Source organism: Nocardia sp. NRRL S-836 (genome assembly GCF_001279525.1).
Classification (GTDB): Bacteria; Actinomycetota; Actinomycetes; order Mycobacteriales; family Pseudonocardiaceae; genus Lentzea.
Genome location: NZ_LGDY01000165.1, coordinates 57,672 through 170,319 on the forward strand (window position 1 = coordinate 57,672; position 112,648 = coordinate 170,319).

113 protein-coding genes and 1 riboswitch (2 of these 114 only partly in view) are annotated in these 112,648 nt (G+C 70.6%); of the genes, 56 read left to right on the forward strand and 57 right to left on the reverse strand.

Annotation, left to right across the window (positions count from 1 at the left end; all coding sequences use genetic code 11):
* On the forward strand, nt 1-875 hold the 3' portion of the coding sequence (locus ADL03_RS42890; protein WP_053739411.1) for a CocE/NonD family hydrolase. The gene continues 619 nt to the left of window position 1, outside the view; 875 of the gene's 1,494 nt are visible here — the last part of the coding sequence; the start codon falls outside the window, past its left edge; it ends in the stop codon at nt 873-875.
* Between the two features lie 10 nt (nt 876-885).
* On the forward strand, nt 886-1,935 hold the full coding sequence (locus ADL03_RS42895; protein WP_053739412.1) for a winged helix DNA-binding domain-containing protein: 1,050 nt from the start codon (nt 886-888) through the stop codon (nt 1,933-1,935).
* On the opposite strand, the gene ADL03_RS42900 is transcribed toward ADL03_RS42895, so the two are convergent.
* The 3 genes from ADL03_RS42900 to dapE are packed head-to-tail and all read right to left on the reverse strand — an operon-like array spanning nt 1,906 to nt 4,302.
* The gene (locus ADL03_RS42900; RefSeq protein WP_053739413.1) at nt 1,906-2,457 is read right to left on the reverse strand and encodes a TIGR00730 family Rossman fold protein; all 552 of its coding nucleotides are present in this window, start codon (nt 2,455-2,457) and stop codon (nt 1,906-1,908) included. The two genes, ADL03_RS42895 and ADL03_RS42900, sit on opposite strands and share 30 nt — an antisense overlap.
* Entirely contained in the window at nt 2,439-3,218 is a 780-nt protein-coding gene (locus ADL03_RS42905) for a TIGR00730 family Rossman fold protein (RefSeq protein WP_053739414.1), read from the reverse strand. The genes ADL03_RS42900 and ADL03_RS42905 overlap by 19 nt, the downstream gene beginning before the upstream one ends.
* Nucleotides 3,219-3,234: 16 nt before the next feature.
* Nucleotides 3,235-4,302 (reverse strand): succinyl-diaminopimelate desuccinylase, encoded by a 1,068-nt coding sequence (gene dapE / locus ADL03_RS42910; protein WP_053739526.1) that lies wholly within the window; start codon nt 4,300-4,302, stop codon nt 3,235-3,237.
* Between the two features lie 60 nt (nt 4,303-4,362).
* Here dapE and ADL03_RS42915 point away from each other — a divergent pair, with 60 nt between their 5' ends.
* The 3 genes from ADL03_RS42915 (at nt 4,363) to ADL03_RS42925 (ending at nt 6,764) form a co-directional block, all read left to right on the forward strand.
* Entirely contained in the window at nt 4,363-4,776 is a 414-nt protein-coding gene (locus ADL03_RS42915; protein WP_053739415.1) for a hypothetical protein, read from the forward strand.
* 43 nt (nt 4,777-4,819) lie between these two features.
* Nucleotides 4,820-5,776: a 2,3,4,5-tetrahydropyridine-2,6-dicarboxylate N-succinyltransferase gene (dapD, locus tag ADL03_RS42920; protein ID WP_197289148.1), complete on the forward strand. Its 957-nt coding sequence runs from the start codon at nt 4,820-4,822 to the stop codon at nt 5,774-5,776.
* Between the two features lie 82 nt (nt 5,777-5,858).
* Nucleotides 5,859-6,764 carry a hypothetical protein gene (locus ADL03_RS42925; protein ID WP_157529770.1) on the forward strand — a complete coding sequence of 302 codons (906 nt, stop codon included), beginning with the start codon at nt 5,859-5,861 and terminating at the stop codon, nt 6,762-6,764.
* 44 nt (nt 6,765-6,808) lie between these two features.
* On the opposite strand, the gene dapC is transcribed toward ADL03_RS42925, so the two are convergent.
* Together dapC and fdxA are read right to left on the reverse strand one after the other, a co-directional pair.
* Nucleotides 6,809-7,906, reverse strand: a complete 1,098-nt coding sequence (gene dapC / locus ADL03_RS42930; protein WP_369809091.1) for a succinyldiaminopimelate transaminase — start codon at nt 7,904-7,906, stop codon at nt 6,809-6,811.
* Nucleotides 7,903-8,229, reverse strand: coding sequence for a ferredoxin (fdxA, locus tag ADL03_RS42935; RefSeq protein ID WP_053739418.1), 327 nt, complete (start codon nt 8,227-8,229; stop codon nt 7,903-7,905). The genes dapC and fdxA overlap by 4 nt, the downstream gene beginning before the upstream one ends.
* Nucleotides 8,230-8,387: 158 nt before the next feature.
* On the opposite strand from fdxA, the gene ADL03_RS42940 reads away from it, so the two are divergent.
* Nucleotides 8,388-9,098: a GNAT family N-acetyltransferase gene (locus tag ADL03_RS42940; protein WP_197289149.1), complete on the forward strand. Its 711-nt coding sequence runs from the start codon at nt 8,388-8,390 to the stop codon at nt 9,096-9,098.
* Here the strand turns inward: ADL03_RS42940 and ADL03_RS42945 are convergent.
* The 9 genes from ADL03_RS42945 to typA all read right to left on the reverse strand — a co-directional run bounded on the left by ADL03_RS42945 (nt 9,074) and on the right by typA (nt 20,823).
* A complete protein-coding gene (locus ADL03_RS42945) occupies nt 9,074-9,505 on the reverse strand; it encodes a hypothetical protein (protein ID WP_053739420.1) in 432 nt (143 codons plus the stop codon). The genes ADL03_RS42940 and ADL03_RS42945 overlap by 25 nt on opposite strands.
* A complete protein-coding gene (gene mshB / locus ADL03_RS42950; protein WP_053739421.1) occupies nt 9,495-10,331 on the reverse strand; it encodes an N-acetyl-1-D-myo-inositol-2-amino-2-deoxy-alpha-D-glucopyranoside deacetylase in 837 nt (278 codons plus the stop codon). The genes ADL03_RS42945 and mshB overlap by 11 nt, the downstream gene beginning before the upstream one ends.
* Before the next feature lie 176 nt (nt 10,332-10,507).
* Entirely contained in the window at nt 10,508-11,500 is a 993-nt protein-coding gene (locus ADL03_RS42955; RefSeq protein WP_053739422.1) for an ABC transporter ATP-binding protein, read from the reverse strand.
* Nucleotides 11,497-12,663 (reverse strand): ABC transporter ATP-binding protein, encoded by a 1,167-nt coding sequence (locus ADL03_RS42960; RefSeq protein ID WP_053739423.1) that lies wholly within the window; start codon nt 12,661-12,663, stop codon nt 11,497-11,499. The genes ADL03_RS42955 and ADL03_RS42960 overlap by 4 nt, the downstream gene beginning before the upstream one ends.
* A gap of 2 nt (nt 12,664-12,665) precedes the next feature.
* Nucleotides 12,666-13,598, reverse strand: coding sequence for an ABC transporter permease (locus ADL03_RS42965; RefSeq protein WP_053739424.1), 933 nt, complete (start codon nt 13,596-13,598; stop codon nt 12,666-12,668).
* On the reverse strand, nt 13,591-14,640 hold the full coding sequence (locus ADL03_RS42970) for an ABC transporter permease (protein ID WP_053739425.1): 1,050 nt from the start codon (nt 14,638-14,640) through the stop codon (nt 13,591-13,593). Before ADL03_RS42970 ends, ADL03_RS42965 begins: the two co-directional genes overlap by 8 nt.
* A 120-nt stretch (nt 14,641-14,760) precedes the next feature.
* Nucleotides 14,761-16,545, reverse strand: a complete 1,785-nt coding sequence (locus ADL03_RS42975; RefSeq protein WP_053739426.1) for an ABC transporter family substrate-binding protein — start codon at nt 16,543-16,545, stop codon at nt 14,761-14,763.
* Nucleotides 16,546-16,973: 428 nt separating this feature from the next.
* Nucleotides 16,974-18,635, reverse strand: coding sequence for an ABC transporter family substrate-binding protein (locus ADL03_RS42980; protein ID WP_157529771.1), 1,662 nt, complete (start codon nt 18,633-18,635; stop codon nt 16,974-16,976).
* A 292-nt stretch (nt 18,636-18,927) separates the two neighbouring features.
* Nucleotides 18,928-20,823 carry a translational GTPase TypA gene (gene typA, locus ADL03_RS42985; protein WP_053739428.1) on the reverse strand — a complete coding sequence of 632 codons (1,896 nt, stop codon included), beginning with the start codon at nt 20,821-20,823 and terminating at the stop codon, nt 18,928-18,930.
* A 164-nt stretch (nt 20,824-20,987) separates the two neighbouring features.
* Between typA and ADL03_RS49165 the strand changes: the two genes are divergently transcribed.
* Nucleotides 20,988-21,140 (forward strand): hypothetical protein, encoded by a 153-nt coding sequence (locus ADL03_RS49165; RefSeq protein ID WP_197289168.1) that lies wholly within the window; start codon nt 20,988-20,990, stop codon nt 21,138-21,140.
* 199 nt (nt 21,141-21,339) lie between these two features.
* Here the strand turns inward: ADL03_RS49165 and ADL03_RS42995 are convergent, their stop codons facing one another.
* Nucleotides 21,340-21,645: a YciI family protein gene (locus ADL03_RS42995; RefSeq protein WP_053739430.1), complete on the reverse strand. Its 306-nt coding sequence runs from the start codon at nt 21,643-21,645 to the stop codon at nt 21,340-21,342.
* A gap of 165 nt (nt 21,646-21,810) precedes the next feature.
* Between ADL03_RS42995 and trpS the strand changes: the two genes are divergently transcribed.
* Nucleotides 21,811-22,734: a tryptophan--tRNA ligase gene (trpS, locus tag ADL03_RS43000; protein ID WP_053739431.1), complete on the forward strand. Its 924-nt coding sequence runs from the start codon at nt 21,811-21,813 to the stop codon at nt 22,732-22,734.
* On the opposite strand, the gene ADL03_RS50080 is transcribed toward trpS, so the two are convergent.
* Genes ADL03_RS50080 through ADL03_RS43015 form a run of 3 tightly spaced genes read right to left on the reverse strand, consistent with a single transcriptional unit; the run spans nt 22,727 to nt 25,467 of the window.
* Complete coding sequence (locus ADL03_RS50080; protein ID WP_231642846.1) at nt 22,727-23,500, reverse strand: (deoxy)nucleoside triphosphate pyrophosphohydrolase; 774 nt, start codon at nt 23,498-23,500, stop codon at nt 22,727-22,729. The genes trpS and ADL03_RS50080 overlap by 8 nt on opposite strands.
* A 9-nt stretch (nt 23,501-23,509) precedes the next feature.
* Nucleotides 23,510-24,769, reverse strand: a complete 1,260-nt coding sequence (locus ADL03_RS43010) for a cell wall metabolism sensor histidine kinase WalK (protein ID WP_053739432.1) — start codon at nt 24,767-24,769, stop codon at nt 23,510-23,512.
* A complete protein-coding gene (locus ADL03_RS43015) occupies nt 24,766-25,467 on the reverse strand; it encodes a response regulator transcription factor (protein WP_231642847.1) in 702 nt (233 codons plus the stop codon). The genes ADL03_RS43010 and ADL03_RS43015 overlap by 4 nt, the downstream gene beginning before the upstream one ends.
* A 271-nt stretch (nt 25,468-25,738) precedes the next feature.
* Between ADL03_RS43015 and ADL03_RS43020 the strand changes: the two genes are divergently transcribed.
* The 3 genes from ADL03_RS43020 to ADL03_RS43030 are packed head-to-tail and all read left to right on the forward strand — an operon-like array spanning nt 25,739 to nt 28,604.
* Nucleotides 25,739-26,806 (forward strand): sigma-E factor regulatory protein RseB domain-containing protein, encoded by a 1,068-nt coding sequence (locus ADL03_RS43020; RefSeq protein WP_053739434.1) that lies wholly within the window; start codon nt 25,739-25,741, stop codon nt 26,804-26,806.
* Complete coding sequence (locus ADL03_RS43025) at nt 26,803-27,807, forward strand: ABC transporter ATP-binding protein (protein WP_053739435.1); 1,005 nt, start codon at nt 26,803-26,805, stop codon at nt 27,805-27,807. Before ADL03_RS43020 ends, ADL03_RS43025 begins: the two co-directional genes overlap by 4 nt.
* Complete coding sequence (locus tag ADL03_RS43030; RefSeq protein ID WP_053739436.1) at nt 27,804-28,604, forward strand: ABC transporter permease; 801 nt, start codon at nt 27,804-27,806, stop codon at nt 28,602-28,604. Before ADL03_RS43025 ends, ADL03_RS43030 begins: the two co-directional genes overlap by 4 nt.
* Here the strand turns inward: ADL03_RS43030 and ADL03_RS43035 are convergent.
* From ADL03_RS43035 to ADL03_RS43050, 4 genes are all read right to left on the reverse strand, one after another.
* Entirely contained in the window at nt 28,601-29,356 is a 756-nt protein-coding gene (locus ADL03_RS43035) for an SDR family oxidoreductase (RefSeq protein WP_053739437.1), read from the reverse strand. The two genes, ADL03_RS43030 and ADL03_RS43035, sit on opposite strands and share 4 nt — an antisense overlap.
* A gap of 12 nt (nt 29,357-29,368) precedes the next feature.
* Complete coding sequence (locus tag ADL03_RS43040; protein ID WP_053739438.1) at nt 29,369-30,319, reverse strand: ABC transporter ATP-binding protein; 951 nt, start codon at nt 30,317-30,319, stop codon at nt 29,369-29,371.
* Complete coding sequence (locus ADL03_RS43045) at nt 30,319-31,905, reverse strand: iron ABC transporter permease (protein ID WP_231642848.1); 1,587 nt, start codon at nt 31,903-31,905, stop codon at nt 30,319-30,321. Before ADL03_RS43045 ends, ADL03_RS43040 begins: the two co-directional genes overlap by 1 nt.
* A 17-nt stretch (nt 31,906-31,922) precedes the next feature.
* Nucleotides 31,923-32,924: a thiamine ABC transporter substrate binding subunit gene (locus ADL03_RS43050; protein ID WP_053739439.1), complete on the reverse strand. Its 1,002-nt coding sequence runs from the start codon at nt 32,922-32,924 to the stop codon at nt 31,923-31,925.
* Nucleotides 32,917-33,027: riboswitch (TPP riboswitch) on the reverse strand. Its footprint overlaps the gene before it by 8 nt.
* A 34-nt stretch (nt 33,028-33,061) precedes the next feature.
* Between ADL03_RS43050 and ADL03_RS43055 the strand changes: the two genes are divergently transcribed.
* Nucleotides 33,062-33,355, forward strand: coding sequence for a 4a-hydroxytetrahydrobiopterin dehydratase (locus ADL03_RS43055; RefSeq protein WP_053739440.1), 294 nt, complete (start codon nt 33,062-33,064; stop codon nt 33,353-33,355).
* A gap of 59 nt (nt 33,356-33,414) precedes the next feature.
* Nucleotides 33,415-34,398 (forward strand): glycoside hydrolase family 88 protein, encoded by a 984-nt coding sequence (locus tag ADL03_RS43060; RefSeq protein ID WP_197289151.1) that lies wholly within the window; start codon nt 33,415-33,417, stop codon nt 34,396-34,398.
* Here the strand turns inward: ADL03_RS43060 and ADL03_RS43065 are convergent.
* The 5 genes from ADL03_RS43065 to ychF all read right to left on the reverse strand — a co-directional run bounded on the left by ADL03_RS43065 (nt 34,315) and on the right by ychF (nt 42,669).
* A complete protein-coding gene (locus ADL03_RS43065) occupies nt 34,315-35,529 on the reverse strand; it encodes a mannosyltransferase (protein WP_053739442.1) in 1,215 nt (404 codons plus the stop codon). The two genes, ADL03_RS43060 and ADL03_RS43065, sit on opposite strands and share 84 nt — an antisense overlap.
* 271 nt (nt 35,530-35,800) lie before the next feature.
* On the reverse strand, nt 35,801-35,956 hold the full coding sequence (locus ADL03_RS49170) for a DUF6131 family protein (protein WP_170067891.1): 156 nt from the start codon (nt 35,954-35,956) through the stop codon (nt 35,801-35,803).
* 66 nt (nt 35,957-36,022) lie between these two features.
* Nucleotides 36,023-38,728: an AfsR/SARP family transcriptional regulator gene (locus ADL03_RS43070; protein WP_053739443.1), complete on the reverse strand. Its 2,706-nt coding sequence runs from the start codon at nt 38,726-38,728 to the stop codon at nt 36,023-36,025.
* Nucleotides 38,725-41,460, reverse strand: a complete 2,736-nt coding sequence (locus ADL03_RS43075; protein ID WP_053739444.1) for a BTAD domain-containing putative transcriptional regulator — start codon at nt 41,458-41,460, stop codon at nt 38,725-38,727. Before ADL03_RS43075 ends, ADL03_RS43070 begins: the two co-directional genes overlap by 4 nt.
* Nucleotides 41,461-41,589: 129 nt before the next feature.
* Nucleotides 41,590-42,669 (reverse strand): redox-regulated ATPase YchF, encoded by a 1,080-nt coding sequence (gene ychF, locus ADL03_RS43080; RefSeq protein ID WP_053739445.1) that lies wholly within the window; start codon nt 42,667-42,669, stop codon nt 41,590-41,592.
* 80 nt (nt 42,670-42,749) lie between these two features.
* Here ychF and ADL03_RS43085 point away from each other — a divergent pair, with 80 nt between their 5' ends.
* Together ADL03_RS43085 and ADL03_RS43090 are read left to right on the forward strand one after the other, a co-directional pair.
* The gene (locus ADL03_RS43085) at nt 42,750-44,048 is read left to right on the forward strand and encodes a bifunctional transcriptional activator/DNA repair enzyme AdaA (protein WP_053739446.1); all 1,299 of its coding nucleotides are present in this window, start codon (nt 42,750-42,752) and stop codon (nt 44,046-44,048) included.
* On the forward strand, nt 44,045-44,560 hold the full coding sequence (locus ADL03_RS43090) for a methylated-DNA--[protein]-cysteine S-methyltransferase (RefSeq protein WP_053739447.1): 516 nt from the start codon (nt 44,045-44,047) through the stop codon (nt 44,558-44,560). The genes ADL03_RS43085 and ADL03_RS43090 overlap by 4 nt, the downstream gene beginning before the upstream one ends.
* A gap of 1,086 nt (nt 44,561-45,646) precedes the next feature.
* Here ADL03_RS43090 and ADL03_RS43095 read toward each other — a convergent pair.
* Nucleotides 45,647-48,523 carry an AAA family ATPase gene (locus tag ADL03_RS43095; protein WP_053739448.1) on the reverse strand — a complete coding sequence of 959 codons (2,877 nt, stop codon included), beginning with the start codon at nt 48,521-48,523 and terminating at the stop codon, nt 45,647-45,649.
* On the reverse strand, nt 48,520-49,659 hold the full coding sequence (locus tag ADL03_RS43100; RefSeq protein ID WP_053739449.1) for an exonuclease SbcCD subunit D: 1,140 nt from the start codon (nt 49,657-49,659) through the stop codon (nt 48,520-48,522). The genes ADL03_RS43095 and ADL03_RS43100 overlap by 4 nt, the downstream gene beginning before the upstream one ends.
* Before the next feature lie 99 nt (nt 49,660-49,758).
* Here ADL03_RS43100 and ADL03_RS43105 point away from each other — a divergent pair, with 99 nt between their 5' ends.
* Both ADL03_RS43105 and ADL03_RS43110 read left to right on the forward strand, forming a co-directional pair.
* Nucleotides 49,759-50,670 (forward strand): DNA recombination protein RmuC, encoded by a 912-nt coding sequence (locus tag ADL03_RS43105; RefSeq protein ID WP_053739450.1) that lies wholly within the window; start codon nt 49,759-49,761, stop codon nt 50,668-50,670.
* A gap of 90 nt (nt 50,671-50,760) precedes the next feature.
* Nucleotides 50,761-51,480, forward strand: coding sequence for a DUF6542 domain-containing protein (locus ADL03_RS43110; RefSeq protein WP_197289152.1), 720 nt, complete (start codon nt 50,761-50,763; stop codon nt 51,478-51,480).
* A 151-nt stretch (nt 51,481-51,631) separates the two neighbouring features.
* Here the strand turns inward: ADL03_RS43110 and ADL03_RS43115 are convergent, their stop codons facing one another.
* A complete protein-coding gene (locus ADL03_RS43115) occupies nt 51,632-52,609 on the reverse strand; it encodes a 4-hydroxy-3-methylbut-2-enyl diphosphate reductase (RefSeq protein ID WP_053739452.1) in 978 nt (325 codons plus the stop codon).
* 30 nt (nt 52,610-52,639) lie between these two features.
* On the opposite strand from ADL03_RS43115, the gene ADL03_RS43120 reads away from it, so the two are divergent.
* The 7 genes from ADL03_RS43120 to ADL03_RS43150 all read left to right on the forward strand — a co-directional run bounded on the left by ADL03_RS43120 (nt 52,640) and on the right by ADL03_RS43150 (nt 57,515).
* Nucleotides 52,640-53,131 (forward strand): lipid droplet-associated protein, encoded by a 492-nt coding sequence (locus ADL03_RS43120; RefSeq protein ID WP_053739453.1) that lies wholly within the window; start codon nt 52,640-52,642, stop codon nt 53,129-53,131.
* On the forward strand, nt 53,128-54,375 hold the full coding sequence (gene xseA, locus ADL03_RS43125; RefSeq protein WP_053739454.1) for an exodeoxyribonuclease VII large subunit: 1,248 nt from the start codon (nt 53,128-53,130) through the stop codon (nt 54,373-54,375). The genes ADL03_RS43120 and xseA overlap by 4 nt, the downstream gene beginning before the upstream one ends.
* Nucleotides 54,365-54,709 carry a hypothetical protein gene (locus ADL03_RS43130; protein WP_082374030.1) on the forward strand — a complete coding sequence of 115 codons (345 nt, stop codon included), beginning with the start codon at nt 54,365-54,367 and terminating at the stop codon, nt 54,707-54,709. The genes xseA and ADL03_RS43130 overlap by 11 nt, the downstream gene beginning before the upstream one ends.
* Complete coding sequence (locus ADL03_RS43135; protein WP_053739455.1) at nt 54,706-54,933, forward strand: exodeoxyribonuclease VII small subunit; 228 nt, start codon at nt 54,706-54,708, stop codon at nt 54,931-54,933. The genes ADL03_RS43130 and ADL03_RS43135 overlap by 4 nt, the downstream gene beginning before the upstream one ends.
* 67 nt (nt 54,934-55,000) lie before the next feature.
* Nucleotides 55,001-56,041 carry a class II fructose-bisphosphatase gene (gene glpX / locus ADL03_RS43140; RefSeq protein ID WP_053739456.1) on the forward strand — a complete coding sequence of 347 codons (1,041 nt, stop codon included), beginning with the start codon at nt 55,001-55,003 and terminating at the stop codon, nt 56,039-56,041.
* Nucleotides 56,042-56,160: 119 nt separating this feature from the next.
* The gene (locus tag ADL03_RS43145; protein ID WP_053739457.1) at nt 56,161-56,931 is read left to right on the forward strand and encodes a trypsin-like serine protease; all 771 of its coding nucleotides are present in this window, start codon (nt 56,161-56,163) and stop codon (nt 56,929-56,931) included.
* Between the two features lie 164 nt (nt 56,932-57,095).
* A complete protein-coding gene (locus tag ADL03_RS43150) occupies nt 57,096-57,515 on the forward strand; it encodes a L,D-transpeptidase (protein WP_082374032.1) in 420 nt (139 codons plus the stop codon).
* On the opposite strand, the gene ADL03_RS43155 is transcribed toward ADL03_RS43150, so the two are convergent.
* Nucleotides 57,512-58,219, reverse strand: a complete 708-nt coding sequence (locus ADL03_RS43155) for a hypothetical protein (RefSeq protein WP_053739458.1) — start codon at nt 58,217-58,219, stop codon at nt 57,512-57,514. The genes ADL03_RS43150 and ADL03_RS43155 overlap by 4 nt on opposite strands.
* Nucleotides 58,220-58,369: 150 nt before the next feature.
* Entirely contained in the window at nt 58,370-59,302 is a 933-nt protein-coding gene (locus ADL03_RS43160) for a Glu/Leu/Phe/Val dehydrogenase dimerization domain-containing protein (RefSeq protein ID WP_053739459.1), read from the reverse strand.
* A 110-nt stretch (nt 59,303-59,412) separates the two neighbouring features.
* On the opposite strand from ADL03_RS43160, the gene ADL03_RS43165 reads away from it, so the two are divergent.
* Complete coding sequence (locus ADL03_RS43165) at nt 59,413-59,868, forward strand: Lrp/AsnC family transcriptional regulator (RefSeq protein ID WP_053739460.1); 456 nt, start codon at nt 59,413-59,415, stop codon at nt 59,866-59,868.
* 21 nt (nt 59,869-59,889) lie between these two features.
* On the opposite strand, the gene ADL03_RS43170 is transcribed toward ADL03_RS43165, so the two are convergent.
* Nucleotides 59,890-60,858: an NAD(P)/FAD-dependent oxidoreductase gene (locus ADL03_RS43170; protein WP_053739461.1), complete on the reverse strand. Its 969-nt coding sequence runs from the start codon at nt 60,856-60,858 to the stop codon at nt 59,890-59,892.
* 63 nt (nt 60,859-60,921) lie between these two features.
* On the opposite strand from ADL03_RS43170, the gene ADL03_RS43175 reads away from it, so the two are divergent.
* Entirely contained in the window at nt 60,922-62,316 is a 1,395-nt protein-coding gene (locus tag ADL03_RS43175) for a class II fumarate hydratase (protein ID WP_053739462.1), read from the forward strand.
* A gap of 79 nt (nt 62,317-62,395) precedes the next feature.
* Here the strand turns inward: ADL03_RS43175 and ADL03_RS43180 are convergent, their stop codons facing one another.
* Nucleotides 62,396-62,683 carry a hypothetical protein gene (locus ADL03_RS43180; RefSeq protein ID WP_157529772.1) on the reverse strand — a complete coding sequence of 96 codons (288 nt, stop codon included), beginning with the start codon at nt 62,681-62,683 and terminating at the stop codon, nt 62,396-62,398.
* A 716-nt stretch (nt 62,684-63,399) separates the two neighbouring features.
* Between ADL03_RS43180 and ADL03_RS46360 the strand changes: the two genes are divergently transcribed.
* Nucleotides 63,400-64,683 carry an AAA family ATPase gene (locus ADL03_RS46360; protein ID WP_197289153.1) on the forward strand — a complete coding sequence of 428 codons (1,284 nt, stop codon included), beginning with the start codon at nt 63,400-63,402 and terminating at the stop codon, nt 64,681-64,683.
* 68 nt (nt 64,684-64,751) lie between these two features.
* Here ADL03_RS46360 and ADL03_RS46365 read toward each other — a convergent pair whose 3' ends face one another.
* Entirely contained in the window at nt 64,752-65,174 is a 423-nt protein-coding gene (locus ADL03_RS46365; RefSeq protein WP_082374049.1) for an NUDIX hydrolase, read from the reverse strand.
* Nucleotides 65,175-65,247: 73 nt separating this feature from the next.
* On the opposite strand from ADL03_RS46365, the gene ADL03_RS43185 reads away from it, so the two are divergent.
* From ADL03_RS43185 to ADL03_RS46370, 4 genes are all read left to right on the forward strand, one after another.
* Nucleotides 65,248-66,027: a GntR family transcriptional regulator gene (locus tag ADL03_RS43185; protein ID WP_053739532.1), complete on the forward strand. Its 780-nt coding sequence runs from the start codon at nt 65,248-65,250 to the stop codon at nt 66,025-66,027.
* A gap of 125 nt (nt 66,028-66,152) precedes the next feature.
* A complete protein-coding gene (locus ADL03_RS49175; RefSeq protein ID WP_197289154.1) occupies nt 66,153-66,338 on the forward strand; it encodes a hypothetical protein in 186 nt (61 codons plus the stop codon).
* A 266-nt stretch (nt 66,339-66,604) separates the two neighbouring features.
* A complete protein-coding gene (locus tag ADL03_RS50990; protein WP_369809098.1) occupies nt 66,605-66,766 on the forward strand; it encodes a hypothetical protein in 162 nt (53 codons plus the stop codon).
* A gap of 80 nt (nt 66,767-66,846) precedes the next feature.
* Nucleotides 66,847-67,032 (forward strand): hypothetical protein, encoded by a 186-nt coding sequence (locus tag ADL03_RS46370; RefSeq protein WP_082374050.1) that lies wholly within the window; start codon nt 66,847-66,849, stop codon nt 67,030-67,032.
* A gap of 28 nt (nt 67,033-67,060) precedes the next feature.
* Here the strand turns inward: ADL03_RS46370 and ADL03_RS43195 are convergent, their stop codons facing one another.
* On the reverse strand, nt 67,061-67,732 hold the full coding sequence (locus ADL03_RS43195; RefSeq protein WP_053739464.1) for a hemolysin III family protein: 672 nt from the start codon (nt 67,730-67,732) through the stop codon (nt 67,061-67,063).
* Between the two features lie 95 nt (nt 67,733-67,827).
* Between ADL03_RS43195 and ADL03_RS43200 the strand changes: the two genes are divergently transcribed.
* A complete protein-coding gene (locus ADL03_RS43200) occupies nt 67,828-68,589 on the forward strand; it encodes an isoprenyl transferase (RefSeq protein ID WP_231642849.1) in 762 nt (253 codons plus the stop codon).
* 56 nt (nt 68,590-68,645) lie between these two features.
* On the opposite strand, the gene ADL03_RS43205 is transcribed toward ADL03_RS43200, so the two are convergent.
* Both ADL03_RS43205 and ADL03_RS43210 read right to left on the reverse strand, forming a co-directional pair.
* A complete protein-coding gene (locus ADL03_RS43205) occupies nt 68,646-68,933 on the reverse strand; it encodes a hypothetical protein (RefSeq protein ID WP_053739466.1) in 288 nt (95 codons plus the stop codon).
* A 92-nt stretch (nt 68,934-69,025) separates the two neighbouring features.
* Nucleotides 69,026-69,337: a hypothetical protein gene (locus ADL03_RS43210; protein ID WP_053739467.1), complete on the reverse strand. Its 312-nt coding sequence runs from the start codon at nt 69,335-69,337 to the stop codon at nt 69,026-69,028.
* Nucleotides 69,338-69,547: 210 nt separating this feature from the next.
* Here ADL03_RS43210 and ADL03_RS43215 point away from each other — a divergent pair, with 210 nt between their 5' ends.
* A complete protein-coding gene (locus ADL03_RS43215) occupies nt 69,548-70,801 on the forward strand; it encodes a hypothetical protein (protein WP_053739468.1) in 1,254 nt (417 codons plus the stop codon).
* 388 nt (nt 70,802-71,189) lie between these two features.
* A complete protein-coding gene (locus ADL03_RS43220) occupies nt 71,190-72,494 on the forward strand; it encodes a PhoH family protein (protein WP_197289155.1) in 1,305 nt (434 codons plus the stop codon).
* 65 nt (nt 72,495-72,559) lie between these two features.
* On the opposite strand, the gene ADL03_RS43225 is transcribed toward ADL03_RS43220, so the two are convergent.
* The 5 genes from ADL03_RS43225 to ADL03_RS43245 form a co-directional block, all read right to left on the reverse strand.
* Nucleotides 72,560-73,330: an ABC transporter permease gene (locus tag ADL03_RS43225; protein WP_053739470.1), complete on the reverse strand. Its 771-nt coding sequence runs from the start codon at nt 73,328-73,330 to the stop codon at nt 72,560-72,562.
* Nucleotides 73,327-74,217 (reverse strand): ABC transporter ATP-binding protein, encoded by an 891-nt coding sequence (locus ADL03_RS43230; protein ID WP_231642850.1) that lies wholly within the window; start codon nt 74,215-74,217, stop codon nt 73,327-73,329. Before ADL03_RS43230 ends, ADL03_RS43225 begins: the two co-directional genes overlap by 4 nt.
* Before the next feature lie 66 nt (nt 74,218-74,283).
* Nucleotides 74,284-75,723 carry a GuaB1 family IMP dehydrogenase-related protein gene (locus ADL03_RS43235; protein WP_053739472.1) on the reverse strand — a complete coding sequence of 480 codons (1,440 nt, stop codon included), beginning with the start codon at nt 75,721-75,723 and terminating at the stop codon, nt 74,284-74,286.
* 42 nt (nt 75,724-75,765) lie between these two features.
* Nucleotides 75,766-76,542 carry a GNAT family N-acetyltransferase gene (locus ADL03_RS43240; protein ID WP_053739473.1) on the reverse strand — a complete coding sequence of 259 codons (777 nt, stop codon included), beginning with the start codon at nt 76,540-76,542 and terminating at the stop codon, nt 75,766-75,768.
* A complete protein-coding gene (locus tag ADL03_RS43245) occupies nt 76,539-77,408 on the reverse strand; it encodes a DMT family transporter (RefSeq protein ID WP_082374038.1) in 870 nt (289 codons plus the stop codon). Before ADL03_RS43245 ends, ADL03_RS43240 begins: the two co-directional genes overlap by 4 nt.
* 47 nt (nt 77,409-77,455) lie before the next feature.
* Between ADL03_RS43245 and ADL03_RS43250 the strand changes: the two genes are divergently transcribed.
* Nucleotides 77,456-78,802 (forward strand): PLP-dependent aminotransferase family protein, encoded by a 1,347-nt coding sequence (locus ADL03_RS43250; RefSeq protein WP_053739474.1) that lies wholly within the window; start codon nt 77,456-77,458, stop codon nt 78,800-78,802.
* Nucleotides 78,803-78,806: 4 nt separating this feature from the next.
* On the opposite strand, the gene ADL03_RS47880 is transcribed toward ADL03_RS43250, so the two are convergent.
* Entirely contained in the window at nt 78,807-78,947 is a 141-nt protein-coding gene (locus tag ADL03_RS47880) for a hypothetical protein (RefSeq protein ID WP_157529773.1), read from the reverse strand.
* 90 nt (nt 78,948-79,037) lie between these two features.
* Here ADL03_RS47880 and ADL03_RS43255 point away from each other — a divergent pair, with 90 nt between their 5' ends.
* Nucleotides 79,038-80,567 (forward strand): ATP-dependent DNA ligase, encoded by a 1,530-nt coding sequence (locus ADL03_RS43255; protein WP_053739533.1) that lies wholly within the window; start codon nt 79,038-79,040, stop codon nt 80,565-80,567.
* Between the two features lie 1,264 nt (nt 80,568-81,831).
* Here the strand turns inward: ADL03_RS43255 and ADL03_RS43260 are convergent.
* Both ADL03_RS43260 and ADL03_RS43265 read right to left on the reverse strand, forming a co-directional pair.
* Nucleotides 81,832-82,386 carry a hypothetical protein gene (locus ADL03_RS43260; RefSeq protein WP_053739475.1) on the reverse strand — a complete coding sequence of 185 codons (555 nt, stop codon included), beginning with the start codon at nt 82,384-82,386 and terminating at the stop codon, nt 81,832-81,834.
* A gap of 56 nt (nt 82,387-82,442) precedes the next feature.
* A complete protein-coding gene (locus ADL03_RS43265; RefSeq protein ID WP_053739534.1) occupies nt 82,443-84,419 on the reverse strand; it encodes a thioredoxin domain-containing protein in 1,977 nt (658 codons plus the stop codon).
* A gap of 55 nt (nt 84,420-84,474) precedes the next feature.
* On the opposite strand from ADL03_RS43265, the gene ADL03_RS43270 reads away from it, so the two are divergent.
* The gene (locus ADL03_RS43270) at nt 84,475-85,812 is read left to right on the forward strand and encodes a 3' terminal RNA ribose 2'-O-methyltransferase Hen1 (RefSeq protein WP_053739476.1); all 1,338 of its coding nucleotides are present in this window, start codon (nt 84,475-84,477) and stop codon (nt 85,810-85,812) included.
* Complete coding sequence (locus ADL03_RS43275) at nt 85,812-88,280, forward strand: polynucleotide kinase-phosphatase (RefSeq protein WP_053739477.1); 2,469 nt, start codon at nt 85,812-85,814, stop codon at nt 88,278-88,280. Before ADL03_RS43270 ends, ADL03_RS43275 begins: the two co-directional genes overlap by 1 nt.
* A gap of 257 nt (nt 88,281-88,537) precedes the next feature.
* On the opposite strand, the gene ADL03_RS43280 is transcribed toward ADL03_RS43275, so the two are convergent.
* Complete coding sequence (locus ADL03_RS43280) at nt 88,538-88,792, reverse strand: hypothetical protein (protein WP_053739478.1); 255 nt, start codon at nt 88,790-88,792, stop codon at nt 88,538-88,540.
* A 2-nt stretch (nt 88,793-88,794) separates the two neighbouring features.
* The gene (gene mca, locus ADL03_RS43285) at nt 88,795-89,664 is read right to left on the reverse strand and encodes a mycothiol conjugate amidase Mca (protein WP_053739479.1); all 870 of its coding nucleotides are present in this window, start codon (nt 89,662-89,664) and stop codon (nt 88,795-88,797) included.
* Nucleotides 89,665-89,759: 95 nt separating this feature from the next.
* Between mca and ADL03_RS43290 the strand changes: the two genes are divergently transcribed.
* Both ADL03_RS43290 and greA read left to right on the forward strand, forming a co-directional pair.
* On the forward strand, nt 89,760-90,182 hold the full coding sequence (locus tag ADL03_RS43290; protein WP_053739480.1) for a DUF4307 domain-containing protein: 423 nt from the start codon (nt 89,760-89,762) through the stop codon (nt 90,180-90,182).
* Between the two features lie 195 nt (nt 90,183-90,377).
* Entirely contained in the window at nt 90,378-90,866 is a 489-nt protein-coding gene (gene greA, locus ADL03_RS43295) for a transcription elongation factor GreA (RefSeq protein WP_197289157.1), read from the forward strand.
* A gap of 27 nt (nt 90,867-90,893) precedes the next feature.
* On the opposite strand, the gene ADL03_RS43300 is transcribed toward greA, so the two are convergent.
* Entirely contained in the window at nt 90,894-91,403 is a 510-nt protein-coding gene (locus ADL03_RS43300) for an Lrp/AsnC family transcriptional regulator (protein WP_053739482.1), read from the reverse strand.
* A gap of 74 nt (nt 91,404-91,477) precedes the next feature.
* Between ADL03_RS43300 and hppD the strand changes: the two genes are divergently transcribed.
* Both hppD and ADL03_RS43310 read left to right on the forward strand, forming a co-directional pair.
* A complete protein-coding gene (gene hppD, locus ADL03_RS43305) occupies nt 91,478-92,659 on the forward strand; it encodes a 4-hydroxyphenylpyruvate dioxygenase (protein ID WP_053739535.1) in 1,182 nt (393 codons plus the stop codon).
* A 54-nt stretch (nt 92,660-92,713) separates the two neighbouring features.
* Entirely contained in the window at nt 92,714-92,962 is a 249-nt protein-coding gene (locus ADL03_RS43310) for a hypothetical protein (protein ID WP_053739483.1), read from the forward strand.
* 71 nt (nt 92,963-93,033) lie between these two features.
* Here ADL03_RS43310 and ADL03_RS43315 read toward each other — a convergent pair whose 3' ends face one another.
* The 3 genes from ADL03_RS43315 to ADL03_RS43325 form a co-directional block, all read right to left on the reverse strand.
* Complete coding sequence (locus tag ADL03_RS43315; protein ID WP_053739484.1) at nt 93,034-94,179, reverse strand: cystathionine gamma-synthase; 1,146 nt, start codon at nt 94,177-94,179, stop codon at nt 93,034-93,036.
* Between the two features lie 117 nt (nt 94,180-94,296).
* Nucleotides 94,297-95,385 carry an RDD family protein gene (locus ADL03_RS50600; RefSeq protein WP_053739485.1) on the reverse strand — a complete coding sequence of 363 codons (1,089 nt, stop codon included), beginning with the start codon at nt 95,383-95,385 and terminating at the stop codon, nt 94,297-94,299.
* A gap of 88 nt (nt 95,386-95,473) precedes the next feature.
* Nucleotides 95,474-96,844, reverse strand: coding sequence for a cystathionine beta-synthase (locus ADL03_RS43325; RefSeq protein ID WP_053739486.1), 1,371 nt, complete (start codon nt 96,842-96,844; stop codon nt 95,474-95,476).
* Between the two features lie 118 nt (nt 96,845-96,962).
* Here ADL03_RS43325 and ADL03_RS43330 point away from each other — a divergent pair, with 118 nt between their 5' ends.
* The 3 genes from ADL03_RS43330 (at nt 96,963) to ADL03_RS43340 (ending at nt 99,525) form a co-directional block, all read left to right on the forward strand.
* Nucleotides 96,963-97,835 carry an SGNH/GDSL hydrolase family protein gene (locus tag ADL03_RS43330; protein ID WP_053739536.1) on the forward strand — a complete coding sequence of 291 codons (873 nt, stop codon included), beginning with the start codon at nt 96,963-96,965 and terminating at the stop codon, nt 97,833-97,835.
* Between the two features lie 90 nt (nt 97,836-97,925).
* A complete protein-coding gene (locus ADL03_RS43335; protein ID WP_053739537.1) occupies nt 97,926-99,146 on the forward strand; it encodes an acetyl-CoA C-acetyltransferase in 1,221 nt (406 codons plus the stop codon).
* A gap of 169 nt (nt 99,147-99,315) precedes the next feature.
* Nucleotides 99,316-99,525: a hypothetical protein gene (locus ADL03_RS43340; RefSeq protein WP_053739487.1), complete on the forward strand. Its 210-nt coding sequence runs from the start codon at nt 99,316-99,318 to the stop codon at nt 99,523-99,525.
* Between the two features lie 54 nt (nt 99,526-99,579).
* Here the strand turns inward: ADL03_RS43340 and ADL03_RS43345 are convergent, their stop codons facing one another.
* Together ADL03_RS43345 and ADL03_RS43350 are read right to left on the reverse strand one after the other, a co-directional pair.
* Nucleotides 99,580-99,924 carry a hypothetical protein gene (locus tag ADL03_RS43345; protein WP_053739488.1) on the reverse strand — a complete coding sequence of 115 codons (345 nt, stop codon included), beginning with the start codon at nt 99,922-99,924 and terminating at the stop codon, nt 99,580-99,582.
* Nucleotides 99,925-99,992: 68 nt separating this feature from the next.
* Nucleotides 99,993-100,796: a Bax inhibitor-1/YccA family protein gene (locus ADL03_RS43350; protein WP_053739489.1), complete on the reverse strand. Its 804-nt coding sequence runs from the start codon at nt 100,794-100,796 to the stop codon at nt 99,993-99,995.
* Nucleotides 100,797-101,125: 329 nt separating this feature from the next.
* Between ADL03_RS43350 and ADL03_RS43355 the strand changes: the two genes are divergently transcribed.
* The 3 genes from ADL03_RS43355 (at nt 101,126) to ADL03_RS43365 (ending at nt 104,428) form a co-directional block, all read left to right on the forward strand.
* Nucleotides 101,126-102,514: a collagen binding domain-containing protein gene (locus ADL03_RS43355; RefSeq protein ID WP_053739490.1), complete on the forward strand. Its 1,389-nt coding sequence runs from the start codon at nt 101,126-101,128 to the stop codon at nt 102,512-102,514.
* Nucleotides 102,511-103,206 (forward strand): class F sortase, encoded by a 696-nt coding sequence (locus ADL03_RS43360; RefSeq protein WP_053739491.1) that lies wholly within the window; start codon nt 102,511-102,513, stop codon nt 103,204-103,206. The genes ADL03_RS43355 and ADL03_RS43360 overlap by 4 nt, the downstream gene beginning before the upstream one ends.
* A gap of 82 nt (nt 103,207-103,288) precedes the next feature.
* Nucleotides 103,289-104,428, forward strand: a complete 1,140-nt coding sequence (locus ADL03_RS43365) for a polysaccharide deacetylase (protein ID WP_197289160.1) — start codon at nt 103,289-103,291, stop codon at nt 104,426-104,428.
* A 109-nt stretch (nt 104,429-104,537) separates the two neighbouring features.
* Here the strand turns inward: ADL03_RS43365 and ADL03_RS43370 are convergent, their stop codons facing one another.
* Entirely contained in the window at nt 104,538-105,575 is a 1,038-nt protein-coding gene (locus ADL03_RS43370; protein WP_053739493.1) for a sorbosone dehydrogenase family protein, read from the reverse strand.
* Between the two features lie 297 nt (nt 105,576-105,872).
* Between ADL03_RS43370 and pqqA the strand changes: the two genes are divergently transcribed.
* The 6 genes from pqqA (at nt 105,873) to ADL03_RS43395 (ending at nt 110,161) form a co-directional block, all read left to right on the forward strand.
* Complete coding sequence (gene pqqA, locus ADL03_RS44905; protein WP_063798906.1) at nt 105,873-105,995, forward strand: pyrroloquinoline quinone precursor peptide PqqA; 123 nt, start codon at nt 105,873-105,875, stop codon at nt 105,993-105,995.
* A gap of 81 nt (nt 105,996-106,076) precedes the next feature.
* Nucleotides 106,077-106,772 carry a pyrroloquinoline-quinone synthase PqqC gene (pqqC, locus tag ADL03_RS43375; RefSeq protein WP_082374055.1) on the forward strand — a complete coding sequence of 232 codons (696 nt, stop codon included), beginning with the start codon at nt 106,077-106,079 and terminating at the stop codon, nt 106,770-106,772.
* Nucleotides 106,769-107,047, forward strand: coding sequence for a pyrroloquinoline quinone biosynthesis peptide chaperone PqqD (gene pqqD, locus ADL03_RS43380; RefSeq protein ID WP_053739495.1), 279 nt, complete (start codon nt 106,769-106,771; stop codon nt 107,045-107,047). Before pqqC ends, pqqD begins: the two co-directional genes overlap by 4 nt.
* Nucleotides 107,040-108,119: a pyrroloquinoline quinone biosynthesis protein PqqE gene (gene pqqE / locus ADL03_RS43385; protein ID WP_053739496.1), complete on the forward strand. Its 1,080-nt coding sequence runs from the start codon at nt 107,040-107,042 to the stop codon at nt 108,117-108,119. Before pqqD ends, pqqE begins: the two co-directional genes overlap by 8 nt.
* Nucleotides 108,116-108,994 (forward strand): pyrroloquinoline quinone biosynthesis protein PqqB, encoded by an 879-nt coding sequence (pqqB, locus tag ADL03_RS43390; protein ID WP_053739497.1) that lies wholly within the window; start codon nt 108,116-108,118, stop codon nt 108,992-108,994. The genes pqqE and pqqB overlap by 4 nt, the downstream gene beginning before the upstream one ends.
* A gap of 18 nt (nt 108,995-109,012) precedes the next feature.
* Complete coding sequence (locus ADL03_RS43395) at nt 109,013-110,161, forward strand: CdaR family transcriptional regulator (RefSeq protein WP_053739498.1); 1,149 nt, start codon at nt 109,013-109,015, stop codon at nt 110,159-110,161.
* On the opposite strand, the gene ADL03_RS43400 is transcribed toward ADL03_RS43395, so the two are convergent.
* Nucleotides 110,115-110,960 (reverse strand): SGNH/GDSL hydrolase family protein, encoded by an 846-nt coding sequence (locus ADL03_RS43400; protein ID WP_082374040.1) that lies wholly within the window; start codon nt 110,958-110,960, stop codon nt 110,115-110,117. The two genes, ADL03_RS43395 and ADL03_RS43400, sit on opposite strands and share 47 nt — an antisense overlap.
* Before the next feature lie 115 nt (nt 110,961-111,075).
* On the opposite strand from ADL03_RS43400, the gene ADL03_RS43405 reads away from it, so the two are divergent.
* Together ADL03_RS43405 and ADL03_RS43410 are read left to right on the forward strand one after the other, a co-directional pair.
* On the forward strand, nt 111,076-111,825 hold the full coding sequence (locus ADL03_RS43405; protein WP_053739499.1) for an inositol monophosphatase: 750 nt from the start codon (nt 111,076-111,078) through the stop codon (nt 111,823-111,825).
* Nucleotides 111,822-112,502, forward strand: a complete 681-nt coding sequence (locus tag ADL03_RS43410; RefSeq protein ID WP_053739500.1) for an SDR family NAD(P)-dependent oxidoreductase — start codon at nt 111,822-111,824, stop codon at nt 112,500-112,502. Before ADL03_RS43405 ends, ADL03_RS43410 begins: the two co-directional genes overlap by 4 nt.
* Nucleotides 112,503-112,638: 136 nt before the next feature.
* On the opposite strand, the gene ADL03_RS43415 is transcribed toward ADL03_RS43410, so the two are convergent.
* A protein-coding gene (locus ADL03_RS43415; RefSeq protein WP_157529775.1) for a hypothetical protein crosses the window boundary here: on the reverse strand, nt 112,639-112,648 show its 3' end. It continues 413 nt past the right edge of the window; the window shows 10 of its 423 coding nt (coding positions 414-423); its start codon lies beyond the right edge, outside the window — the gene reads right to left on this strand; its stop codon occupies nt 112,639-112,641.

The following is a 112,648-nucleotide window of genomic DNA, read 5'->3' on the forward strand; positions in this document are numbered from 1 at the left end:
ACGGCCGGTTCTCCGAGGTGGTGCCGATCTCCGCGGGCCGTTCGGCGGCCTCGAAGATCGAGCAGCTCAACGCCAACGGCACCGCCGTCCTGCTGGGCAACGCCTGGAACGACGGCATGTTCGCGCCCGGCCAGATCACCGACCTCTACTCCCGGCTGAGCGGCCCGAAACGGCTCATGCTGTCACCGGGCGACCACGCCACCGCCGAGCTGTTCGGCGCGGCGGGGCTGCCCAACGAGATCTGGGAGGCCACCGGCCGCTGGTTCGACCGGTACGTCAAGGGCACGGCCAACGGCGTCGACGCCGAGCAGCCGGTGCAGCTCAAGCCCAACAACGGCGGCCCGTGGCGGAAGTTCGGCGCGTGGCCGGACGGCGCCACCGACACGGTGCAGCTCGACGGCCGCAGGATCACCGCCGGGTGGAACACCGTCGCCGACAGCGGCACGATCCTGCTCTCCGGTGCGCTGCAAGGGTTCCTGAACATCCCGACCGGGGTGTCGCTGCCGCTGGTCGACCGCAACGTCGCCGGTGTGTGGAACGGGCCGCGGTATCCGGCCGGCGCGACCGTCGCGGGCACGCCGAGGCTGAAGCTCACGGTGACGCCCAGCGCGGAGACGACCACGTTGTTCGCCTACCTGTACGAGGTCGGCCCGCTCGGCCTGGGCGCGCTGGTCACGCACAAGCCGGTGAAGGTGACCGGCGCCGGGCGCACGCAGACGCTCGACGTGGCGCTGGAACCCACGCTGTGGAACGTCGCCGCGGGCAACCGGCTCGCGCTGGTGGTCGACACGGTGGACCCGCGCTACCTCAGCGAGTCGACCCGCGGCTCGACCGTCACGTTCGGACCGTCGAGCCTCACGGTTCCGAAGGGGTGAGAATGTCCGGGTGGACCTCACCCGGCAGCAGGTGCTCCGCCACCGGATCCATCAGCACGAGCTGGACCGGCGGGTCTCCGACGCGGCCGAGCTCGCGGTGTTCTCCCTGGGCGTCCAGGACAACACCGCCGGCTCGGCCCTGCTGAGCCTCGCCGCCCGGCTGACCACGCCCACCACCGGCGACTTCACCGTCACGTGGTCGGTGCGCGGTGCACCGCACCTGCACCGCGACGGTGAGCTGAAGGCGTTCGCCCGCGCGCTGTGGCCGTGGAGCGACGCCGACGCCCGTGCCCGCGCCTCCCGGCCCAAGGTCGACGACCTGCTGGCGGCGTTGAAGCACGTCGCCACGGCCATGCGGTCGATCGTCACGAAGCCGATGACCAAGGGCGACGTGAGCGCCGCGCTGACCCCGTTGGCTCCCAAACAGACCGTCGAGGACTGCCGGGGCTGCCGGACCGCGCACGTCAGCGACCCGATCTTCCGGCTCGCCGCGCTGCCCGCCGGTCTGCGGATCCTGCCGGAGTGCAAGACCGTGACGTTCGAACGCATCCACGGCTGGCCGGGCGTGCCGCGCAAGACGGCGGGCTTCGCCGAGCTGGTGCACCGGTACCTGACGCTGCACGGGCCGGCCGGACCGTCCGAAGTGGCCGCGTACTTCGGCACGACCGTGCGCGAGGTCAAGAAGAGGTGGCCCGACGACCTGGTCGAGGTGAGCGTCGAGGGCCGGCCGGCGTGGCTGCCGGACGGCCTGGAGATCGCCGACGCCGCACCGCCGGAGGTCAGGTTCCTGCCGCCGACCGATCCCTACCTGCAGGCGCGGGACCGCGACCTGCTGCTGCCGGACAAGGCCGCGCAGAAGGACGTCTTCCGCGTTCTGGGCCGCCGCGGCGCCGTGCTCGTGGACGGCGAGATCGCGGGCTCCTGGCAGGGCAGGGTGGTGTCCGGCAAGCGGTTCGAGGTGACGGTCACGCCGTACCGGCCGCTGCCCGACCTCCTGCCGGAGGCCCAGTTCCTGGCCCAGGTCAAGGGACTAGCGCAGGCAAGCGTCCAGAGCGACTGACACGTCGTCGGTCACGACGAGCGAGCCCAGCGCGGCGTGCGAGACGAAACCCTTGTCCCGCAGCTCGGTCAGCCACTCGACGAGTCCCTTGTAGTGGTTGTCGACGTCGAGCAGCACGACCGGCTTGGCGTGCATCCCCAGCACCCCGGCCGTCCACACCTCGAAGAACTCCTCCGCGGTGCCGATGCCGCCGGGCAGCGTTAGGAACGCGTCGGCCTTCTCGTCCATCATCCGCTTGCGCTCGCGCATGGTGTCCACGACGTGCAGCTCCGTCGAGTCCCTGTCGGCGATCTCCCTGGTGGCCAGGCCCTTCGGGATGACGCCGTACGTGCTCGCGCCACCGGCGCGCGCCTCACGGGCGACCGCGCCCATCATCGACGTCTGCCCGCCACCCCACACGAGGTTCCACCCGCGCGCGGCGATCTGCCGTCCCACCTCGGCGGCGAGGTCCACGTAGCTCTGGGGAACGGTGGCCAGACTGCCGCAGTACACAGCCACGTACATCAGTGTGCGTCCGCCCATGCCTGGTGTGCTTCCTTGACCACGCGCACCGCGTCGTCGATGTCGTCGGTGAGGTGCAGCAGCGCGAGGTCCTTCTCGCCGACCTTGCCGCTCTCCAGCACCGAGCTCTTGATCCAGTCGTACAGGCCCTGCCAGTAGCTCTTGCCGAACAGCACGACCGGGAACTTCGTGACCTTCTTCGTCTGCACCAGGGTCAGCGCCTCGAACAGCTCGTCGAGCGTGCCGAAACCACCGGGCAGGCAGATGAACGCCTGCGAGTACTTGATGAACATCGTCTTGCGCACGAAGAAGTAGCGGAAGTTCACGCCGAGGTCGACCCACGGGTTGAGCCCCTGCTCGAACGGCAGCTCGATGCCCAGCCCGATGGAGAACCCGCCGGCCTCGGAGCACCCGCGGTTGACCGCCTCCATGACACCGGGACCGCCACCGGTGATCGTCGCGAACCCGGCGTTCGCCAGCGCCGCACCGAGCTCGCGGCCGGTCTGGTACTCCGGGTGGTCCCGCCCGGTGCGCGCCGACCCGAACACCGTGACCGCGCTCGGCACCTCGGCGAGCGCGCCGAAGCCCTCGACGAACTCGGCCTGGATCCGCAGCACCCGCCACGGGTCGGTGTGCACCCAGTCCGAGTGCCCGCGCGAGTCGAGCAGGCGCTGGTCGGTGGTGGTGAGCTCGTCCCTGCGGCCACGGCGCAGCACGACCGGGCCGCGCTGTTTCTCCCTGGGGCGCTCGTCCACGACGCCGTTGTTCTTCTCTTCCGTCATCCAATGATCCTAATGATCAGGCCAGCAGAAAACGCTGAAGCACGTCGAAACAGCCGGTGATCTGTTGGACCGGCACGTTCTCCTGCTGGGTGTGCGCCAGCGTGGGGTCGCCGGGCCCGAAGTTGACCGCGGGCATGCCCAGCGCCGCGAACCGCGCCACGTCCGTCCACCCCAGCTTGGCCACCGGCGTGCCACCGGCCGCCGCCACGAGCTCCTGTGCCGCGGGGGCGTTCAGGCCCGGCAGCGCACCGGCCGCGAAGTCCGTGACCGTCACGTCGTAGCCCTCGAACACCTCGCGCAGGTGCTGTTCGGCCTGTGCCACCGAACGGTCCGGCGCGAACCGGTGGTTGACCGTGAGCACGGCCTCGTCCGGCACGACGTTGCCCGCGACCCCGCCGCTGATCTTCACCGCCTGCAGGCCCTCGTGGTAGCGGCAGCCGTCGATCTCGGGACGGCGCGGCTCGTAGGCCGCGAGCCGGCGCAGCGCCTCGCCCATGCCGTGGATCGCGTTCTCGCCCATCCACGCCCGCGCGGTGTGGGCGCGTTTCCCGGTCGTCCTGATCTCGATGCGCATGGTGCCCTGGCAGCCGGCCTCGACCGTGCCGTTGGACGGCTCGCAGACGATCGCGAGGTCTCCCCGCAGCCACTCCCCGAGGTCGCGCTCGATGCGGGTGAGCCCGTTGCGCTCGGCCTCGATCTCCTCGCAGTCGTAGAAGACGAACGTCAGGTCGTGGCGCGCGTCCCCGCTCAGGGCCGCGATCGCGAGCATGACCGCGTCGCCGCCCTTCATGTCCACGGTCCCGCAGCCGTGCAGGACGTCGCCCTCGCGCCGGCCGGGGAAGTTCTGGTTGACCGGCACGGTGTCGAGGTGCCCGGCGAGCACCACCCGCCGGTCCCTGCCGAGGTTCGTGCGCGCCAGCACCGCGTTGCCCGATCGGGTGATCTCCAGGTGCGGTGCGTGCAGCCGCAGCGACCGCTCGACCAGGTCCGCGATCTCGGCCTCCTCCCCGGACACGCTGCGCACATCCACCAGCGCGGCGGTGAGCTCGATCGGGTCGGCCAGCAGATCAAGGGTGTCGGACACGACCACCACCCTACTGTCGCCACTTGGGCGTTGGGCCGTTCGGCCGATAGCGTGCGGCGCGTGATCGAACGCACACTGCCCGTCATCGCGGTGCTGCTGATGACGACCGCGTGCGGTGAGCCCCCCGCGGCCTGCGACCGCCAGTGCGGCGAGATCAGGACGCTGTTCGCGGCCCCGTGCGGCTCCCAGCACAGCGGCACCCCCGCCGAGTGCGCCGCGTGGGTCGGCGAGGTGGGCACCATGACCCGCGCGCTGGACCGGTCGTTGCGCGGCAGGGAGGTCGAGCAGGGCGTCAGCGAGGTGCTGCCCCGCCTGATGAGGGCGGTCGGCGACTTCGAGGCTCAGCGGTGCGGCGAGGTGCGGGTGGACAACGTGTCCAGCACCGACGCCCGCCAGTGGAAGTGCAACGAGGCGTTGATCGCCACCCGCGGCGACCTCAGCTCGCTGTACTTCACCGCGGACGTCCCGGGCTAGCCGTTCGACGGCCGGTGATGTGAGCGGACTAGGCTGTGAGGCCGTGAGCACCGCATACGGCTTCGGAATCGCCACCGTGACCACGGACGGGACCGTCCTCGACACCTGGTTCCCCTCCCCCGAGCTCGGCGACACGCCCGACCTCGGCACCACCCGCGTGTCGTCCGCCGAGATCGCGGCGGCACTGGGCGAGGCCGCCGCCAAGCTGCTCGGCGAGGACCCGGAACGGGGCGTCGAGGTCGTCGGCGTCCGCGTGGCCGTCGACCTGGCGGCCGCACCGGCCGACACCTATGACGTCTGGCTGCGCCTGCACCTGCTCAGCCACCGCCTCGTCCAGCCGCACGGCGCGAACCTCGACGGCATCTTCGGCCTGCTCACGAACGTCGTGTGGACCAACCACGGGCCGTGCGCGGTCGACGGTTTCGAGCAGACCCGCGCCCGCCTGCGCGTCCGCGGCCCGGTGACCGTCTACGGCGTCGACAAGTTCCCGCGCATGGTCGACTACGTGGTCCCGTCCGGCGTCCGCATCGGCGACGCGGACCGGGTGCGCCTGGGCGCCCACCTCGCGGCCGGCACGACGGTCATGCACGAGGGCTTCGTGAACTTCAACGCCGGCACGCTCGGCAGCTCGATGGTCGAGGGCCGCATCTCCGGCGGTGTCGTGGTCGGTGACGGCTCCGACGTCGGCGGCGGCGCGTCGATCATGGGCACCCTGTCCGGCGGCGGCAAGCAGGTCATCTCGGTCGGCGAGCGCAACCTGCTGGGCGCGAACGCGGGCCTGGGCATCTCGCTCGGCGACGACTGCGTGGTCGAGGCGGGCCTCTACATCACGGCGGGCACGAAGGTGACGCTGCCCGACGGCACGGTCACGAAGGCCGTCGAGCTGAGCGGCCAGTCGAACCTGCTGTTCATCAGGGACTCCACGGACGGCGTGGTGAAGGTCAAGCCGCGCAAGGGCACGGGCGTCGAACTGAACGCCGCACTGCACGCGAACGACTGAGGTACGAACGCGGTGTCCGGGCCCGGTCTGCCCAGGCAGGCTGGGCCCGCGCCACCTCCACCGACCGGCCAGGGAGGTGCACGTGCTGAAACAGCGACTTGAGTTGAACGCTCGCGCCGCGATCGAACGTGCCCTGCAGGGCGCGCAGTCGGAGGACTCCTTCGTGGAGTTCAAGACCCAGTGGCCGGTCGACCACGGCAAGGCCGCCCGCCAGATCGCCGCCCTCTGCAACGCCGCACGCGGTTCCGAGGCGATGTGGGTCGTCGGCGTCGACGAGAAGGGCCGCTACGTCAAGGGCGCCCCCGCCGAGGAGCTGTCGAGCTGGTGGCCCAGGGTGGAGAGCCACTTCGACGGCGTCGCCCCCGGCCTCACCACGGTGGCGTTCGACTGGGCGCCACGGCGGACCGTCGTGGTGTTGTCGCTGCAGACCGACAACGCGCCGTACGTGTTCGTCACGAAGAAGGAGCCCTACAGCCGCGAGATCCCGTGGCGTTCCGGTGAACGCACGCGGTCGGCCCGCCGCGGCGAGATCCTGGAGCTGCTGATCCCCCGGCTGGAGATGCCGGGCTGGGAGTTCGTCAGCGCCCGCGCCACGCTCAGCCAGCACTCGCCGACGCTGCGGTTCGAGGGCGACCTCTACCTGGAGACCAACCAGCCGCTGAGCCTGCCGCACCACCGCTGCCACTCGTACGCCACGTACGGGCTGGACAGCGAGACGGTCGACCTGGCGTTCAGCTTCCGCACCAACAGCAGGGACGTGCGCGCGGTCGAGCGGGTCGTGCGGGTCGCGGAACCGGCCGTGCTCCACGTCAGCGCGGACGCCGACGTGGAGCTGGACGCGTTCCAGGACCTGTGGGACCTGCACTGGCACCTCGTGCTGGGCCTGGGCCTGAGCGGCGAGGAGATCGGCACGAGCGTCCGGCTCACGACGGACGCGGTGCCGCCCAACCAGTTCACGCGCCGGGTGTGGTCGGCACTGAAGCCTTGAGCCAGGAGCCCTGAAGCCAGGAGCCCTTGAGTCAGGAGCCCTGGTCAGGCCGTCAGCCGCTCCACGGCCGCCGCCACGCGCTCGTCGGTGGCCGTCAGCGCGATCCGCACGTGCCGCGCGCCGGCCGGGCCGTAGAACGTGCCCGGTGCGGCGAGGATGCCGCGGTCGGCGAGCCAGGAGATGGTCTCCCAGGCGTCCTCGTCGCGCGAGGACCACAGGTACAGGCCCGCCTCGGAGTGCGTCACGGTGAACCCGGCCGCCTCCAGCGCGGGCTTGAGAACCGAACGCCGGGCGAGGTAGCGGGCCCGTTGCTCAGCCACGTGCTCGTCGTCGTCCAGGGCGGCGCGCATGGCCTCCTGCACCGGCCGCGGCACGATCATGCCGGCGTGCTTGCGCAGCTCCAGCAGACCGGCGACCAGCTCGGGGTCGCCGAAGACGAACCCGGCCCGGTACCCGGCCAGCGAGGACGACTTCGACAGCGAGTGCACGGCGAGGACACCGTCGAAATCGTCCACGACGGACGGGTGCAGCACGGACACCGGCTCGGCGTCCCACGGCAGCGCGAGGTAGCACTCGTCCGACGCGACCACGGCCCCGGCCGCACGTGCGGCGGCGACGGCCGCGCGCAGCTGTTCGGTCGACAGGACACGGCCGGTCGGGTTCGACGGCGAGTTCAGCCACACCAGCTTCGTGCCGGCGGGCGGCGGCTCGTCGTCGGCGAGCCGGACGACCTCGGCACCAGCCAGCAGCGCGCCCACCTCGTAGGTCGGGTACGCCACGGCGGGCACGGCCACCACGTCGCCGGGACCGACGCCCAGCAGGGTCGGCAGCCACGCCACGAGCTCCTTGGAGCCGATGGTGGGCAGCACGGCGTCCGGCGAGAGCCCGGTGACGCCGTAGCGGCGCTCCACGGCCGCCACGAAGGCCGCACGCAGCTCGGGCGTGCCGTGGGTGGTCGGGTAGCCGGGGATGTCCGCGACGGACGACAGCGCGGACTGGATCACCGCGGGAACCGGGTCGACGGGTGTGCCGACCGACAGGTCGACCACACCGCCGGGGTGCTTGCGCGCCTTGGCGGCGTGGCCGGCCAGCGAGTCCCACGGGAAGTCCGGCAGTGCCGGACCCCGGCGGTTGATGATCAATGCCCCTCGGCCTGCGGCTCGAGCGCCTTGATGAACTGCGGGTCGTTGCTCACCTTGCCGACCTTCGAGGCGCCACCGGGCGAGCCCAGCTCGTCGAAGAAGTCGACGTTCGCCTTGGTGTAGTCCTTCCACTCGTCGGGGACGTCGTCCTCGTAGTAGATGGCTTCCACCGGGCAGACCGGCTCGCACGCACCGCAGTCGACGCACTCGTCGGGGTGGATGTAGAGCATCCGGTCGCCTTCGTAGATGCAGTCGACGGGGCACTCTTCGATGCACGCCTTGTCGAGCACGTCCACGCACGGCTGGGCGATCACATAGGTCACTGCGCTCTCCTGCTTCTCCCTGGTCCACACCGCGCAGCCGGAGAGTACGCGGCACGTTCGAGTATCACCCGGTCAGGCTTGCCTTAGCTGACTGGTGCGCCACGTCACACCACCCTTCCGGACCCGCGGTCCCCGACGAGGATGGCCCCGTGCACACCGTGGATCAACTGGAATCGCTCTGCGCCCGAGCATGGCCCGCACTGGCGGAAGAACCGCTCGGGGACTGGTCGATGCGCGCCGCCGCCGGCTTCACCGGCCGCGCGAACAGCACCCTCACCTGCGGAGATCCCGGAGTGCCGATCCCGCGGGCGTTGGCGGCCGCCGAGGAGTTCGCCCGCGCGCACGGCATCAAACCCACCGCACACGTCGTGCGCGACAGCGCTCACGAGCAGGCGATCGCCGACGCCGGCTGGCGGGTCGACCTCGACCACCCCGGCGGGGCGGAGTCGCTGGTCATGACGGGTCCACTGGCGAAGTTCGCGGACGGCACCGTGGAAAGTCGTGATCTTCCCGGATGGTGGGAACTGACGGCGGGATCCGAGGTCACGCCCGCGATCCGGCACGTGCTCGGCACCGGCCGCGTCTGCTTCGCGGGCGTCGAGGAGAACGGGACCGTCGTCGCGGCCGTGCGCGGCGCGGTCGTGCAGGACGTGCTGCACGTCGCCCGGCTCGCGGTGCGGCCGGAGCACCGCCGCCGCGGCCTCGCCACCCGGCTCATGGGCGGGCTGGCGGGCTGGGGACTGGCCGAGAGCGCCACGACGTGCGTGCTGCAGGTCGCCGAGCACAACACCGCGGCGATCCGGCTGTACGAGGAGCTCGGCTGCTCCGAGCACCACCGCTACCGCTACTGGGTGCCCGCGGTCTCGTAGCGGCCGGGCCGGTTGGCCGCGTTGCGCGCCATCGCCGCGCTCACGGCCACCGCACCGGGCAACGCGCCGCCGGCGATCAGCAGCAACGTGCGCCAGTCGCCCAGCAGGAAGCTGACGCCGTTGACCCGCCCCGGTTCGAGGTAGGCGATCCCGAAGATCGTGAAGAACCACACCAGCAGCGGCGCCGCGGCGGCGGACACCCGGTCCGACAGCGCCGCGGCCCACATGACCAGCACCGGGGTGCTGACCAGCGCCACCACGACCATGACCGGGAACGGCCACGCGCCCCAGTCGGGCAGCAGCGTCCCGTCGAAGCGGACGAGCAGGAAGAACACCTCCAGCACGGCGAGCGCCGCTGCCTCCAGGCACACGAGCAGCAGCAGGACCACTCGCCAGCTAGCGCTCACCCAGTCCTCCGAACAGGTCAGCGGCCGCGCCCTCCGCCGGTCCCTTGGCGAGCACGTAGTACTCGCTCCCGACCAGCGGCTGCGCGATGCCGTTCGACAACGCGTACCCCTCGTCCCACACACTGACCTGCGTCGAGTGCGCGCGCAACGCACGCCGCTTCGCGATCAGGTGCTCGGACACGTCGATCACGGTGGTGATGTCCTCGTCCGGCGTCACCGGCAGCTCGCCGGGCTCCGGCAGCCGGAACGCCTCCGGCACGTTCTCCAGGGCGCTGACGCCCGCGTCCGTGGCGTCGCGGGAGGTGACCGCGTAGAACACCCGCTCCACGTCGGAGACCTGCGCACAGGCCGCCATGGTGATCTCGTGCGCGCGGATGTGGTCCGGGTGGCCATACCCGCCGAACGCGTCGTAGCTGACGACGACCTGCGGCCTGACCTCGCGCAGGACCTCGGCGAGCTGGGCGGCCTGGTCCTCGACCGCGCCCTGGACGAACGCGCGCGGGTGGGCGTTGGAGGGCACGTCGACCATGCCCGAGTCACGCCAGCGGCCGATGCCGCCGAGGAAGCGGTGGTCGGTCACGCCCAGTGCGGCGCAGGCGGATCTCAGCTCCCCGACGCGGTAGCCACCGAGCTGGTCGGCCTCCGCGGCTGCCAGGCGCGCGAGTGCGGGCGGGATGATCTCCCCCTCCTCGCCCAGGGTGCACGTGACCACGGTGACATGGGCGCCGGCCGAGGCGTAGCGCGCAATGGTGCCGCCGGTCCACAGACTCTCGTCGTCTGGGTGGGCGTGCACGAAGAGCAACCGTGGTGGAGCGGTGAGCGTCACCAGAAAAGAGTAAAGCGGTGTATATGGCCCCTGCTCCGCAGGGGCGGCGAGATCGCCGGGAAGTCGGCCGTCCGCCCGAATCGCTCACGCCGAATTGGGCTTCGCCGAATTCGACGTGAGCGGTTGACCGGACGACCGACGCGATCTCGCGATTCCGTTGCCAGGGCACCGGAGTTCTAGACGACCGATTTTTCCTCAGCAAAGTGGCACGCGGACAGCGTTCCGTCCGGTGCTCCGCGCCGTACCAGCTTCGGTTCTTCGGTGGCGCAGATGTCCTGGGCCTTCCAGCACCGCGTGCGGAACCGGCAGCCCGACGGCGGGTTCACCGGCGACGGCACGTCACCGGTCAGCACGATCCGCTGACGCTTGCGCTCCTGCTTCGGGTCCGGCATCGGCACCGCGGACAGCAACGCCTGCGTGTACGGGTGCATCGGCCGGGTGTAGATCGCCTCGCGCTCGCCGATCTCGATGATCTTGCCGAGGTACATCACCGCGACCCGGTCCGAGATGTGCCGCACCACCGAGAGGTCGTGCGCGACGAACAGGTAGGCGAGGCCGAGCCGTTCCTGCAGCTCCTCCAGCAGGTTCACGACACCGGCCTGCACCGAGACGTCCAGCGCGGAGACCGGCTCGTCCAGCACCATGAAGCGCGGGTTGAGCGCCAGTGCTCGGGCGATGCCGATGCGCTGCCGCTGACCGCCGGAGAACTCGTGCGGGTAGCGGTTGCGGTGCTCGGGGTTGAGGCCCACGAGCTCCATCAGCTCGTTGACCCGGCGCTGCACGCCGCCCTCGACCCCGTGGATCACCAGCGGTTCCGCGATGATGTCGTTGACCTGCCACTTGGGGTTCAGCGACGCGTACGGGTCCTGGAAGACGATCTGGATGTCCTTGCGCAGCGGCCGGAGCTGCTTGTTGCTCATGGACGTCAGCTCGCGACCGTCGAACTTCACCGAGCCCGACGTCGGCTTGTGCAGCTGCAGGATCGCGCGTCCGGTGGTGGACTTGCCGCAGCCGGACTCGCCGACCAGGCCGAGCGTCTCGCCGGGGCTCAGCGAGAACGACACCCCGGAGACGGCCTGCACGGTGCCGGTGTTGCGGGGGATGATCCCCTTGCCGCGCACCGGGAACTCCTTGACGAGGTCGGTGACCTCCAGCAGCGGGGTGGTCACTTCGTCTCCTCGTCGAGCAGGGTGCCGTGCACGGCGGTCACTTCGAGCGACTCGTCCGGGTTCGCCACGGCGAAGGCCGCCGGGTTCTCCACGGTGCCGATCTCGTCGTGCAGGAACAACCGTTGCGGCTGCTCGTGGTTCGCCAGGTGTTCCCAGCGGTGGCAGCGGGTCCGGTGGTTCGGCTGCCCCGCCTCCTCCAGCTCCGGCTCCCACTCGTGGCACACGTCGGCGACCAGCGGGCAGCGCGGCGAGAACGAGCAGCCGGTCGGCAGGTTCACCAGCGACGGCGGCGTGCCCTTGATCGGGGTGAGCCGCTTGCCCAGCGTGGCCGGGTTGGGCACCGAGCCCAGCAGGCCCACGGTGTAGGGCATCCGCGGCCGTTCGAAGACGTCGTCGACCGGGCCGGACTCGACCACGGTGCCGCCGTACATCACCTGCACGCGGTTGACCATGCCGGCCACGACGCCGAGGTCGTGGGTGATCATGATGATCGCCGCGTCGGTCTCGGCCTGCAGCCGCAGCATGGTGTCGAGGATCTGCGCCTGCACCGTCACGTCGAGCGCGGTGGTCGGCTCGTCGGCGATGATCACGCTGGGGTCGTTGATGATCGCCATCGCGATCACCACGCGCTGCCGCATGCCGCCGGAGAACTCGTGCGGGTACTGCGCGGCCCGCTTGTCCGGCTGCGGGATCCCGACGAGCTCCAGGGCCTCGACCGCCTTGGCCCACGCCGCCTTCTTGGAGACGTCGTGGTGCGCGCGGTAGGTCTCGGCGAGCTGCCACCCCACGGTGTACACCGGGTTCAGCGAGGTCATCGGGTCCTGGAAGATCATCGAGATGTGCTTGCTGCGGAACGGCTGCATCTGCTTGTAGGTGCGGCCGTTGAGCTCCTGGCCGCGGTAGCGGATGGAGCCCTCGATCCTGGCGCTGTTCGGCAGCAGGCCCATGATCGCCATGGACGACACCGACTTGCCCGAGCCCGACTCGCCGACGATGCCCAGCACGTCACCGGAGTTGAGGTCGAACGACACGTTGCGCACGGCGCGGACGTCGCCGTCGTCGGTCGGGAAGGTGACCGACAGGTCCCTCACCGAGAGCAGCGGCGCGGTGGTGCTGTCGCCGGAGGGCAGGAGGTCCTCCGACACTGCGGGAACACTGGTCATGATCAGGCACGCACCTTCGTCTGCCTCGGGTCGAACGCGTCGCGCAGGCCGTCACCGATGAAGTTGACCGCCAGGGAGAGCGACACGAGCACGATGAACGGACCCCAGAAGAGCCAGGGCCGGTTCAGGAACTGCCCGTAGTTCTCCAGCACGATCACGCCGAGCGAGGTGTCCGGGGGCTGGACGCCCAGTCCCAGGAACGACAGCGCGGCCTCGGTGAGCACCGCCGCCGCGATCGCCAGCGTGGCGTTCACGGTGATGCTGCCGATCATGTTCGGCACCAGGTGCTTGAAGATGATGCGCGGGGTGGTGGCGCCGCACGCGCGGGCCGCCTCGATGAACTCCCGCTGCGCCAAGGACAGCGTCTCACCGCGGGTGATGCGGGCGATCTGCATCCACGCGAACGCGGCGAGCACCAGCGCGACGACGTACCAGCTGCCGGAGAAGCCCTTGACCACGATCGCGGCGACCGCGATCTGGGGGATGATCAGCAGCAGGTCGACCAGGCGCATCAGCGCCGTGTCCACGAACCCGCGCAGGTAGCCGGCGAGCGCGCCGAACGTGACGCCGATGGCGGTGGCGAGCGCCGCCACGATCAGCGCGATCTGCAGCGAGTAGCCGGTGCCGCGCATGAGCAGCGCGAGCATGTCCTTGCCGACCTGGGTGGTGCCGAGCGGGTGCGTGCCGCTCATCGGCTGGTAGGACTTGCTGGAGACGTCTTCGAAGTCGTAGGTCCAGATGAACGGGCCGAGGAAGGCGAAGAGCACCAGGAAGACGAACACGCCGAGGCTCACCATCGCGAGCCGGTGGCGCAGGAAGCGGCGGATGACGAGCTGGCCCTGGGTGCGGGTCTTCGCCGAGTCGAACTCGTGGGCGCTTGCCTCGGGTGCGCTGCTGACCACGCCGCCCTCGGACGCCAGGTTGATGTTAGCCAAGGCGAATCCTCGGGTCGAGGATGCCGTACACGACGTCGGCAACCAGGTTGAACAGCACGATCAGGGTCGCGGTGACGGCGAGCCAGCCCATCAGCATCGCGGGGTCGAACTGCCGCACGGAGTTCACCAGCAGCGTGCCCATGCCGGCCCAGCCGAACACCGTCTCGGTGATGATCGCGCCGGAGAGCACGGCACCGAAGTTCAGCGAGAACAGCGTGGCGACGGGGATGAGCGCGTTGCGGAACGCGTGCCGGAAGATCACCCGGCTCTGCGAGATGCCCTTCGCCCGCGCCGTGCGCACGAAGTCCGAGTGCAGGATCTCCAGCATGGAGGCCCGCTCGAACCGGCTGTAGGCGGCGAAGCTGATCAGCATCAGCGCGACCGTCGGCAACAGGAACGTGCCGGTGTACTTGAAGATCACGTCGCCGATGTCGCCGCTGAAGCCACCCGGCCGCGGGCCCGCGGTGGTCAGCCAGCGGTCCAGCCCCATCGACTCCAGGACGTTGTTGAACTGGATGCCGTAGTTCTTCACGATCACGGCGACGCAGAAGATCGGCATCGAGAACATGAGGAACGCGGTGCTGGTGGCGAGGTAGTCGAAGATCGAGTACTGCTTCACCGCCGCGAGCACGCCGACCGAGACACCCAGGGTGAGCGCGAGCAGCTCCGCCCCGATGACCAGCCGCCCGGTGGTCCACAGCGCGTCGGTGACCGCCGGGAAAACCGCTTGCTTCGCCTGGCCGAGTGCGATGCTCTGTCCCCAGTCACCGGACAGGAAGTCGGTGAGCCAGTTCCAGTAGCGGACGACGATCGGCTTGTCGAGACCGAGCGAGATCTCGGCGGCCTTGATGTCGGCCTCGGTGACGCCGGGGCGGAACCGCATCTCCGCCAGCGGGTTGCCCGCCGTCGCGACGAGGACGTAGCAGGCGAAGCTACCGATCAGCAGGATCGGTATGGATATGAGCAAACGACGAATGATGTAGCGAATCACGACAAGCTCCTGTTGGGCGGCACCCGGCTGCCGGGGGGTGAGGCCGGGCACGGGAACCCCGCAGCGCGGAATGTACGCGCGGTGGTGGCGTGCGGGGAACCCAGGCGAACGGGGCCGGACCTGTAGGCCCGGCCCCGTCCCCTCAGTTCAACCTCGTGTCTTCACAACCCGCTAGTTCTTGGGCTGCCACTCGTTGGCGTTCCAGAGAGCGCCGTAGTAGCTCTGGAAGTACACGCGGTCAAGACCCTTGAACGCCCACATGTTCGGCATCTGGAACAGCGGGAGCGAGCCGTACGCGTTCGCGATCTCCTCGTCGGCCTTCTGGAAGTACTTGAGCGAGTCCGCGATCGAGGTCTGGGACACGGCCGTCTTGAGGGCCTCGTCCGCAGCCGGGACGCTCATGTTCTGCCAGTTCTGGCCACCGCCGGTCTCGTAGATCGACTTCTTGGAGCTCTTGAACGGGTCACCGGACCACGCGAACAGGGCGACGTCGTAGTCACCGTTGGACACGCGCTCGTCGAGGAAGTTCGGGTCGGTGTCGTCCTTGACCTCGATGCCGGCTTCCTTGCACTGGCCCTGGATCAGCTCGACGGTCTGCTTGCGGCGCGGGATGTCGGTGTGGCTGATCCGGAAGGAGGCGCGCAGGCCGTCCTTCGCGAACACGCCGTCCGCACCCTGCGTCCAGCCCGCGTCGGAGAGGATCTTCTTCGAGGCGGCCGCGTCACCCTTGGCCTTCTCGCCGTAGACGTCCTTGTAGCCCTCGTCCTTCGGGAAGAAGATCAGGCTGCCGAGCGGCTTGGCGTCGGCCTGGACCTCGGAGATCAGCTTGTCGATGATGTCCTGGCGCTTGACGCACATGAAGAACGCCTTGCGGATCTCTTCCTTGGACAGCGCCGGGTGCTTGAACTGGATGTCCAGGTGCTCGAACGACAGGCCGGGGCCCGCGCCGAACGTGACGCCCTGGGCGCTGAGGCCCTTGAGCTTGGTGGCCGCGTTCGCGTCCGGCTGCGCGAAGGAGTTGACGGCGACCTCACCGTTCTCCAGCGCCTGCGCCTGCGCGACGGGGTCCGGGATCGCCTTCAGGATGATCTTGGCGGGACCACCGGGCTTGCCGGCCCACTTCGGGTTGCGTTCGAGGGTGACCGACTGGTTGGCCTCGAAGCTCGTCAGCATGTAGGGGCCCGCGCCGGGCATGAGCGCCTTGTCGAAGCCGTTCCACTTGTCGTTCCAGAAAGCGGCGGCCTTCTCCAGCTCGGCGGGGTCGCTGGCGCCGGTCAGCTTGGTGACGTCCGCGATTCCGGCACCCTTCTCCAGGATGTGCGCGGGCAGGACGTCGCTGTTGAACAGGCCCTCGTAGTCCGGGTACGGGCTGTCGAAGGTGCCGACGAACGTCTGGTCGTCCTTGCACTGACCCGTCATCAGGTCGTAGCCCGTGGTACCGGCCGGCTTGAAGTACTTGCTGCCGTCGGCCTTCTTGGCCTTCGTGCTGGCCGAGAACCAGGCCAGGTAGAAGTCGTCGCAGTCCCACGCCTCGCCGTCGGACCAGGTGACACCCTTCTTCAGCTTCCAGGTCACCGTCTGCGGGGACTTCGAGGTGAGCTCGACCCCGTCCATGACGTCCTTGTTCAGGATGACCTTGTTGTTGCCGTTCAGGATGTGCGCACCCGGCTGGACCAGCACCAGCGCGAACGTGTTGTACGAGTTGTTGCCGTCTTCCGTCGCGTTGTTGTACGTCGTGTACGGCTTGTCCGTGGACACGACGACCTGGTCGCTGGACTTCGTGTCCGGTGCGGTGTAGCCGTCCCCGGACTCGCCGCGCGCGGTCGCCATCTCGGCGACGGTCGCGTCGTTCCCGTTCGCGTCCGTGTTGCCGCCGCCGCCACCACCGCACGCACCCAGCACGAGCGCCGCGCTGGAGATCAGCGCGATCGCCGGCAGTGCTTTGGTCTTCCTCATCGACACGTGCCCTCCTAGCACTGGGCGGCCGCCACCAACTGTTCGGTGTGCACACCCGTAACCGTGATGTGCCATACGCGCCCCGAACCGGCACATCGTGGGCAGCACCGTAAGAACCCGTTGAGGTGGCGGTCACTACCTGAGAGGGCGATCGTGACCCAATGGTGACGCCTTGTAGCCCAATGCGATGGCCCGATTACCGGGCGCTTGCGTTCGTTAACCGGGCGCGTGGAATACTGTCAACGAAGACCGCCGAACGTACCAACGGCGGATGAGACCCTTTCAAGGGCCTTTCCGGCCTCGGCGACCCCGCTCGTGAAGATCCACTTCCGGGTGAGCCGCTGCCGTTCCGGGGCGGGGATGCCCACCCGGTGACCGGTTGAACCGCGTCCGCCCGCGAAAGGTTCCCGCCCGCGCGACGGGGACCGTCACTTGTCGAGACGGCGCCACTCGGGCGCACCGCTGAGCACGCCCGCGAGCGGTGCGCCGGCGTCGACACCGGAGACCGTCGGCAGCACCCCGAGCAGGTCGACCACCTGGAACAGCGGCAGCGCGACCGCCTGGGCCTGCAGCTGCGGCTCGACGCGGGTGAGCACGTCGGCCAGCAGCGCCTTGCCGCTGAGCGCCGCGTCGATCTCGGTCTGCACGGCCGGGTCGCAGAAGCCCGCCGGGTTGGCCGGGGTGGGCGTGCCGCCGTCCGGCGCGTCACCGGTGCAGCCGAACTGGCTCGCGAGCCCCGCGGCCGAGTCGCCGGCGTCCACCCGCGGCCCGACGACGACGTCGACGTCCTTCTGCAGCAGCTGCACGGTGAACAGCTCGTCGGCCTTGGGCGTGACCACCTCCGCCGGGATGCCGCGCAGGGCCAGCTGCGCCTTGAGCTGGTTCGCGATCGTCACGTACGGCTCGATCTTGTCGGCCGCCGCGATCCGCAGCTTGAGCGCCTTGCCCGCCTTGGCCCACCCGTCCGGGCCCTTGGCGTACCCGGCCTCGGTCAGCAGCTGCTCGGTGGCGGCCGGGTCGAGCGTGTTGCCCACGATCACCGGGCGGTACCCGGTGCGGCTCGGCGGCACGACGTAGGAGTCGGCGCGGAACTGCGCGCTCGGACCGCTCTGGGTGCCGCTGGCGATGAGCGCGTCCCGGTCGAGCGCGGCGACGACCGCCTTGCGCACCTTGAGGTCCGCGAGCTGCTCGCTGGCCGGCCGCAGGAGGACCTGCGCGACCTCGTTGCGCGGCACGGGCTTCGTGTCGAGGCCGGTGACGGTCTTGAGCAGGTTGACGTCGGCGGCGTCCGCCCGCAGCAGCACGGCCTGGTTGTCGCCTTTGGACAGTGACTCGGCCATCGCGCTGTGCGTGGCCCTGCGCAGCACGACCCGGTCCAGCGTGGTCGGCACCTCCCAGTACCGGTCGCTGCGCTCCAGGATCACCTCGCCGCGCGGCTCGTCCAGGCTCCGCACGGCGAACGGTCCCGCGGTGGCCGGGAAGTTGGTGGCCAGGACGTTCGACCACGTGCCCGGCGCGTCCTTGAGCAGGTGCGCGGGCAGCAGGTTCCCGAACAGGCTGCGCCAGCCGGGAAACGGCTTGCCGAACGCGACCTCGACGACCTTGCCGCCCTCGCGCGCGCTGATGTTGTTGATCAGCCGGTAGCCCGCCGGATCGACCACACCCGGTTCGCTGCGCATGCGCTGCCACAGGTAGTAGAAGTCCTCGGCGGCGATCGGCGCGCTGTCCGACCACGACGCGTCCTTGCGGATCGTGTACGTGACCGTGAACGGCTCGGCCTTCGTGACCTTCGCGCTCACCATCAGGTTGCGGTCGAGCTCCGGCGCGCCGTCCGGGCCCGCGCGGAACACCGACGGGAGCAGCAGGCTGCTCAGCGCTGTCGTGATCTGGCTCTGGGTCGCGGTGGCGTGCGGGTTGTAGCCGCCGGCCACGTCGTCGACGCCGACCACGACCTCCTTGATCTTCGGCCCGGTCGTGGTGGTGATGATCGGGGCCTCGGACTTGGGGACCAGCGGTGGCGGAGGCGCGTTCGTGCAGGCCGCGGCGCCGCACAGCACGGCAGCGGCCAGCACTCCCCCGAGTCGCCTCATGGTCCTCACATTGCCAGAAGGGTGGTTGTGACGTACGGCCAACCCGGGTTTTGTCCACCCGCGTCACCTGGTGGACGCCTGGAGCCGGGAACGGGTTGCGTCACCACCGGGTAGTACGGCTCACCCGGCGGAGTGGTTCGACCCGTGGCACCGGCCCAGCGGCCCGCTGGCGGACGCGCGGCCTCCCGCCGCGCCCCGGCACCGTTCGACGCCATCGCACGCGCCACCGGCCGCCTCAGGCACGGCGAAGGGCGGCCGGGCCGAAGCCCAGCCGCCCTCCTCGTGCTCTTGCTCAGCCGCGCTGCTTCAACCGCGAGCGCTCACGGCCGCGCAGGTTCGCGTCCAGGGTCACCTTGCGCACGCGCACGACCTCGGGCGCCACCTCGACGCACTCGTCGGAGGCGCAGAACTCCAGCGCCTCCTCCAGCGACAGCTTGCGGGGGCGGGCCAGGGTCTCCATCACGTCGGCCGTGGAGGAGCGCATGTTCGTGAGCTTCTTCTCGCGGGTCACGTTCACGTCGAGGTCCTCGGCACGCGGGTTCTCGCCCACGACCATGCCCTCGTACGCGTCCGCGCCCGGCTCCACGAAGAACGTGCCGCGGTCGGCCAGCTGGATCATCGCGTAGGCGGTGATCGAGCCGGAGCGGTCGGCGACCAGGGAGCCGTTGTGGCGGGTGCGGATCTCGCCGGCCCACGGGCCGTAGCCCTCGGAGACGGCGTTGGCGATGCCGGTGCCGCGGGTCTCGGTGAGGAACTCGGTGCGGAAGCCGATCAGGCCGCGCGACGGGACCACGTAGTCGAGCTTGATGCGGCCGGTGCCGTGGCCCGACATGTTCTCCATGCGGCCCTTGCGGTTGGCCAGCAGCTGCGTGACGGCGCCGAGGTGCTCCTCGGGGCAGTCGACGGACAGGCGCTCGAACGGCTCGTGGATCTTGCCGTCGACCGTGCGCGTGACCACCTGCGGCTTGCCGACGGTCAGCTCGAAGCCCTCGCGGCGCATCTGCTCGACCAGGATGGCCAGCGCCAGCTCGCCACGGCCCTGCACCTCCCAGGTGTCGGGGCGCTCGGTCGGGAGGACGCGCACGGACACGTTGCCGATGAGCTCGGCGTCGAGCCGCGCCTTGAGCACGCGGGCGGTGAGCTTCGTGCCGCCGTTGCGACCGGCCAGCGGCGAGGTGTTCACACCGACGGTCATCGAGATGGCCGGCTGGTCGACCGTGATCCGGGGCAGCGCGACCGGGTTCTCGGCGTCGGCCAGGGTGTCGCCGATGGTGATGTCGGCGATGCCGGCGATGGCGACCAGGTCACCGGCGCGGGCGAACTCGGCGGGGACGCGGTCGAGCGCCTCGGTGATCAGCAGCTCGGTGATGCGGACCTTGACCGGCTCGCCGTCCTCGCGGCACCAGGCGACGGTCTCGCCCTTGCGCATCGTGCCGCTGTGGATGCGGCACAGCGCGATGCGGCCGAGGAACGTCGAGGCGTCCAGGTTCGTGACCAGGGCCTGCAGCGGGCCGTCCACGTCGACCTGCGGGGCCGGGATGTGGTCGAGCAGGACCTGGAAGAGGGTGTCGAGGTTCTCCTCGTCGGGCAGGCCGCCGTCCTCGGGCTGGGTCAGCGAGGCCCGGCCGGCACGCGCGGAGGCGTAGACGACCGGCAGGTCCAGCACGGACTCGTCGGCGCCGACCTCGGTGGCCAGGTCGAGCAGCAGGTCGTGGGCCTCCTCGACGACCTCGGAGATCCGGGCGTCGGGGCGGTCGACCTTGTTGACCAGCAGGATCACCGGCAGACCGGCGGCCAGCGTCTTGCGCAGCACGAACCGCGTCTGGGGCAGCGGGCCCTCGGACGCGTCGACCAGCAGCACGACACCGTCGACCATCGACAGCGCGCGCTCGACCTCGCCGCCGAAGTCGGCGTGGCCGGGGGTGTCGACGACGTTGATGATCACGTCACCGTCGGGCGTGTGGCGGCGCACGGCGGTGTTCTTGGCGAGGATGGTGATGCCCTTCTCGCGCTCGAGCTCGCCGGAGTCCATGACCCGGTCGACCAGCTCGGCCCGCGCGGAGAAGGCGCCTGACTGGCGCAGCATGGCATCGACGAGGGTCGTCTTGCCGTGGTCGACGTGCGCGACGATTGCGACGTTGCGCAGGTCGGTGCGCGTCTGAAGGGCGGACGCGGTGGCCGTGGGCACGCAGAACTCCTAGAGCTTGAAGGCGTTGGAGGGGCTCGCGCCGAACACGATGTTGCGCACAGCCGTACACCAGAGTACCGGCCGCGTCGGCGATACCACACAAGAGTGCCAGTGAAGTGAGCCTCACCTACTCTAGCGATACCGGCGGGAGCGGAGTGCAACCAGTGGGTAAAAAGCTCAAGAAGAAGTGCTGCAGGTCGACGCCGCGGTGCAAGCGCTGCCCGGTGCCGCACCTGCTCAAGGAGCGGGACAAGGCCAGGAAGAAGGCGGCGAAGAAGGCCGCGAAGGCCGCCAAGAAGGCACTCAAAGCCGCGTGAACGCCCGCGCGCACCTGGACCTGCTCCAGCGGCACTCGATCGAGAGCGCGCACGCCGACCGGCCCGCGATTCGTGCGCAAGCTCACTCCACGACGGCCCGCGCACGCGCCCCCGAGGGCACCACAGACGCCCGTCTCGGGCACGAGCGGCACCCACGATCGAGCGTTCGGAGGCTCGACCGAGTGGCTGCCCGACCGGCCTAGTGGTTCTGCAGCACGGCCTCGTTCAGCTTGGCGAGCTCGTCGGCGGTCCGCGTCGCCTCGAACTCCAGGACCTGGTGCTTCACCAGCCCCTGCTCGACCCACGGGTCGGTGGCGAGCAGCGCTTCGAGCTTGCCGCGGGGCATGGGCCGCGTGATGATCACGCCGCCCGTCCTCGGCACCTGACGCCCCGAGGCTAGGAAGAGTCCCCGCTCGTACTGCTGCTCGACCCACGCGCGGTGGTCGGGCAGGGCGTAGTCGATCTGTTCCAGCGGCGCGACGTAGTTCAGCAAGACGATGAACATGGAGCAACGGTAGTCCTATACTGCTCGGCATGCGCACGATGAACGCCTTCTGGCGGGCCGCTTTCAGGCGGCCAGACTAGCTGTGCGCTAGCGCGAACCCAGGCCGCCCGGACGGGCGGCTTTTTTCGTGCGTTCCGGGCGGTCCCACACTCGAAGGGACCAACCATGATCAGGCTGTCGGCCATCACCCCGTCCGGCCAGGTGCACCTGGGCAACTACCTGGGGGCGCTGCGCACGTGGGCACGTGAGGGCACGAAGGACGACGTGTACTTCATCAGCGACCTGCACGCGATGACGTCGTCGCACAACCCGCAACGACTGCGATCACTGACCAGGGAGCAGTTCGCGGTGCTGATCGCGTGCGGCATCGAGCCGGAGAGCACGTGCGTGCAGTCCGACCTGATCCGCGAGCTCGGGGCGTTGAACTGGGTCCTGGAGTGCACGTGCACCTACGGCGAGGCGGCGCGGATGATCCAGTTCAAGGAGAAGTCGCTGGGCCGCGACTCGGTGCGGCTGAGCCTGCTCACCTACCCGGTGCTGATGGCGGCGGACATCCTGCTGCAGGGCACCGCGGAGGTGCCGGTCGGCGAGGACCAGCTCCAGCACGTCGAGCTGGCCCGCGCGCTCGCGCGGCGGTTCAACCACGCCTACGGCGACGCGTTCGTCGTGCCGACCGCGGTGGTGCCGAAGGTGGGTGCGCGGATCAAGGACCTGTCCGACCCGGCGCGCAAGATGGACAAGTCGGCGCAGAACTCCACCGGTGTCGTCTTCGTGCTGGACGACCCGGACCTGGTGCGCCGCAAGATCCGCCGCGCCGTCTCGTCGACGGACGGCATCGCGAACCTGACCGACATCCTCGCCTCCTGCACCGGCAAGGAGCCGGAGGACTACACGAGCCGGTTCGCCGACCTGAAGAACGTCGTGGCGGAGGCCGTGATCGAGGAGCTGCGCCCGGTCCGCGACCGCACGCTGGCGCTGCTCGCCGACCCGGCCGAGCTGGACCGCGTCCGCGCGTCCGGCGCGGCACGGGCCCGTGACCGCGCCCAGCACCGGCTGGACGCGGCGCTGCGGCTGTCCGGGCTCAACTGAGGAGATCTCGCAGGGCGGGCACCAGCGCCCGGTCGGCCGGCAGCCAGTGCAGGCCCGGCAGCTCGTCGGCGGTGACCCACCGGACAGCGTTGTGCTCCAACGCTTCCGGCTCACCGCCGGCGAGCTCCGCGGCGTGGATGCGCAGCACCAGGTCGGACTTCAACGGCACGTCCGGGCCGACCTGCTCGCCCACGACGACCGGCACGCCGAGCTCCTCGACGCACTCGCGCACCAGCGCCTCTTCCGGCCGCTCACCGGGTTCCACCCGGCCGCCGGGCAGTTCCCACTGTCCCGCATGGCTTTCGGGGAACGACCGCTGCTGCGCCAGCAACCGTCCACCCCGGACGATCGCCGCACCGACCACGAGCCGTGCCGCCACGAGCTCCGCGCACCGCCGCGCCAGCGCCGCCGACCGCTTCTCCAGCACCCGCAACGCCATGCCGCGCCCGACCGTGACGTCCGCGAACCGCCCGACCACACCGCCGACGGTCGTCCAGCGCACCCGGTCGACCACCAGCGTCCCGGCGCCGGTGGTCACCAGGTCCGTGTGCAGTTCCAGGAAGCCGCCCGCCGCCGACACACCGGAGAGGTCCGCGCGGGTCACCGCGAGCTTCACCCCGAAGGGCCCGGTGAGCACGTCCCCCAGGCACAGCAGCGGCCCCTGCACCTTCACCCCGAAGCCGGTCAGCAGCGACGTGTCGATCAGGGCACCGGCAACCACCGCGACGGGCGCGTCGACCAACGCCGACGCTCGCAACTCAGGCACCCGCGTTGACTACCAGGAGGGCCACCGGATCTCAAACCGCGCGCCACCGGCCGGTGACTCCGCCGCCAGCACCGACCCGCCCCGCCGCTGCACGAGGTGCGCCACCAGCGCCAGCCCGAGCCCGAACCCGCCGGAGGCCCGCCCCCGGTCCTCCTCGACCCGGTAGAACCGGTCGAACACCTTCCCCCGGTGCTCGGCCGGGATCCCGTGCCCGTCGTCGTCGACGATCAGCCGCACGTCCCGCCCGACCGGCACCAGCGCCACCGTGACCGTCGAGTACGCGTACCGCCCGGCGTTGCGCAGCAGGTTGTCCAGCACCAGCTCGACCTCGGACCGCGTCGCCGACACCAGGCACGCCGACGGCGGCGCGTGCAGCCGCACCAGCAGCTCCGTGTCGAACCGGGAGATCGCCGCCTCCGCCTCCAGCACGAGGTCCACGGCCTCGGCCCGCGGCGGCGCCGCCGTGTCCGCCCGCGCGAGGATCAGCAGCGAGTCCACGAGCCGGCTGAGCCGGATCGACTCCTCCACCACCGACTCCAGCACCTCGATGGAGAAGTCCGGGTCCGGGTGCGCCACGGCGACCTCGGCCTGCGCCCTCACCGACGCGACCGGCGACCTCAGCTCGTGCGCCGCGTCCCCGGTGAACCGCCGCAACCGGTCACTCGCCTCGTCGCGCCGGGCGAGGAGCCCGTTGAGCGCCTGCGCCAGGGCTTGCAGCTCGTCCCGCGACGGCGGCACCGGCAACCGCTCCCCGTGCGGCAGCTCCCCCGCCGCGACCCGCATCCGTTCCACGGGCAGCAACGACGACCGCACCGCCAGCCACGTGGCGATGCCGACCAGCCCCGCCACCAGCACCGCCGCGACCGCCAGCCACCGCGTCCCCAGCGTGTTGGCGTTCTCGTACCCGAGCAGCTTGTCGCCGTAGACCTCCAGCCGCGGCGTCCCGTCCGGGAGGAACACCACCTGCCCCCGCCACCGGTACGCCGACGCCCCGTCCAGCCGCAGCACCGGCTCCCCGGCCTTCAACGCCCGCACGTCCTGCGCCGTCAACTCCAGCCGCGGCTTGCCGTCCACCGGCTCCCCCGCCACGTCCAGCACCCGCGGCGGCTCCCGCCGCAGCTCCTGGTCCACCGCGGTGATCTGCACGAGCCCGATCAACGACGGCGCCAGCCCCGTGAACGCCAGCAGGCACAGCAACGCCACCCCCGTCGCCACCACGGTGATGCGGAACCGCAGCGAGCGCCGCAACCACCAGCGACGTGGGTTCACCTGTTCCCCAGCGCACTGTCCAAATCCGGTGTGGACGCGATGTACCCGTGCCCCCTCACGGTCCGCACCACCTCCCCCGCCCCCACGGCCTCCAGCTTCCGCCGCAGGTACCCCACGTACACCTCGACCGCGTTCCGCGTCGCGGCCTGCTCGTCCCCCCAGACCGTGCGCAGCAGCTCGTCCTTCGTCACGACCGACCCGGCCCGCGACGCGAGCACGTCGAGCACCGCGTACTCCCGCGGACTGAGCGACACGTCCTGCCCACCCCAGCTCACCTCCCGCAACCCGCGGTCGATGACCAGCTCGCCCAGCGTCAGCTTCCTGCGCGCGCCCCCACCCCTGCGCAACAGCGCCCGCACCTGCGCCACCAGCACGACGAAGCTGAACGGCTTGACCAGGTACCCGTCCGCCCCGAGGTCGAGCCCGTCGGCCTGGTCGACCTCCCCGTCCTTCGCCGACACCATCAGCACCGGCGTCCGCACCCCGTCGGCCCGCATCCGCTGCAGCACCCGGTACCCCGACAACCCCGGCAACATGATGTCGAGCAACACCACGTCGAACGCCCCGGTCAACGCGACCCGCAGCGCCGTGGGCCCGTCCGCCGCCGTGACGACCTCCATGCCTTCGGCCGACAACCCACGCTCCAACGCCCGACGCACGCCGACTTCGTCGTCCACGACCAGCACCCGAGGCTTCACGCGATCAGCATGCACCCCCGCCTCTCAGGTCGCTCGCAAGGTCTCAGCCGCCTCTCAGCGAGCCTCCCGCGTGATCGAGCCGAAGGCGAGGCGTTAAGCGCTCTTCCTCAGGCGGTTCCGGAACGCAACCACCAACGCAACCGGCAGCCGCCCTGAGCACCAACCAGGTCCCACCAGCCAAAACCCTCTACCCTGAGGTCATCTCAGCACCATCTCAGCAACCCACCAGCAAGCTGGGTCCCACAAGCCCATGGAGGAGGGGACCACAGCGATGAACAAGCGAAAGGTGACCCTGGCCGCGGCAGCGGCCACGGTGGTCACCGGCGCGGCAGGGCTCTCCCTGCTCGCCATGCCCGCAGGTGCCGGCCAACCGCCGACGCTTCCGTCCATCACCCCGGAAGCGCTGGTCGAGCAGGTCCTGACGACGAAGCCGACCGCGTTCGGCGGGACGGTGCAGGTCGAGAACAAGCTCGGTCTGCCCGCGATCGCCGAGATCCCGCAGTTGGCCGACGGCAACCACACCGCCCGGATCTGGACCGACGGCAACGAGAAGTTCCGCCTCGCGCTGCCGACGGGGCAGTCGGAGCAGACGATCGTGAACGACGGCGCGACGACCTGGTCGTGGAGCTCGCAGACCAACGAGGTCACAAAGGCCGAGCACCGGGCGGACGCCGAGAAGGCGCCGGCCGAGGCCAAGGCCGTCGACCCGGCGACCGCGGCCAGGGAGATCGTCAACCGGACCAAGGAGTCGAGCGACCTCAGCGTCGACGGCACCGCCAGGGTTGCCGACCGGGCTGCCTACGAGCTCGTCCTCACGCCGAAGCCGACCGAGAAGACCCTCGTCCGCGAGGTCCGGATCGCCGTCGACTCGGAGACGAAGATGCCGCTGCGGGTGGCCGTGCACACGAACGGTGCCAGCTCTCCCGCGGCCCAGGTCGGCTTCACCCAGCTGACCGTGGGACCGCAGGACGCGAAGCTGTTCGAGTTCACGCCGGCGGCCGGTGCGAAGGTCACGACGCCGGAGGCGAAGGAGCAGCGCGGCGACCACAAGCCGGAGGCGGCGCTGGAGCAGGCGTTGCAGGGCAAGGACCCGCAGTTCTTCGGTGACGGCTGGGACACCGTGGTCGGTGCGCGGATCCCGGCTGAGGCGATGACGCAGGTGCCGGCGCAGGCGCAGGGGCTGGTCGACCGGTTCACGAAGAAGGTCAGCGGCAGCTGGGGCACCGGCAAGGTGTTCACCACGAAGGTCGCCACCGTCCTGATCGCGGACGACGGCCGCGTGGTCGCGGGTGCCGTTCCGGAGCAGGTCCTGTTCGACACGATCGGACAGGTGAAGTGACCACCTCGACCAGCGCGCCGGCGGCCGCACCGACGAAGAGTTCGGTCGCCGCGCGGACCAGGGGTCTGCGCAAGGAGTACGGGAGCACGGTCGCCGTGGACCGCGTCGACCTCGAGCTGCCGGAGGGAGCCGTGCTCGGCATGCTCGGCCCCAACGGGTCGGGCAAGACGACCACGATCCGGATGCTGCTCGGGTTGGTGCGGCCCACACAGGGGGAGATCGAACTGCTCGGCCGGCCGCTTCCGGACGGGGCCGAGCAGGCGCTGCCGCACGTGGGCGCGCTGGTCGAGGGTCCGGGGTTCCACCCGTTCCTGAGCGGGCGGGAGAACCTCATCCGCTGTGCCGCGTTCGAGCCGCTGCTGCCGAAGAAGCAGATCAGGCAGGCGGTGGAGGAAGCGCTCGAACGCGTCGGGCTCGCCCAGGCGGCCCACCGCAGGTTCCGCGGGTACTCGCTCGGCATGAAGCAACGCCTCGGCCTGGCCGCGGCGTTGCTCGTGCCGCGCAAGCTGGTCGTGCTGGACGAGCCCACCAACGGGCTCGACCCGGCCGGCACCAGGGAGATCCGCAAGATCATCGCGGAGCTGCACGGGGCGGGGAGCACCGTGATGGTGTCGAGCCACCTGCTCAGCGAGGTCGAGGCGACCTGCACGCACGTCGCCGTGCTGCACCGGGGAACCGTTGTGGCGCAAGGGGAGCTGACCGAGCTGCTGCAGGCGGGCGGTTCGGCGCTGCAGGTGATCACGCCGGACGTGGAGACGGCGCTGGGCTCGTTGCGCAGCGCCCGGATCTCCGCGCGGCCACTGGGTGACGGCCTGCGGGTCGAGCTCGCGGGGACCTCGGCGCCGCAGGTGATCGAGACGCTGGTGAAGGACGGCGTGCGGGTGTTCGAGGCGACGCGCTGGAAGACCGGCCTGGAGGAGTTGTTCGCGCGGCTCACCGAGGCCGAGGAGGCCGAGCGCGGGATGTCCGCCGTGGACACGCTGGACGGGGGAACGCGATGATCACGCGTCAGCTGGGGTCCGAGGTGCGCTGGATGCTGCGCAGGCCGCGGACGCTGATCGGGTTGTTCGGCCTGGTGCTGGTGCCGATCATCATCAGCTTCGGCATCTGGACGGCCGACGGGGACGGCGGCGGGCCCGGCCTGGCCGCGATCCTCAAGGGCAACGGCCTGGTCGTGTCCGTGTTCACGTTGTTCCTGTCGCTCAACCTGCTGCTGCCGCTGGTGGCGTCGATCTGGGCGGCGGACGGGCTCGCGGGCGAGGCGCAGCACGGCACGCTGCGCGGGCTGCTGGTCGCCCCGGTGTCACGGGTGCGGCTGCTGTTCGTGAAGCTGTTCGGCATCACCGCGCTGTCACTGCTCGCCGTCACGCTGATGGCGGTGGTCGGCATCGCCGCGGGCACCGCGTTCCTGGGCAACGACGGCATGATGACGTTGTCCGGCAACACGTTGTCGACCGGCGAGGGCCTGCTGCGCATCGCGTTCTTCATCGTGCTGGTGACGTTCCAGATGGTCGCGGTGGGCGCGGTGGCGCTGGCCATCTCCTCGACCACCGAGCACCCGCTGGTGGTGCAGGCGGCGACGATGACCGGGATCATCGTGTTCCAGGTGCTGGGCCAGTTCCAGTCGCTCGACTGGCTGCACCCGTTCCTGATCACGACCGGGTTCCCCGGACTGGTGGACGTGATGCGCGACCCGATGCCGCTCGACCAGATCTGGGACAGCACGCTGCTCGCGGGCTGCTACCTGCTGATCGGCACCGGTCTCGCGGCGGCACGCCTGATCACCAAGGACAACTAGCGGCGGAAGCCACCTTCGCTGTTGATCACCTGTCCGGTGATCCACGCGGCGTCGTCGGTGCAGAGCCAGGAGATCAGCCGGGCGGCGTCGTCCGGCTGACCCCAGCGCCGCAACGGCATCCGCTCGTTCACGAAGTCCGTGAGCTCCGGTCCGGCCCACCCCGTGTCGGTCGGGCCGGGGTTCACCGCGTTGACCGTGATGCCCCGCTCCGCCAGTTGGTGCGACAGCGTTGCCACGATCGACGAGAGCGCGCCCTTCGACGCCGCGTAGGCGATCTCGTTCGGCATCGGCCCGAGGTCCTGCCCGGAGGTCAGGAACACGATCCGCCCACCGCCTGCACCGGTCCACTGTCCGGCAAACGCTTGCGCGAGCAGGATCGCCGAGCGGGTGTTCACCGCGTAGTGCGTGTCGAGCATCGCCGCGTCCAACTCGCCCAGCGCCCCGTCACCGCCGGACCGCGCGTGGTTGCACACCAGCACGTCGACGCGCCCGTACGCCTCGACAGCGGCCGTCATCAACCGCTCGGGCGCATCCGGCAGAGCAAGGTCCACACCCAGCCCTCGCGCACCCACCTCGGCCAGCACCTCGTCGATCGGGTCGGCACCCCACGGCTGTGCGGCGTCGTGCGGCACGTGGTGCTGCACGAACAGCTCAGCGCCCAGCCCGGCCAGCCGGGACGCGATCGCGTAGCCGATGCCCTGCCGCCTGCTCACGCCCGTGACGAGTGCGACCCGTCCCCCGAGTTCGCTCATAGGCCGTCATTGCTACCCGATCCGGGCGACCCCGTCCAAGTCGATTGCGAGCCGCACCCGGTCGCCGACCGACACCGGCCCGACCGCCTCGTACTCCTCGCCGCCGATCTCCACGAGCAGCCGCACGTGATCACGCCGGTGCACCCGTTCCAGCACCGTGCCCTCCAGCGGGCCGTTCGCGTCCACGCGCAACGCCGTCGCGCGCAGCCCGACCCGTGCCGCGTCCAGCCCGACGAACGAGCCGGGCACGAACTTGTTGCACCCCAGGAACTTCGCCGTCTCCACGTCGACCGGCGCCGACCACACCTGCGCCGGCGGCCCGACCTGCACGACCCGGCCACGCGACATGATCGCCACCCGGTCGGCCAGCGTGAACGCCTCGTCGTGGTCGTGCGTCACGACCAGCGCCGTCGTGGCCGACTCCCGCAGCAGCCGTGCCAGGTCCACGGCGAGCTGCTCGCGCAACGCCCGGTCCAGCGCCGACAACGGTTCGTCCAGCAGCAGCAACCGCGGCGACGGCGCCAACGCCCGTGCCAGCGCCACCCGCTGCTGCTCACCGCCGGACAGCTGCGTCACGCGCCGGTCGGCGTACCCGTCGAGGCCGACGAGCTCCAGCAGCGACACCACCCGCTTGTCGCGCTCCTCGCGGTCGACGCCGCGCATCCGCAGGCCGAACGCCACGTTCCCCGCCACGGACCGGTGCGGGAACAGCTGCCCGTCCTGGAACACCAGCCCGAACCCGCGCCGGTGCACCGGCACCCCGGCGAGGTCCGCGTCGTCCCACCGCACCGCGCCGGAGGACGGCTTCTCCAGCCCCGCGACCGTGCGCAGCAACGTCGACTTGCCGCAGCCCGACGGCCCGAGCAGCGCCACGACCTCGCCGTCGGCGATCTCCAGCGACACCCCGGAGACCGCGGTCGTCCGTCCATAGCGGACGGTGATCGAGTCGAGTGCCAGTGCCATCAGAACTCCCCGCTGCTCGGCACGCGCAACCGCTCGATCAGCAGCACGCACCCGACCGTGACGACCATCAGCAACGCGCAGGCCGCGTAGGCCATCTGGCTGTTCAACTCCCCCGGCCGCGACATCAGCCGTGCGATCACCACCGGCAGCGTCGGCGACTCCGGCCGCGCCAGGAAGCTCGTGGCACCGAACTCGCCCAGCGCCACCACGTACCCGAACCCGGCCGCCGCCGCCAGCGACCGCCCTACCAGCGGCAGGTCCACCTCGCGCCACACGCGGGCGGGCGAGGCGCCCAGCGTCGCCGCCGCCTGCCGCAGCCGTTCGTCCACGGCCCGCAGCACCGGCAGCACCATCCGCACGACCAGCGGCGTCACCACCAGCGCCTGCGCCAGCGGCACCAGCAGCGGCGAGGTCCGGAAGTCGCCCGGCAACGCGTCCATCGTGACCAGGTAGCCGAAGCCGACGGTCACCGCGGACACGCCCAGCGGCAGCATCAGCGCCGTGTCCAGCACCTCGGCGAACCGGCCGCCTGCGCGCCGCAGCCCGACCAGCACCACCGCCGAGAACACCCCGACCACCAGCGCCACGACGGTCGCGTCGAACGCCGTCCGCACCGAGTTCAGCGCCGCGTCGACCCCGGTCACCGCCAGCGTGCCGCGGTCACCGCGGGTGGCCAGCGCCGCGTACCCGGCGAAGCTCCAGCCGTCCCGGGTGGACAGCGACCGCGTGACCAGCCCGACCACGGGCGTCAGCAACGCCACCACGACCGCGACCGCCGCGAGCACCACCCACCACTCGCCACCGGACGGCCGCCGCGCCAGCTCCTCCCTGCCGCGCAACGACAACGCGGTCTCCCGTCGGCGCCGGGCCAGCGCCCCGAGCACCAGCACCGCCAGCACGGCGGCGAACTGGATCAGCGACAGCGCGGCGGCGCCGGACAGGTCGAACAGCTCGACCGTCCGCAGGTAGATCTCGGTCTCCAGGGTCCGGTAGCGCGACCCGCCCAGCACCAGCACCACGCCGAAACTGGTGGCGCAGAACAGGAACACCACCGCGGCGGCGGACCCGACCGCCGGTGCCAGCGCGGGCAGCACGACCGACAGGAACGCGCGCGGCCGGGAGGCGCCCAGGGCACGGGCGGCGTCCTCGGCCCGCCGGTCCGTGTGCGCCCACAGCCCGCCGACGGTCCGCGCCACCACGGCCACGTTGAAGAACGCGTTGGCCAGCACGATCGGCAGCACCCCGCCGTCGGGCCAGAACGTCCGGAACGCCAGGCCCACCACGACGGTCGGCAGCACGAACGGCACCATCACCGCGGCACGGACCACGCCGAGCCCGCGGATCCGGCAGCGGGCCAGCACGAACGCCAGCGGCAGCCCGGCGAGCACGGCCACGAGCGTGGACGCGGCGGCCTGCCCGAGCGTGAAGCCGACCAGCTCCCAGGTCTCCCCGGCGACCAGCGCGGAGGCCACGCCGCCCTCGCGCAGCCCCAGCGACACGATCGCCAGCACCGGCCACGCGAAGAACAGCCCGAGGAAGGCCAGCGGCAGCAGCGCCGCCGCCGACCACCCGGTCCGGGCCGACACCGGGCCCGTGGAAGACCTCAGCCCTGCACGAGCTTGCGCCACTGCTCGACCCAGGCTTCGCGGTTGTCCTTCACCTTGTCGGCGGGCAGCGTCTGCGGGTTCGCGGGCAACGGCGCGTCCTTGGTCCACGACTCGGGCAGCGCGACGCCCTCCCGTGCCGGGTAGACGTACATCTGCTCGGCCACCTGGGCCTGGAACTTCTCGCCCAGCAGGAAGTCCAGCACCTTCTGCGCGTCGGCCGGGTTCTTCGCGCCCTTCAGCACACCGGCGTACTCGACCTGGCGGTAGCAGGTGCTCAGCACGGCCTTGGTCTTGCCGCCCTCCGCCGACGGCGACGACGCGTACGACACGACGATCGGCCGGTCGCCCTTGGTGGCGGAGAACTCCTGGTTGTAGGCCTCTTCCCAGCCGCTCACGACCTTGACGCCGTTGGCCTTGAGCTTGCCCCAGTACTCCTGCCAGCCGTTCTCGCCGAACTTCGCGATGGTGCCGAGCAGGAACGCGAGGCCGGGCGAGGACGTGGCCGGGTTCTCCACGACCAGCTTGTCCTTGAACCTCGGGTCGGTCAGGTCCTCGTACGAGGTGGGTTCGACCCCGCCGAGCTTGGCCGGGTCGACGTTCAGGCACACGTCGCCGACGTCCACGGCGTGCAGCCGGCCGGTGCCGTCGACCTGGTAGCGCTGCGGGCCCTTCGCGGCCTCCGGCGAGGCGTACTCGGCGAACACGCCCTCGCTCAGCGCACGCGAGGCGAACGTCGAGTCGACGCCGAACGCGACGTCGCCGAGCGGGTTCGCCTTGGTCAGCACCAGCTTGTTCGTCAGCTCGCCCGCGTCACCGCTCGCGATCTGCTTCACGGTGATGCCGCTGGCCTTCCCGAACTCGTCCAGCAGGCCTTCCTTCACGACGAACGAGTCGTGCGTCACCAGTGTGACCTCGTGCGTCTGCGGCGCGGTCGACGTACCGGCCGAGCACCCGGTCAGCACCACAGCGGCGGCGAAAACAGCACAAATCCTTCTCACAGCAACCTCTCCCTACGCCGGTATGACCCGGATCAGGTGGACGGTCGAGGGCTTGCGAGCCCTCCTCTCAGCCCGGCGCTTCACCGGACTCCCGCGGTAAACGCGCAGCCTACGTGACGTGGTGGGACGATCAGGACATGGCCGAGCTGTTGAGCGACGATCAGCTGAACGACGTGCTGCCCAAGCTGCCCGACTGGATCGCCCAGGACGCGGCACTGGTCCGGACCGTGGAGCTCGCGAGCTTCGCGCAGGCGATCACGGTGGTGAACCGGGTGGCCGAGATCGCGGAGAACGACGACCACCACCCGGACATCGACATCCGGTACAAGACGCTGACATTCCGCCTGAGCACGCACTACAAGGGAGGGATCACCGCGCTGGACGTGTCCCTCGCCGAGGAGATCGACGGGGTGGTGGACGCGCTCTCCTGAGTCGGTCAGGATGTGCGTCGCCGCCGCCCGCGGAGATGAGAGGGAACACCCTCATGCGGTTGCGCACACCTTTGACCGTCGTGGCGCTGGCAGGCAGCCTGGTGATCGCACCGGCCGCGGCCGGTGCCGTGCCGTGTGCCGTGACGGACACGATGATCAAGGCCAGTCAGGCGTGGGTCACCAGGGGCACCGACCCGCAGGCGAACAACTGGTCCAACGCGGGCTTCCACGTCGGCAACCTCGCGCAGGTGCGGACGACCGGGATCAGCAACCACAAGACGTGGCCGTGGGTGCAGGCGAACAGGTTCCTGCTCCCGCTGGACCCGGCGGACCCCTTCGCACCGGACGCCCAGGCGACCGGTGAGGCGTACCTCGACGTGGCGTACTTCCACCCGGAGCCCGAGGTGCTGCAACCGTTGCGGGACACCCTGCGGGCCCAGGTGGCGGACGGCCGCACGGACCACTGGCGGTCGCCCGACGCGCTGAACATGGCGCTGCCGTCGTTCACGCGCGTCGCGGTGGCCGACCACGACCAGGCGGTGCTCGACTACTCGTACCGGTCCTACCGAGACCTGCGGAGGCGGGCGTTCGACGAGCTCACCGGCCTGTGGAGCCTGAACGTGCAGACCAACGGCTGGGCGGTGCAGGGCCTGGCCAAGGCGGTGCTGGCGCTGCCCGCGGACGACCCGTACCGCGCCGACTACGCCACGACCCTGCGCAGGACCGCGCAGACGCTGCGGTTCTTGCAGCGCCACGACGGTTTCTGGGGCGCCACCGGCAGGGACTCCGCGGCCACCGCCATGATCACCTACGCGTTCGCGGCGGGCATCAACGCGGGCGTGCTCGACCGCGACACCTACCTGCCGGCCGTGCGACGGGGCTGGCAGGCGCTGCTGACCGCGCTCGACGCCGACGGGATGCTCGGCTGGGTCGCGGCCCGCAACTCGTGGCGGCCCGCCTCAGCCGGCGACTCGGCTGGGTTCGCCGTCGGCAGCTTCCTCATCGCCGGGCAGCAGGTCGTGCGCCTGACGCCGGGCTGCTAGCCCGATCGCGACGAGCGTGAGCATCCCGGCGGCCGGATAACCCCAGCCGAGCACGACGAAGTACCACGGGCGCGGGAAGTCCCAGATGTTCGGCTGGGCCATCAGCAGGAACGAGATCAGGAAGCCGCCGGTCAACAGCACCCACAGGCCGGCGGCGATCTTGCACAGGAGGTGCCCGCCCGCGTGGACCAGCCACAGCAGGGCGGGCACCATCCACACCCAGTGGTGGCTCCACGAGATCGGCGAGACCAGCAGGCCGAGGAACTGGACGCTGACGATCAAGGCCAGCACGTCCTTCGTCTTGCTGACCGCGAACCACGTCAGCGCGGCCGCGACGACGACGGAGACGAGGTAGATCCACCCGGTCTTCACGTCGTGGCCGACCGTGCGGCTCAACGCACCGCGCATCGACTGGTTGATCGCGCTGCCGACCGGCCCGACCCGGCTCGCGTCACCGAGCAGCTGGAACCAGAACTTGTCCGACTGCGACGGTGAAATCACCCAGCCGATGCCATAAGTAGCGGCAAAAGCGACGAATGACCACACGGCGGCCATCCACCTCTTGGTGAGCAGGAAGTACAAACCGGAAATCGCGGGCGTGAGCTTGATGCCCGCCGCGAATCCGACTCCGGCGCCACCGACCCAGTTCCGCGCGCTCGCCATCGTCCCGATGAGGATCGCGCACAGCACCAGGTTGATCTGGCCGTAGTTGAGGGTGGTGCGCACCGGCTCGATCCACAGCACCAGCGCGGTCCACAGCATCGCGCGGCGCGGGTCGCCGAGCTTGAGCAGCTTCAGGCTCGTGCGCACGATGAAGTACAGGCACCCGAGGCAGATCAGCTGCCAGATCCAGCGGGAGGCCTCCCACGGCACCCAGCTCATCGGCGTGAAGATCGCGGCCGCGAACGGCGGGTAGGTGAACGGCAGCGGGAAGACGTCCGCGTACTGGTCCAGCCGCCACTCGTACAGGTCGCCGGAGAACAGGTGCGGCGACCCGTTCCGGTAGACGAGCAGGTCGATCATGGTCATCTTCGTCTGGAAGGCGACCATGAGCAGGTGCCCGACGACTGACAACGCGAGCAGCCACGGCGCTACGGAGAGCACACGCGCTTCCACAGCACGGAGTTTCACGCGGAAAACGTTACTCGACGCAACGAAAGTGGGTACTCGAGCGTCAGGTACACGGGAGAGATCGCTGTAGGGAGTTTTTCTGATCATGTCTGTTGATCTTGTAGTTGCCGCTGTCGCCGCTCTGGGCATGCTGGGAGTCGCGTTCGGAGTGTTCGCCGCAGCCGCCCGCACCAAGGGCAGCCTCTGACACCGTTACCACTCAACCTGGAAAGGGGGAGCCTCCACAGTGGAGGCTCCCCCTTCCGGGTTCGGAGCTCTGGGTCAGAGCTGTTTAGAAGTAGTGCGCACGGCCGCCGATCGGCTTGCCGACGGCACCGAGCACGGCGAGGATGGCGCCGATGACCAGCAGCACCACGCCGATGGTCGTCAGAATGCTGATACCGGCCAGCCATCCGACGACGAGCAGGATCAGACCGAGGACGATCATGACACCTCCAGGTGGGGAATCCTCAACTCGGTTACCCCACAGACGTCGGTACAAACCTGATTTTTTCTAGCCCCGCACGGCATTCAGCTCTGCGCGCACATCTTGTGACGATGCGTCATCACGGTCGCCGATAATGGCCTCGGCTTCCTGCAAATGCGCTTCGCACTGCTCCGAGTCGCCCATTTCCTGGTGCACCTTTCCCAGCAGCACCAGCGAGTGCGCCAGGTTGTAGGTCGCACGCATGGACCGCAGCAGCCCGATCGACTCCTCGTAGAGCGCGACGGCCTCGGCGTGGCGACCGGCCCGCAGGTGCAGTGCCGCGAGCGACTCCAGGTTCCGGCACGTCACCGAGCCCGGCGCGCGGTCGCTCGCCCTCAGCACCGCCCTCGCCTGCTCACCGACCGCGAGCGCGCGGTCGTGGTCGCCGGCCAGCCCGAGGTAGTCACCGAGGGTGGCCAGGTAGTTCGCCCGTTCCACCTCGTCGGCGACGCGCTCTGCCTTGTCCCGCACCGCGAGCAGCGCCGCCACCGCCCTGTCCGGGCGGCCCTGGAACACGTGCACCTGGCCCAGTCCCCTGGAGAGCGTGACCTCGGCCGCGTCGTCGCCTTCGTCCAGCGCCAGCGCCGCCAGGAGGTGCCGTTCCGCCTGATCCAGCTCACGGGCGGCGATGCAGGTGCCCGAACAGGCGCGGTGCAACCGGGCCCGGCCCCAGCGGTCGCCCGCGCGTTCCGCCGCCGCGAGGCCCTGCAGGTTGAGCGCCTTGGCCGCGGCGAGGTCACCGGAGCGCAGGACCGGCAGGTGCATCGAGAACGCGAGCGCCCACGCGACGTCGTCGGCCTTCTCCCCCACCGCGTGCGTCACGACCCGCAGCAGCGTGGCCCGCTCCGCCTCGAACCACTCGCTCGCGGCGGCCAGGCCGGCGACCGGCACGACGACCGCGCGGGCGACCGGCGGCGGGACCGGCGGATCGGCGGCCACGGACCGCACCTGCGCCGCGGCGCGCATCGAGGTGTGCAGGTAGTGGTCGAACATCCGGCGCACCGCGGCGGCCCGCTCGGCTTCGGGCAGCAGGGCCGCGCGTTCGGCCGCGTAGTCGCGCAACAGGTCGTGCTGGCTGAACCGGCCATTCTCACCGGTCTCGACCAGGTTGCCGGCGACGAGCTCGTCGATCGCCTTGCGGGCCTGCGCCGGTCGCACCGCGGCGAGGCTGGCCACCGCGTCGACGGTGAACTCCGGCCCCGGATGCAGGCCGAGCAGCACGAACACCCTGGCCGCCACCGCGCTGACCGACCGCAGCGACCACGAGAACACCCCGCGGACGCCGGTCGCCGGGTCGTCGTCGACGTCGAGCGCGCCGAGGCGTTCCTGGTCGAGCTCGTCCGCCAGGGTGGTGAGCGAGTCGCCCCACACCGCGCGGGCCGCGACGATCCCGAGCGCCAGCGGCAACCCGCCGCAGCGCTTCACCAGCCGCCGCACCGCTCCCGGCTCCGCACCGACCCGCGCCGTGCCGATCCGCCCGGTCAGCAGCTCCACCGCCTGTCCGGCGTCGAGCACGTCGAGGTCGATCAGCTGCGCGCCCTGTCCCGTCACCAGCTCGCCGAGGCGGTTGCGGCTGGTGATCAGCACGAGGGGCGCGGTGCCACCGGGCAGCAGCGGCCGCACCTGCTCCGCGTCACGGGCGTTGTCGAGCACCAACAGCACGCGGCGCGGGGCCAGCGCCGCCCGGTAGGCCGTGAGGAGCGCGTCCCGCGACGACGGCACGGCGCCGGGTGGCGTGCCGAGGGCGATGAGCAGGTCGCGGGCCACCGAGACCGGGTCGACCGGCTCGGCCTGGACGTCGAACCCGCGCAGGTTCACGTGGAGCTGCCCGTCCGGAAACCGGTCGGCGTGCTGATGTGCCCACCGCACGGCCAGCGCCGTCTTGCCCACGCCGCCGATCCCGTTGATCGCCGAGATCAGCACCGGCTCACCGCGCCGGGCCTCCACCGCCGCGCCGATGCGGGCCAGCTCCCGTTCCCGCCCGACGAAGTGCCGGACGCCGGCCGGCAGCTGACGCGGCACGACGTCGGGCGGCACCTCACCGCCGAGCACCTGCCGGTGCGCCTCCCGCAGCCGGCGGCCGGGCTCGACACCGAGCTCGCGGGCCAGAAGACCGCGGACCTCGTCGTAGACCGCGAGCGCCTCGGCCTGCTGGTCCGACCGGTGCAGCGCCAGCACGAGCTGCGCCCAGAACGTCTCCCGCAGCGGGTGCTTCTGCACCAGCGACCGCAGCTCCGGCACGAGCACGGCGGTGTCACGCGTCAGGTCCTGGTCGATGCGGCGCTCCAGCACCGCGGCGTGTTCCTCCAGCAGGGCCGGCACGTCATCGCGGTGCAACGGCTCGGAGACCACGTCCGCCAGCACCGGGCCACGCCACAACGCCAGCGCGGCGTGCGGTTCACCCTGCTCGGCCAGCGCGCGGAACCGCGTGAGGTCGAGCTGTTCCGGCGCGATCTCCGCCATGTACCCGCCGCCGTGGGTGGTGACGCACCCGGCCGCTCCGAGGGCCTGCCGCAGCCTGTTCACGACCATCTGCAACGTCTTGTGCGCACGTTCCTGCGCCGGTGGCGCACCGTCCCAAAGCCGCTTCACCAGCTCGCCGACGGACACGACCTCGTTGGCGCGCAACAACAACGTGGCGAGCAGGACCCGGCACCGACCGCCCGGCACCGTGACCGGTTCGCCGTCGAGCAGCACCTGCAACGGTCCCAGCACCCGGTACTCGGCCTTCACCGCGCCTCGCCCCCGGCCTGGGCGAGCAGGTCGCGCACCCGGTCCAGCTGGTGCAGCTCGAACTCCACGTCCAGCGCCCCCTCGATGATCTGCCGCGCCTCGGTGAGGCATTCGCGCGCACGCCTGGTGTCACCCGCCGCGATGAGTGCCGTGCCGAGGAGGATGAGTCCGTCGGCCACGTTGCTGGCGCTGCGCATCTCCCGCCACCCCACCAGCGCCCGCTCGTAGGAGGCGATGGCCTCCGCGTGCCGGCCGAGGGCGAGGTAGACCTCGCCCAGGTTCTCCTGGTTCGCGGACGGCCCCTCGTCCTGGCCGTTGAACTCCGTCTCGGCGAACTTCTCGGCCGCCCGCAGGCAGAGTTCCAGCGCCCTGGCCCCGTCGCCCACTCTGAGGTGCGCCCTGCCGAACGCGGCGAGGTGCCGGCCCACCTCGTAGCTGTCGTGGTGGTCCTCGATGCGCGGGTGCACCTCGGCCAGCACGTCGAGCGCCTCCGCGTACCGGCCCTGCTTGTCGAAGCTGAACGCGAGCCCGCGCCGCAGGTGCGCCTCCGCGAGGACGTCGCCACCCGGCCGCGCACACCGGATCGCCTCGCGCAGGTGGAACTCGGCGGTGTCGTGCCGGACGCTGTTGATGTAAGTCGCGGCGAGCCTGCGGTGCATGATGCTCTGCGCGTCGAAGTCACCGAGCCGTTGCGCCGCCGCCAGTCCCAGCCGGTGCCCGTGCTCGGCCTCGCGCTGGTGCCCCTGCCGGGACAGGAACCCGTGCAACGCGTGCATCACCCGCCAGACGAAGTCGTCGGCCCCAAGCTCGGCCGCTCGTTCGACGGCGCTGAGCAGCACCCACCGCTCGGCCTCGAACCGGGTCCACGCCGTGTCCACGTCCCGCACCGGGTCGAGCAGCACCCCCGGCGCGGGCGGCCCGGTCACGGTCGGCGGGATGTTGAACGACAGCTGCTGCCAGCACGCGTGCGCGCTGTGCAGGTAGTGGTCGAACATCCGGCGCAACGCATCGGCCCTGACCCCGGCCGGCAGTGCGGCCGCTCGCTCCGCCGCGTAGTCGCGCAGCAGGTCGTGCTGCGTGTACCGGCCGTCCTCGCCGAGGTGCACGAGGTTGCCGCCGACCAGCTCGGTGAGCGCGCGGCGGGCCTGGGTCATCGGGAGCGCGGCGAGGCTCGCGACGGCGATGGCGGTGAAGTCCGGGCCCGGATGCAGGCCGAGCAGGACGAACACGCCGGCCGCGGTGTCGCTGACCGACCGCAGCGACCACGAGAAGACAGCACGGATGCCGGTGGTCGGGTCGTCGAGGTCGAGGGCGTCGAGCCGTTCCTCGTCGAGCTCGTCCGCGAGTGCCGTGAGCGAGTCGCCGTACGCCGCGCGGGCCGCGACGATGCCGAGCGCCAGCGGCAACCCGGCACAGCGCTCGACCAGCCGCCGCACCGCCTCCGGCTCGGCAGCGATCCGGTCGGCACCGAACCGTTCGGTGAGCAGCGCGACCGCCTGCGGCTCGTCGAGCACGTCGAGGGCAACCGGCTGGGCACCCTCCCTGGCCACCAGCCCGCTGAGCCGGTTGCGGCTGGTGATGAGCACCAGGTTGGCCGCCCCGCCGGGCAGCAACGGCCGCACCTGGTCGACATCGCGCGCGTTGTCCAGCAACAGCAGCATCCGGCGCTTGGCCAGCGCCGACCGGTAGGCCGCGACCAGCGCGTCATCCGACTTGGGCACCTCGCCGGGGTTCATGCCCAGCGCCGCCAGGAAGTCGCGGGCCACCGAGAACGGGTCGACCGGCTCGGCCTGGACGTCGAACCCGCGCAGGTTCACGTAGAGCTGCCCGTCCGGGAACCGCTCCGCCTGCCGGTGCGCCCACTGCACGGCCAGCGCGGTCTTGCCGACGCCACCGATCCCGTTGATCGCGGAGATCAGCACCGGCTCACCGGGCCGGGTGTCCATCATCTCGCTGAGCCGGGCCAGCTCCCGTTCCCTGCCGACGAAGTGCGGGACGCCGGCCGGCAGCTGGCGCGGCACGGCGCCGGCCGGAGCCTCACCGCCGAGCACCTGCCGGTGCGCGTCGCGGAGCCGTCGGCCGGGGTCCACCCCGAGCTCGTCGGCGAGGTGCGCACGCACCTCCTCGTAGACCGCGAGCGCCTCCGCCTGCTGGTTCGACCGGTGCAGCGCGAGCATCAGCTGCGCCCAGAACGTCTCCCGCAGCGGGTGCTTCCTGATCAACGACCGCAGCTCGGGCACGAGCACGTCGGTGTCGCGCGTCAGGTCCTGGTCGATGCGCCGCTCCAGCGCCACGACCTGCTCCTCCAGCAGCGGCGGCACGTCGTCGCGGTGCAACGCCTCGCTGACGACGTCGGCCAGCACCGGCCCCCGCCACAGCTCCAGCGCGGCCCGGAACTCCCCCCGCTCCACCAGCGCGCGGAACCGGGTGAGGTCGAGCTGGTCCGCCTCGACCCGGGCCGTGTACCCACCGGACACCGTCCGGACGCAGTTGGCCGCCCCGAGCGCCTGCCGCAGCCGCAGCACCACCGTCTGCAACGTCTTGTGCGCCCGGTCCGCCGCAGGCGGCGCACCCTCCCACAGCCGGTCCACCAGCTCATCGACGGACACGAACTCGTTGGCGCGCAACAACAGCGTGGCGAGCAGCACCCGCCCCCGACCGGCCGGGACCACGACGGGCTCACCGTCGGCGAGCACCTGCAGCGGCCCCAGGACGCGGTACTCGACGGTCACACCCCGAGAGTCTAGGTGTGCCGGTGATCTCACCGCCGGGAGCTGCCGTGACACGTGAAAGGCCCCTCCGCGGAGGGGCCTTTCACGGCGTTCGGTGTTCGGTCACAACCGAACACCGAACGCCCTTGCTCAGACGTTGAAGCGGAACTCCACCACGTCGCCGTCGGCCATGACGTAGTCCTTGCCCTCCATGCGGACCTTGCCCGCGGCCTTGGCGTCCGCCTTCGAGCCCGCGGCCACCAGGTCGTCGAACGACACGACCTCGGCCTTGATGAAGCCCTTCTCGAAGTCGGTGTGGATGACGCCCGCCGCCTGCGGTGCCGTGGCGCCCTGCGGGATCGTCCACGCGCGGGCTTCCTTCGGACCGGCCGTCAGGTAGGTCTGCAGGCCCAGCGTGTGGAAGCCGGCGCGGGCCAGCGAGTGGAGGCCGGGCTCGTGCTGGCCGATCGACTCCAACAGTTCGAGCGCGGACTCCTCGTCCAGCTCCAGCAGCTCGGACTCGACCTTCGCGTCCAGGAACACCGCGTCGGCCGGTGCGACCAGCTCGCGCAGCTCCTTCTGCCGGGCCTCGTCGCCCAGGACGCCCTCGTCGGCGTTGAAGACGTACAGGAACGGCTTGGTCGTCAGCAGGGAGAGCTCGCGGATCAGCGCGTGGTCCACCTCGGACTTCGCGGAGAACAGCGTGCGACCGGAGTCGAGGATCTCCTTGGCCTTCTGCGCCGCCTCCAGAGCGGGGCGGCGGTCCTTCTGCATCCGCGCCTCCTTCTCCAGGCGCGGAACGGCCTTCTCCAGGGTCTGGAGATCGGCGAGGATCAGCTCGGTGTTGATCGTCTCCATGTCGGAGGCCGGGTCGACGCGGCCGTCGACGTGGACCACGTCCGGGTCGTCGAACACGCGGATGACCTGGCAGATCGCGTTGGCCTCGCGGATGTTGGCGAGGAACTTGTTGCCGAGGCCCTCGCCCTCCGACGCGCCCTTGACGATGCCGGCGATGTCGACGAACGACACCACGGCCGGGACCTCGCGCTCGGAGCCGAAGATCTCGGCGAGCTTGGTCAGCCGCGCGTCCGGCAGCGGCACGACGCCGACGTTCGGCTCGATGGTCGCGAACGGGTAGTTCGCGGCGAGCACGTCGTTGCGCGTCAGTGCGTTGAAGAGGGTGGACTTGCCGACGTTGGGCAGGCCGACGATACCGAGGGTCAAACTCACGGGGGACGAGTCTACGGCAGCCGACGGTCGTGTCCGATTCCCGCGAGCCATTGCTCGTTGCCGCTGGCAGGATCGGTGCCATGGTCACTGGCACGGTCATCGACGAGGAGCACGCGTACCGGGTGTGCGCCGCACGGGACGCCCGGTTCGACGGGTGCTTCATCCACGCGGTCCGCACGACCGGCATCTACTGCCGTCCGTCGTGCCCCGCGGTGACCCCGAAGCGCCGCAACAGCCGGTTCTTCCTCACCGCGGCCGCCGCGCAGTCCGCGGGCTTCCGCGCGTGCCGCCGTTGCCTGCCCGACGCCACGCCCGGCTCGCCGGAGTGGAACCTGCGCGCCGACCTGGCCGCCCGCGCGATGCGGCTGATCAGCGACGGCGTGGTCGAACGCGACGGCGTGAGCGGCCTGGCCGCGAAGCTCGGCTACTCGGAACGCCACCTCACGCGCGTCCTCACCGCCGAGCTGGGCGCCGGTCCGCTGGCACTGGCCCGCGCTCACCGCGCGCACGCCGCCCGGTTGCTGATCGAGACGACCGAGATGGCGTTCGCCGACATCGCGTTCGCCGCCGGGTTCGCCTCGATCCGGCAGTTCAACGACACCATCCGCATGGTGTTCGCCTCGACGCCGTCCGACATGCGCGGCCGCGGCAAGGCACCGGTCGGCACACCGGGCCGGATCGTCCTGCGCCTGCCCTACCGGCCCCCGTTCGACGCCGTGGGCCTGCTCGCGCACTTCCGCGCGCACGCCCTGCCCGGCGTCGAGGAGGTCACCGAGGACTCCTACGCCCGCACCCTGCTGCTGCCCCACGGCGAGGCGACCGCGCGCCTGACGTTCCCGGCGGACCACGTCCTGTGCTCGCTGCGCCTGGCCGACGTGCGCGACCTGGGCGCGGCCGTCGCACGGGTGCGGCGCCTGCTGGACCTCGACGCCGACCCGGTCGCCGTGGACACGTTCCTCGGCACCGACCCGGTCATCGGCCCGCTGGTCCGCGCGGTGCCCGGCATCCGCGTCGCCGGCAGCGTGGACGGCGCCGAGACCCTGCTGCGCCTGGTCGCCCCGTTCGCGGGCGTCCCGCTGCAGGTCCCGGACGGTTCCCTGACCCACCTGTACTCGGCGGGCGACCACCCCGTGGCCGAAGCACTGGCGAACGGCAGACTCGCCGTGGACGTGGGCCGCTCGATCGAAGACCTGACCGAAGAGCTCGCACCCCTGGTCGGCAGGCACGTCGCCGACGAGGTGGCCATGCGGGTCCTGGGCGCACCGGACGTGCTGGTGCTCCCGCCACCCCTGCGCGATCTCGCCGCACACGGCCCGGACTGGCGGCCGTGGCGCTCCTACGCGAGCGCACACCTGACAAGGAAGGCAGCAACCTCATGAGCGTCGCACATTCGTCCACTGTGGACACCCCGGCGGGCCCGTTCACGGCCGTCGTCACAGCGGACGGCGCGGTGCTGGCCAGCGGCTGGACCGCCGACCTCGACCTGCTGACGCCGCAGATCCACCCGTCACTGATGCCGTCGGAGATCATCTGGCGCCCCGACCTCGGCACCGTGACGAAGGCCGTGCAGACCTACCACGAGGGCGACCTGACCGTGATCGACTCGGTCGAGGTGCGGCAGAAGTCCGGCCCGTTCCTGCAGCACGCGTGGGACGTCCTGCGCACCGTCCGCGCGGGCGAGCCGGTCACCTACACCGAGTACGCGGTCATGTCCGGCCGACCGGCGGCGGTGCGTGCGGCGGCCTCGGCCTGCGCGCGGAACTCCGCCGCGCTGTTCGTGCCGTGCCACCGGGTGATCCGGATCGGCGGGGACCTCGGCGGGTTCCGGTGGGGGCTGGACGTGAAGCGCTGGCTGCTGGCGCACGAGGGGTCGGAGGGGCAGGAAGGGTAGGAGGGGCGGGAGGTGGCAGGGCCGCGTGCCGGTCGGGGCGGACGCAGGTACGCGGGCCGAGCGGGGACGACGCACAGGCACGGACTGATCGAGGACGCGCAGGCGCGGGACATCCCGAGACGCGCCAGTGTGGACCGGCCAGACACGCGGCACAGGCAGCAGGCGCGCCTACCGGTCCGGACGCACGCAGATACGCGGGCCGAGCGGGGACGCAGCAGGTGCGGGCCGATCGAGGACGCGCCGGTGCGGACCGGCCAGACACGCGACACAGGCAGCAGGTGCGCCTACCGGACCGGGCACACGCACACACGCGGGCCGACCGGGGACGCAGCGCAGGTGCGGGCCAATGCAGCGCGCGCAGATGCGGGCTGACCGGGGACGACGCACAGGCACGGGCCGATCGAGGACGCGCCGGTACGGACCGGCCAGACACGCAACACAGGCGGCAAGTGTGTGTGCCGGTCCAGGCGCACGCAGGCACGCGGGCCGAGCGGGGACGCCGCACAGGCACGGGCCAATGCGGCGCGCGCAGATGCGGGCTGACCAGGGCCGCGCTGGTGCAGGGCCGATTCGGGACGCGCGCAGGTGTGGCGACACCCGGACCCGCGCGCCGCTGGTGCCGGTTGTGGTGCGGGCGGGGCGCCTGGTGCGGCCCCGACCGGCCGAGCGTTTCGCGGTGCTCATCGAGGCCTCGAACCGTCCCGCAGCCGCGCCAACCGCCCATCGGCCCGGCCTACCGTGGTCGCCCACGCAGCAGCGCGCCAGCCACCAGCCGCACGCGTCGACCGCAGGCCGACCCGTGCCCGTCGCCGAACAGCCTGCCGAGCCGCCGCTGACCGTCGCCGCAGCCGTTCCCCACCGACCCACCACAGCGGTCGCCGGGCAACCCACGTCACCGATCACCCGGCTCACCCACGACCGGCCGCCTGCCGACCCCACCACCGGCCGACCCCGCCACCAGCTACGCGTCGGCCGCAGGCAGACCCACCACCGGTCGCCGGACGGCCGCCACCAGCTACGCGTCAGCCGCAGGCGGACCCGCCACCGGGCACCGGGCGGTCGCCGCGCGGCGCGCGGGTGGGCTGGTCAGGCCAGGGAGACCTCCAGCGTCGAACCGGTTCTGGCCTTGCGCACGCGCAGGCGGGTCGGGATGCGTTGGCGGAGCTCCTCGACGTGGGAGACGAGGCCCACGACGCGGCCGCCGGCGCGGAGTTCGTCCAGGGTGTTCATGACGATGTCGAGGGTGTCGGAGTCGAGGGTGCCGAAGCCCTCGTCGACGAACAGGGTGTCGAGGAGGGCGCCGCCGGTCTCGTTGGCCACGACGTCGGCGAGGCCGAGGGCCAGGGAGAGGGAGGCGAGGAAGGACTCGCCGCCGGACAGGGTCTTGGCCGGGCGTTCGCGGCCGGAGTAGTCGTCGAGGACGTCGAGGTTCAGGCCGCCGCGGGTGCCGCGGGCGCCGGCGGAGTCGGAGTGGACGAAGCTGTAGCGGCCCTGGCTCATGCGTTGCAGACGTGCGGACGCGGCGACGGCGACCTCCTCCAGGCGGGCGGCCAGGATGTAGGAGCGCAGGGTCATCTTCTTGGAGTTCTGGCCGCGGCCGTTGATCACGTCGGTCAGCGCGTCCAGCTCGGCGTAGGAGGCCTCCAGCGGCTCCAGGGCCTTCCGCTCGGCGCGCAGGCGGGCGGCCAGCTCGCTCACGCGCTCGAACGCGCCGCGGGCGCGGGACAGGCGGGTGGCGGCCTCGGAGGCGTTCGCGCGGGCCGTGGCGGCCTGGGCGGTCACCTCGTCGAGGTCCACGCCGTCGGCCGGGTCGACCTCGGCCAGCTCCTCCAGGGTGGCGAGGGCGCTGGCGCGGGCGCGTTCCCAGGCCGCGATGCGGTCGTCCAGCGCCTGCAGCTTGGCGGCGGGGCGGGCGGCGGCCAGTGCGGCGGCCACGTCGGCGAACCCGGCTTCCGCGGCCAGTGCCGCGACCAGCGCCTCCTGCTCGGCCACGCGGGCCAGTGCGGCGTCACGGGCGGAGCGGCGGTCGGCCAGCTCCACGAGGGCCTTGGCCAGGCGCAGCAGGTGGTCGCGGCGGGTCAGCACGTCGTCGTGCTCGCCGCGCGCGGAGTCCAGGCGGGCGGCGCGGACCTCGACGGTCGTGGTCAGCGCGGCGTGCTCGGTGCGCAGGCCGACGAGGTCCTGCTCGACGCGGGACTTCTCCGCGCCCAGGTCGCGGGTCTTGGCCTCCAGCGCGACGAACTCCGTCTGGCGTTGCGAACGGCTGCGGGCCAGCTCGGCGGCGGCGCGGTGCTCGGCGACGACCGCGGCGGGCTCGTCGGAGCCGAGCACCTCCCAGCACGACTGGATGCGCAGCTCGGCGGCGTGCTGGGCCTTCTCGGCCGCGTTGCGCCGCTCGAGCGCGGCCTGCTCGTCGCGCGCGGCCACCTCCTCGTCGGCGGCGTCGACCCCGCCGAGTATCGGCTGGGCGGGAGCGGGGTGGCTGGGCGAGCCGCAGACCGCGCACGGCTTGCCGCGCTGCAACGCCGCCGCCAGCTCGATCGCCATGTTCTCCAGCCGCTGGTGGCGGACCTGCTGGAGCACGTCCTTGGCTTTCTGGTGCACGTCGATCGCCTGGTGCAGCTCGTTCTTGCGGGCCTCCAACGCCTTCAGCGCGCCGGGCAGCGCCTCGGCGGCGTCCGCCTTGGCCTTCAGGCCCTCCAGCCGCGCGGACGCCTCGGCCGCCGCGTCGAGCTGGGCCCGGCACAGCGCCAGCTTCTCCGGCAGCACCTCCAGCTCGGTGTTCACCGCGAGCAGGCGGCGTTCGACCTGGGAGGAGGCGTGCTTCAGCTCTGACAGGCGGCGCTCGTCGGCCTTCTGGCGTTCGGCCTCCGCCGCCAGCTCGCCCAGCCCACCGGCCTCCTCGCGGAACCGCTCGGCGTCCTCGCGCAGCTCCGTGCCGGTGTGACCCAGGCGCTGCAACGCCTCCGCGGCACGCGCCTCATCGCGCACCGCGAACTCGTAGGACTGCTGCAGCTTCGCGATCTCGGTGTGCGCGGGCACGACCGGGACGGCGCGGCGGGCGGCGTCGCGTTCGGCGAACCACGCCGCGGAGTCGGCGGCCTCGACGCGGGCCAGCAGGTCACGGGCCTCGCGCACGCGGCGGATCTGGTCGGCCTGCACCCGCGCCTGCGCCAGCAGCGCGTCGGCCGAGTCGGCGAGACCGGCCGTCTCCACCGACCGCTCCTCCAGGTCCTTCACCGTGCGCGACAGGCGGTCGAGCACCGACTCCAGCCAGTCCGGCTCGTCGGAGGGCTCCTCGCCGGCGGCCTCGGCGACCCGGTGCACCAGCTGGTTCGCGCCGCGGCGGCGTTCCTCCAGCACCCGGCCCGCCATCACGCGCCTGTCGCGGAACCACTTCTCGACGTCCAGGAACCGCTCGGTGCCGAAGAGCTTCTCCAGCAGCACCTCCCGCTCGGCCGTGTCCGACCGCAGGAACCGCGCGAACTCCCCCTGGGGCAGCAGGACCACCTGGAAGAACTGCTCGTACGACATGCCGAGCAGGTCCTCGACCGCGCGGGCCACGTCGTCGATGCGGGTGATGCCCTCGCCGTCCCAGCCCTCCAGCCAGGTGAGCGAGCACTTCGCGGGCTGCGTGGTGAAGCCGCCGCCGCGCTTCTTCGGCCGGTCGAACTCCGGCGAGCGCACGATCCGGAACCGGCGGGCCTGCACCGTCAGCTCCAGCGACACCTCGGTCGGCGTCTGCGGGTCGGCGTACTCGCAGCGCAGCTTCTTCACGTCGCCGCGCGCGCCCGGCACCCGGCCGAACAGCGCGAACGCCACCGCGTCGAGCAGCGTCGTCTTGCCCGCGCCGGTGTCGCCGTGCAGCAGGAACAGCCCGTCCGCGCCGAGCTGGTCGAAGTCGACCACCTCCGGCCTCGGGTAGGGGCCGAACGCGGTCAGCTCCAGGCGGTGCAGCCTCATTGCTCGCGCTCCCTCGCCACCGACGCGAAAGCCTCGCGCAGCAACGCCTTCTCCGCTTCCGACGGCTCGGACCCGCGCGCGTCGGAGACGAAGCAGCAGGCCACCTCCTCGTCGGTGCGGCCGCGCACCCGCTCGGCGTAGGTCATGGTGTGCTGCTGGCCCTGCTCCGGCCGCCACTCCACGTGCACCGCGTGCTCGAACCGCTTCTGCAGCTGCCGCAACGCGTCCATCGGCCGGACCGGGTCGGTCAGCACCACCGACAGGAAGTGGTCCTCCAGCGGTGTGTGCGCCGGATCGGTCAGCACGCCCTCCAGCGTGCCCGTGACCGTCGCGAGGGCCCGCGGCACCGGCAGGTCGCGCCGCTCCACGCCGACGAGCCCACCGGCGTCGAGCTCCACCAGCCAGACCGACTTGCGGTGCCGCGCCTCGGAGAACGAGTACGCGAGCGGGCTGCCCGAGTACCGCAGGTTGTCCGCCAGCGTCTGCGGCCCGTGCAGGTGCCCCAGCGCCACGTAGTCCACGCCCGAGAAGACCTGGGAGGACACGTCCTGCACGCCACCGACCGCGATGGTCCGCTCCGACTCCGACGGCGCACCGCCGGTGACGAACGCGTGCGCCAGCACCACCGACCGCGCCGCGCGACCGGCCAGGTCGGCCCGCACCCGCCGCATCGCCTCGGTCAGCACACCGGCGTGGCCCTTCTCCACGACTCCCAGGACGTGCCGCGCCGGTTCCGGTTCCAGGAACGGGATCCCGTACACCGCAACGGGTCCGTGCTCGTCCGCCAGCTCGACCGGCCTGGCCAGCTCCGCGATCGACGTCCGCAGGTGCAGCCCGCCGGCCGCGGCGAACTCGCCGAACACGCCGATCCTGGCCGCCGAGTCGTGGTTGCCCGGTGTGATCACGATCCGCGCCCCGGCCGCGCGGATCCGCATCAACACCCGCGCGCACAACGACACCGCGTCCGCCGACGGCACCGCGCGGTCGTACAGGTCGCCGGAGATGACCACCACGTCGACCTTCTCGGAGGAGACCAGGTCAGCGAGGCCGCCCAGCACCGACTCCTGCTCCACGAGGAGGTCGCGGCCGTGGAAGGTCCGCCCCACGTGCCAGTCGGAGGTGTGCAGGATCCGCATGGGCCCAACCGTAGAGACGGGGTCTGACAAATCTCCGCCAGGGTTCCCGGCGTGTCACCCGATCGAGTTCAACATCGATGGTGGAGCATCATCGGTGCCGTGACCGCAGTGATCATCACCGCCTCGCTCGTCCTGGCGCTCGTGTGCGCCGGGGCGCTGGTGTTCGTCTGGCGCCTGTACCAGGACGGCGTCCGCCGCACCGACGAGGCCATGCTCGCCATCCAGGCCGAACGCGCGCGCGTGGACGCGCAACAGGCGGCGTTGCAGCGCTACGAAGTGGCGTTCTCCAGCGTCTCCGGCCGCGGCGAGCTCGGCGAACAGGTGCTCGTCGAGACGGCGCGCGCACTCGGGCTGAGGGAGAACCTGCACTACACGCTGCAGACGGACGTGGCCGGCGGCGGCTCGGTCCGGCCCGACATGGTGCTCAACGTCGGCGGCGGCCGCGCGGTCCCGGTCGACTCGAAGATGTCGATGGCGACCTGGGCGGAGGCGGTCGAGACCGACGACCCGCAGGAACGCCAGGACGCGCTGCGCGTGCACGTCCGCAACATCCGCTCGCGGGCCGCGGAGCTGGCCGGCAAGGGCTACCAGCGCTGGGCCGACGCGATCTACGGCACGATCATGTTCGTCCCCAACGACGGCGCCGTCGTCGCCGCCCTGGACACCGACCCCGAGCTGCTGCGCTGGCTGCTCGACCGCCGGGTGTTCCTGTGCGGCCCGACCGGGTTCGCCGTGATCGCCTCCTCCGCCATGTTCGCGGTGACCGAACGGGCACTGGCCGACGACGTCGAACAGGTCCGCCTGCAGGCCGGCCGGGCCCACCGCGCCGCCGACAGCGCCATCGACGCGGTCAACCTCTCCACGACCCACCTGCAGCGCTTCCTGAGCGCGCGGCGCCGTGAGCTGGACGCCCTGGAGGGGTTCCGGGCCAGCGTGGAACCACTCACCGACGCCTCCGCCACCCCTACGCCCCTCCCGCTCGTCCGAAGGGCGGACGAACAGTCCGCATAAAAACGCACAGAGCGTGCAATGAGGTTGCTTCTGCGTGAGATAACCACGGACTGACGAACACCGAATGGCCGAACGGCTACCGTGTGCCTCGTGAGTGAGCTGCGTGACCGTCAGGACGTCCTCGACGAGGTCGAGGACTACGACGCCGTGCCGTGGAACTACCGGGCGATCGGCGGGTCGTTCAAGGGCATCCCGTGGTGGGCCGCGATCCTCTGCGCGTGGGTCCCGGCGGCCGTCAGTGCGTTCATCGACATCAACGCCACCAAGACCGTCGGCTGGACGTTCAACGTCGCGTTCTTCGCCGGTGCGCTCGCCGCGATCCTGCTGGTGCAGCGCCGCAGCCTGTTCGCGCCGATGGTGCAGCCGCCGCTCGTCCTCGCCGCCACCGTCCCGCTGCTGGTCCTGCAGACCGGCGAGGTGCAGAAGGGCGGCCTCGCCAGCATGGCGCTGGGCCTGGGCAAGCCGCTGATCGACAGCTTCCCGGTCATGGCGATCACCACCGCCGTCACCGTCGGGCTGGGCATCCTGCGGATCTTCCTGCAGAAGGACCCCAACCGCCCGACCGCCGACGAGGTCCGCGAGGCGAAGGCCGAGCTCAAGGCGCGCAGCAAGCCCGCACGCAAGCCCGCACGCGAAGAGGCTCCGGAGGAACCCGAGGAGCGTCCACGCCGCCCACGGCCCGAGGGGGCCCCTGCGCGTCGTCCGCGTCCCGAGGGTGCTCCGGCCCGCCGCCCACGTCCGGAAGGCGCCGCCCGTGGCGAGCGCCCGGCCGGCCAGCGCCGCCCCCGGCCGCCGCGCGAAGACCGCTGACCAGCCCGACCGGTCGTCCGGGATCGCACCCGGCAACCGCGCACAACGGATCGTGGTCGCTCGACGTCGACCGCACCCCCGGCTGAACGCAAGCGGGGCGCCCCCGCGCACCCTGAGGTGTGCTGGAGCGCCCCGCGGGCACTGCGGAGGACTAGCGGACGAGGTCCTTGCGGAGCTCGCGCGGCAACGCGAAGGCGATCTTCTCGTTCGCCGTCGTGATCTCCTCGACCTCGCCGAAACCGTGCGACTCGAGGAACTTCAGCAGCTCCATCACCAGGATGTCCGGGACCGACGCGCCCGACGTGACGCCGACGGTCTCGACGCCGTCGAGCCACGCCAGGTCGACCTCCTTGGCGTAGTCGACCAGGTACGAGGCCTTGGCACCGTGCTGCAGCGCCACCTCGACCAGCCGGACGGAGTTGGAGGAGTTCTTGGAGCCCACCACCAGCACCAGGTCGCACGACGGCGCCATGGTCTTCACCGCGGTCTGGCGGTTCGAGGTGGCGTAGCAGATGTCGTCCGAGGGCGGGTCCTGCAGCTCGGGGAAGCGGTCCTTGAGCTGCCGGACGCGCACCATGGTCTCGTCGACCGAGAGCGTCGTCTGCGACAGCCAGATCACCTTGCTCGGGTCGCGCACCTCGACGGTGGCCGCGTCCTCGGCGGTGTCCACGAGCCGCACGTGGTCGGGTGCCTCACCGGCGGTGCCCTCGACCTCCTCGTGGCCCTCGTGGCCGATCAGGAGGATGTCGTAGTCCTCCTTGGCGAAGCGCACCGCTTCCTTGTGCACCTTGGTCACCAGCGGGCAGGTGGCGTCGATGGTGCGCAACGACCGCTGCGCCGCCTCCTCGTGCACCGCCGGTGACACACCGTGGGCCGAGAACACCACGAGCGCGCCCTCGGGCACCTCGTCCGTCTCGTTGACGAAGATCGCGCCCCGGTCGGACAGGGTCTCCACGACGTACTTGTTGTGGACGATCTCCTTGCGCACGTAGACGGGCGCGCCGTACTTCTCGAGGGCGAGCTCGACCGTCTCGACGGCACGATCAACGCCCGCGCAGTAACCACGCGGCTTCGCCAACAGGACTCGCTTGGGCATGTCTCCAGGGTACCCAGGACCGTTCCTAGGCATTTGTCGCGCTGTTGCGGCAGGCTAGGACGCATGAAGCCACTGCCATTGGGTGTCCGCGTCGCCGCTGGGCTCGCGGTGACCGCCCTCGAACAGGCGCGGAAGCTGCCGCAGCAGCTGGCCGGACTCCCGTTGACCGTGGTCAGCGAGGCGATGCAGCTGTCCATGCGCGTGCAGCAGCATGTGACCGAACTCGCCATCAAGGGCGACGACGTCCTCTCCGGACTGAGGCCGGCCGAGGAAGAGCCGGAGTGGGCGACGTTCGACGAGGACGAGACGTCCGTCACGACTTCTCAGGAAACTCCCGCCGACGACCCGTGGGAAGAGGAGGAGCGCGCCCTCGCCGAGGTGCCGGAGTTCCTGCCCGCCTACGACGAGCTGTCGATCGCCCAGCTGCGCGCGCGGCTGCGCAACCTCTCGCTGGAGCACCTCGAAGAGCTGCTGCGCTACGAGCAGGACCACGCGGCCAGGCCCGAGTTCATCGGCATGCTCAACCGCAGGATCGCGACGGTCAGGACTCAGTGACCGACAAATCCACGCCGGAGAACCCGTGGCCGGTGCGGACGGTCGCGCGCAAGCTGCTCGACTGGATCAACCGGCTCGGCGAGGTCTGGGTCGAGGGCCAGGTCACGCAGCTCAACGCCCGCAGCTCCACGGCGTTCCTCACCCTGCGCGACCCGAGCGTCGACATGTCCATGTCGATCACCGCCAGCGCGGGCATGGTGCGCGAACTGCAGCTGACCGAGGGCAGCCGGGTGATCGTCCACGGCAAGATCAGCTTCTACCCGAACCGGGGCACGCTGTCGTTGCGCGCGGACGAGATCCGCGCCGTCGGCATCGGTGAGCTGCTCGCCCGCATCGAACGGCTGCGCAAGCTGCTGCACGCCGAGGGCCTCTTCGACCCGCGCCGCAAGCGCAGGCCGCCGTTCCTGCCGCGGAAGATCGGCCTGGTCACCGGACGCGCGTCCGCGGCGGAGCGCGACGTGCTCACGAACGCGCGCAACCGCTGGCCCGGCGCGCACTTCCGCGTCATCAACGTCGCCGTGCAGGGCCCGACCGCCGTCACCCAGGTGATCACCGCACTGTCCACTTTGGATCGCGATCCGGAGTGCGATGTGATCATCATCGCCCGCGGCGGCGGCAGCGTGGAGGACCTGCTGCCGTTCTCCGACGAGGCGATGTGCCGCGCGGTCGCCTCGTGCCGCACGCCGGTGCTGTCGGCGATCGGGCACGAGCCGGACACCCCGCTCATCGACCACGTCGCTGACGTGCGTTGTTCGACGCCGACCGACGCTGGCAAACGGGTGGTTCCCGACGTCGCCGAGGAGAGTGAACGGGTCCGCCAGATGCGCGACCGCGGCCGGCGCGCCCTGCACGGCTGGGTCGACCGCGAACGCAGGCTGCTCGACCAGCTGCGTTCACGACCTGTGCTTTCGGATCCGCACGGTCCGCTCGACCGCAGGTCCGAAGAGGTGAACCGGCTCCGCGAACAGGGCCGCCGAGCGGTCACGCAACGTCTCGACCGCGAGGACGTCCACCTCTCCGGGACGAAAGCCCGCTTGACGACCCTCGGACCAGCCGCCACGCTGGCCCGCGGATATGCCGTTGTGCAACTCGTCACACCCGACGGGCCGGACGGCGTGTTGCGATCTGTGACGGACGCCCCCAGCGGAACACAACTGCGGGTACGCGTCGTTGACGGTGCAGTGCGAGCGGTCGTGACCAGCGGCGCAGCCGATGCGGAAGGGGGAGGTACCGATGATGCGTGATGCCGTGTTCCTGCCCCTGACCATGGAGGCGGCCGGTGAGTGCGCGTCCGGTCTGCGGACGAAGGCGGAGGCGGCGAACAAGGCCGCGGCGGAGTGCTGGACGGAGCTGGTGGGCGACTGCGACACGCCGAGCCGCCGCACACTGATCCTCACCCTGCACGACCTGAGCGAGGCGACGGCGGGCACGGTGCAGTACCGGCGCGTCGCGGAGGCCGAGGCGCTCATCGACGAGGCGGTGCGAGAGGGTGACGGCGAGGAGTTCGCGGAGGCGCTGGTCGGCTACGACCTGGCCGTCGCGACCGTGCTGAGCCGTCTGAGGAGCCAGTCCGCGTGAGTTCGGAAGCACAGAAGGAAACACTGGGTTACGAAGCCGCCCGCGACGAGCTGGTCGAGGTGGTCCGCAAGCTGGAGGCCGGCGGCCTGTCGCTGGAGGACTCGCTCGCGCTCTGGGAACGCGGTGAGGCGCTCGCCAAGACGTGTGAGCAGCATCTCGCCGGTGCGCGCGAGCGAATCGATGCAGCTCTCGCCGTGGTCGAGGAGGACGTTTCGCAGGCGTGATCCCGTGCAAGGATTCAGCTGCCGATCACAAAATCCGGCACGCTGAGTAGTCGCATGGAGGCGCGCAATGGTGAACACCCCCGCGGAACGACGTCGCGAAGCCCCGGACCGGAACCTGGCGTTGGAGCTCGTGCGCGTCACCGAGGCCGCGGCGATGGCCGCCGGCCGGTGGGTGGGGCGTGGCGACAAGAACGGCGGTGACGGCGCCGCGGTCGACGCGATGCGCAAGCTGATCCACACCGTGTCGATGCGCGGTGTCGTCGTGATCGGCGAGGGCGAGAAGGACGAGGCGCCCATGCTGTTCAACGGCGAGGAGGTCGGCAACGGCGAGGGCCCCGAGTGCGACGTGGCGGTCGACCCGGTCGACGGCACCACGCTGATGTCGAAGGGCATGCCGAACGCGCTGGCGGTGCTGGCGGTGGCCGAGCGCGGCGCGATGTTCGACCCGTCCGCCGTGTTCTACATGGAGAAGCTCGCCGTGGGCCCGGAGGCGGCCGACGTCATCGACATCACCGCGCCGGTCGCGGAGAACATCCGCAGGGTCGCGAAAGCGAAGCACAGCGACGTGTCCGACGTGAACGTGTGCATCCTGGACCGGCCGCGGCACCAGGACATCGTGCGGGAGGTGCGCAAGGCGGGCGCGCGCATCCACTTCATCTCCGACGGCGACGTCGCCGGTGCGATCGCGGCCGCGCGGCCCACGTCGGGCGTGGACATGCTCATCGGCATCGGCGGCACGCCGGAGGGCATCATCGCGGCGGCGGCGCTGAAGTGCGTCGGTGGCGCGATCCAGGGCCGGTTGTGGCCCAAGGACGACGAGGAGCGCGAGAAGGCCATCGGCGCGGGCCACGACCTGTCGCGGGTGCTCACGACGAACGACCTCGTGGCGGGCGACAACGTCTTCTTCTGCGCCACGGGCGTGACCGACGGCGATCTGCTGCGCGGCGTGCACTACCGCGCGGGCGGCTGCACCACCCAGTCGATCGTCATGCGGTCCAAGTCCGGCACGGTGCGCATGATCGACGGCTTCCACAGCCTGCACAAGCTGCGCGAATACGCCTCGGTCGACTTCGACCTGCCCGACCACGTGCAGCAGCCGCTGCCGTAAAAGGCAACTGTGAACGCTGAGCGACCAGACGAGTGACCCTAGTCATCGAGTCACTTTTGTCCTTAGTTTCCGAACTGACCCCGGCAACCCTGCGCCGGGTTCAGGAAAGGAACTCAACGATGAGGGCACGTTCGTTGTTCTCCGCATTCGTCGTGGCTGCCGGCGCGCTGCTCGCGTCGGCCGTCTCGGCGACGGCGGCACCCGCCCCCACCACCGACGGCGAGGTCTCGCCGATGATCGTCGGTGGCGGCAACGCCACGCAGGTCTACTCGTGGATGGTCTCGCTGCAGAGCACCTCCGGCAGCCACTTCTGCGGCGGCACGCTGATCAAGGCCAACTGGGTCGTGACGGCGAAGCACTGCGTCCAGGGCTCCTCGGCCGCGTCGATCCGCACCCGGATCGGCACGACCAACCGCACCAGCGGCGGCACGGTCACCGGCGCGTCCCGGATCGTCACGCACCCGTCCGCCGACCTGGCGCTGGTGCAGCTGAACACCTCGGTCAGCCAGGCGCCCGCCCCGGTGGCGTCCGCGTCCGGCGCCGTCGGCACCGCCACCCGCATCATCGGCTGGGGCCAGACCTGCCCGGTGCGGGGTGCGTGCGGCGCCCCGGTCACCCTGCAGGAGCTCAACACCTCGATCGTGAGCGACACCCGGTGCTCGGGCATCAGCGCCGCGTCGGAGATCTGCACCAACAACACCGACGGCAACAAGGGCGCCTGCTACGGCGACTCGGGTGGCCCGCAGGTGAAGTCCGTGAACGGCCGGTGGGAGCTCATCGGCGCGACCAGCCGCTCCGGTGGCGGCGCGAACTGCGCCCAGGCTCCGTCGATCTACGTGGACGTCCCGTACTTCCGCTCGTGGATCAGCCAGTACGCCGGCACCGTCTAGGCACTGACGGCCGCTGAACGCGGCACGAGGGCCCGTCTCCCGATCGTCGTGGGAGGCGGGCCCTTCGCGTTGCACGTGACGCCGCGCAGGTCATCGCCTGACTCGTTCGGCCGGTGATTGAACTCACCCGAGGGTGGTTACCCCGCTACAGAGGGGTGATGAGGATGCGAGTTCTGATCACGACGGTGCTCCTGCTCCTCGGCATCGCGGCTTTTGCCGCGCCCGCCCAGGCTCAGGCGGGATGCACCGTCTACAACGGAGCGTGCCTGGAGAAGCACTCGAACCTGGCGTGGCTCGTCTACAACGGCAAGACGAGCTACGGTCCGGTGCAGGTGAGCCACGGAAGGCCGGGGTACGAGACCCCGGTCGGCACGTTCTCGGTGCTGCGCAAGGTGAAGAACGACTGGAGCGTCCCCTACAACGGCCCGATGCCGAACGCGGTGTACTTCACCGGCGACGGCATCGCGTTCCACCAGGGTGACGTCGCGGTCCAGTCGCACGGGTGCATCCACCTGGCACCCGAGGCATCGCAGGTGTTCTACGACAACCTGATGGTCGGCGAGCAGGTGCAGGTCCTGCCCTAACCGATGGCTGCCCACCAGCTGCCGTCGTCGCGCCCGACAACGGAGGCGCGACCCGCCAGTCCGGTGGGCAGCCATCCGGCCATCCGGTCGAGCTGCCGCCCCACCACGACGAGCGCGGTGGCCTCGTTGCGCACCAGGTCGTCCAGCAGAGCGGGTACCTCCACGGCACTGAAGTCCACATCGGACACCAGCCGTCCGGGCGCCTCCCGGTTCGGGCGCACGGCCCGCCAGCCCTCGAAGCCCTCCCAGTACAGCTCGTCCGCGTCGAGCGGGAACTCCCCGGACGAGATCTTGGGCGACACGAGCGCGATCGTTCCCACGAACCTGTTCACCAGCCCGCTCAGCCTGCGCGGATGACGGACGGGCTCCGGTTTTCCGCCGGTGCGCACGTGTTCCACACCGAGCGCACGGGCGACCCGTTCCACGGCCGCGTGCACCCCGTCCTCCAGCGCCGCCACGACCAGCTCGACGTCCCTGCTCACGTTCAGCGCGTCCGGCAGGGCCAGCCGCACCACCGCGCGGCCGGGCGTGAGCACGACGTCCGGCACCAGGCGGTCCGGCAACGTCAGCTCGACCAGCACGTCACCGCCCCACCCCGCCGTGTCGACCGCCGCGTTGACCCGGCGTTCCACCAGCTCGGCGAGCGGCTGCCAGTACGCGGTGGGTGGCCGTCCCCGAGTCGTCGGGCCCACCCACCACGGCATGCCGGGTGCCGTGTCAGCCCAGCGAACGTGAATCACAGTTCCCCCAGGGGTTGCTGCTGCGCGTCCCCCTGACACGCACAACCCGGTCACTGCTCCCAGCGTACTGGTGGGCGCCACCGCGTTGCGCGTCCTCGGGAACTCCGCCGGGTGTTAGCCCAGCAGGCGCCGCACCGTCCCGGCGATGGCGTCCACCCGTTCGAGGGCCGACCCGTGGTCGAGCCCCTCGTCCTCGCGGGCGAGCGTGTAGATCACCCCGCCCGCGCTCGCGACGTGGTCGGGCACCCACACGATCCCGCGCTCGGCCAGCAGGTCCGCGACGCCGTCGTCGGTGAGCTGGTTATTCGCCGGACCCACGACCAGCCGGACGTCCAGCGCCCGCACCACCTCCGGGCTCAGCACCCCGCCGACCGCCGCGGGCACCAGCACATCCGCCTTCGTCGTGTACGCCTGGTCCGGTTCGACCCAGCCGAACTCGTCCGTCCGCCTGCTTCCGTCCACATCGGACACAACAACCTCCGCACCCGGCAGCCCGCGTGCGACCAGCTCCCCCACCGAGCCGAACCCGCTGATCACGACCTTCCTCCCGGCCAGGTCCGGACTCCCGAACACCTTCTCCGCCGCCGCACCGAGCGCCGCCAGCACCCCGCGCGCCGTCGGTCCGCTCGACGACCCCGTGCCACCGTGCTCCTCCGGCAGGCAGTAGGCGTGCGGGGTGAGCTCCCTGAGCACCAGCATGTCGTCCGGCCCGGTCCCGACGTCGGGCCCGGCCCGGTACTGCCCGCCGAAGGAGTTGATCAGGTCGGCGTGATCCAGCAACACGGCACGCCGCAGCTCGGGCGTGAGCGGCCGGTCGACCACGACGACGCTCTTGGCCCCGCCGTGCGCGATCCCGGCCGCCGCGCACTTGAGCGTCATCGCCCTGGACAGCCGCAGCACGTCGGTGATGGCGTCGGTGATCGCCGGGTACGCCTTCATCCGGCACCCGCCCACCGCCGGGCCCGCCGCGGACGAGTGGATGGCGACCATCGTCGTCATGCCGGAGCGCCGGCCGGTGCGCACGACCAGCCGTTCGTGTTCCCACATCTTGCGTCCTCCCCGAACTTCCACCAGGTTCCTGGTTCGAAGCTAGGGTGATCACCAGCGCTGTAGGTGCTCTGCCGAACGTTGTTCGGCAGACGGATTGCGGGGACGGCATGGACGAACTTGATTCGGCGATCGTGCGGGAGCTCCAGCGCGATGCCCGGCAGTCGAACCGCGACATCGCCCGCAAGGTCGGCGTGGCACCGTCGACGTGCCTGGAACGCACCCGCCTGCTGCGCGAACGCGGCGTGATCCGCGGCTACCACGCCGACATCAGCCCGACCGCGCTGAACCGCTCCGTGCAGGCCCTGGTGTCGGTGCAGGTCCGCCCGCTGAGCCGGGCCGTGATCGACGCGTTCAAGAACTTCGCCGCCGGGCTGCCGGAGGTGCTGTCGGTGTTCGTGATGGCGGGCAGCGACGACTTCGTGATCCACGTGAGCGCTCAGGACAACGAGCACCTGCACGCGTTCCTGGTGGACCGGCTGAGCCAGCGCAAGGAGATCGTCGGCTTCCGGACGTCGATCATCTTCCAGGCCATCGCGAAACACGACCCGGCCCCGCTGCCGTGACGGCGAGCGGGGCCGCGGGGCTCAGCTCGCGTTGCTGGAGTGGCCGGGGAACAGGTGTGCCTGCGGGTTGAGCGCGACCGCGATGTTGTTGACCGCCGTCGCCGCCTCGCCGAAACCGGTCGCGATCAGCTTGACCTTGCCGGGGTACTGGGCGACGTCACCGGCCGCGTAGACGCGTTCGATCTTGGTCTGCATGGTGGTGTCGACGACGACCGCGCGGTGGTCCAGCTCCAGGCCCCACGACTCGATCGGGCCCAGGTCGGCGGTGAAGCCGAGCGCGGCGACCACGGCGTGCGCGGGCAGGGTCTTCACGTCCTCGCCCTTCACCTTGACGTCCACTTCGGACAGTGGCGTACCGCGCAGTTCGAGCACCTCGGCGTCGGTGATGATCTCGACGCCGAGCTCGCGGACCTGGCGCACGGTGGCGGCGTGGGCCCGGAAGTTGGCCCTGCGGTGCACCAGCGTGACGCTGGCGGCGATCGGGTGCAGCGCGAGCGCCCAGTCGAACGCCGAGTCGCCGCCGCCGACGATCACGACGTGCTGGTCGGTGTGCTCGGCCAGCACCGGCACGAAGTGCACCATGCCGCGCCCCAGCCACCCGTCGCCGGCGGGCAGCGGGCGCGGGTTGAACTCGCCCATGCCCGCGGTGATGAGCACCGCTCCGGCGTTGATGGTGGTGCCGTCCGCAAGACCGACCCGCAGACCGTCCTCTGTGGACTCGCAGGTGCGGGCCTGGCGGCCCAGCAGGTAGGTGGGCTTGTACTGCCCCGCCTGCTCGACGAGACCGCTGACGAGGTCGCGGCCGCGGATGGCGGGGAAGCCGGCCACGTCGAAAATCATCTTCTCCGGATACATCGCCGTCACCTGACCGCCCGGCTCCGGCAGGGCGTCGACGAGCGCGACGGTCAGTTCCCGGAAGCCTGCGTAGTAGGCGGCGTACAACCCCGTGGGACCAGCGCCCACGATGAGGAGGTCGACGTCACGCTCCATGAGTGGTGCCCTTCTGCCAGTGGTGGGTGGCAGTGCTGTGATCGAGCGTAGAGACTCGGGGGTATGTCTGAACAGGAGTACCGCGTCGAGCACGACACGATGGGCGAGGTCCGCGTGCCGGTCGACGCATTGTGGCGTGCCCAGACCCAACGCGCGGTCGAGAACTTCCCGATTTCCGGTCGAGGCCTGGAACGCGCCCAGATCCGCGCACTGGGCCTGCTCAAGGCCGCGGCAGCCCGCGTCAACGCCCGCCTCGGCGTCCTCCCCGACGACGTCGCCGCCGCGATCGCCGAGGCCGCCGACGACGTCGCGTCCGGTTCCCACGACGCGCACTTCCCGGTCGACGTGTTCCAGACCGGTTCCGGCACGTCGTCGAACATGAACGCGAACGAGGTCATCGCCACCCTCGCCACGCGCGCACTGGGCCGTGACGTCCACCCGAACGACCACGTCAACGCCTCGCAGTCGTCCAACGACACGTTCCCCACGACCCTGCGCGTGGCCGCCACCGAAGCCGTGGTCACCGACGTGGTCCCAGCGCTGGAACACCTGGAGTCGGTGCTCTCGCAGCGCGCTCTTGAGTGGTCCGACCTGGTCAAGTCCGGCCGCACGCACCTGATGGACGCCGTGCCCGTGACGCTGGGCCAGGAAGCCGGCGCGTGGGCCGCCCAGGTCCGCTACAGCGTCGAACGCCTCAACGCCTCAATCCCCCGCCTGGCGGAACTCCCCATCGGCGGCACCGCGGTCGGCAGCGGCCTGAACGCCCCCTCCGAGTTCGGCGCTCTTGTGGCTGCCGAACTGGCCACGACCACCGGCCTGCCCCTCACCGAGGCCCGCGACCACTTCGAGGCCCAGGCCACCCAGGACGGCGTGGTGGAGATCTCCGGCCAGCTCCGCGCGACCGCCGTGGCGCTGTTCAAGATCGCCAACGACCTCCGCTGGCTCGGCTCCGGCCCCCGCACCGGCCTCGGCGAACTGGCCCTGCCCGACCTGCAGCCCGGCTCCTCGATCATGCCCGGCAAGGTCAACCCGGTGATCTCCGAGGCCACGATGATGGTCGTGGCCCAGGTCATCGGCAACGACGCCACAGTGGCGTTCGCGGGCTCCCAGGGCAACTTCCAGCTCAACGTGATGCTGCCGGTCATCGCCCGCAACGTCCTGGAGTCCGCGCGCCTGCTCGCCGCCGTCGCCCGCCTCCTCGCCGACAAGGTCCTGGCCGGCGCGGAACCCCAGACCGACCGGATGCGCGAATACGCGGAGTCGTCACCGTCGATCGTGACGCCGCTGAACCGTTACCTCGGCTACGAGGAGGCTGCGTCGATCGCGAAGCAGTCGCTGAAGGAACGCAAGACGATCCGCGCCGTGGTGCTGGAGCGGGGGCACGTGCCGGCGAAGCTGTCGGAGGAGCAGCTGGACGAGGCGCTGGACGTGCTGCGCATGGCTCGCGGCGGGCGGTGACGTCCTGGGTGGTCTGCCGCAGGTCATGGCGGACCACCCGGTCACGATGGAGTTCGCTGAGCAGCTGGCCGATGCCTTGCTAGGCACCGGCCAGTTGTCCCGGCTCCACCTCGAAGCGGTGCCGCCCGGACTCGGTCTCGACACCCCAGGGCCGCCGGGTCGAGATGACGACCAGCTCGCGGCCGTTGTCGTCGGCTTCGCGCGTCACGATCTCGCAGTCCAGCTCGACGTCGACCGGGTACGTGGCGTCCGGGGTGAGCTGGCCGTCCGCGTCGAAGATCGGGGGCTTGTCGAAGAGGCTCCAGACGGTTCCGGTGGCGTCGGTGAGCTGAACCTCGACCCAGCCCGGTTGGGGGTCGTCGCTCACCCAGCGCACCGCTCGGCACCTCACCCGCGTGATGCGGCGAGGGAAGCAGAGGTCAGGAGTACAGCGCCAGCCAGATGGCGATGTTGTGATCGCCGGGATTCGCGGTAGGCGTGGATCTTGGCTTCTATGGCCGGTGAACTGCGGTTTTCTTGCTCGGTAGTTCTCACTGGTTTTCGACGCTTTGGGACGTCTCACGGCCTGGAGACGGCCTGGGAGTTGATCAACCACACCTTGGGCATCATCCCCGACACTGGGCCGATCTCGCGAGCAGTGGTGGCGGGTCAAGACACGCTTTCCCGTCTTGACGCGGTGCCGCTGGCCGTGACTGATCATGGCGTGTCGGGGTGGTGCCCTTCGTGCTGCCTGGGGTCGTTGCTCGGTGGCAAGGTGGCGTAGCCGTCGCGGCAGTCGATCGCCGTGCCCGGCTCGGTCAACTGGCCGTTCGCGCGATCGTTCCGACTGGCATCGGCTGATAGCTCGTGGTTCTGGTTCCACCGTCGGTGGTGCGCTGCCGCGCCACCTCGTGGGCCGTGCCGCCGTGGCCGGCGGGCGGAGCGAAGCGGGAGTCCGACGTGCCCGGATGGATGCGGGCCACGCTGGTAGGCGACCGGCCCGCCGCGCGCCGCCGACGGCGGCGCGCCTTGATCCCATATAGCTGAGTTCAGCAGTAAGATGTGCGGCCTGCAACGTCGCCTTTACCGCCAGGAGGATCTTCGGTGTTCGAGCGGATTCATCCAACAGACGTATTTACGCCGAACCGGTTCCCCCTGCAGAAACACAACGTTTATGCGGCTCGCCGCGACGCGGAAGCGTCAATTCGATCCGGCCTGGCCCGGGCACAAGCTCCGGTTCTATATGGCGAGTATGGCGTGGGAAAGACGACGCTAGTGAAGCGATACTTCTATGATCGCAATGAAGGCGGCATTGTGATCGAGTTCCTCACTCCGGCCGGAAAAGGCTTTGATGACGTGGTTAAAGCCGTCCTAGAAAAGCTCGATTACGAGGTCGTAGTCAGCCGCGAGAACAAGGCGACGGTTTCCGCCACCGGCGAGTCGGACGTCAGCTTCTTCGGAATGCTGAAGGCGAAGATCAAACTCAAGGGCGAGTCCACAGGAAGCGAGCGACTCGAGCTAGTTGTTTCATCGCCCACCGACCAGGGATTCTTGCACATTGCCGCTGACGCCAAAGTGACAATCGTCATCGACGAGATGCACAAATCTTCACCATCGTTCCGGCAGCAACTCGCAGAGATGATCAAGGCGGCAAATAACCTCGGTGAAGGTTATGCAAGGTTTGTGCTAATCGGAACCACCCTGGACGCAAGCAAGCTTGTTGATCATGACGCAGGAATCGATCGGCTCATTCGAGAAGTAAAGCTCTCAGTTATGACCGAAGAGGAATCCCGTTTTATTATCACCGATGGAATGAAGCGACTCGGAGTGTCTATTAGCGAGGAGCTGATCAATCGAATTGTTTCCACAGCCGCCGGAGCACCAAGCCTACTCCAGGAAATCTGCCTCGACGTCGCCGAGCTGGCAGTAACACGAGACGAGAAGTCCGTCAAGGACGATGATGTCGACCAAGCCATCCGAAACTTCGTCCTGAACAGCGAAGCCCGTCTCACCCGCCGGTACATGCTAGCCACTAATACCGTCGGCGTTAAGCAATACCGCAAACAAATCCTCAAAGCGGCCGCTAACCTTGACCGCGAGTTTTTCACAATGGATGACCTCACGTCACTCGTTTCGCAATATGTTGGCGAAGACGTTCCCGCCTCCTCCCTGAGCGGCCCACTGCGAGAATTGAAGGACTCCCAGTACGGTTCCGTTCTCACCGACGTTGAAACCCCAGTCGGTGGAAGAGCATACAACTTGAATGCTTTCAAGGATCCACGAATGAAGGCATTCATCCGCGCTATGAATGCAGTCGAAGAACAAGGACTCCTCCCCACTGTGCAAGAAGTTGAGACCCTGCCACCGTACCTGGAAGAAGTCGACTAGAGCTTACTAGCATTTTCATGCCAGCCATAGAATGACAAGCGACTTTAACTTTCTACCAACATAGACCACTACACCAGGTCGACGCCGTCGTGCGCTCGAGTTTGCACAATCGACCCAAATGCATCTATTACGCGAACTGCATAGGCAGGCGACATGGACTCACGCACTTCACCTAGCGTCATCCACCGAATTTCGGACGCTTCTTCGGTAGCACGACTAGGCTCGTCCAGCGGCACACAACGAAACACCATCGCGACGATGCAACGCTTCATATTCTTGTAGACGCCAGTAAGTCGTTCAACCCGGACAGAGATACCAGTTTCCTCCAGAATTTCCCTCCGCGCACCCTCCTCAAACGTTTCCGAAATTTCGAGTACACCACCTGGCGGCTCCCAGTGGCCGTTGTCTCGGCGGCGAATGACAAGAACCTTGCCCTCGTCGTTGACCACGATCCCGGCAACACTCACGGAATGACGGGGCGTCTCAGCCATCGCCTGCACTTTCCCTCAGCAGACGAGTGTGGGAAACTTGAACTCGTCTAGTCGTCTGTAGGAGTAGGTGACCATGCTCAATCTAGGAACTATAGACAGGTCCAACGATCGGCCTCCGTACCGCCAGATCGCGGACATCCTGCGCGCGCACATCGATCACGGACGCCTGACTCCTGGCGAGCAGCTGCCCTCCGAAGCGACGTTGATCGACCACTTCGGGGTAGCCCGGATGACGGTCCGCGAAGCGATCAAGGAGCTGAGGACCGAAGGCCTCGTCGTCGCCCAGCACGGCAAGGGCGTCTTCGTGCGCTCCGCTCCCCCAGTCCGTCGACTCGCCTCCGACCGGTTCGCCCGCCGACACCGCAAGGAAGGCAAGTCCGCCTTCATCGCTGAGGCCGAAGCGTCCGGCCACGTGCCGAGCGTCGACCAGATCCGCGTGACGAACGAGGTTGCCTCGGCAGACATCGCCGAACGCCTCCGCCTCAAGCCGCGGGAACGGGTCATCGTCAGGTCGCGGCGCTACCTGACCGACGGCCGGCCGGTGGAGACGGCGACCTCGTACATCCCGGAGTCGATCGCCAAGGGCACGCCGATCGCAGAGGTCAACACCGGCCCTGGCGGCATCTACGGTCGGATCGAGGATGCGGGATACGAGCTGGCGCGCTTCATGGAAGAGGTGTCCGCGCGGATGCCGACGCCGGACGAGCGCAAGGCGTTGGAGATCGGCGCAGGAATCCCTGTCATGACCCTGGTGCGCACCGCGTACGACACGAACGACATCCCGGTGGAGGTGTGCGACACCGTGAAGATCGCGCACTCGTTCGTCTTGGAGTACGACATCCCAGCGCAGTAATCAGCGCTTGCAAGCGAACAAATCGGAAGACTGATTGAACTTCCCTAGACGGCTAGTCAACTTATCTTGTCTAGACGACTAGACAACTCTGGCACTACGGTCACCGACGTGAAGAGGTGCACAACATGGCAGTCCTCGCAGGTCACAGGTTCCCGATCACCTTCGACGAGTTGTTCCCGCGAGGCTTCCTCGTCATCACGGTCGAGCGGGCGAACGACTACACGAACGGCAAGAGCGAGCCCGCCGTCTGCAAGCTGACGGGTCGTCCGGTGTGGACGGTGCAGGGGACGGACCCTTCCGTGAAGGGCTAGAACACCGGTCAGGTCGCGAAGATCGCGGCCAACCACCAGCCGGTTCCGCCCGAGACGATGCAGGGCACGCCATTCCGTCCTGCGGTGTTCACCGGGCTGGAGGTCACACCGTACGTGCGGGACGGCTGGGTCCACTACATGAACCGGGGCAGGAAGGCAGCTCCGCGGAAGTACGACGCATCGCCCGCTGCGGCGTGAGGCAATGGCCGTGATGTCTGCGGCAGAGCAGAAGGTGACCCGGGAGCGGGTCGCACAGGTGCAGTAAGCTGAGTGAGGCGCACGGCCTTTTGCCTCGGCTGATGCCGCGCAACGGTGCAGGTCCTGAGGATCTGCGGCAGTTTCATGAGAAGAGCGCGGCGGTCTACCTGAGGGTGGGCTGGGATCGACCGGAGCCGTCACCACTAAGCCCTGTAGTGGGCCGACCGTGAAACCCGCCTGGCGCGAGAGCAAGGCAAGAGCTGACCTGACGGCCGCTCTACCGTGATCGACAACTGAATACCCCGTGTTGGTGCGTCGCGCGGGAAACAGCCGGAAGTCTTGGCGGGCGCTCTCGGTCAACCTCGGCCACGATGATCCGGGCTTTACGCTGCGCGTCTACACGCACCTGATGCCGTCCAGCGGCGACAAGAGCCGCAAGGCCGCTATCCCGCTCTTCAAGCCGAAGAAGCGGGCTGACGGCCTGAAGCCGGCCTGACAAGACCAAGCCACCACAAAACGCCAGGTCAGGAGTACAGCGCCAGCCAGATGGCGATGTAGTGGCACAGCGCCGCCACCACGGTCGCCGCGTGGAAGAACTCGTGGTACCCGAACACCTGCGGCCAGGGGTTGGGCCACCGGGTCGCGTAGAACACCGCCCCGGCGGTGTACAGCAGCCCGCCGACGAGCAGCAGCACGAGGGCGGCGACGCCGGCGTGGTGCAGCAGTTCGGGCAGCACGAAGACGGCCACCCAGCCGAGGGCGATGTAGATGGGCACGCCGAGCCAGCGGGGGGCGTGTGGCCAGGCGAGTTTCAGGCTCACGCCGGCCAGTGCGCCGAGCCAGACGACCCACAGCACCGTGCGGCCGGTGTCGGGGTTCATGGCCAGCAGCGCGAACGGGGTGTAGGTGCCGGCGATGAACACGAAGATCATCGAGTGGTCGAGGCGCTTCATCCACGTGCGCACGCGGTCGGACTTCCACGTGATGCGGTGGTACAGCGCGGAGACGCCGAACAGGCCCACGACGGTCAGGCCGTAGACGGACGTCGCGAGTGCCGCGCGAGCGGACACTGTGGACGCGGCCAGGGCGATGAGGGTGGCACCGGTGGCGACGGAGACTACGAAGGACCAGAGGTGCAGCCATCCACGCAGGCGCGGCCGCAGTCCGGGCTGTGGGGGAAAGGACGCGGTGGTCACAGGAACACAGGTTACGCGACCGTAGGTTTTCGACCACGGCTCAGTGATGAACCTTGCACGGCGTACGCTGTTCGGACGTGGCACTCCGCACCCGTGTGAAAGACGTCGCTATCCACTTCTACGAGTGGATTCTCCGGCGCGAGCTGAGCGGGACACAGGTGCCCAAGCACGTCGGCGTCGTGCTCGACGGCAACCGGCGGTGGGCGCGTGAGGCCGGGTTCACGGATGTCGCGCACGGGCACCGGGCGGGGGCGAGGAAGATCCTCGAACTGCTCGAGTGGTGCGGTGACGCGAAGGTCGAGGTCGTCACGCTCTGGATGCTGAGCACCGACAACCTCAACCGGCCGTCGGACGAGCTGGCGCCGTTGCTGGACATCATCGCCGACATCACCGACGAGCTGGCCGGGGACGGCATGCCGTGGCGGGTCAGGCACGTCGGCGCGCTCGACATGTTGCCGGCCGGGCACGCCGAGCGGCTCACCACCGCGGCGGCCAAGACCAGGGACCGCACCGGCATCCAGGTCAACGTCGCTGTCGCGTACGGCGGGCGGCAGGAGATCGCGGACGCGGTCCGCAAGCTGCTGCAGGCCCACGCCGAGCGCGGCGGCACGATCGAGGAGCTCGCGGAGGTGCTGGACGTCGACCACATCGCCGAGCACCTGTACACGTCGGGGCAGCCGGACCCGGACCTGATCATCCGCACGTCCGGTGAGCAGCGGCTGTCCGGGTTCATGCTGTGGCAGTCGGCGCACTCGGAGTTCTGGTTCTGCGAGGCCTACTGGCCGGGGTTCCGGCGCACGGACTTCCTGCGCGCGATGCGCGAGTACGCCAAGCGCCACCGCAGGTACGGCGGCTGACACGGCGAAGGGCGCCCACCGCGAGGTGAGCGCCCTTCGCCGACGACGTGAGAACGTCAGCCCTCGTGGCTGCCGTCGACGTTGCCGTCGTCGCCGTCCACGACGCCACCCGCGGCGCAGGTCTCCGTGATGCTCGGGGAGTAGATCGGCACCGCCGCGCCCAGCACGCCCACGTTGTTGCCGCAGACGCCGACGACGGCGTTGACGTTGTTGGCGTTCAGCACGCTCAGCAGCGAGCCGTTGACCTGGTCGAAGCCGTCAGGCGCCGCAGACGCCATCCCGGTCGCACCGAACATCATGAGGCCAGCCGCAGCAACCGCAGCGACACACGCCTTCTTCAGCATTTCTTCTCCTCGTGGACGGGTATTGCGAGTGAAAACGGTCCAGGGACGCCCGGAAATGACGTCCCTGGACCATGAACCAGCCGAGAACGAAATCAGCCGTCGACGTTCACGTCGTCGCCGTCGACGATCCCGCCCGCGGCGCAGGTGTCGGTGATGCTCGGCGAGTAGATCGGCACCGCCGCGCCCAGCACGCCCACGTTGTTGCCGCAGGCGCCGACGACGGCGTTGACGTTGTTGCCGTTCAGCACGCTCAGCAGCGAGCCGTTGACCTGGTGGAACCCGGGGTAGTAGTGGTGGTCGTCGTGGCCCTCGCCCGCCATGGCGGCCGGGGCGAAGGCGAGCGACAGAGCAGCGGCGGCGGCAACTGCGGCAGCAGTCTTCTTCAGCACGACTATCTCCTTCATGTCGGGTCATCCCCGTCATTCCGGAGTCTTCGGGGATCTCCGGACGCTGGGGTCCTCGCGGAAAAGTTACCCGTGCCGATCTGGCTTCATGTGCGCATTACCCCGATTGTGTGACTACAAGATCAACAACATTCCACCATCAGGTGATATTCCATTCTTGAATCGGCCGCGACCGAGTCTCCGTGGTAGAGGCTCTAGGCTCTCCTGCTCATGGACGCAGGCGAGCTGGTGCGCGGGTACCTGGTGCTGGGGCTGCGGCTCGGGCGGCTGAGGTCCGGGTTCGTGGACTCCTACACGGGCGACCCGGCGCTGAGCCGCATGGTCGACAACGAACCACGCCTGGACCCCGGCGCGCTGGCCACGCACGCCCGCCGGCTGCGCGCCGAGCTGCGGGAGTGCACCGACCTGGCCGAGCCGCGCAGGCAGTTCCTCGACGCGCACCTGACGGCGATGGAGTGCAACGCGCGCAAGCTCGCCGGCGAGCGCATCTCGTTCGTCGACGAGGTCGAGCAGTACTTCCAGGTGCGCGTCCGGCCCGGTGACGAGGACGCCTACGCCCAGGCGCACCGCAACCTCGGCGAGCTGCTGCCGGGGCGTGGCTCGCTGGGCGACCGGCTGGCGGACTTCCGCGACACCGACGAGGTGCCCGCGCGGCGGCTCCAGGGGTGCGTGCAGGCCCTCTCCAGCGCGCTGCGCGACCGCGTGCGGCACCGGTACGAGCTGCCCGAGCAGGAGATCGTCGAGTACCAGATCGTCACGAACAAGCCGTGGAGCGGCTTCAACTACTACCTGGGCGGCTACCGGTCCAGGGTCGCGATCAACGCCGACCTGAACCACCGCATGTCGAACCTGCCGCACCTGGTCGCGCACGAGTCCTACCCCGGCCACCACACCGAGCACTGCCGCAAGGAGGCCGGGCTGGTCCACCGGCGCGGGCACGCCGAGCAGTCGATCTTCCTGATCAACACGCCGCAGTGCCTGATGGCCGAGGGCATGGCCGACCTGGGCCTGCACGCCGTGGTCGGGCCGGGCTGGGGCCGCTGGACCGAGGACGTGCTGCGCGACCTGGGGTTGCGAATGGACGGCGAACTGTCCGAAAAGGTCGAGTCGGCGGCGGCCGGCCTGCTCACCGTGCGGCAGGACGCGGCGTTGCTGCTGCACGACCGCGGTGCGGACCAGGACGACGTGGTCGCGTATCTGCGCAGGTGGCTGCTCGTACCGGAACGCCGCGCACGGCAGATGGTGCGGTTCCTGGCCGATCCGCTGTGGCGCGCGTACACGACGACCTACGTCGAAGGGGTCCGGCTGGTCAGGGCCTGGCTCGACGTCCGCGCGCCCGGCGAGTCGCTCGAATCGCGGTACCTGCGGCTGCTGGACGAACCGCTGGTGCCGAAATCCTTGGAGGTCCAGGTGCGCGACGGCCTGTCGTGGCTTGCCCGCAACGCCGCGGAAAGCGGCGCCTGACCTGCGTGAACACCGCTGCGCACACGTTTCGTGCAGTTTTCGCGGAGATGACAAATTCGGATTCACCTGTGTGGCTTCGTGCAGATGGGGCACTCACGCAGGTAACTTCGGAAGTGGCGGGACGCGACCACTGCGGACCGCGCAGGGAGGCTCTGATCGTGGCTGATGACGTCGCGAGGGGGCCGGCACCCGGCCCTCGTGGTCGACCTGCCTGACGCCGCACGGCGGAAGGCGGGATCGACCGATCAGGGTGGTGCCTGGCCCAGCGAGGAGCGGACGCGGGTGCCGCGTTCGTGAGGGAGTTGCCGTGAACGCACGACGTCCCGCGAGCCGTTCCTCAGGCTCATCGCGCACATCCTCCTCCCGGCGCAAGTCCGCCGCTCCGGCCTTGACCACATATGTGCTGGACACGTCGGTACTGCTGTCCGACCCGCTCGCTCCCACCCGGTTCGCGGAGCACGAGGTCGTGCTCCCGCTCGTGGTGATCAGCGAGCTGGAGGGCAAGCGCCACCACCCCGAACTGGGCTGGTTCGCGAGGGAGGCCCTGCGCCTGCTCGACGACCTGCGCTTGCGGCATGGTCGCCTCGATTCGCCGATCCCCATCGGGGATCTGGGAGGCACCTTGCACGTCGAGCTCAACCACTCCGACCCGGAGGTGTTGCCATCAGGTTTCCGAACGGACTCCAACGACGCCCGGATCCTCGCGTGCTCCCTCAACCTCGCTGCCGAGGGGCGCGACGTCACCCTGGTGACCAAGGACATGCCGCTGCGGGTCAAGGCCGGATCGGTCGGCCTCGCCGCGGAGGAGTACCGGGCGCACGACGTGACCCTGTCAGGCTGGACCGGGATGTCCGATCTGGACGTCGACCAGTCCCTGGTGGACAGCCTGTTCAAGGAGAGCGTCGTCGACCCGGCCCTGCACGAGGGACTGGAGCACGTCGCGGAGCTGCCCTGCCACACCGGACTGCGGTTGCTGGCGGGCACCTCCAGTGCGCTGGGCCGGGTGACCGCGGACAAGCAGATCAGGCTGGTGCGCGGGGACCGGGAGGCGTTCGGACTGCACGGGAGGTCCGCTGAGCAGCGGATCGCGCTGGACCTGCTGCTCGACGCCGATGTCGGCATCGTCTCGCTGGGCGGACGTGCGGGCACCGGCAAGTCGGCACTGGCGCTGTGCGCCGGTCTCGAAGCGGTGATGGAACGGCGGCAGCACCGCAAGGTCGTGGTCTTCCGCCCGCTCTACGCGGTCGGTGGCCAGGAGCTCGGCTACCTGCCGGGCAGCGAGAACGAGAAGATGGGGCCGTGGGCGCAGGCGGTGTTCGACACGCTCGGCGCGCTGGTGAGCCAGGCGGTGCTGGAGGAGGTGCTGGACCGCGGGATGCTGGAGGTCCTGCCGCTGACCCACATCCGCGGCCGCTCGCTGCACGACTCCTTCGTGATCGTCGACGAGGCGCAGTCGTTGGAGCGCAACGTGTTGCTGACCGTGCTGTCACGGCTGGGCAGCAACTCGCGGGTGGTGCTGACGCACGACGTGGCGCAGCGCGACAACCTGCGGGTCGGCCGGCACGACGGCGTGGCCGCGGTGATCGAGAAGCTGAAGGGCCACCCGCTCTTCGCCCACATCACCCTGACCCGCTCGGAGCGGTCGCCGATCGCGGCGCTCGTCACCGAGATGCTGGAGGACTACGCCTCATAGGGTCCTGAGTGGACGAACGGCCCCGCGCACTCCGGTGCGCGGGGCCGTTCGTCCGTGCGGTGCGATCAGTCGAGCGCGCGCTTCATGAAGCCGCGCAGGCCGAGCCCGCCGAAGCCCGCGATCGCCACCACGAGCACGAGCAGCACGACCGGCAACGGGATGTGCGGCACGGCCGGCACCAGCTCCGCGCGCATGCCCTCGCTCACGTACGTCAGCGGGTTCAGCGCGCAGATCACCTTGAACCACAGCAGGTCGTCGCTGAGCGAGCGCCACGGGAACTGCGAGGAACCCGTGAACAGCAACGGCGTGAGGATCACCGCGAACATCACGTTCACCCGGCGCGCGGGCACCGACGTGCCGATGACCATGCCGACCGACCCGCCGGCCAGGCACCCCAGGACGATCACCAGCAACGCGCCGGGAATGCCTTCCCACGCCCAGGAGACGTCGAGCATCACGAACCCGACCGGCACCATCAGCACCGCCGCGACGAACCCGCGGACCGCGCCGAACACGATCTTCTCCACCGCGACCAGCGGGATGGAGATCGGTGCCAGCAGCCGGTCCTCGATCTCCCGCGTCCACGAGAAGTCCAGCACCAGCGGCAGCGTCGTGTTCTGCAACGCCCCCAGGAACCCGTTCATCGCGATGATGCCCGGCAGCAGCACCTGCGCGAAGTCACCCTGGACGTACCCGATGTCCCCCAGCACCTTCGCGAAGATGAAGAGGATGAAGAACGGCTGGATGATCACCTGCGCGAGGAAGCTCGGCAGCTCGCGGCCGGTGACGAAGACGTCGCGCCACAGGATCGCGTTGAACGTGCGCAACTGGCTCACCGCAGCTCCCGGCCGGTCAGGTGGATGAAGACGTCTTCCAGGCTGGGCTTGCCGATCGCGACGTCGCTGACGACGACGTCGAGGTCGCGCAGCACGTTCAGCACCGCGGGCAGCGTCACGGCGGTGTCCGCGTCGGTGTAGACGCGGAACATGCCGCCCACCTCCTCGACCCGCTGCACACCGTCCACTTCGGACAGCGCGGTGCTGATCTTCACGGGCTCCTGGCCGTTCGGGCTGACCGTGACGCTGACGGTGTTGCTGCCGGGCAGGTTCTTCGTGAGCTCGGCGGGCGTGTCGAGGGTGAGCAGCTTGCCGTGGTCGACGATGCCGACCCGGTCGCACAGCTTCGCGGCCTCGTCCATGTCGTGCGTGGTCAGCACGACCGTGACGCCGTCGGCGTGCAGTGCGGCGACGCGTTCGTGGACGAAGAGCCGGGCCTGCGGGTCGAGGCCGGTGCTCGGTTCGTCCAGGAACAGCACCTTCGGGCGGTGCATCAGCGCGCGGGCAATCATCAGCCGTTGCGCCTGGCCACCGGAAAGCGTGTCCACGAGCGCGTTCCGGTGGTCCTTCAGGCCCATGCGCTCGAGGATGTCGTCGGCGAGCTCCTTGCGCTCCGCCGGGCCGATGCCGTGGTAGGCGGCGTGGAACAGCAGGTTCTGCCGTGCGTTGAGCGAGCGGTCGAGGTTGTTGCGCTGCGGCACGACCGCCAGCAGCTGCCGCGCGCGCTTGGAGTCGGCGACCACGTCGACGCCCTCCACGAGCGCCTGCCCCGAGGTGGGGCGGACGCGCGTGGTGAGCACGCCGACGGTGGTCGTCTTGCCGGCTCCGTTCGGGCCGAGCAGGCCGAACACCTCACCGCGGCGGACGGTGAAGCTCAGGCCGTCCACCGCCGGTTTTTGTCCGGGTTTGTAGATTTTGCGGAGTTCTCTGACCGAGACCGCGTCATCCATTTCTCACCAACCCCCTGGCAACGGCCGCCCTTCCGCGAACCCCGCAGCGGACTGGATGCCGAGAACTGCCTTGTCGTGGAACTCCTCCAGCGAGGCCGCACCCGCGTAAGTGCAGGCCGAGCGAACGCCGGACGTTATCGCGTCGAGCAGATCCTCCACGCTGGGACGCGCTGGGTCCAACCGCATTTTCGACGTGGAGATGCCTTCTTCGAACAGGCCCTTCTTGGCCCGGTCGAACGCGTTGTCGCTGCGCGTGCGCGCCGTGACGGCCCGCTTCGACGCCATTCCAAAGGATTCTTTGTACAGGTTGCCGCGCTCGTCGCGCTGGAGGTCGCCGGGCGACTCGTAGGTGCCGGCGAACCAGCTGCCGACCATCACGCTGCTCGCACCGGCCGCGAGGGCCAGCGCCACGTCGCGCGGGTGGCGCACGCCGCCGTCGGCCCACACGTGCTTGCCGAGCCTGCGCGCCTCCGCCGAGCACTCGGCGACCGCGCTGAACTGCGGCCGGCCGACGCCGGTCATCATCCGGGTGGTGCACATCGCGCCCGGCCCGACACCGACCTTGATGATGTCCGCGCCCGCTTCGACCAGGTCGCGCACGCCCTCCCTGGTGACGACGTTGCCCGCGGCGATCGGCACGGTCGGGCTGGCCTCGCGGACCGCCCTGACCGCACTGATCATCTTCTCCTGGTGGCCGTGCGCGGTGTCCACGACCAGCACGTCCACGCCGGCCTTGAGCAGCGCCTCCGCCTTGGCCCTGACGTCGCCGTTGACCCCGACCGCGGCGGCGATCCGCAGCTGCCCGTCCTCGTCGGCGGCCGGCCTGTAGATCTCGGCCCGCAGCGCCGAAAGCTCGGTCAGCACGCCGCGCAGGCGCTGCTGCTCGTCCACGCCCAAGGCGATCCTGTGCGTGCTGTGGTGGAGGTGTTCGAACACGTCCTGCGGCTTGGTGCCGAGCGGCAGCTGGAGGACGTCGGTGTTCATCACGTCGCCGATGCGCGCGAACCGGTCGACGCCGGTGCACGCCGCCTCGTCGACGACGCCGATGGGCCGGCCACCGTCGTCCACGACGACGACCGCGCCGTGTGCGCGCTTGTGCATGAGGTTCCACGCGTCCGCGACGGCGTCACCCGTGGTGAGCGTCAGGGGCGTGTCCCAGACCGGGTGCCGCTCCTTGACCCACGAGATGATCTCCGCGACGGCCTCCGTGGGCACGTCCTGCGGGATGACGACGAGCCCGCCGCGCCGCGCGATGGTCTCGGCCATCCTGCGCCCGGCCACGGCCGTCATGTTCGCCACGACGATCGGGATGGTGGCGCCGGTGCCGTCCGAGGTGGACAGGTCGACGCCGAACCGCGACTCCACGGCGCTGCGGCCGGGGATGAGGAAGACGTCGTCGTAGGTCAGGTCGTATGAGGGTCGATGCCCTTCGATGAACCGCACGTGCTTCCACGATACCCGCAGCCGGCCGGATGGCCAGCCGCGTCACGGCCGCCAGACGTACGGGGTCGTTGTCGTCACAGCGACGAACCCGAGCCGTTCCAGGATCGGCCGCGAGTCCTCGGAGGCGTCGACCTGGAGGTAGGTGATGCCGCGCTGGACCGCGACCCGTGCCCGGTGAGCGACCAGCGCCCGGTAGATCCCCCTGCCCCGCCACCGCTCCAGCGTGGACCCGCCCCACAGCCCGCCGAACTCGGTGCCCGGCACGATCTCCAGCCGCGCGGCCGACACGACCCGCCCCTCGGCCTCCGCGACGACGACCACCACGTCGGGGTCGTCCTTGATGGAGACCAGCCGGTCGGCGATCGCACCGCAGTCCTTGCCCCAGACCTCGCTCAGGCAGTCGCCGATGCGCCGCATGTCGGCTTCCTCGCGGGTCTCGCGCAGCACCACCCCGTCGAGCTCGACCGGGCCGGTCATCTCCCCCGCGAGGCCGATGAGGACGGTCTCGCGGTCGTCGGCGACGAATCCGGCGGCCTCCAGGCGTGCGGGCAGGTCGGCCGGGCGGTCGTGGCCCCACGTCTTCCACTCGACCGGCTGGCCACGCCCGGCGAAGAAGTCCCGTTGGCGGGCGATCAGCTCGTCCAGCTCGGCGCCGGTGACGCCGAGGTCGGGCGGGCCGGCGACGTTGCCGCCGGCAGGTCCCTCCACGCGGAACAGCGGGCCGTCGCGGTGCACGGGCGCGCCGGGCACCGCGTTCGCCCACTCGGCGGGGCGGGCCTGGGTGTCGTAGGCGCTCAGCAGCGCGGCAGCATCGGTCACCGGGTCAACGCTATGGCCGCCGGTTCCTCGGCCGCACGCGATTTACCGCCGGTGCCGCGGTGCAGGGCGATGGCGCAGCCGAGTGTCACGGTGACGACGCCGACCACCGACACGAAGGTCAGGTCCTGCACGCCCAGCAGCACGGACGCCGCCAGCCCGGCGACCGGCATCAGGCCGATCAGCACCCCCGCGCGGTCGGACCCGAGCCGGTTCACGGCGAAGTACCAGAGGCCGAACGCCAGCGCGGTGACCAGGACGGCCAGCGACACCAGCGCGAAGGCCTGCCGGGTGTCGGGCACCTGCCAGCCGCCGACGAACGTGCCCGCCACCGAGCCGATCACGGCGGCGATGATGCACGTCCAGGTCGCCACGCCGAGCACGCCGAGCCGTTTCACGACACCGACCGCGAAGAGGGTGAAGCAGACCTCGCCACCCATCGTGAGCAGGGCGAGCAGCAGGCCGGGGCCGTGCCAGGCGCCACCGCCGGACAGCACCACGACGCCCGCGGCCACCACCGCGGCACCGACGACGGCGGCGAGCGAGCGTTGCCGGGCCAGCAGGGCGAGCGCGATCGGCGAGGCGCCCATGACGGCGGCCACGAAGCCGGGTTCGGCGTACTGCTGGGCGGCGAGCAGCAGGGCGTTGAAGCCGAGCATGCCGGTCAGGACCACGCCGAGCAGCGGCGGGAGGTCGCGCCACGACGGCATGGGCAGGCGGCGGGCGACCAGCAGCAGGATCACCGCGGCGAGGGCGTAGCGCATGGCCTGACCGGTCAGGACCGGGTAGCCCTCCAGCATCCCCGTGATCGGAACCGACGCGCCGACGATCGTTGCCGCTGTCGCTCCCGCGGCCACCCCGAGTCTCATGCCCCAGAGCTTCGCCGCGAACTGGTCCAGATTTAAGCTCCACTTCGATGTCTGCGAACTGGTCCACTTTTCGTGAGCTGCTGTTGCCGGAGCACCAGCGGCGCCGCGGTGTGGAGGCGGCGCTGCGCAGGGCGATCCGGGACGGGCGGCTCACGCCGGGCACGCGGCTGCCGTCGTCCCGCGACCTGGCCGCACAGCTCGACGTCGCGCGCGGCACGGTCACGTCGGCCTACACGCAGCTCGTGGCGGAGGGGTACCTCACGGCGCGGCGCGGGTCGGGCACGACGGTCGCCGCGCTCGGACCGGCCGGGACGTGCGGGGTGCCGGAGCCGCCGCGGCGGTGGCGGTACAACCTGCGGCCGGGACTGCCCGCGCTGAGCGCGTTCCCGCGCGCCGACTGGGTCGCGGCGCACCGGGCGGCGCTGGCCGAGCTGCCCGACGACGACCTGGCGTACCCGGACCCCGCGGGATTCCTGGGGCTGCGCAAGGAGATCGTCGACTACCTGGCGCGGGTGCGCGCGGTCGTGGCACGGGACGCGGTGATCACGAACGGCGCGGCGGACGGGCTGCAGCTGACCGCCCGGCTGCTCAACGGATCGATCGCGGTCGAGGAGCCCAGCCACTTCGGCGGCGCGGACATGCTGCGCTCGCACGGGCTCACCCCGGTGCCGATTCCCGTGGACGACAAGGGCATCCGGGTCGACCTGCTGGCGCGGACGGACTGCCGGGCGGTGCTCGTGACGGCGGCGCACCAGTTCCCGCTGGGCGTGGTGCTGCACCCGGAACGGCGGCGGGCGCTCGTGGAGTGGGCGCGCTCCCGCGACGGGTTGATCATCGAGGACGACTACGACGCCGAGCACCGCTACGACCGGCCGGCGCTGGGGGCGTTGCAGGCGCTGGCGCCCGACCACGTGGTGTACCAGGGGACGACGAGCAAGGTGCTCGCGCCGGCGCTGCGGCTGGGGTGGCTGGTGGTGCCGGAACGGCTGCGCGCGGGCATCGTGGACCGCAAGAAGTACAACGACATGGGCACCGGGACGATCCCGCAGGCGGCCTTCGCGCACCTGTTGCGGACCGGTGGTTACGACCGGCATCTGCGGCGTACGCGCGCGCTCTACCGCAAGCGCCGGGATGCGTTGCTGGAGGCCGTCTCGACGCACCTGCCGTCGTGGCAGCCCATCGGTGTCGCGGCGGGCCTGCACGTGGTGCTGCGCATGCCGGACGGGTCGGACGACATGGCGTTGAAGCACGCACTGGAGGCGCGCGGTGTGCACGTGTGGGCGCTCGCGCAGTACGCGCGCACGCCCATGTGGCCCGGTCTGGTCCTGGGGTACGCCGCGCTGACGCCGGACCGCCTGCGGGAGGCGGTCAGGGAGATCGCGGCGGTCGTGTGAACGCCTAGAGGATGTGCTCGCGCTGCTCGGAGACGCCGCTGCCCTGGAGGATGTGCTCGCGGGCCTGGCCGGCGGTCGCACCCACCGTGACGGCGGCGACGGCGGTGACGAGCAGGGCGGCAGCGACGATCTTGATGGCTCGCATGGCGCGGTGAACCCCCGGGTGGAGCGAATGTCCGGGCCAGCCTAGCCCGCCCCTCGAGAAATTGTCAGTGCTCGGGTGCACCATGAGACCGTGCTCCTCTCCGAAGTAGTCGACACGTCGGCCGCCGTGGCGGCGACCCGGTCGCGCCTGGCCAAGGTCAAGGCGCTGTCCGCGTTGCTGCGTGCGGCGGCGGGCGCCGCGGACGTCGTGGTCGCGGTCGTGTCGTTCCTGATCGGCACGCCCCGCCAGGGCCGCATCGGCGCCGGCTGGCGGACGGTGCTCGACCTGGCGGTGCCCGCCGCCGACCGGGCCGCGCTGACCGTCGCCGAGGTCGACGCCGCCCTGGGTGCCGTCGCCACCACGTCCGGCAAGGGCTCCGCCCAGCGCCGGGTGGACCTGCTGACCGCGCTGTTCAGCCGGGCCACGGCCGCGGAGCAGGACTTCTTGCGCCGGCTGCTGACCGGCGAGCTGCGCCAGGGCGCGCTGGAGGGCGTGATGCTCGACGCGATCGCCTCGGCCGCGGACGTGCCCGGCGAGACGGTCCGCCGCGCCTTCATGCTGTCCGGCCGCCTGCCGGAGACGGCCGTGGCCGCGCTGGAGGGCGGACCGGACGCGCTGGAGGCGTTCCGACTGGAGATCGGCCGCCCGCTGCGCCCGATGCTGGCCTCCCCCGCCGAGTCGCTCGACGAGGCCCTGGCCGAGCTGGGCAGCTGCGTCGTGGAGCACAAGCTCGACGGCGCCCGCATCCAGGTGCACCGCTCCGGCGACGAGGTGCACGTCTACACGCGCACGTTGCGCGAGATCACGAAGACCGTGCCCGAGCTGGTCGAGCTCGTCCGCGGCCTGCCGTGCACGTCGGTGGTGCTCGACGGCGAGACGCTGGCGCTGACCGACGAGGGCCGCCCGCGCCCGTTCCAGGAGACGATGAGCCGCTTCGGCGCGCAGGACGAACGCGAGCTGCTGCTGCACCCGTACTTCTTCGACTGCCTGCACCTCGACGGCAAGGACCTGCTCGACGAACCCCTGCGCGACCGCCTGGCGGCCCTGCGCGAGGTAGCGGGCGAGCACGTCATCCCCGGCGCGCTCGACCCGTCCCCGGACGAGGCGGCCGCGGTGGTGACCGCCGCACTGGGCGCCGGCCACGAGGGCGTGATGGTGAAGTCGCTGTCGTCGGTCTACGCGGCAGGCAGGCGCGGCCGCGCCTGGCAGAAGGTGAAACCCGTCCACACCCTCGACCTGGTCGTCCTCGGCGTCGAGTGGGGCTCCGGCCGCCGCCGCGGCTGGCTCTCGAACCTCCACCTCGGCGCCCGCGACCCGGACGGCGGCCCGCCGGTGATGGTCGGCAAGACCTTCAAGGGCCTCACCGACGAGCTGCTGACCTGGCAGACCAAGGCCCTGCAGGACATCGCCGTCTCGCAGGACGACTGGGTGGTCATGGTCCGCCCGGAGCTCGTCATCGAGATCGAGCTGGACGGCGTGCAGGTCTCGCCCCGCTACCCCGGCGGCGTCGCCCTGCGCTTCGCGCGCGTGGTCCGGTACCGGCCGGACAAGGACCCGTCGGAGGCGACGACGATCGAGGAGGTGCGGGCCCTGCTGCCCTCGGCACAACCGAATCCGTGACCGCTGCACGGCTTGCTGCGCACCTGGGAGGGGCGTCCGCGGCGGCGATGCACGCAGGGAAGCCGGCCTGGGGCGCCTGCCGGAGGCGGCAGCGGGTCTCGGCGGCATCGCCTGCCGGGAGGCGCGAGCGGGTCTCGGCGGCATCGCCTGCCGGGAGGCGCGAGCGGGTCTCGGCGGCATCGCCTGTGAGGAGCCCCGGCCTGGGGTGCCTGCCGAAGGTGGAGGGACGTCGGCGGCGTCCCCCGCAGGCAGCAGGCCTGGGGCCTGACGGAGGCGAAGGGGCGTCGGCGGCGTCCCCCGCAGGCAGCAGGCCTGGGGCCTGACGGAGGCGAAGGGGCGTCGGCGGCGTCCCCCGCAGGGAGCCTGCCTGGGGCCTACCGGAGGGGGAGCGGGCCTCGGCGACATCGCCTGCTAGAGGCGGGAGTGGGCCTCGCGGCATCGCCTGCCAGGGAGCCCCGGCCTGAGGCGCCGCCGAAGGTAGGGAGCGTCGACGGCGTCCCCCACAGGGAACCGGCCTGAGGCGTCTGCCGGAGGTAGGCACGCTCGGTGGTGGCGGTAGGCCCCGCCAGCGGCACGGCGACGACCGCGTCACGCGCCTGCACCCACGTGTCGCGCACCCGCACGCGCCATGCGCCCGCGCCAGTCGTCGCGCGCCCACGGCGCCCACCCACGCCCGCGCCAGCCGTCGCGCGCCTGCAGCGCCCACCCACGCCGCGCCACCCGCCGCGCTCGCCCGCGCCACCGCCGCACACCCGCAGCGCTCATCCGCGCCCGCACCGCTCGCTCCCGTCGCGCCCGCACCGCCCATTGCGCACCCGTACTGCTGTCGCACACCCGCGCACGCCACACGCCCTACCGCCCACCCGCGACCGCACCGCCCGCCGTGCACCCCGCACGGCCCATCACGCACCCGCACCCCCCAACATGTCCCCAGCGCCCACCCGCGCCGCCCGCCAGGCGCAACCCGCCCCGTCGCACCGCCCATCCGCGCCCACGCCGCCCGCCATGCCTGGCTCGTCCCGTCGCACCGCCCGCCACGTACCCGAACCGACCATCTGCGCCCACAGCGCCCCGCGCACCCGCGTCTCCCGCCATGCGCGACTCGCCCCTGTTGCACCGCCCGTCGGCGACCTGCCACGCGCCGAGCGCCTCCGGAACCCCGCGACCACTGGCCAACTGGCGAACCGGGCAGCACCGGCCGGACGAGCAGCGGGGCCGCCCCAACCGGTTCGGCTGGAGCGGCCCCGCACGTGCCAAGTGGACCTCAGGCGAGGTCCGGCCCCTGCTCCCGCAGGTCGTCCACCTTCGACATCGCCTCCCGCAGCTCACCCAGCCACGAGTCCGCGTGCTCCCCGACCAGTCGCACGGCCCACGCCAGCGCGTCGGCGCGGGACCGGGCCACACCGGCGGCGACCAGGGTGTCGAGCACCTGGCGTTCCGGCTGGCGCAGGCGGGTCATCACCGGCACGGCCAGGTGCGTGAACAGTTCGCGGGTGCCGCCCTGCACTGCTCCCCACGCCACCTTGCGGCCGTAGCGGTGTTCGGCCTGGCGGGCGATCTCGATGCGTTCTTCGCGGGTCTGCTCGCGCCACCGGGAGATGCGGCCCGACTCGGCGGCCGCGCGGGAGGCGTCGTCGAACTCGCCCTCCAGGTCGGGCAGGGTGCCGATGACCGTGATCTCCTCGCGGTCGACGACCACCTCGGGTGCGTCGGTGAACCAGCCGTCCGGCAGGCGGCCGGCGAACCAGGCCGCCGCGTCGTCGGCCGACGGCAGGTCAGCCTGCTGCCAGCCTCCTCTTCCGCGCCATCCACGTCCCATTTCAACCACCTCTGATTACATGATTACGTCGTTACCGACGTTACGCCTGCAATCAGTCAGGCGGTGTTCGCCGACAGTGAAGTGACCAGCGCGTCCGCGGTGACCACGGGCCGGTCGCACACGTAGCCACGGCACACGTACGCGGCGGGCGCCTCGTCCACCAACGGGCGGTCTTCCAGCAACGGCACCGATGACGGCTCGCCGGCCACGACGACGCCGCCTCCGGGCACGTGCGCGACCGCCGCCGACCACAGCGCCGCACGGCGTGGGTCGTCGGCCGCGCCGACCACCGCCACCTGCAGCGGGCCGGAGGCCAGCGCCTCGGCGACGGTCAGCCAGTGGCCGGCGAACCGGGGGGCGCGTGCGGCCAGCAGGCCGGCTCGGGTCACGGCGGCGGAGGCGGCGTCGAAGTACCGGGCGGAACGGTCGGCGCCTGCCAGCAGGGAGGCCGTCAGCAGGGCCGAGGCCAGCGACGACGCGCCGGAGGGCGAGGCGTTGTCGGTCGAGTCGGCCGGGCGGCGCACCAGTGTCTCGGCGTCGTCGGCGGTGTCGTAGTAGGCGCCGGGGGTGTCCGGCACGGCGAAGCGCGCCAGCGCGGTGTCCAGCAGGCCGCACGCCAGGTCGAGCCACCGGATCGACGCGGTCACCTGGTGCAGGGCCAGCAGGCCGTCGGCCAGGCAGCCGTAGTCCTCCAGCACCCCGGCCGACGGGCCCGCCACGCCGTCCCGCGACGTCCGCAGCAGCCGTCCCTCGACCAGGTGCGCGGACGCCAGCAACGCCGCTGCCTCCGAGGCCGCCGCGACCCAGGCCGGTTCGGCGAAGAACGCTCCCGCCTCGGCCAGCGCGGCGATCGCGAGGCCGTTCCAGGCGGCGATCACCTTGTCGTCGCGGCCGGGCTGCGGGCGCCGGGCGCGCTGGGCCAGCAACGCCGCCCGCACCTCCTCCCCCGGCTCCGACACGAACCGCAGCGTCGAGCGGCCGTCCTCGAAGTTCGGCTCCTCCGTCACCCCGAACGCCGCCGCGGCGTCACCCAGCTCCTCGTAGGTCCACACGTAGGTCGATCCCTCGACGCCTTCGGTGTCCGCGTCCAGCGACGCCGCGAACCCGCCCTCGGGCGTGCGCAGCTCGCGCAACAGGAACCCGGCGGTGTCACGAGCGACCCGTTCATAGCGCGACGAGCCCGTCACGCGCGTGAGGTGCGTGTAGAAGCGGAGCAGCAAAGCGTTGTCGTACAGCATCTTCTCGAAGTGCGGCACGACCCACGACGCGTCGACGCCGTACCGCGCGAACCCGCCGCCGAGCTGGTCGTACATGCCGCCGTTCGCCATCGCGTCGGCCGTCACGGTCGCCATCGACAGCGCTTGCACGGAACCCGTGCGTTCGTGGTGGCGCACCAGGAACTCGACCACCATCGACGGCGGGAACTTCGGCGCGCCACCGAACCCGCCGTTGCGCCGGTCGAACTCGCCCAGCAACGACACCACCGCACCGGCCAGCGCCTCCTCATCCACAGTGGACGGTGGCAGCGGCGTGGCACGGCTGGAAATCTCCGCCACGACGGCGGAAGCCGACGCCAGCACCTCGTCGCCCTGCGTGGTCCACGCCGCCTGGACCGCTTCGAGCAGCTGCCGGAACGACGGCATGCCCGGCCGCGGCGCGGGCGGGTAGTAGGTGCCCGCGTGGAACGGTTTCGCGTCCGGCGTGAGGAACACGGTCATCGGCCACCCGCCGTGCCCGGTCATGGCCTGCGTGACCTCCATGTACACCGCGTCGACGTCCGGGCGTTCCTCGCGGTCGACCTTCACCGGCACGAAGTGGTCGTTGAGGTACGCGGCGACCTCCTCGTCCTCGAACGACTCGTGCGCCATGACGTGGCACCAGTGGCAGGCCGCGTAGCCGACGGAGAGCAGCACCGGGACCTCGCGCCGCCGGGCCTCCTCGAACGCCTCGGGGCACCACGGCCACCAGTCGACCGGGTTGTCCGCGTGCTGCAGCAGGTAGGGGCTGGTCGCGTCCGCTAGCCGGTTCGTCATGCCGACCACAGTAAATGAGCAGCGAAAACGGCGAATCTCGATCAGACTCGACCGGGTGCTGCTCACCATGACCACCACCCACCGGCCGGCGACCGACCTCGGTCACCTGCTGCACAAGCACCCGGACCGGGCCCAGTCGTTCACGACGAGCTCGGGTGTCGCGCACGTCTTCTACCCGAAGACGACGCACGAGGAGTGCACGGTCGCCCTCCTGCTGGAGGTCGACCCCGTGGCGCTGGTCCGAGGTCCCGGCAGCACGCTCACCCAGTACGTCAACGACCGGCCGTACGCGGCCGGGTCGTTGCTCACGGTCGCGCTCGGCAGCGTGTTCCGCACCGCGATGAACGGCCGCAGCGACAGCTACCCGGAGCTGGCGGCCACGCCGATCCCGCTGGTGGTCCGCATTCCCGCGTTGCCGCACCGGCTCGCCGACCGGCTGTTCACGCCGCTGGGCTGGACCGTCGAGATCACCGAGCACGGCGACTCCCGCTACGGCGACGTCACGCTGACCGGCACGGTCAAGCTCAGCGACGCGCTCCGGCACCTCTACGTCCTGTTGCCGGTGCTCGACGGCGGCAAGCACTACTGGGTCGCCGCGGACGAGGTCGACAAGCTGCTCAAGGCCGGTGACGGCTGGCTCGCGCGGCACCCGGACAAGGAGCTGATCACCACCCGGTACCTGGCGCGCAAGCGGCCGCTGGTGCTTTCGGCGCTGGAACGGCTGGCCGAGGTCGACGAGGTCGAGCCGGAGGAGCTGGACAACGCGCTGGCCGAGCCGAAGATCTCCCTTGCCGCACAGCGCAAGGAGGCCGTGGTCGAGGCGTTGAAGCAGGCGCGGGCCAGGCGCGTGCTCGACCTCGGCTGCGGTGGCGGCGCGTTGCTGCGGGTGCTCGCCGACGACCCGGAGTTCACCGAGGTCCACGGCGTCGACGTCTCCGCGAAGGCGTTGCAGGAGGCCGCCCGCAAGCTGCGGCTCGACCGCATGAGCGACCGGGCCCGCGAGCGGATCACAGTGCGGCAGTCGGCGCTGACCTACGCGGACCCCCAGCTCGCCGGGTACGACGCGGCGGTGCTGATGGAGGTCGTGGAGCACGTCGACCCGTCGCGGCTGCCCGCGCTGGAGCACTCGGTGTTCGTGGTCGCACGTCCGGCGACGGTGCTCGTCACCACGCCGAACGTGGAGTACAACCCGCTCTTCGAGACGTTGCCGGAAGGCCAGCTGCGGCACTCCGACCACCGTTTCGAGTGGACTCGCGCGGAGTTCCAGGAGTGGGCCGGCGGTGTGGCCGCACGACGTGGCTACACCGTGCGCTATGTGCCCATCGGGCCGGAGGACGCCGAACGCGGCGCGCCGACCCAGATGGCCGTCTTCAGCTCGGGGGCCGAGAACTGATGGAACTGAAGATCCCGGACCTCTGCCTGGTGGTGCTCGTCGGCGCCTCCGGCTCCGGCAAGTCCACGTTCGCCCGCAGGCACTTCCTGCCCACACAGGTGCTGTCCAGCGACTACTTCCGCGGTCTCGTCTCGGATGACGAGAACGACCAGTCGGCGTCCGCGGCGGCGTTCGACGTGCTGCACTACGTAGCGGCGAAGCGGTTGGAGGCCGGCAAGGTCACCGTCGTCGACGCGACCAACGTGCAGGCGCCGGACCGCGCGAAGCTGGTCGAGGTCGCGAAGCGCGCGAACGTGCTGCCGGTCGCGATCGTGCTGGACCTGCCGACCGACGTCTGCCTGCGGCGCAACGCTTCGCGGCCGGACCGCGACTTCGGCGCACACGTCGTGAAGCGGCACCGGGCCGCGTTGCACCGGTCGTTGAAGTACCTGGGCAAGGAGGGCTTCAAGCGCGTCCACGTGCTGCGCTCGGAGTCCGATGTGGACAGTGCGACGATCGTGTACGAGAAGCTGCTCAACGACCTCCGGCACGAGACCGGCCCGTTCGACGTGATCGGTGACGTGCACGGCTGCCGTGCCGAGCTGGAGGAGCTGCTCACCGAGCTGGGCTACGCGCTGGTCCGCGACGCCGAGGGCCGCGCGGTCGACGCGGTGCCGCCGGGTGACCGCAAGGCCGTGTTCGTCGGCGACCTGGTCGACCGCGGCCCGGACACGCCCGGCGTGCTGCGGCTGGTGATGGGCATGGTCGCGCACGGCCACGCCCTGAGCGTGCGCGGAAACCACGAGGAGAAGCTCGTCCGCGCGTTGCGCGGGCACAAGGTGACGGTCCGGCACGGCCTGGAGAAGTCGCTGGAGCAGCTCGCGCACGAGCCGGAGGAGTTCCGCCTGGCGGCGCAGAAGTTCTGCGACGGCCTGATCGCGCACTACGTCCTCGACGGCGGCAACCTCGTCGTGGCGCACGCGGGCCTGCCCGAGCGCTACCACGGCCGTGCGTCGGCCAAGGTGCGCAGCTTCGCGCTGTACGGCGACACGACCGGCGAGACCGACGAGTACGGGCTGCCGGTGCGGTTGCCGTGGGCGAACGACTACCGCGGCTCGGCGATGGTGCTCTACGGCCACGTGCTGGTGCCCGAGGCCGAGTGGGTCAACAACACCCTGTGCCTGGAGACCGGTGTGGTGTTCGGCGGCAAGCTGACCGCCCTGCGCTACCCGGAGAAGGAGCTCGTCTCCGTCAAGGCGCACCAGGTCTGGTACGAGAACGACCGGCCGTTCCCCGCACCCGTCACCGAACGCGCGCCGGACGTGCTGGCGCTGACCGACGTCACCGGCCTGCGCCGGATCGAGACGTCGGTGATGGGCGCGGTGACGATCCGCGCCGAGCAGTCGGCCAGCGCGCTGGAGGTGATGAGCCGGTTCGCGATCGACCCGCACGACCTGCTGTACCTGCCGCCGACCATGGCACCGACGGCGACCTCGCAGCGCGACGACGTGCTGGAGCACCCGGAGGACGCGTTCGCGGAGTACCGCGCGGCCGGTGTGAAGCAGGTGATCTGCGAGGAGAAGCACATGGGCTCCCGCGCGGTGTTGCTGGTGCGCAAGGAGGGCGGTGCGATCTACACGCGCACCGGCCGGGCGTTCTTCGACGGCGCGCTGGGTGCGGAACTGCTGGACCGCGTGCGGGACGGCGTCCGGCCGCTGTTCGACGAGCTCGCCACGGACTGGCTGCTCCTCGACGCCGAGCTGCTGCCGTGGAACGCCAAGGCCTCCGGACTGATCCGCGAGCAGTACGCGGCGGTCGGCGCGGCGGCGGTGGGCGCGCTGCCGGTGGCGGTCGACGTCCTGGAGGGGGCCGCGGCCCGTGGCGTGGACGTGTCGGACCTGCTGGCGCGCACGACTCGCCGTGCGGCGAACGCGGTGGCCTACCGGGACGCCTACGAGCGCTACTGCTGGCCCACCGAGGGCCTGGAGGGCGTGCGGATCGCACCGTTCCAGCTGCTCGCGGCGGCCGGGCAGACGTTCCACGACCGGTCGCACCTGTGGCACCTGGAGAAGCTGGCCGCGCTGCCGGGACCGTTGTGGCAGCCCACGCGGCACCTCGTGGTCGACGTGACCGACGAGGCGCAGGTGGCCGCGGGCGTCCGGTGGTGGGAGGAGCTGACGGCGGACGGCGGCGAGGGCATGGTCGTGAAGCCGCTGGCGAACCTGAGCAAGCGGGTGCAGCCGGGCGTGAAGGTGCGCGGGCGCGAGTACCTGCGGATCATCTACGGCCCGGACTACACCGAGCCCGCGAACCTCACGCGCCTGCGCAAGCGCAGCCTCGGCCGCAAGCGCGGGCTGGCCCTGCGCGAGTACGCCCTGGGCGTCGAGGCGCTGGACCGCGTCGCGCGCGGCGAGCCGTTGTGGCGCGTGCACGAGTGCGTGTTCGGTGTGCTGGCGCTGGAGTCGGAACCGATGGACCCGCGGCTGTGATCCTGGAGGCGATCGTCGGGTCGCACGCCCACGGGCCGGCGACCGCGCAGTCCGATGGACAGGCGCGGGGTGTTCGTCGCGCCCGCGTTCCTCTCCCGGTACGCCATGCGCGCGTACACCCGTGCGACCGAGATGCAGCTGGCGCGCGGGACGCAACCTGAAACCGAAGCAGCTCATGCACGTCGTGCGGCTGCGGCAGGTCGGGCTGACGTTCCCCCGGCTGGGCGAGGTCGTCGCCCAGCAATCGGGGACGAGGGTCAGTCGTTCTTCTTCGGCTGCTCGGCCGGGCCCGCCGTCGTCTCGGCCGGCTCGTCGAACGACGCCGGGAGCTTGCGCAGGTGCTTGTTCATCGAGCGCACGAGGAAGAACACGGCGATGAAGAACAGCACGAGCAGGACGAGGCCGACCGGGGAGGACTTGCCGAAGTCCTCCCCCTGGCCGCCCTTGTCGTTGTTCGTGTTCGACGGCTGCTGAACAGCGACGATCGCAACCGTGTCGGTCCAGGGGTTCACCCCTAGACCTTAACTCCGGCGAACAGGTCGTCTTCGGGCAGCGTCGAGTCGACCAGCGAGCGCACGAGCTCGTACTCCTCCGTCGGCCACACCTCGCGCTGGATCTCCATCGGGATGGCGAACCAGCGGCTGGTGGGGTCGATCTGGGTGGCGTGCGCCTTGAGCGCCTCGTCCCGGACGTCGAAGTAGTCGTCGCACTTCACGCGGGTGGTGACGCGGTCCATCACGTCCGGGCGGTTGGCGTCCCAGTTCGCGAGCCACTCGGTGTAGGGCGACTCCAGGCCGCGGGACTCCAGGGCCTCGTGGAACGCCATCAGCTTCGCGCGGGAGAAGCCGTGCGAGTAGTAGACCTTCAGCGTCTCCCACGGCCCGCCCAGTTCGGGCTGGTAGGCGGGGTCGGCGGCCGCGTCGATCGCGGCCATCGAGATCTCGTGCGTGCGGATGTGGTCGGGGTGCGGGTACCCGCCGTTCTCGTCGTAGGTGACGATCACGTGCGGGCGGAAGTCCCTGATCGCCTCGACCAGCGACGGAACGGACTCCTCCAGCGGCACGAGGGCGAAGCAGCCCTCGGGCAGCGGCGGCAGCGGGTCGCCCTCGGGCAGACCGGAGTCCTTGAAACCCAGCCAGCGGTGCTGGATGCCGAGGATCTTGGCCGCGTTGGCCATCTCCTCCCTGCGGACGTCGATGATGTTCTCCAGCACGTCCGGCCTGTCCATCGCCGGGTTGAGAATGCTGCCCGCGCCACCGTCGGTGCAGGTCACGACCATCACGTCGTGCCCTTCCGCGATGTAGCGGGCCATCGAGGCCGCGCCCTTGCTCGACTCGTCGTCGGGATGTGCGTGCACCGCCATAAGGCGCAGCTTGTCGGCCATACCCCCGTGGTCCTCCTGTGTGAATGGTCCTGCGACACTCATCAACTGAACGTCGGGCACCATTGTTCCCCAGAGGCTTGAGGAGGCGCGGGATAGTGGCACAGCGCGCACTCCCGGAGGGGCGATACGGCCGGAGCGGCCGCAAACCGCTGGCGAAACCCGTGCGGTGGGCGTTACTCGCCGTAGCCGTGGTGGTCGGTGCGGTCGTCGCCTTCGTCGGTTACCGAAATCTCGGCACAAAACCGATCGAGGCCGAGCAGACGGCGTTCCAGATCCTCGACAGCGAGCGGCTGGAGGTCACTTTCCAGGTTTCCCGCGATCAACCCGAGCGGCCGGCCGTGTGCATCATTCGGGCCCGATCCAAGGACGGGGACGAAGCGGGCCGCCGCGAAGTTCTGGTCCCGCCGGGGAATTCGACCGTTGTCGAGACAACTGTTGTTCGCGGTTCGAAGCCGCCGGTCACCGGCGATGTGTTCGGCTGCTCCTACCAGGTTCCCGCCTACCTGTCCACGAGCTAGCGGCCAAGCGGGTGATCTGCGGTTTAAACGGCGAGACGGGGAACAAATCGCCGTCGCTGAGCGTTGTCTCCGTGTTACTATTGCAGCTCAAGCACGGCCCCGGCGCGGGCCGTGTTTTTCCGTTCCGGGCCTCACGGCCCGGGAACTATCTGGCCACACACGCGTGCGCCGGAGCAAGACGAGGAGTTGGTGACCGTGAGCGACACCCAGGTGACCTGGCTGACCCAGGAGGCCTACGACCGGCTCAAGGCTGAGCTGGACGAACTTATCGCGTACCGCCCGGTCATGGCTGCCGAGATCAACGCCCGCCGCGAGGAGGGCGACCTGCGTGAGAACGGCGGCTACCACGCGGCTCGCGAGGAGCAGGGCAAGCAGGAGGCGCGCATCCGCCAGCTGCACGAGCTGCTCCAGGCCGCGAAGGTCGGCGAGGCTCCCACCACGAAGGGTGTTGCCGCGCCGGGCACGGTGCTCACCATCCGCTACGAGGGTGACGACGAGACCGAGACCTTCCTGCTGGCGACGCGGGAAGAGGGCGCGCACGGCGAGATGGAGGTCTACTCCCCGTCCTCGCCGCTCGGCAAGGCGCTGAACGGCTCGAAGGACGGCGAGACCGTCGAGTACGAGCTGCCCAACGGCAAGCTCCAGAAGGTCACGCTGATCTCCGCGGTTCCGTACGCGGGCTAGTTCGGCATCAGACGTTTGCAGGGGCGGTCACCTCGGTGGCCGCCCCTTCACACGTTCCAGGAGTGGCCGCACGCGTGGCGGCACCGGTGTGGAGAGCGCGATCGACGTCGACAGCCTGCGCACGTGCGGCACGTCGACGATGTGGTCGACCACGCGCTGGAGGTCCGCGTTCGACCGCGCCACCATCCGCACGAACAGGTCGCCCTGCCCGGTCGTGGCGTGCACCTCGCACACCTCGCTGATCGCGGCCAGGCCCTCGCACACCTCCTGCCGGCGGCCCTGCGCGATCTCGACCGTCGCGAACGCCGTCAGCCCGTAGCCCATCGCCCCCAGGTCCAGCGCCGGCGGGAAGCCGGTGAGCACGCCCTTGTCCGTGAGCCGGTCCAGCCGGGCCTGCACCGTGCCGCGTGCGACACCGAGCCGGCGGGAGCATTCGAGGACGCCCAGCCGCGGCTCGTCGGTGAGCAGCAGCAACAGGCGTGCGTCCAGTTCGTCGACGGTCTGGTCAGAGTGCTCACTCTGCTGGTCTTCTGGCATGCATCACTGTACAAAATGTGCAGCGAAATTGAAGGCTATTGCTCACCCTGTCGGGTCATCTCATGCTGTTGTGCATGACGCAGCAGCTTGACGACGTGAGCTACGACCAGCTCCGGCAGCTCGTGGGGTTGGTCGACTACGACGCGACCAAGGACCCCTTCCCCGTGCGCGCCATGGACGCCGTGGTGTTCGTCGCGGGCAACGCGACCCAGACCGCCTGGCTGTACCAGGTGGCGTTCGGCATGGAGCTCGTGGCCTACGCGGGCCCCGAGACCGGCCAGCGCACCCACAAGTCGTTCGTGCTGAAGTCGGGCTCGGCCCGCTTCGTGATCCACGGCGGCGTGCAGCCCGGCTCCCCGTTGCTCGACCACCACCGCAAGCACGGCGACGGTGTCGTCGACCTGGCGCTGGAGGTCGGCGACGTCGACCGGTGCATCGAGCACGCCCGCAAGCAGGGCGCGACCGTGCTGGAGGAGCCGCACGACGTCTCCGACGAGCACGGCACCGTCCGCCTCGCGGCCATCGCGACGTACGGCGAGACCCGCCACACGCTGGTGGACCGCTCCCGGTACACCGGCCCGTACCTGCCCGGCTACGTCGCCAAGACGTCGACCGTCAAGCGCCCGGAGGGTGCCCCGAAGCGCCTGTTCCAGGCCGTCGACCACTGCGTCGGCAACGTCGAGCTCGGCAAGATGGACTACTGGGTCGAGTGGTACAACCGCGTCATGGGCTTCGTGAACATGGCGGAGTTCATCGGCGACGACATCGCGACCGACTACTCGGCGCTGATGAGCAAGGTCGTCTCCAACGGCAACCACCGCGTGAAGTTCCCGCTGAACGAGCCGGCGATCGCGAAGAAGAAGTCGCAGATCGACGAGTACCTGGAGTTCTACGAGGGTGCGGGCGTCCAGCACATCGCGCTGGCCACCAACGACATCATCAAGACCGTCACGGCCATGCGCGACGCCGGCGTGGAGTTCCTGGAGACCCCGGACTCCTACTACGACGACCCCGAGCTGCGTGCCCGCATCGGCGAGGTCCGGGTGCCGATCGAGGTCCTCAAGGAGCACCGCATCCTGGTCGACCGCGACGAGGACGGCTACCTGCTGCAGATCTTCACCAAGCCGATCGGCGACCGCCCCACCGTGTTCTACGAGCTGATCGAACGGCACGGCTCGCTGGGCTTCGGCAAGGGCAACTTCAAGGCGCTGTTCGAGGCGATCGAGCGGGAACAGGAGCGCCGCGGCAACCTGTGATGCGCGTTCCCCGGTAGGCTGCCTTACGGGGGACACACATCGTGGGGAGGTGGCATGGCACTCGCACGACGCGTGGCCGCGGTGATTCCGCTGGTCGGAGCCGTGACCACGGCTGCGGCACTGACCGGCGCGGCGTTTCTGACCGTGGCCCACGCCGGCTGTGACGAGGCCGGCCGCTTCGTCCGCACCGGCGAGTCGATCGAGTTCGTCGGCGGCTGCGTCAACGGCGCCGACCTACCGGCGGCTCCCACAGCCGACAACGCGGACAACGTGGACAGGTTCGGCGGCTCGCAAAAGCCGTGACGCACCAGCCGTAGTACACCGAAAGGCCCTCCCGGACGGGAGGGCCTTTCGCATTGCCACGTGGGGTCGACTCAGCCGAGGGCGGCCAGCAGGTCGGCCACCAGGTCGTCGCCGGACTCGATGCCGACGGAGACGCGCACCAGGTCGGCGGGCACCTCCAGCATCGAACCGGCGGTCGAGGCGTGGGTCATCTTGCCGGGGTGCTCGATCAGCGACTCGACGCCGCCGAGCGACTCGGCGAGCGTGAACAGCTTGGTCCGCGCGCACACCGCGAGGGCCGCCTCCTCGCCGCCCTCGACGAGGAACGACACCATGCCGCCGAACCGGCGCATCTGCTTGGCCGCCACGGCGTGGCCGGGGTGCGACTCCAGGCCGGGGTAGATGACCTTCTTCACGCGCGGGTGCCGGGTGAGGGCCTCGGCGACCAGCTCGGCGTTGTCGGAGTGCTTCTCCATGCGCAGTTCGAGGGTCTTGAGGCCGCGCAGGGTCAGGTAGGCGTCGAACGGGCCGGGGACCGCGCCCGCGCCGTTCTGCAGGAAGCCGAACGCCGCGTCGGTCTCCTCGTCGGAGGTGATCAGCGCGCCGCCCACGACGTCGGAGTGGCCGCCGACGTACTTGGTCGTCGAGTGCAGCACCACGTCGGCGCCGAGCTCCAGCGGCGTCTGCAGGGCCGGGGACGCGAAGGTGTTGTCGACCACCAGCTTCGCGCCGGCGTCGTGCGCCACCGAGGCGATGGCCGCGATGTCGCCGACGTTCAGCAGCGGGTTGGTCGGCGTCTCGATCCACACGAGCTTGGTCGCCGGGGTGATCGCGGCCCTGATCGCGTCCACGTCGGAGACCGGCGCGGGCGAGTGGGTGACGCCCCACTGCGAGAAGACCTTGTCGATCAGCCGGAACGTGCCGCCGTAGGCGTCGTTCGGGATGACGATGTGGTCGCCGGGCTTGAGGAACGCGCGCAGGGCCGTGTCGGTGGCCCCCATGCCGGAGGAGAACGCCCGGCCGAAGCGGCCGCGTTCCAGGGAGGCGAGGGCGGTCTCCAGCGCGCGGCGGGTCGGGTTGCCGGTGCGCGAGTACTCGAAGCCCTGACGCAGCCCACCGACGCCGTCCTGGGCGTACGTCGACGTCGCGTAGATGGGCACGTTCACCGCACCCGTCGTCGGGTCCGGGTCCTGGCCGGCGTGGATCGCCCTGGTCGCGAAGCCGTATGGGGTGCTCATGTCCGAAGGGTACTCACCCGTCCGGCGGTCGACGGCAGGAGTCCGAGCAGCGGACCGGCCCACGGAAACAGTGCAGCCCCCGGCCGCTGGGGCCGGGGGCTGCACTGGAAGAGCGTCTTACCAGCCCTGCTGCTGGCCGTAGCCCTGCTGCGGCGGCTGGCCGTAGCCACCCGGCTGCTGCGGGTACCCGCCCGTGCCCGGCTGCTGCGGGAAGCCACCGGTGCCGTACGGGTTCGCCACCTCGGGGGCGTTGACCACGACGGTGCCGCAGATCTTGTCGGAGTAGGTCTCCTTCTTCGGCTGGTTCCACAGCGGCGACAGGTAGTTCACCAGCGCGCCGATGCCGCAGAGCAGGCCGAAGCCGTAGTTGATCAGCAGGCGGAGGAACGCGACGCCACCGCCGGGCGGCTGCTGCGTGTCCTCCTTGATCACCTTGATCTTCGCGGCCTTCTTGCCCAGCGACTGGCCGGTCGAACCGCCCTTGATGACCGTGTTCCAGATCAGGAAGCCGAAGAGGCCGCCGTAGCCGACGACGTAGGCCAGCAGCACGAAGATGCCGCCGGTGGCGTCACCCATGCTCGCGCCGATGCCGGCGAAGATGCCGACCACGATGCCCGCGACGACACCGGGGGCCAGGTAGTCGATCAGACCCGCGACGAAGCGCGAGCCCCACTCGGCGTAGCCGGTGGGAGGCGCCGGCGCGTAGCCGGGAGCGCCGCCGTAGCCGGGCTGGCCGTAGGGCTGCTGCGGCTGGCCGTACGGCGAGCTCTGCGGCGCGCCGTAGGGCTGGTGCTGCTGCGGCTGGCCGTACGGGTTGGACTGCGCGGGCAGGCCGTACGGGTTCGACTGCGCGGGCTGCCCGTACGGGTTGGACTGCGCCGGCTGACCGTACGGGTTCGACTGCGGGGCACCGTACGAAGGCGGCTGCTGGGCGGGGAACCCGCCGGAGCCGGGACCCTGCGCCGGGAACCCACCGGAGCCGGGAGCAGCGGACGACGCCTGACCTGGGCTGACGACCTGGGTGGCGTCCGCGTTCTGCTGCGGCGCGGCAGGCGTCTGACCAGGCGAGACGACCTGCGTGGCGTCCGGGTTCTGGGCAGCCTGCGGCTGTCCACCTCCCGGAACGACCTGCGTGGCGTCCGCGTTTGGCTGCTCGTGCTGCGGCTGACCGCCGTACGGGTTTCCTGGCGGCTGCGGAGCGTTCATCCGGTTTCCAACCCCCTTGGCTGGGCCGTGTGTGAGTGAGTCTTGGTGATCTGGGGCGTCACGCTATCGGACGCGCTGTCCTCCACGCTCAGCGACCAGCCAAGAACCCGAGAATGTCCTGCCGCGTCACCACGCCGGCCGGCTTGCCGTCCTCCAGCACGAGCGCGCCGTCGGCGTGCGCCATCGCGGTCATCGCGACACCGACCGGCTCACCGGCGCCCAGCGTCGGCAGCGGCACACCCATGTGCTTGTCGAGGCGGTCGGACAGCTGCGCCTTGCCGGTGAACAACGCGTCGAGCAGGTCGCGCTCGTTGACCGCGCCGGAGACCTCGGCCGCCATGACCGGCGGTTCGGCGTTCACGACCGGCATCTGCGAGACGCCGAACTCGCGCAGGATCGCCACGGCGTCGCCCACGGTCTCGTTCGGGTGCGCGTGCACCAGGTCGGGCAGGTGGCCGCCCTTGCGGCGCAGCACGTCGCCGACGGTCGCACCGGTCGAGTCGGGCGGCAGGAAGCCGTAGGAGGCCATCCAGCGGTCGTTGAAGACCTTCGACAGGTAGCCGCGGCCGCCGTCGGGCAGCAGCACGACCACGACGGCGTCCTCCGGCAGGTCCCGCGCGATGCGCAGCGCCGCGGCGGCCGCCATGCCGCAGGAACCGCCGACGAGCAGGCCCTCCTCGCGGGCCAGGCGCCGGGTGATGTCGAACGAGTCGGCGTCGGAGACCTCGACGATCTCGTCGCACACGGTCTTGTCGTAGGTCTCCGGCCAGAAGTCCTCGCCGACGCCCTCGACCAGGTACGGCCGGCCGGTGCCGCCGGAGTAGACCGAGCCCTCCGGGTCCGCGCCGATGATCTTCACCGCGCCGTCCGAGACCTCCTTGAGGTAACGGCCGGTGCCGGAGATCGTGCCGCCGGTGCCGACGCCCGCGACGAAGTGCGTGATCTTGCCCGCCGTCTGGCGCCACACCTCGGGACCGGTCTGGTGGTAGTGGCTCGCCGGGTTCTCCGGGTTGGCGTACTGGTTGGGCTTCCAGGCGCCGGGGATCTCGCGGACCAGCCGGTCGGAGACGTTGTAGTACGAGTCCGGGTGCTCGGGCGCGACGGCGGTCGGGCACACCACGACCTCGGCGCCGTAGGCCTTGAGGACGTTGCGCTTGTCCTCGCTGACCTTGTCGGGGCACACGAACACGCACTTGTAGCCCTTGCGCTGGGCGACCAGCGCGAGGCCGACGCCGGTGTTGCCCGAGGTGGGCTCCACGATCGTGCCGCCGGGCTGCAGCTCACCGGACCTCTCGGCCGCCTCCACCATGCGCAGCGCGATGCGGTCCTTCACGCTGCCGCCGGGGTTGAGGTACTCGACCTTGGCCAGCACCGTGGCCTTGATCCCCGCCGTCAGGGAGTTGAGCTTGACCAGCGGCGTGTTGCCGACCAGATCGACGACGTGCTCGACGTACTCCACCGGTATCTACTCCCCTGCTCCCACTCTCCGAGATAGCGGACGAAGCCTAGCTCCAGTGACGGCGGAGGTTGATTCGAACAGCGGTACCGACGATGTCGGGAGGAAGGGGGTGGTGCGGATGTTCGGATCCAGGCACCTCCGCGCGGTCGCCATGACCGCCGCGGGCCTCGGCGGACTGTCCGGGGCACTGGTCGGGTTGCTGAACGAGCAGGGCAGACGGGCCCGCGTGGCCATCGGCGTGCTGGAACACCTCTGGCCGGCGCCCGACGGGGTCTACCGCGACGACGGCCGCGACCCGCTGCGGTTCGCGGTGCTCGGCGACTCGATGGCGGTCGGCGTCGGTGTGACGCATCCCTCGCAGATGCCGGGCGTGTTGCTGGCCCAGGCGCTGGCCGAGGAGGCGGACCGGCCGGTGCGGCTGTCGACGTACGCGATCAGCGGCTCGACGACGCGGGACCTGGTGCCGCAGGTCGGCGCGGCCGTGCTCGACCGGCCGCAGGTGGCGTTGGTCATCATCGGCGCGAACGACGTGACCACGCGGATGCCGGTGCGCGAGTCCGCCGCGTTGCTCGGCGAGCAGGTGCGGCGGCTGCGCGACGCCGGCTGCGGCGTTGTGGTCGGCACCTGTCCCGACCTGGGGACCGTGCGGCCGATCCCGCAGCCGCTGCGGACGATCGGGCGGCGCTACGGCCTGCGGCTGGCGGCGGCGCAGACGGCGCAGGTGCGGCGGGCCGGCGGGGTGCCGGTGCCGCTGGGGAACCTGCTGGCGCCGGAGTTCCTGGCGCGGCAGGCCGACATGTTCAGCTCCGACCGGTTCCACCCCAGCGCCGCGGGCTACGAGGCGGCGGCCGGGGTGCTGCTCGCGCCGTTGTGCCAGGTGGCGGGGCTGTGGCCGGGCTGGGCGGCGCCCCCGGTGCCGTTGCGGTCGGCGGCGGCGCTCGCGGTGGGCGCGTCGCGGTGGCCGGCGCGGCTGCGAAGGCGGCACGCGTGAGTTCCGGAATTCTCGTCACGTGCGCTGGCCGGAGTGAGCGGGCGTTAACTAGGCTCGACGGCAACCTTGACCCTCAACGAGGAGTTCGTGATGCCTGAGGCCGTGATCGTCTCCGCCGCCCGCTCCCCCATCGGCCGCGCGGGCAAGGGCTCGCTGAAGGACGTGCGGCCGGACGACCTGGCCGCGCAGATGGTGCGGGCGGCGCTGGACAAGGTGCCGCAGCTCGACCCCGCCCAGATCGACGACCTGATGCTCGGCTGCGGCCTGCCCGGCGGTGAGCAGGGCTTCAACATGGCGCGCGTGGTGGCCGTGCTGCTGGGCCAGGACACGCTGCCCGGCACGACCGTCACCCGGTACTGCGCCTCGTCGCTGCAGACCACGCGCATGGCCCTGCACGCCATCAAGGCCGGTGAGGGTGACGTGTTCATCTCCGCCGGTGTCGAGACGGTGTCGCGGTTCGCCAAGGGCAGCTCCGACTCGTGGCCGGACACGCACAACCCGCTGTTCGCCGACGCCGAGGCGCGCACGGTCGCGACCGCCACCTCCGGCGCCTCGGAGTGGGTCGACCCGCGCAGCCTCGACGTGGTCCCGGACGTCTACATCCCGATGGGCCAGACCGCGGAGAACCTGGCGCTGCTCAAGGGCGTCTCGCGGCAGGAGATGGACGAGTTCGGCGTCCGCTCGCAGAACCTCGCCGAGAAGGCGATCGCCGACGGCTTCTGGGCCCGCGAGATCACCCCCGTGACGCTGCCCGACGGCACGGTCGTCTCCGCCGACGACGGCCCGCGCGCCGGCGTCACCTACGAGGCCGTGTCGCAGCTCAAGCCCGTCTTCCGTCCCGACGGCCGGATCAACGCCGGCAACTGCTGCCCGCTCAACGACGGCGCGGCCGCCCTCGTGGTCATGTCCGACACCAAGGCCCGCGAGCTCGGCATCACGCCGCTGGCGCGGATCGTGTCCACCGGCGTCTCCGGCCTGTCGCCGGAGATCATGGGCCTCGGCCCGGTCGAGGCGTCGAAGCGCGCACTGGCGCTGGCCGGCCTGTCGATCTCCGACATCGACCTGGTGGAGATCAACGAGGCGTTCGCCGCGCAGGTGATCCCGTCGTACCGGGACCTCGGCATCGACCTCGACCGGCTGAACGTGAACGGCGGCGCCATCGCGGTCGGCCACCCGTTCGGCATGACCGGCGCGCGCATCACCACGACGCTGATCAACTCGCTCCAGTTCCACGACAAGCAGTTCGGCCTGGAGACGATGTGCGTCGGCGGCGGCCAGGGCATGGCGATGGTGCTGGAACGCCTCAGCTAGACCTGATTCCCCTCAAGATCTGCAAATTGAAGTCTGCAAGTAGCTCCGTATCACCCGAACGGAGCTACTTGCTCACCACCGTTCTGCCGATGAGATGAATCATCGCGCTTTGGCGTCATCCGGCGAGGGGGAAGTCCGTCCCTGCTGACGACCGAGGAGGGGTCCGGACATGCCCTACGTGTGGTGGCAAAGCGAATACGACCTGCAATGCCATGCTTTCTCCCTCGACCAGGCGAACGGCTCCCGCAGCTTTTACGAGGCCGTCTGCGAGCACTCCGTGCCCGATGAACGGGTGTCGCGCTCGCAGGTGGGTGCTCTCTGCACGGACTGCCTGATCAAGGTGGGCACCCAGCTGCCCGACGTGCGCTGGCGCGTTTAGCGTTTCAGCGCTCAGCGCTCACGTGTGGTTTCACCACGACCCGATAAGCGTTGTTCACGCGTCGCCCTGGTAGTACCCATTCGCACGGTGGCGGTACAACGCCGTCCGGGCTTCTCCGGTGTTCAGCTTCTCCAGGCCGCAGGCCGCCCAGAACCCGAGGCGCTCGTCGTCCAGGTGGGCGACGAAGAGCGGCAACGCGCTGGGGTCGGCGGCCTCGCCGATCAGTTCGAGGAGCCAGCCGGACAGGCGGCCCTCGCCGTCCTGCTCACGGTGGAACTCCTCGACCAGCTCGGCCAGGTGTTCGGCGGCATGCTGCTTCACCATGGCGAAGCCGGCCTCGTTGTCCTGGCCGTTGTGGCGGCGCATCAGCCGCAGCGCTTCGTCGAACCTCTTGCTCATCACGTCCCCCACGAACGCCGGAGGGCGCCCCGCCGCAGCGAAGCGCCCTCCGGGACAACCCCTGGACGTCAGTCCGAGTTGAAGTACGACAGCAGGCGCAGGATCTCGGTGTACAGCCACACCAGGGTGACCGTGAGGCCGAACGCGATCTGCCACGCGTACTTGGCCGGCACGCCGGCCCGGATCGCCTGGTCGGCGGCGTCGAAGTCGATCAGGAAGCTGAACGCCGCGAGGCCGATGCAGACGAGGCTGAAGATGATCGCGAGCGTGCCACCGGAGCGGAGGCCGAGGCCGCCGGCGGTGAAGAAGCTCATGATCAGGTTGAACAGCATCAGGACGGCGACGCCGATGATCGCGCCGGTGATCCACTTCGTGAACTTCGGCGTGACGCGGATCGCGCCGGTCTTGTAGACCACGAGCATGCCGGCGAACACGCCGATCGTGCCGATGATCGCCTGGCCGATGACCACGACGCCCTGGCCGGGGTTGCCGGTCCAGTTGTCGATCAGGCGGCCGATGATGCCGCTGAACGCGCCGAGGAACACGCCCTCGACGGCGGCGTAGGCGATGACCAGCGGCGGGCTCGGCACTCGCTTGAACGAGATGACGAGACCGAGCACCAGGCCGATGATCGCGGCCGGGAAGAGCAGGAACCACGCCTGCATGAGGTAGGTGACGACCGCCGTGACGGCGACCACGGCCAGCGTGATGCCGGTCTTGGTGACGACGTCGTCGATCGTCATCGGCCGCTCGCTGGTCAGCGGCGGCGGGGCCTGCTGGTAGCCGGCTTCGGGCTGTCCGAAGCCTGCGTAGCCTCCGTACCCGCCGCCGGTCGGCAGGTTACGGAAAGCCGGGTTGCTGCTGGAGCGCACCTGGTCCTCCTGGGGCGTTGCTTTACGCCGTCACGGGTACAACGAGCACGCTGGGTGCCAGGTTCCCCGTCGGTAAAGCCGACTTTACCCGCCCAAGCGATCACCCGTGCGCTAATAGTGCGCTAACTCCTGCGATGACTCCGTAGCGTGATCTGGTCACGGCGTGTCGCCGCGTATCCGGGCCGTGTCCCGTAACCGGGGTCACATAACAATCACGTTCACACGCTGCGTAGCACCACACTTCCCCCTCGTGGCGGCTTGTCCCCGGGGTGGGCTACCGACAAGCTCGCACGCGGGATTACACAGGTCAGAGGGGACCAAGATCTAAAATGGGCTGGAAACGTCTTGCCGCCGCGGCAGCGGTCTCGGGGTTCGTGCTCCTGACCGTCCCCGCGACGGCGACAGCGGTCGGCGTCAAGGGCATCGGCCACAACGCGACACAGGTCCAGCCCAACGCCACACCGGGCTCGGAGTGGCACGGGTCGTACGTGTGGCAGGACAAGCACGTCTGGTGCGTGCAGTACGCGCTGCCCGCGCCGGACAGCGCGGTCGGCTACCAGCCCGGCGACGAGCTGCTGACCAAGGCGGGCAAGAAGCTCGCGCCCGACGTCGCCGCCAACATCTCCTACCTGCTGCTGCGCTACTCGACGACGAAGTCGCCGGACGAGGCCGCCGCGCTCGCGCACCTGCTGCACAGCTGGACCGCGGTGCCCGACGGCCAGGTGCGGTTCGACACGACCGATCCGCGGTACCTCGCCTACAACGCCGAGTGGTACGCCGCGCGGCTGCCGCAGTCCGTCATGGACGCCGTGGCGCGCATGAGGGCCGACGCCGAGGCCAACCGCGGGCCGTGGAAGCTGACCGCGACCGCGCCGAAGGAGCCGCTCGTCATCGGCACCGAGTCGGCGTGGACGGTCGCGCTGCTCAAGCAGAACGGCAAGGGCGTCCCCAACGCGCCGATCGACTTCACGCTGACCGACGCGACGCTGGCCGACGGCAGCGTGAAGGGCAAGGTCACCACCGACGCCGGCGGCAGCCCGGTCGCGATCAAGATCGTGCCCACCGGCCCGAAGCCGGCCATCGCGGTCACCGCCGACTCGCCCGCCGACAAGCCGGTCGTGCACCAGCCGATCCAGACCGAGAACATGCAGCGCATCGTCACCACCGGCGGCGAGAAGAAGCTCAACGCGGCCGCGAACGGCCAGGCCAAGACCGCGCCCGGCGGCGTGAAGATCACGAAGATCGACTCGGAGACCAAGAAGTCGATCGCGGGCGTCGCGCTGCGCGTCACGGCCAAGGACCAGACGAGCCCCGCGGTCAAGCAGGACGACAGCCCGCTGGTCGGCACGGACGGCAAGCCGCTGGTGCTGCAGACCGGCGCCGACGGCACGGTCGAGGTGCCGGACCTGCGCACGCCGCAGGAGATCTGCCTGGTCGAGGTGGCCGCCCCGAAGGGCTACGAGGAGTTCTTCGACCCGAAGGCGCCGCCGGCCGCGTGCGGTTCGGTCGGGCCCGGCTCGACGCTCGCGCTCGAGCTCGTGAACAAGCCGAACACGCCGGTCGTGCCGAGCACGATCCCGGCCGGTACCGAGGGCAGCACGCCGATCGCGACCGCGTCGTTCGAGACGCAGCTGCGGCCGGGGCTGATGCTCGCGGTGGGTGGCCTGGTGCTGTTCGGTGCGGCGCTGGCAGGCTTGCTGGTGTGGCGCAGGCAGTGAGTTCCAGGGCTTTCCTGACCGGCGTGCTGGTGGCGGGAGCCGTCGTCACCAGCGTGCTGGTCACCACGTCCGAGACCGGCGTCCTCGCGGGACGCCCGGTCGCGGACGAGATCCCCGTGGTCGGGCCGGGGCCGGTCGCCGACAGCCTGAGCACGGGCCGCGGCGCCGACCTCACCGGGCTGATCGGCGGCGCGAACACGGACAACGCCAAGCCCGTCGAGGCCGCGCCGCAGCAGCAGCCCGCGCCACCGAAGGCGGGACCCGGTTCGGTGCGGCTGCCCTCCGGCGGGTCGGCCACGCTCGTGCGGCGCGAGGTGAAGGACGGCGTGCTGCCGGTGCCCGACGGCATCGGCGAGGCGACCTGGTGGGGCACCGAGCTGGGCGGGGCCGAGGGCGCCACGGTGCTGGCCGGGCACGTCGACTGGAAGGGCGCCAAGGGCCCCTTCGCCGAGCTGTGGCAGGCGCAGAACGGCCGTGAGGTCGTCATCGCCGACAGCGCGGGCAAGGAGTACCGGTTCCGGATCAGGCAGATCGAGACGGTCCGCAAGGAGGAGCTGCCCGCCCGTGCGGTCGAGTTCTTCGGCCCGCGTGGTCCGCACCGGCTCGTGCTGGTCACGTGCGGTGGTACCTGGATCGGTGGACAGCAGGGGTACGAGGCGAACCGCGTGGTGATCGCCGAGCCCGTTGCGTGACCAATCGGCTCCGCCGCGCAACCCGTTCGGGTGACCAGTCGTCTCCTAAGGTGTGAAGCGGTGGGGATGGTTGACCACGGGCGTGGCTCTGGCACTGGCACTCGTGCTGGTGATGACCCTCGGTCCGCACAAGGACGAGGGCCAGCCGGAGGCCGGGCCGTTGCCGATGGCACCCCGCCTGCCGGCGCCGAAGGACACCGGGCCGGCGCCGCGCGTGCCCGGCCCGACGCCGGAGCAGCTGCAGAAGCAGCCGTGGATGCACAAGCTGGCGACCGGTGAGAAGCCGCCGCAGTTCGTGCTGTTCTCCTTCGACGGCGCCGTGTCCAAGCAGCACTGGGACAAGGTCCTCCCGGTGGCCAGGCAGACGGGTGCGCACGTCACCGGCCTGCTGTCGGGCGTGTACATGCTCGCCGACCAGGACAAGATGCGGTACCAGCCGCCCGCGGGCCTCAAGCGCGGTGTGTCGGACATCGACTTCGGTGGCAGCAAGCAGGACATCGAGGCGCGGATCGGCTACCTCAACCAGGTCATCGCCGACGGCCACGAGATCGGCACGCACTACAACGGCCACTTCTGCTCCGGCGGCACCCAGCCGTCGGTGGACAAGTGGGACAACAACGCCTGGAACGCGGAGCTCGACCAGTTCCGCCAGATCGTCGACGGGGCCCGTGCCGCCGGGTTCAGGCTGGCCGCCGACGCCGTCCGGGGTGGACGGACGCCGTGCCTGGAGGGCAACTGGGACCAGGCGTTCCCGGCGATGGCGGCGCACGGGCTGGTCTACGACACCAGCCAGGTGGCGCTCGGCGTGCAGTGGCCGTCCGTCCAAAGGGGACTGTACGAGTTCCCCATGCCCGAGGTGCGCGTGCCCGCGCTGGGCAGGCAGGTCGTCATGATGGACTTCAACCTCTGGTACGCGCTCAACGGCGCGAAGGAGGAACCGGCGCGCGCGCCGGAGTTCAGCCAGATCGTCGTCGACACGTACCGGTCGGTGTACCGGGCGGCGTTGAACGGCAACCGGGCCCCGCTCGTGATCGGCAACCACTTCAACGAGTGGAACGGGTCGGCGTTCTCCACGGCGATGGAGCAGTTCCTCGGCGAGGTGTGCGGCAAGCCGGAGACGGTGTGCGCCACCTACACCGAGGTGATCCAGTGGATGCAGCTGCAGGACCCCGCGGTCCTCGACCAGCTCCGCAAGATGCCCGCCGCCCGCAACTGGACCTGATCCTCTTCCGTGTTCGCCGACCGCACGCGGGGAGCTTCCGCACGCTCCTGGCGTGCGGAAGGTCCCCGCGTGCGGCAGCGGGAGCACACGGACGGGTGAGGGTGAGAGGTCAGGCGTCGGTGGAGATGATGCGGTCGTCGGTGGAGCCGGGCTGGCCGTTGGCGTCCTGGTTGGACGTGCCGAGCCACAACGTGCCGTCCGGCGCGGGAGCGATCGAGCGCACCCGGCCGTAGGTGCCGCCGAACAACGCCTGCGGGGTGCCGAGCGTGGTGCCGTTGACCGGGATCTTCCAGACCCGGCGGCCGGTCACCGCGCCGACGTACAGCGCGTTCCTGTGGTAGGCGATGCCGGTCGGGCCCGCCTGGCTGTTGGGCCACGTGACGACGGGGTTCGTCATGCCCGCGGTGTTGCAGTTGCCCTCGCACGTCGGCCAGCCGTAGTTCTTTCCGGCCTCGATGCGGTTGACCTCGTCGGTGCGGTTGTTGCCGAACTCGGTGGCGTACGCGGTGGTGCCGACGAAGGTGATGCCCTGGACGTTGCGGTGGCCGATCGAGTAGACGACGCTGTCCGCGCGCGGGTTGCCGGTGGCCGGCCTGCCCGCGGTGTCGAAGCGGAGGACCTTGCCGCCCAGCGAGTTCCAGTTCTGCGCGTTGCCCGTGTTCTGGGCGTCGCCGGTGGTCGCCCACAGGAAGCCGTCCGGGCCGAGCTCCAGACCGCCGCCGTTGTGGTAGCGGTTCTTCGGGATGCCGGTGACGATCGGCTGCGGCGTGCCGCCCAGCACGAGCTTGGCGACCCGGTTGTCGGTCGCCGTCGAGTAGTAGATGAAGACCGAGTTGTCGGTCGAGAAGGTCTTCGACACGGCGAGGCCGAGCAGGCCGCCCTCACCACCGGTCAGCTGGGCCTCCTCCACCGTGTCCAGCACGGTCACGGTCGTGCCCGAGAGCTTCTTGATCTTGCGGGTGTCCCGTTCGGTGAAGATGCCGCTGCCGTCGGGCAGGAACTCGATGTCCCACGGGATGTCCAGCCCCGAGGCGAGTGTCCGTTCGGCCTGCGCGGAGGGGGCGTCCTGCGCGGCGGCCGGGATCACGCAGAGGGAAGCGGCGACGGCCGTGCAGGCTGCCGCTGCCGCGATACGACGAGCACGCATGTGTGCTCTCCTTCGGTCCGCTCGTGGATTCGGTCTGCGGCGGCGGCGTTGCAGGGCGTGTTTACCCAATCACAGCCCGCACAAACACACAACGATCATCGGATGTTTCGATACTTCACGGTCTCCCGGGAGTTTCGAAGCGGTGTTCAACAGGGGTTCAGTCCGATGACTTCAGGTAACTTTGTGTACCGTCTAGCGCGATCCACGCGGGAAGTCCTACGGTGAAGCTCGCCGCCGCGCCCCACGGAAAGCCGTGCGCGCCCGTCCAGGGCACGCCGAAGACCCGAGGAGTTGCGCATGAACGTTGCCGCTACCGCTACCGAGCAGAAGCTTCCCGAGGTCAAGCGCGAGTGGGTGAAGCCCGACTTCCGCGACTTCGAGACGCCGATGGAGGTCACCGCCTACGCAGCTCGCAGCTGACGTCGGGCACCGCGCCGGGACCCCGCTGCCACCGGGGGTCCCGGTCTCGCGCGTCCCCTGCCTTCCGAGGAGTCTGTGCTGATGAATGCCGTGTCCGCCGAGGAGTTCGTCGCCGAGCTCCGGGCGCTGGCCCCGCGGTACTGGGACACCCACCCGTTCCACCTGCGCATGCACGAGGGCGGCCTGAGCAAGCACGAGCTGCAGGCGTGGGCCGCGAACCGCTGGTACTACCAGCGCTGCATCGCGCAGAAGGACGCCGCGATCCTGTCCAACTGCCCGCTGCCGGACATCCGCCGCCAGTGGCGGGAGCGGATCGTCTGGCACGACGGCACGCAACCGGGCGAGGGCGGCGCCGAGAACTGGATCCGGCTGGCCGAGGCCGTCGGGCTGACCAGGGAGGAGGTGCTCGACGAGCGGCACGTGCTGCCCGGCACCAGGTTCGCCGTCGACGCCTACGTGAACTTCGCGCGCACCAGGCCGTGGGTGGAGGCGGTCGCGTCCGGACTGACCGAGATGTTCTCCGGAGCGTTGATGCGCAAGCGCTTGGCGGCGTTGCGGGAGCGGTACCCGTGGATCGCCGAGGAGGGCTTCGCCTACTTCACCCACCGCATCCAGGCGGTCGCCGGCGAGGGACGGGCCACCCTGGACATCGTGGTCGAGCACTCGGTGACCCGCGAGCAGCAGCTCGCCGCGGTGGCCGCGCTGTCGTTCAAGTGCGACGTGCTGCGGGCCGTGCTGGACGCCGTCGACTACTACTCCGGCAGGGGCCGGCCGTGACCGCCGCCGTCGCGCTCGACGCCGTGCCGCGCATCCGGCGCGGTGTGAAGTGCACCTACGACCAGACCCGCTCCGCGCACGTCGTGCTGTTCCCGGAGGGTGTGCTGGTGCTGAACGAGACCGCCGCGTCGGTCGTGGCGCTGTGCGACGGCGTCCGGTCGGTGGGCGACATCGCGCTGGCGCTGGCCGACGAGTACACCGGCGTCGAGCCCGCGGACGTGGCGGCGCTGGTGGCACGGCTGGTGGGACGAAGGGTGGTCGACGTCGATGGCTGAGGCTCCGTTCGGCCTGCTCGCCGAGCTCACGCACCGGTGCCCGTTGCAGTGCGGCTACTGCTCGAACCCGCTCGAACTGGTGCGCAAGAACGCCGAGCTGTCCACTGACGACTGGCGGCGCGTCTTCGACCAGGCGCGGTCGCTGGGCTGCCTGCAGATCCACCTGTCCGGCGGGGAACCGCTGCTGCGCCAGGACCTGACCGAGCTGGTGGCGCACGCGAACAGCCTCGGCTGCTACGTCAACCTGGTCACCTCGGGCGTGGGGCTGTCGCGCGACCGGCTGCACGACCTCGCGGCCCGCGGTGTCGACCACGTGCAGCTGTCCCTGCAGGACGCGACCCGTGCCGGCAACGACCGGATCGCGGGCATCAAGGCATTCGACCGGAAGGTGGAGGCGGCGGCGCACGTCCGTGCCGAGGGCCTGCCGCTGACCGTGAACACCGTGCTGCACCGGCAGAACCTCGACAACGTCGCCGGGATCATCGCGCTGGCCGAGGAGATGGGCGCCGAACGGCTGGAGCTCGCCAACACCCAGTACTACGGCTGGGCGTTGCGCAACCGGGCGGTGCTGCTGCCGACCCGCGAGCAGCTGGCTGTGGCCGATCCCATCGTCTCCGCCGCCCGGGAACGGCTGCGCGGGCGGATGGAGATCGTCTACGTCATCGCGGACTACCACGAGGCGCACCCGAAGCCGTGCATGTACGGGTGGGGTGCGCGGCAGCTGACCGTGGCACCCGACGGCTCGGTGCTGCCCTGCCCCGCCGCCACGGTGATCTCGTCGCTGCGGATCGAGAACGTGCGCGACTCGTCGTTGCACGACATCTGGCACCACTCCCCCTCCTTCACCGCGTTCCGCGGCTTCGACTGGATGCGCGACCCGTGCCGGTCGTGCCCGCGCAAGGAGGTCGACTTCGGCGGGTGCCGCTGCCAGGCGTTCCAGCTGACCGGTGACGCCGCCGCGACCGACCCGGTGTGCTCGCTGTCGCCACAACGATCCACTGTGGACCTGATCCTGGCGGCCGAGATGGCACCGGCCGAGGTGCCGGCGATGGCCATGAGGAAGATGACGTGAAGGCGGTGCTGCTCGGCACGACGGCCGGTGGTGGTTTCCCGCAGTGGAACTGCGCCTGCGCGTTGTGCGTCCGCGCGCGGTCCGGCGAGCTGGTGGCGCGCTCGCAGGACTGCCTGGCGATCACCGGCGACGGCACCGGCTGGTGGCTGGTCAACGCCTCACCGGACATCCGCACCCAGATCGCCGGCTGCGCCCTGCTGAACCCCGGTCCGGGGCCGCGGGAGACGCCGTTGCGCGGCGCGTTGTTCACCGACGCGGAGCTCGACCACACGCTGGGGCTGCTGACGTTGCGCGGCGGTGCGGGCCTGACGGTGTGGGCGCCGGGGACGGTGCTGCACGCGCTGAAGGACCAGTTCGACGTGCGCACGGTGATCGATGGCTACGCGCCTGTTGCCTGGCGCGAGGCCGGGCCCGATCCGTTCGAGCTCGACGGCCTGCGGGTGACGGCGATCCCGATCAGCGGCAAGCGACCGAAGTACGCGCGTTCCTCCACAGTGGACGGGAACTGGGTGGTGGCGTACCGGTTCGAGGACCTGGTCTCCGGTGGGGTGCTGGTCTACGCGCCGTGCCTGGCGTCGTGGCCGGAAGGCTTCGACGACGTGGTGGCCGGTGCTCAGTGCGTGTTGCTGGACGGCACGTTCCACGCGGCCTCGGAGATGGGCTCGGCGACCGGCAGCGCGTCCGGGCAGGCGGCGATGGGCCACCTGCCGATCTGCGCGAGCCTGCCGGAGCTGCGCCGCTTTCCACGGGTCCGCCGGATCTACACCCACCTCAACAACACCAACCCGGTGCTCGACCCGGCGTCACCGGAGGCGGCGGAGCTGCGCGCGGCCGGTGTCGAGGTGCCGCCCGACGGCACGGTCATCGAGCTCTGAGTAGGCCAGAATCAGCGGATGTCCTTCGTGATCGGTGGGCGTCCGCTGGCCGAGCGGATCGTCGCGGAGCTGCCGTCGTTCGTGGCGCTGGTGCTCGCGAAGATCACCGACCAGGTGCCCGGCTACCGGCAGCTGCCGGCCGAGGAACTCTCCGGCGACATCGCGCGCGTGATCGAGTCGACCCTGCGGGGGTTCGCCGAGGTGCTGCGCAGCCGTGAGCTGCCGGCACCGGAACAGCTGCGGTTCCTGCGCGAGTCGGCGGCCAGGCGGGCGGAGGAGGGCGTGCCCGTCGACGTCGTGCTGACGGCGTACCACGTGGGCATCCAGGTCGTCTGGGACGTGCTCGTGCCGGAGGCGCGGCCGGAGGAGGTCGGCGAGGTGCTGGCGCTCAACGCGCTGGCCATGCGCTACCTCCAGGTCGTGACACCGGTCGTGAGCGCGGGCTACCTCGACGAGCGGCAGACGATGTTCGACGACGAGCGGTCGGCGCGGCACACGGTGCTGACCGGCCTGCTCGACGGCTCACGGGTCGCGGACGGCCCGGTGGTCGTGCTGGCCGTGCACGCGCCACCGCACCCGGACGAGCTGACCGACGGGGTGGACGCGGCCATCGCCGGGCGGCGCAAGCTGCGGCGGCTGCGGACCGAGCTGGAACGGCACAGCCGCGAGCCCGTGCTGTCGTCGCTCACGCCCGCGGGCGGCCTGGCGCTGGTGCCCGGCGACGACACCCGGCTGGAGCAGGTGGTGGCGGACGTGACGCGCGCGGCGGGGGTGCCGTTGACCGTGGCGGCGGTCGCGGCCCCTCCTACCGGGGTCGCGGCCGCCGCCCGGCTCGCGCGCGAGGTCCTGGACGTCGCCGTGCGGTCGGGTCCAGGCCTGTACCGGCTCGCGGACGTGCTGCTGGAGTACCAGCTGTCCCGGCCGAGCGCGGCACTCGAACCGCTCGCGGCGGTCGTGGCGCCGTTGTCCGGCGAGCTGGTGCAGACCCTGGAGGTCTACCTGCGCCGCGGGTCGCGCCGGCCCGCCGCCACCGAGCTGCACGTGCACCCGAACACCGTGGACTACCGGCTGCGGCGGGTGGCCGAGCTGACCGGCCTCGACCCCACCCGCATCGAGCACGTCACGCTGCTGGCGGCTGCCCTGGCCGCGCGGCGCGCGCGACCGTAGCGCCGAACGCGGCCATGCCGGCGGCGTTGGGGTGCAGCGGCGCCGCGACCGTCGTCGGCACCAGGCCCTCCAGGTAGCGGTCGGCGGGCGCGGCGCAGATGTCGTGGCCGGCGGTCACCGCGGCGAAGTCCACGTAGGTCGCGCCGCGCTTGCCCGCCTCGGACCGCGCGGTGGCGCTGACCCGGTTCAGCACGCTCTGCAGGTAGTCGGCGTCACGGCCCCACACCGGCTGCAGCGGGTAGCAGCCACCCGGCCTGATGTACGTGCCGTAACCGCTGACCAGCACCTTCGCGTTCGGCGATCGGCGCTTGACCTCGTCCAGGGCGGCACCGAGCTCGGGCGCCCACGCGTCGACGGCCGCGGCGAGCCGGTCGGTGCCACCGGCGGTGTAGCGGTCCCTGCACGAGATGCCGATCGGTTCGGGCAGCAGGTTGATGCAGCTCAACGCGGTCTGGAACAGGCCGACGTCGTTGGCGCCGATGGTCAGCGAGACCAGGTCGGTCGTCGGCTTCAGCGCGTCGAACTGGGGTGCCACGACACCGAACTGGCGGCCGGTGAGGTCGTCGGTCTTGGCGCCGGAGCAGGTGACGTCGGTGAGCCGTGCGCCGAGCAGCTCCGCCGCCACCCGCGGGTAGTCGCGGTCCGAGCGCAGGCACCACAGCGCCGGGTCCTGGTCAGGGACCAGCGGACCGGCCGCCGCCGAGTCGCCCAGTGCCACGTAGTCGAGGGTGTCCGCCTGGGCGGTGGTTGTTCCGGCGACCAAACCCGCCACCAGAGCCAACCCGGCCACGATCCGCATCCCGTACCTCCACGTCGTCGTCAGGTCAGCTCATCGTGGTGGCTCAGGTCACCGGCGCGGGTGGGACGGTGCCCAGAGTCCGCCGGTCGGGTTTGTGACCGATCACAATGGGCGGGTGACTCCCGGGGAACTGCTCGCGCTCGCCGAACAGGCCTGCGCCGATGCCGCGAAGCTGTTGCACGAGCTGCCGGTCGACGTGGCCGCGAAGGGCGCGTTCGACCAGGTCAGCAGCGCCGACCTGGCGGTCGAGGCGTTCCTGCGGCGTGCGCTCGACGTGCCCGGCTCCGCCGTCGTCGGCGAGGAGCTGGGGGCGGAGAAGGCGCGGATCACCTGGTACGTCGACCCGATCGACGGCACCCGCAACTTCGTCCGCGGGCTGCCGCTCGCGTGCATCTCGGTGGCTGCGGCGGTGGACGGCGAGCTCGTGGCGGGGTGCGTGCTGGACCCGTTCCGCGACGAGCTCTTCACGGCCGCCGTCGGCGTGCCGTTCACCGTCCGGTCGGCCGGGCTGGTGATCCCTCCGGGCCGGAGCCCGCGGCCCGTGGTGCTGACCGACATCCCGTTGCCGGGCAGCCAGTACCGCGGTGAGATGGCACTGCTGACCGAACTGCTGGACCGTGCGGACGTGCGGCGCGTCTACGTGACGGCGCTGTCGCTGGCCTGGGTCGCGGCGGGACGGGCGGACGCGGCGGCGAACCTGGGCATCCACCCGTGGGACGTGGCGGCCGGTGCGGTGCTGGTGCGCGCGGCCGGCGGGACGTTCACCCACATCGGCGGGAACGCGCTGGGAGCACCGGGTTTCGTGGCCGGTCGCGGTGAGATCGTCGACTGGCTCGGCGAACGACTGGAGGGCATCGTCTCGTGATCGACCTCAGCGGCCGGGTCGTCCTGGTCACCGGCGCGGGCGGTACCATCGGGGCCGGCATCGCCCGCCGCTTCACCGACGCCGGCGCGCTCGTCGTGGCACACAACGGCAGCACGGACGGCGACCTGCGGTTCGAGGCACGGCGCGTGGCCGAGGACGCCTTCCGCGCGCACGGCCGCCTCGACGCGGTGGTCAACAGCGCCGGAGTGCAGCCCGTGGAACCGTTGCCCGGCATGGCCGTCGAGTCCTGGCAGTCCGTTGTGGACATCAACCTCACGAGTGCCTTCGCCGTCACCCAGGCCGCGGCCGAGTTCCTCCCGGACGGCGGCTCGGTCACCCACATCGCGTCGATCGAGGGCCGCAACCCGGCGCCCGGCCACGCCCACTACAGCGCCTCGAAAGCCGCGTTGATCATGCACGCGCGAGCCGCAGCACTGGAGTACGGCCCGCGCCTGCGCGTCAACACCGTCTCCCCCGGCCTGATCACCCGCCCCGGCATCGAGGAGCAGTGGCCCGACGGCGTGCGGCGCTGGCACGACGCCGCCCCGCTGCACCGCCTCGGCACACCGGAGGACGTCGGCAACGCGTGCGTGTTCCTGGCCAGCGACCTGGCCGCGTGGATCACCGGCCACGACCTGGTCGTCGACGGCGGCGTCACGGCCCGCCCGACCTGGTAGCGCACCGGGCCGGGCGGGCCGCACGTCAGCTCGTTCAAGACCGGACGACATGCGGGTACAAGTCGCCCTCAAGGCCGGCTGCTCGACCCGGCTTCCGGATCGAGCAGCCGACATCACTAGAGCAGCGAGCTCTGCGTTATTTCCGA

Bases quoted from the DNA above. Each gene is read 5' to 3' on its own strand.
- ADL03_RS42900 (WP_053739413.1), bottom strand. From the start codon at position 2,457: ATGGGCGGACGCACACTGATGTACGTGGCTGTGTACTGCGGCAGTCTG.
- ADL03_RS42905 (WP_053739414.1), bottom strand. From the start codon at position 3,218: ATGACGGAAGAGAAGAACAACGGCGTCGTGGACGAGCGCCCCAGGGAG.
- ADL03_RS42960 (WP_053739423.1), bottom strand. From the start codon at position 12,663: ATGACCAGTGTTCCCGCAGTGTCGGAGGACCTCCTGCCCTCCGGCGAC.
- ADL03_RS42975 (WP_053739426.1), bottom strand. From the start codon at position 16,545: ATGAGGAAGACCAAAGCACTGCCGGCGATCGCGCTGATCTCCAGCGCG.
- ADL03_RS42980 (WP_157529771.1), bottom strand. From the start codon at position 18,635: ATGAGGCGACTCGGGGGAGTGCTGGCCGCTGCCGTGCTGTGCGGCGCC.
- ADL03_RS42995 (WP_053739430.1), bottom strand. From the start codon at position 21,645: ATGTTCATCGTCTTGCTGAACTACGTCGCGCCGCTGGAACAGATCGAC.
- trpS (WP_053739431.1), top strand. From the start codon at position 21,811: ATGATCAGGCTGTCGGCCATCACCCCGTCCGGCCAGGTGCACCTGGGC.
- ADL03_RS43020 (WP_053739434.1), top strand. From the start codon at position 25,739: ATGAACAAGCGAAAGGTGACCCTGGCCGCGGCAGCGGCCACGGTGGTC.
- ADL03_RS43030 (WP_053739436.1), top strand. From the start codon at position 27,804: ATGATCACGCGTCAGCTGGGGTCCGAGGTGCGCTGGATGCTGCGCAGG.
- ADL03_RS43035 (WP_053739437.1), bottom strand. From the start codon at position 29,356: ATGAGCGAACTCGGGGGACGGGTCGCACTCGTCACGGGCGTGAGCAGG.
- ADL03_RS43040 (WP_053739438.1), bottom strand. From the start codon at position 30,319: ATGGCACTGGCACTCGACTCGATCACCGTCCGCTATGGACGGACGACC.
- ADL03_RS43055 (WP_053739440.1), top strand. From the start codon at position 33,062: ATGGCCGAGCTGTTGAGCGACGATCAGCTGAACGACGTGCTGCCCAAG.
- ADL03_RS49170 (WP_170067891.1), bottom strand. From the start codon at position 35,956: ATGATCGTCCTCGGTCTGATCCTGCTCGTCGTCGGATGGCTGGCCGGT.
- ADL03_RS43085 (WP_053739446.1), top strand. From the start codon at position 42,750: ATGGTCACTGGCACGGTCATCGACGAGGAGCACGCGTACCGGGTGTGC.
- ADL03_RS43090 (WP_053739447.1), top strand. From the start codon at position 44,045: ATGAGCGTCGCACATTCGTCCACTGTGGACACCCCGGCGGGCCCGTTC.
- ADL03_RS43095 (WP_053739448.1), bottom strand. From the start codon at position 48,523: ATGAGGCTGCACCGCCTGGAGCTGACCGCGTTCGGCCCCTACCCGAGG.
- ADL03_RS43100 (WP_053739449.1), bottom strand. From the start codon at position 49,659: ATGCGGATCCTGCACACCTCCGACTGGCACGTGGGGCGGACCTTCCAC.
- ADL03_RS43115 (WP_053739452.1), bottom strand. From the start codon at position 52,609: ATGCCTAGGAACGGTCCTGGGTACCCTGGAGACATGCCCAAGCGAGTC.
- ADL03_RS43120 (WP_053739453.1), top strand. From the start codon at position 52,640: ATGAAGCCACTGCCATTGGGTGTCCGCGTCGCCGCTGGGCTCGCGGTG.
- ADL03_RS43130 (WP_082374030.1), top strand. From the start codon at position 54,365: ATGATGCGTGATGCCGTGTTCCTGCCCCTGACCATGGAGGCGGCCGGT.
- glpX (WP_053739456.1), top strand. From the start codon at position 55,001: ATGGTGAACACCCCCGCGGAACGACGTCGCGAAGCCCCGGACCGGAAC.
- ADL03_RS43145 (WP_053739457.1), top strand. From the start codon at position 56,161: ATGAGGGCACGTTCGTTGTTCTCCGCATTCGTCGTGGCTGCCGGCGCG.
- ADL03_RS43150 (WP_082374032.1), top strand. From the start codon at position 57,096: ATGCGAGTTCTGATCACGACGGTGCTCCTGCTCCTCGGCATCGCGGCT.
- ADL03_RS43155 (WP_053739458.1), bottom strand. From the start codon at position 58,219: ATGCCGTGGTGGGTGGGCCCGACGACTCGGGGACGGCCACCCACCGCG.
- ADL03_RS43160 (WP_053739459.1), bottom strand. From the start codon at position 59,302: ATGTGGGAACACGAACGGCTGGTCGTGCGCACCGGCCGGCGCTCCGGC.
- ADL03_RS43165 (WP_053739460.1), top strand. From the start codon at position 59,413: ATGGACGAACTTGATTCGGCGATCGTGCGGGAGCTCCAGCGCGATGCC.
- ADL03_RS43170 (WP_053739461.1), bottom strand. From the start codon at position 60,858: ATGGAGCGTGACGTCGACCTCCTCATCGTGGGCGCTGGTCCCACGGGG.
- ADL03_RS43175 (WP_053739462.1), top strand. From the start codon at position 60,922: ATGTCTGAACAGGAGTACCGCGTCGAGCACGACACGATGGGCGAGGTC.
- ADL03_RS46365 (WP_082374049.1), bottom strand. From the start codon at position 65,174: ATGGCTGAGACGCCCCGTCATTCCGTGAGTGTTGCCGGGATCGTGGTC.
- ADL03_RS43185 (WP_053739532.1), top strand. From the start codon at position 65,248: ATGCTCAATCTAGGAACTATAGACAGGTCCAACGATCGGCCTCCGTAC.
- ADL03_RS49175 (WP_197289154.1), top strand. From the start codon at position 66,153: ATGGCAGTCCTCGCAGGTCACAGGTTCCCGATCACCTTCGACGAGTTG.
- ADL03_RS43205 (WP_053739466.1), bottom strand. From the start codon at position 68,933: ATGCTGAAGAAGGCGTGTGTCGCTGCGGTTGCTGCGGCTGGCCTCATG.
- ADL03_RS43210 (WP_053739467.1), bottom strand. From the start codon at position 69,337: ATGAAGGAGATAGTCGTGCTGAAGAAGACTGCTGCCGCAGTTGCCGCC.
- ADL03_RS43215 (WP_053739468.1), top strand. From the start codon at position 69,548: ATGGACGCAGGCGAGCTGGTGCGCGGGTACCTGGTGCTGGGGCTGCGG.
- ADL03_RS43245 (WP_082374038.1), bottom strand. From the start codon at position 77,408: ATGAGACTCGGGGTGGCCGCGGGAGCGACAGCGGCAACGATCGTCGGC.
- ADL03_RS43250 (WP_053739474.1), top strand. From the start codon at position 77,456: ATGTCTGCGAACTGGTCCACTTTTCGTGAGCTGCTGTTGCCGGAGCAC.
- ADL03_RS47880 (WP_157529773.1), bottom strand. From the start codon at position 78,947: ATGCGAGCCATCAAGATCGTCGCTGCCGCCCTGCTCGTCACCGCCGTC.
- ADL03_RS43260 (WP_053739475.1), bottom strand. From the start codon at position 82,386: ATGGGACGTGGATGGCGCGGAAGAGGAGGCTGGCAGCAGGCTGACCTG.
- ADL03_RS43265 (WP_053739534.1), bottom strand. From the start codon at position 84,419: ATGACGAACCGGCTAGCGGACGCGACCAGCCCCTACCTGCTGCAGCAC.
- ADL03_RS43275 (WP_053739477.1), top strand. From the start codon at position 85,812: ATGGAACTGAAGATCCCGGACCTCTGCCTGGTGGTGCTCGTCGGCGCC.
- mca (WP_053739479.1), bottom strand. From the start codon at position 89,664: ATGGCCGACAAGCTGCGCCTTATGGCGGTGCACGCACATCCCGACGAC.
- ADL03_RS43300 (WP_053739482.1), bottom strand. From the start codon at position 91,403: ATGCCAGAAGACCAGCAGAGTGAGCACTCTGACCAGACCGTCGACGAA.
- hppD (WP_053739535.1), top strand. From the start codon at position 91,478: ATGACGCAGCAGCTTGACGACGTGAGCTACGACCAGCTCCGGCAGCTC.
- ADL03_RS43310 (WP_053739483.1), top strand. From the start codon at position 92,714: ATGGCACTCGCACGACGCGTGGCCGCGGTGATTCCGCTGGTCGGAGCC.
- ADL03_RS43315 (WP_053739484.1), bottom strand. From the start codon at position 94,179: ATGAGCACCCCATACGGCTTCGCGACCAGGGCGATCCACGCCGGCCAG.
- ADL03_RS50600 (WP_053739485.1), bottom strand. From the start codon at position 95,385: ATGAACGCTCCGCAGCCGCCAGGAAACCCGTACGGCGGTCAGCCGCAG.
- ADL03_RS43330 (WP_053739536.1), top strand. From the start codon at position 96,963: ATGTTCGGATCCAGGCACCTCCGCGCGGTCGCCATGACCGCCGCGGGC.
- ADL03_RS43335 (WP_053739537.1), top strand. From the start codon at position 97,926: ATGCCTGAGGCCGTGATCGTCTCCGCCGCCCGCTCCCCCATCGGCCGC.
- ADL03_RS43340 (WP_053739487.1), top strand. From the start codon at position 99,316: ATGCCCTACGTGTGGTGGCAAAGCGAATACGACCTGCAATGCCATGCT.
- ADL03_RS43345 (WP_053739488.1), bottom strand. From the start codon at position 99,924: ATGAGCAAGAGGTTCGACGAAGCGCTGCGGCTGATGCGCCGCCACAAC.
- ADL03_RS43355 (WP_053739490.1), top strand. From the start codon at position 101,126: ATGGGCTGGAAACGTCTTGCCGCCGCGGCAGCGGTCTCGGGGTTCGTG.
- ADL03_RS43370 (WP_053739493.1), bottom strand. From the start codon at position 105,575: ATGCGTGCTCGTCGTATCGCGGCAGCGGCAGCCTGCACGGCCGTCGCC.
- pqqA (WP_063798906.1), top strand. From the start codon at position 105,873: ATGAACGTTGCCGCTACCGCTACCGAGCAGAAGCTTCCCGAGGTCAAG.
- pqqC (WP_082374055.1), top strand. From the start codon at position 106,077: ATGAATGCCGTGTCCGCCGAGGAGTTCGTCGCCGAGCTCCGGGCGCTG.
- pqqE (WP_053739496.1), top strand. From the start codon at position 107,040: ATGGCTGAGGCTCCGTTCGGCCTGCTCGCCGAGCTCACGCACCGGTGC.
- ADL03_RS43395 (WP_053739498.1), top strand. From the start codon at position 109,013: ATGTCCTTCGTGATCGGTGGGCGTCCGCTGGCCGAGCGGATCGTCGCG.
- ADL03_RS43400 (WP_082374040.1), bottom strand. From the start codon at position 110,960: ATGCGGATCGTGGCCGGGTTGGCTCTGGTGGCGGGTTTGGTCGCCGGA.